The organism is Halorubrum tibetense, assembly GCF_055396225.1.
Genome location: NZ_AP043742.1, coordinates 2970557 through 3081450, shown reverse-complemented (window position 1 = coordinate 3081450; position 110894 = coordinate 2970557). Strand labels below are relative to the sequence as shown.

Genomic DNA, 110894 nt, shown 5'->3' with positions numbered 1-110894 from the left:
CGCCGGGATATCGGGCGCTCCATGGCACGGATGTGCGAGCCACCTCACTCGACGACTTCGATCGCGCCGAGCATTCCGGCACCCCGGTGCGGGGTACAGACGTACAGCTGGATGCCGTCATCGTCGAAGGACTGTTCGAACACCTCGCCCGGGTCGTCAACGGTGTCGCCGCTGTCGAAGTCCGAGGACGAGTCCTCGGTGGACACGACGTTGTGTGCTCCGCCCTCACCGGTCCACTCCCAGCGAACCGTCGCGCCCGCGTCGATCCGGATCGCGGGCGGATCGAAGGCGAGCCCGTCGCCCGCACCGACGTCGACGACGACCTCGTCCTCTCCCGTGTGGTCCTCGATCGTGCCGTCGTACAGTCGGGCGTCCGCGAGGAAGTCGTCGATGGCGGCCGAGACATCTCCGCCCTCGTAGCTCGCGTCGACCGTCACTTCGAGGTCGAAGGACTCGGCGGCCGGTGCCGCGTCCGTGTCGAGATAGCCCACGGCGAACGCGGAGTAGACCGTCCCTGCGTCGGGGGAAAGCTCGAATGTCGCGACGACGTCGCCGTCGATGTCGGGGGTAGCGGGCCGGATTTCGAGTTCGTAGTCGTCAGCGGGGACCTCGACCGCTCCGGCGGCACCGAACGGAACGTCCTCGAAGAGCGGGTCACCGTCGACGGTCACGTCGACGTTCGGCGCGTCCGGCGCGGCGTGAACGAGCCTGATTCGGGCGTTCTCGCCCGGATCCGATCGGTCGTCCTCGAACACGTCGATCCCGAACGGCTGGTTCTCGTCGGCCAGTTCACCCAGCGCGGTAGCCGTGAACGACCCCGCCGGAAGGTCGACGCTCTCGTCGAAGACGACGGTTTCAGGGTCACTTGCGGCGGTTATCTCGATGGGGTACTCGCCGGCGGGCAGTTCGAGGTAGTCGCTAACGGCACGGAACGGGACGTCCTCGAGTACCGGATCGCCGGCGACGTACACGTCGACGTTGGGCGCGTCCGGCGAGAGGTGGGCGACGCGGAGCGCGGCGTCCGCCTCCTCGGATCCGTCTTCGGTGTCGTCCGCCGGTTCTTCGTCCATCCCGTCGTTCTCATCCACGGAACCGTCGTCGGGATCGGGATCGGTCTCGGGTTCGGGGTCGTCGGCACAGCCGGCGAGGGTTCCGACTATCGCGATCCCGCCGGCCGTCTTCAGTATCGTTCGCCGATCATACTTGGACATCTACGGGCGAACGGAGGGAGCCCCAGTTCATGAACTATTTCCGGGATTCGTCCGGGGTACGGCCCAGCTCACGCCGAACTCTCCCCGAAATTCGACCGGGATCTGAGCGAACCGTCGCTCGGATTGGACGGGCGTCATGACGCGGACGGGGCGATCCGGAACGAGGAAGATTGATCACGGGACGAGCGGATCGCCCTCGAGATCGGATCAGCGTCGGTCGGATCAGCGTTGGTCGGATCGGCGTCGGTCAGACCGGCGTCGCCGAGAGGCGCGTGATCGCCCCCGAGAGCACGTCGATCCCGACCCGTACGTCGTCCTCGACGACGTCGAACGTGCTGGTGTGGTGTCCGCCGGGGTGGTCGGTGCCGACGCCGACGTAGCAGGCGAGCCCGCCACGCTCCTGGACGCGTCGCATCAGATACGTGGCGTCCTCGGAGCCGCCGAGGTCCGCACGCTCGACGATCTCGGTCACGCCGGCGACGTCCCCGGCGGCCTCCCGGACCACGTCCGCGAGTTCGGCGTCGCTCTCCGCGGAGGGCGCTTCGCCCTTCGTCGACACGTCGACGTCGACGTCGTGCATCTCGGCGGCCGAGCGAAGTATCCGGTCGGCGTGATCGGACATGTGTGCGGCGAGCTCGGTGGTGCCGCCCCGCACCTCCCCCTCCACGTACGACTCCTCGGGGATGATGTTGGTCGCGGTGCCGCCGCCGACGAGCCCGGCGTTCACCCGGGTCGGGCCGTCGGCGTGCCGGGGAATGGCGTACAGGTTCTGGACCGCCGCCGCCATCGCCTGCACCGTGTTCCGTCCCTGCTCGGGTCGGGCACCCGCGTGTGCCGGCTCTCCCTCGAACTCCGCGAGGAAGTGGCGAACCGCCAGAAAGCCGTCGATCCCGCAGACGACCTCCCCGGAGGGGTGGTCGAGGCCGATGTGGACCGCATAAAAGTAGTCGACGTCGTCGAGGTGGCCGGAGTCGGCCATCGGCTTACCGCCCGAGACCTGCTCTTCGGACGGCTGGAAGAACACCTTGAGCGTGCCGGAAAAGTCACTGTCGAGAACCGCATCGAGTACCCCGAGACCGATGGTCGCGTGCGCGTCGTGACCACAGGCGTGCATGTACCCCTCGTTGCCGGAGCGGAACCCCTCGGCGGCCGGGACGTGACTACCGTCCGTCGACTCCGGTATCGGGAGTGCGTCGATGTCGACCCGGAGGCCGACCACGGGGCCCTCACCGCGCTCCGCGACCGCAACGCAGCCGGTGTAGCCGCCGGCGAGCGTTTCGAGGAGGGTGGGGTCCGCGCCCGCCTCGCGAGCGCGCTCGAACCACGTCTCCAGCTCGTCGTCGTCGGGGACGTTCATGCGCTCGTCGCCCGCGAGCGCGTCGGGACCGACGTGAAGCTCGGTGAGATCACGTGTTCGGAGCGCCTCGACGATCCGGGCGGTCGTGTAGAACTCACACCACGCGGGCTCGGGATGTCGGTGGAGATCACGCCGGAGCTCGCGGTACGGGTCGTCGAGAGAGACGGTGTCGCTCATACGACTGGGTGAGCCGGAGCGGACTTAAAAGATCGAGTGGCGGACGGAAACGCCGTCGAACCCACCGAGCCGGGATACGTCGTATCGTCGCTGTCCGGAGAGGGAGCCGTGTTGTCGCCGCTCAGTCCCGTCGATGCCCGAGTGGCTTCTTCCGATCGACCTCGACTTCGACGTGGATCGAGTCGGGGAAGTCGCGGGCGACGACGTCCCGCGCGATCTCGTCGGAGCCGTGGATCTCCATCGACCGCTTGTACACGTCGTACGACCACGGGGAGAACTCGTCGCCGGGGCGGAGGCGTTTGTACTGCGGCACGCGAACGGTCTCGGCCGGCGACGCGTGCGGGCCCTTACATTCGGTCCCTTTTCGTTCGAGGTCGGTTTTGAGCTCGGCCACCGTCTCGGCGAGGACGTCGCGGTCGCCGGAGGCGAAATCGAGTTTCGTGACGAACGTCATAGTTGGGAGATACGCGTGGGTGGTCGCCCGAGGCGTAAAAACGCATCTACCGGCACACGAGCGGGCCGGTGCTCGTTCGGAGTCAAATACCTCTCCGGGCGGGCCGCGCAGATCGGTCGAGAGTCCCGGAAACGGGCTGGGAACCGGCAAGTCCGACACCCTCTTTAGGGGTGGTTGCTTACCCGAGGGTAATGACGGTCGAAGCGACAAGCGCTGGAGCCATCCTCTTCCGCGACGCCCGCGGCGAACGGGAGTACTTGCTCCTGAAGAGCCGACCGGGGGACTGGGAGTTCCCCAAAGGCGGTATCGAGGGGGACGAGGAGCTCCAGCAGACGGCGATCAGGGAGGTGTCGGAGGAGGCCGGAATCGAGGACTTCCGGCTCATCGACGGCTTCCGCCAGGAGTACGACTACGTCTTCGAGGCGGGCGGGAAGACGATCCACAAAACGGTTCACCTGTTCATCGCGCGGTCGTTCGAGGCCAGCGCCGAGCTCTCAAAGGAGCACCGCGACCTCCAGTGGCGCGACTACGAACAGGCGATCAACACGATCACCCAAGACGGGCCCAGAGATATCTTAGAGGAGGCACACGACTACCTCGACGAGCTTCAAGAGGAGGCCGACGGCGACTACGTCTGAAGGGCCGAACGGTCCTTCGACGACACCTCGCAACCCACCCATCGTGATCCTCGACGCCGAGTTCGGGTACGAGCTGCTCGTCTGCCGGTTCGCCGAGCTGGCGTGGCGGCCCGACGGGGACCCACGACCTGCGATCGTCTCCAGACAGCTCGGAACCCGTGAGCGACGGTGGGACACGGTGGTGATCGAAGTCGACCCCGCGGCGTTCGCGGCTCGCAGACGCTTCGGCGAGCGCGCGCTCGACTCCGACCTCCTCCACGTCGTGCGGGGTGCGCCGGCCGAGTGGGCGTGGTATCGTGACGCGCTCCCCGACCCCGGCTATCCGTGGCGCTACGTCCGGCAGGCGGTCCATCGCGCTGCCGACCGCGACCTGATCGAGACGCGCCGCCGCGGGAACCGGATCGAGCTCCGTCGACATCGGCCATACCCCGACTGGGTCGATCGGATCGTCGCGATCGAGAACAAACCCGATCTCGATCGGTCTGCGGCCGACGCGCTCGCCGACCAGCTCGCCCACGACGTCGAGGCGGGACTCGCTGACGAGGTGTGGCTCGCGACGGAGACGACCGGAGAGCGTGTCGAACCCGCACTCCTCCGGTCCATGCCCGTCGAGGCCGGGATCTTGACGACGCGATTCGGCCCGGCCGGCCGAACGGGAGTCGACGGCGACAGCGAGGGGACGACGGAGGATCCCGTCGTCGACCGTGACGCCGCCACGGTCGACTGGTTACCGAGCGAGCTCGCGCCGACGGGTTCGGCGGGCCGCGATGCGGAGACCGTCACCCGACGCCTCGAGATCGCCGAGCGCGCCTACGGCAAGGGCTGGCGGTCGTATCACGAGACGATGCGCCCCGACTGTCGACACTTCGCGCTCCGGCGGGCGGGTCGCGGGCTGGTTCCATACTGTGGAGCCAAGGATCGATGTCCGACGGACCGGGAGTGCGCCGGGTCCTGTCCGTCGTTCTCGCCGGAGCCACCCGCGTGGCGGACGAAGGGCTGGCCGATCGAAGGCGGTCCGGGGAAGGGGATGCAACGACTCCTCGACCGTCGACGGGAGCGAGCGTGGGACCGGATCGCTCCGTCCGCCGGCGACGGCAGGACGGAGTAGCGGGTCGGAACCCGCTGACCGAACCGGTCTCCCCGCTCGCTCCCGTGCATCCGACGACCGGTGAGATCCCGGCTCAGGCCAGCGCCGCGGCCAGCTTCTCGACCGGGTGTGGCGGCTCCTCGTCCGCGCCGTCGCGCTCCTTCAGTTGGCTGCTACAGGACGCGCCGGGCGCGACGACGGTGTCGCCGTCGCTCTCGTCGACCTGATCGAAGAGGATCGAGCCGATCGCCGTGCTCATCGAGTAGTGTTCCGCCTCGTACCCGAACGAGCCGGCCATCCCGCAACAGGTCGAGTCGAGCGGATCGACCCCGTAGCCGGCGCGGCGGAGCACGCCGACCGCGTGGTGGTCCTTCTTCGTCGCCTTCTGGTGGCAGTGGCCGTGATAGGTGAGCGTCTCGCCGGGCGCGTCGAAGTCGAGCCCTTCGTCCAGTCGAAGCGCGTCGACGTACTCCATGACGCCGTAGGTGTTCTCCGCGAGCGCCTCGACGTCGGAATCCGGCACGTCGCTCGCGTCGCCCCCGAGGAGGTCGTGGTAGTCGGACTGGAGCATCACGGCGTCGGAGGGTTCGACGACGACGACATCCCAGCCGGCCTCGACGTCGGGCGCGAGCGTCTCGGCCGTGTCGCGGGCGGTGGCGCGCGACCGGTCGATCAACCCCTTCGAGTGTGGGGGTCGTCCGCTGCCGGTCACGTCGGGGATCCGCACGTGACAGTTCGCGGCCTCCAACACCCGCACCGCGGCCTTCCCCGCGCCCGGGTTCGTGTAGGTCGTGTACACGTCGGGGAACAACAGCACGTCGCGGTCGGCGGCGGCACGCGACACCCCTGGGCCGCCGCGGGCGTCGAACCAGTCGATCAGGCTCTCCGAGCGGAACGTCGGCAGGTCGCGCTCGCTGGCGATGCCGAGCGTCCGCTCCAAGAGCGTCCCCATCCCGGGGATCTTCCCGGGGAGGTTCGACAACGGCGCGAACCGCGAGCCGAGCGGCGCGAGGCGTTCGAACTCGCCTAGCAGGCGGGTGCGGAGATCGACGCCGTGCTCCTCGTGGTGGGCGTGTTCCACCTCGGTCTTCAGCTTCGCCATGTCGACGCCGCTGGGGCAGTCCTTCGCACAGCCCTTACAGCCCACACAGAGGTCCATCACTTCCGTGACGAACTCGTCGTTCGTTGGGTCGTCGGGGAGCTCGCCGGAGATGGCACCACGGAGGGCGTTCGCCCGTCCCCGCGTCGACTGGATCTCCTCCTCGGCGGCACGGTAGGTCGGGCACATCACGCCGCCGGTCGTCGACTGCGGCCCGCGACAGCCGCCACAGCCGTGACAGAGCTCGACCATCCCCTGCATCCCGTTCTCGTTCGCCCACTCGAGTGCGGGGTCGAATCCCGGGTCCGCCTCGTACTCGGAATCGAAGCGGAGGTGCTCAGTCATGTCGAAATCGCCGCAGACGTTGCCGGTATTGAGCAGCCACTCGGGGTCGAACGCGGTTTTCAGGTCCCGGAACGCGTCCCAGAGGTCGTCGCCGTACAGCTTCCGATTCCACTGTGTCCGTGCGCGACCGTCTCCGTGTTCGCCCGACACCGACCCGCCGAACCGCACGACTGCGTCCGTCACTCGGTCGGCGATCTCGGCCATCGTCTCGACCCCCTCGACTTCCTTCGTGTTGATCAGCGGTCGGATGTGGAGCACTCCCGGGCCGGCGTGTGCGTAGAACGACGCGAACGTGTCGTTGTCGGCCAGGATCTCCTGGAACTCCCGGGTGTACTCCGGGAGGTGTTCGGGCGGGATCGCACAGTCTTCGATGAAGGCGATGTGTTTCTCGTCGGTGGTCCGCGACAGGAGGATCGGGAGCCCCGATTTGCGCATCTTCCAGAACCGGTCGCGCTCGTCGGCGTCGTGTGCTTCCATCGCGTCCACCGCGCGGCGCGGTTGGTCAGTCGTCTCCGCGGCGCCCGGTTCCGGATCCCCGATCGTCATCCCGCCGTCAGCGGCCCCGGTGACGCGGTCGGCGACCAACCTCGCGACCTTCGACCGGCCGTCGGCGTCGTCCTCGGCGTAGAACTCGACGAGGAGAACGGAGTCGGTTCCCTCGGGCAGCATCGCGACCACGTCAGCGAACTCCGTCGTGTCGGCGGCTAGCCCGAGCAACACGTCGTCCATCACCTCGACCGCGGCGGGGTCGTGTTCGAGGATCGGCGCGACGTCCTCCATCGCGTCCAGCAGGTCGTCGTATGTGAGCAACGCCACGGCCTTCGTCTCGGGCACCTCGACGAGCGACACCGTCGCCTCCGTGACGGTCGCGAGCGTCCCCTCGCTGCCGGCCATGAGCCGGCCGAGGTTCACTACTCCCTCCTCCCCGTACTCCCCGCGGTACTCCGCGAGCAGTCGGTCGAGGTTGTACCCGGAGACGTTGCGTTTCATTTCGGGGAATCGGTCGTCGATCGCGCCCGCCTCCTCGTCCAGGATCCGGACGATTTCGGCGTGGATCCGCGGGAGCAGGTCTTCGGCGTCCGGGTCCGCGGACTCGCGGAGCGTCTCGACCGCGACCTCACCGAACGTCGTTACCGTTCCGTCGGCCAACACGGCCTCCACCTCCTCGATGTAGTGGTCGGTCTTGCCGTACTTCAGCGAGTGCGCCCCGGTAGTGTTGTTGCCGATCGCGCCGCCGAGGGCGGATTTGTCCCGCCAGGCGGGGTCGGGTGCGAACTTCAATCCCGCGTCGGCGACCGCGGCGTTGAGGTCGCCGAGGTACGCGCCGGCCTCCGCGCGGGCGGTTCGAGCGTCGGGGTCGGCGTCGAGTATCGCGTCCATCTCCCGCGTGAGATCGAGTACGACCGCCTCGTTGACGGTCTGTCCTGCCAGCGACGTGCCGCCACCGCGGGGTAACACCGGGATCCCCTCGGCGAAACAGTACCCGTGGACTGCAGCGACGTCGGCCGTCGACTCCGGGAACACGACGCCGATCGGGGTCACCTCGTACGCCGATGCATCGGTCGCGTACAGCCGCCGCGAGTAGTCGTCGAACCGCACCTCCCCCGCGACCCGCCGATCGAGCGCGTCGACGAGGTCCGGCCGTTCCGTCTCCCCACCGGTGTAGTCGAAATCGCCACCGTCCAGTGGATCCGGCGCTGACTCCGATCCGTGTGTCGCCATGAGAGACTCTCACGGGCGAACCGATAAAAGCGCGTGGGGGCATCCCCGGCTCTCGGGGATCCGAACGCCAACATCCGACCGAGCGGGAACCGACGCAAGAGCCAAATACTCGCCGTCGGTGGACCAGCTATGTCACTCGCCGACGTCGGCACGTTCACACGCCGACTCGATGACCTCGGTGTGACCGTCTCCGAGGGCCGGCCGGATGAGTGTGCGGAACTGGTGAACGCGGCTGCGGGATCGCCCGCAGTCGGCGTGCCGCTCGACGTTCCGGCGGCGTCGCTGCCGGACCGCGTCGACGTCGCGCCCACCGCCGAGGACCTCCGTGCGGCTCACACCGGCGTCACCGGGGCGTCGCTCGCGATCGCCGAGTACGGGAGCGTCGCGATCGAGGCCGACGCCGACGGCACCGAACCCGTGAGCCTGTTCGTCGATCGCCACGTCGTCGTCGTCCACGCGGACGACTTGGTCGTGGACATGCCGGACGCGTTCGCTTGGCTCGGCCCCCGCGCTCGCGACGACGGCACCGATGTCGTGTTCGCCACCGGCCCGAGCGCCACGGCGGACATGGGCGGGTTGGTTCACGGCGCTCACGGCCCGAAGTCGGTCCACGTGGTGTTGCTTCGGGACGGTGACGACCGAACGGACGGTGACGCCGATGCGTAGCGACACCGATCGAGCGGCTCGGCTCCGCGATCTGATGGCGACCGAGGGTGACGCGGTCGGCGAGAACACCCGCGGATTCAACGCGGGGCGGTACGAGTCTACTGCCCGACTCGACGACTACGAGGCGCTGAAAGCAGAGGCGCGCTCGATCAAGGAGGACGCGGTCGAGCGACTCCCCGCGCTCATCGACCGGGTGACGGAGCGCGTCGAGGCCAACGGCGGGACCGTCTACCTCGCCGACGACGCGGCCGACGCGAACCGGTACATCCGGGAGGTCGTCGCCGACCGCGATGCCGACCGGGTGGCCAAATCGAAATCGATGACCTCCGAGGAGATCGAGGTGAACGAGGCGCTGGAGGCAGACGGCGTCGACGTCGTCGAGACCGACCTCGGCGAGTGGGTGCTCCAGCTCGCCGACGAGGCCCCCTCGCATATCGTCGCGCCGGCGATCCACAAGTCGCGCGAGGCGGTCGCCGAGCTGTTCGCCGAGCGATTCGATCCGGACGACCCGCCCGAGACGGCCGAGGAGCTCACGGCCTTCGCCCGCGAGCGACTCGGCGAGCTGATCGAGGGCGCGGACGTCGGGATGACCGGCGCGAACTTCATCGCGGCCGACTCCGGCACCCTGCTGCTCGTCACGAGCGAGGGCAACGCCCGGAAGACCGTGACCGCCACGGACACCCACGTCGCGGTCGCGGGCGTGGAGAAAGTGGTGCCGACCGTCGAGGAGTTCGCCCCGTTCGTCGAGCTGATCGGCCGGTCGGGGACCGGGCAGGACGTGACTTCGTACATCTCGACGCTGACGCCGCCGGTCGGGTCGCCGGTCCCGACGTTCGACACCGGCGACGCCGGCGACGAACCCCCTCTCGCCGACGGCTCCGCGCAAGACCGATCGTTCCACCTCGTGTTGATCGACAACGGCCGCATGGCGATGCGCGAGGACGACGAACTACGGGAGACGCTGTACTGTATCCGCTGTTCCGCCTGCTCGAACGCCTGTGGCAACTTCCAGAGCGTTGGCGGTCACGCGTTCGGCGGGGAGACGTACTCCGGCGGTATCGCCACCGGCTGGGAGGCGGGGATCGAGGGGCTCGATGTCGCCGCCGAGTTCAACGATCTCTGTACAGGGTGTTCGCGATGTGTGCCAGCGTGTCCGGTCGGCATCGACATCCCGTGGATAAACACCGTCGTCCGCGACCGGGTCAACCGCGGAACGGTGTCGGCGGGACAGACGGACTGGCTGTTCGAGACGCTCGTCCCCGACGAGGAGCCGGCCGGTCTCGACCTCGGGACCCGGTTCGTCGGCAACTACTCGACGTTCGCGAAGTGGGGGAGCCGAACCGCGCCGGTCGCGAACCGGCTGGCGAACGCGCGTCCGGTACGGACCGTCCTCGAACGCGTCACAGGTATCGACCGTCGGCGCGAACTCCCCGCGTTCGCGAGCGAGTCGCTCGTCGACTGGTTCGAGACGCGCGGAGGGGCTGCGGTCCCGGCCGGGGCCGCAACCCGCGAGGCGGTCGTCTACCCGGACACCGCGACGAACTACTCGGACGTCGAGCGCGGGAAGGCGACGATCCGGGCGTTGGAGGCGCTCGGCATTCACGTCCGCGTCCCCGACCTCCCCGGGAGCGGGCGGCCGCCGCTCTCACAGGGGATGGTCGAAACCGCTCGTGCTGCCGCGGCGGACCTGTCCGACGGGATCGAACCGCACCTCGACGCCGGCCGCGACGTCGTCGTGATCGAGCCGAGCGACCTGGCGATGTTCCGACGTGAGTACGGGCGACTCCTCGACGAGGACGCACACGAGCGGCTGGCGGACGCCAGCTACGAGGTCATGGAATACGTGTTCGGCTTACTGGAGAACGAGGCGGAGCCGGATCGACTCCGGTCGCCCGGACCTGGCGACCATCCCGGCGTCGCCTATCACCCGCATTGTCAAGCCCGGACGGTCGGTGTCGGCGAGTACGCGACGGCGGTCATGGAGCGGCTCGGCTACGACGTGCGGACTTCCGACACGGAGTGTTGCGGAATGGCCGGCTCGTTCGGTTACAAGACAGACTACTACGAGCTCAGCATGGATGTCGGCGAGCCGATCCGCGACGACTTCGAGGGGACCGAGCGGGTCGTCGTCGCGTCCGGGACCTCCTGTGACGAACAGATCGGCGCGTTACTCGACGCGTCCCCACAGCATCCCGTCGAACTGGTCGCGCCGCCGAAATGACTGCGTAGCCGGCAGCCGGGGTCGCCCGTGCCGAACGCCGGGTCCTTCGAGGGGTGGGCGCGCGAGGTGTCAGACGCGCGTCGTTCGACAACGAACGCTTAATAGGCGCGCTCGTGACGATACTGGATATGAACCCTGCCCCCGAGGAGATCACGTCGCTGGTCGGCCGAGAGGTGTACTCGAACAACGGAATTTTCGTCGGTGAGATCGAGGACGTCCGCCTCGATCTCGACGCCCGCGCGGTCACCGGCCTCGCGCTCGCGGAGCTCAACCAAGAGCTGTTCGCAGGACACGCCGCCGGCAACACCGGCGTCATCGTTCCGTACCGCTGGGTGCGTGCGGTCGGCGACGTCGTGCTCGTCAACGACATCATCGAGCGGCTCGACACCGGACCACAGGAGGCAGAACCGGAAGCGGAAGCCGAACAACAGACGCCCTGAGCGTCCGCCGGGCCGTGGTTCGGGCCCGAACTCAGAAGGGAAGCGCGTCGCGTAGGTCGTCCAAGAACCCGCCGCTGCTTCGTCTCGCCTCATCGAACACTGGATACAGCGCGTCGAGCAGTTCGGTCTCGTTCTCGAACTGCGTTTGTGGAACCCGGTCCAGCGCCTCCGAGAGAACGATCGTTCGACCTTTCGCGTCGTACGGGACGGCCGGATCCCCGAGCGCGTCGACGACCTCCTCGGTCGTTGCCGGGAACGACACCTCCGCGTCCTCGATCCGGGCGTCGAGTGCGGCGATGCCGAACTCGATCGCCTCGGGCTCCGAGGATCCGCCGCCGCCGGGTGGCCGTGCTGCCATCGACGCCCTGTACTCTCCGGGTGGTCTTTAACCTCCGGTTCCTCGCTGACGGCCACCGCCGAGTGACCAGTACTCGGAAACGGACACCGCTCACTCGGGAACGGACTCCTCGGGCGGGACTGCATCGAGGACGACGAGCTCGATCCCGTCGCCCGCGCGGTCGAACGCCGCGACGTGGTCGTCGTCGTACGGCGGGACCGTGACGAGCACGATCGCCGCGAGGTCGTCCGTCTTCGAGAGCTCGAGCCGCCCGGTCGGATGCGAGAGGAACCGAGCTCGTCCCCGTCCCGCGGGCGTGCCGAGGTCCACCCCGAACACCGCGTTCACGGATCCGCCCACGTCGGCAAGGGTGAAGTGCGTCAACACCGGGGTCTGTGGATCGAGTCCGAGCTCCTCCTCGAACTCCCCGGCGCGCGTCGCCGACAGCTGGAGGTTCACCGCGGCCGGGTCGCGGTCGGCGGCGTGCTCGAGCAACACCGTCAGCAAGTCGCGCGTGACGTGGATCACGGGATCCGGTACGGTCCGTGGATATAAAAGCCCCGTCGCGGGGTAGCGGCGGCCGGTTACAACCCGATCGCCGTTCGGAGCGTCTTCGCGTACAGCCCAGGTGCCTTGCTTCGGGAACCGTTGAGAGCGGCTTCGATCGCCGCCGGCGCGTCGTCATGTACCCCGACACCGTGGCCGACGAGCACTCGGTCCGGTTCCAGCCCGCCGAGCGCGGCCCGGGGCGGGGTCAGTCGGAGCATCGGGTGGACTCCGAGCCGTTCACGGTCGCCGCGGAAGTACGCCGCGGAGCCGAGCGACTCGGGGACCACGAGTGTCTCCCCGTCGAACAGCCCGACCTCCTGCCACGGCGGGAGTGAGGAGTCGCGGATCCGGATCGTCTCGAAGCCGGAGTCGGCCAACCGACGCCCGAACCGGCGCACGGGGGCGTCGATCGCGTCCGCGACGCCCGTCATCCACTCCGGGACGTACACCGGGACGTCGTGTCTGGTCGCGACCTCGGCGGCGTCCCGTTTGTGTCTGTCGAGTCCGACGACGACGCCGGCGACGGAGCCGAACTCCGCGAGCAGCTCGTCCAGTCCCGGCGCGTCAAGGGGGTCGATCACCCACACGTCGTCCGCGTCTCCCTCCTCGTTAGGGACGGCGAGCGCGTGGCTCGCGCGTTCCATCGTCTCGCCGGGATACGCGATCCAGCCGACGCCGTCGTCGAAGCGGTCGATCTCGTGAAGCGACGCTTCACCGTCCTCCTTCAATCCCATGGGCTCCGTTCGAGCGGGAGCCATTTCAACCCGTCTCCCGTTCCGGACCGCGTTCGTAGCGGATAACGTTCGTACCGGTTCACGCCTGTCACCGACCGACGCGCCGCCGTCGTAACAGGCCGACGGCGTGGACCGCCCCGATGTACAGAGCTGCGATGGCGACCGCGAGGGCGATCCGATACCCTGGGCTCGACGGGCCGTACACCGCCGCCAGGAGGTAGGCGGCAGAACCGACGAGAAGCCCGTATCCGACCGTTCTGACTGGTCCCACCTCACCGAGTCGCTGTGGACCGGTCTCCGGCATAGGGGGGTCGACGGTGTCCGCGCGTATATATGAGGTGATCCGAGTCAGCGCACGACGACGAGCGACGGCGGGACCTCCGGTAGCGAGCCGAGTAGCGAGACGACGTAGTGGAGGAACACGCTCAACGCGACGAGCGAGAGGAGGAGGAGGAACACCAGCAGGACGCGCTCGTCGCTCCTGACGAGCGCTCGGGTGTCAGTGACGACGCGTCCACGGACGCGGACATCGCCAACGGGGTCATCGCCGACGGGGTGTCCACAGCCACGGGCGCCGGCAGCTATCCCGTCGCGTTCGGTCTCTCCCCCGTTCATCATCGGACGATAGACCGATCGCGGTTAAGAAAGTCGTGGTCGGTACCGACACCGATCGCCGGGGTTAGTCGTGCTCCGGGGCCGCGGGTCCGGACCGGCCGATCGGCTCCCCGTCTACCGGATCGTCCGGGTTCGCCTCCCGAGCCGCGGCGGGAAGCCCTAGCGACGGGTCGAGCTCCGCGCTCTCGCGGACGTGGACGGTCCCACGATGGACCGCGATGGCGTCCGCGAGATGGAGCCGTACCGCCTCCAGCAGCGCCTCGGCTTCGAGCGGCTGTCCACGGCGTTTGATCTCGGCGACTTCGGCCCCGTCGGGCACGTCGAACGCGCGCTGGGCGATGATCGGTCCCTGATCGAGGTCAGTCGTCACGTAGTGGGAGGTGACGCCCGCGATCCGGACGCCGGCGTCCTTCGCCTGCCGGTACGCCTCCGCGCCGGGGAACGCCGGCAACAGGGAGGGGTGGACGTTGATGATCCGGCCCTCGTAGCGGAAGACGACCTCCGGGGAGAGGATCCGCATGTAGCGGGCTAAGGCGATCAGGTCCACGTCGTACTCCGCGAGCAGGTCCAGCAGCCGCTTCTCGTCGGTGTTGCCGCTCCCGTCGCCGACGTCGTAGAACGGCTTGTCGTACCGTTCGGCGAGCGACCGGAGGTCGCCGCGATTCCCGATCACGACCGGGATCTCCGCCTCCCCGTCGTCGGCGAGCTCGCCGTTCGCCTCGGCTTTCAGCAGCGCTTCGGGAACGTGCGTCTCCTTCGTCACGAGTAGCGCGACGCGTCGGGCTTCACGGTCGCTCGGGAACCGGACCTGGATGTCGACGTCGAGCTCGCGGCCGAGCTCGGCGAGGGCGCGGCGGAGCTCGCCCTTCGACGTCTCCATTTCCGCGGTGTCGACTCGGGTCGTCATCCGGAAAACGCCGTCGCGAACCGCCTGGTCGAGGTCCTCGATGTTGATCCCGCGTTCGAACAACAGCGAGGTGACCCGCGCGATGAGTCCCGTTTCGTCTCCTCCGACGACCGTGATCTCGGTCAGTTCGCGGGTCATGCGCCGATCACCTCCGCCGGTTCGAACGTTGGCATATGGGTACGGAAGCTGCCGGAGGGGTTTGCCCCTTTCGTTCCGGGCCGAGCCTGCCACCCGATCGATCGACCGGTATGTATCCACGAGTATGGATATAAAACCCGTTCCAAAACGGTTTTTACACACGACCCCGCACCGTCGAACGATGAGCGAATTCACCGCGACGGTGACGGTCCGGCTGAAGCGGGGCGTGCTCGACCCGGAGGCCGAGACGACGAAGCAGGCGCTCGAACGGCTCGGGTTCGATCTGTCGGCGCTCCGGTCGGCCGACCGCTTCGAGATCGATTTGGAGGCGACGGACGCCGACGAGGCAGCCGAGCGGGCCGACGAGATGGCCGAACGGCTGCTCGCGAACCCGACGATCCACGACTACGACGTCGCGGTGACGGAGAAATGACGGTCTCGGTCGTCCAGTTCGGGGGGTCGAACTGCGACCGCGACGCGGTGAGAGCCCTCCAGCACCTGGGGATCGACGCCGAGCGCGTCTGGCACGATGACGGACTCCCGGCCGATACGGCGGGGATCGTCCTCCCGGGCGGGTTCTCCTACGGCGACTACCTGCGCGCCGGCGCGATGGCCGCCCGTGCCCCGATCATGCAGGAGGTCCGCGCGGCCGCCGAGGACGGGATCCCGGTGCTCGGCGTCTGTAACGGTGCGCAGATCGGCTCGGAGTCCGGGCTCACCCCCGGCGCGTTCACGACGAACGCCTCCGCGCGCTTCCAGTGTGAGCCGGTTCACCTCCGCGTCGAGCGCGCGGACACCCCGTGGACCGCCGCCTACGACGAGGGCGACGTGATCGAAGTCCCCATCGCGCACGGCGAGGGCCGCTTCGAGATCGACGACGACGCCTACGACGACCTCGTCGACGACGACCGTGTCCTCTTCCGCTACTGTGACGCGGACGGCACCGTCACCGACGCCGCCAACCCCAACGGCTCGACCGGCAACGTCGCGGGCGTCCTCGGCGAGCGCGAGACGGTCGCCGTCCTGATGCCTCACCCCGAGCGCGCGACGCTTCCGGACGTGGCCGACAGTATCGACGGCCAGGGAATCTTGCGGGCGTTCGCCTGACTCGGCCGGTTTGCCCTCCCGTTTGCGGCTCCATCAGCGCTGTCGATCAATGTTATTTATCCGGCCGCTCCGTCTCGCGGGTTCGTTCTGCCTCGATAGTTTCGCGCGACCCACCCATGTCGGCGTCCTCACGTTCCAGCTCGCGTTCCAGTTCCCGCTCGAACTCCGCCTCCGTGAGATCACCCTCCGCGTATCGTCGTTGAAGCCGTTCGATCTTCGTCTCGTCGGGGTCGGCGTTAGTCGTCTCGTTATTGTCCTCCGCCGAAAGTGTACCCGCTACCTGAACGCTAACCACGAGCAGGGCAGCAAGAGTGAGGAGCGTGACAAAGAGGAAGACGATCATCCAGACGCCCATTCCGCCCATCATTCCGGCACCGCCCATCATCGGTGGATCCCTCTGTTTCGGGCGTCGATACCCCTGTCGGCGATCCTATCGTCGTCGGGTTGGTCGCCGATTTGAACGGACTTCGAAACGGGAGTCATGTACGTCGATCACCGGCCCGTATATAAGTTCTCGCGGCTCATTACCGCCTCGTGAAATAGCTCCCATTCGGCGGTGTGTTCGTGCGAGTCGTTCGATCCTTCGCACGAATCACTTAAAAGAGCCAAACCAGCGCCATCTACGACGATTCGCGGACGCCTGTGGAGTCGATGTCAGCTTCGACCGAGAGTGGTGAGCCGTCTGTTTTGTTCGTCCCACTGAGCAACCCTCGCCCCGTTGCGGCCGTTTAAGACCCCTGAGCGACAGGGTCGAATATGAGCGAACAGCAGCCAAAACCCGACGGCGACGCAGCACGTCGTCGGCGTGGGGGCGACGGCGACCGCTTTGCGGGCGAGAAAGACGAAACTCTCAGGAGCCGAGACGTGACCGAGGGCGCGGACCGCGCGCCCCACCGCTCGATGTTTCGCGCGATGGGGTTCGACGACGAGGACCTCTCCTCACCGATCGTGGGCGTGCCGAACCCGGCCGCCGACATCACGCCGTGTAACGTCCATCTCGACGACGTCGCCGACGCGGCGATCGACGGGATCGACGCCGCGGGCGGGATGCCCATCGAGTTCGGGACCGTCACCATCTCCGACGCCATCTCGATGGGGACCGAGGGGATGAAAGCCAGTCTGATCTCCCGGGAAGTGATCGCTGACAGCGTCGAGCTCGTCTCCTTCGGCGAGCGCATGGACGCGCTGGTGACGGTCGCGGGCTGTGACAAGAACCTCCCCGGCATGATGATGGCGGCGATCCGAACCGACCTCCCCTCGGTGTTCTGCTACGGCGGGTCGATCATGCCCGGCCAACACGAGGGCCGCGACGTCACTATCGTCCAAGTGTTCGAGGGGGTCGGCGCGTACGCGGAAGGCGACATGAGCGGCGAGGAGCTCGACGACCTGGAACGGCACGCCTGCCCCGGCGCGGGGTCGTGCGGGGGGATGTTCACGGCGAACACGATGGCGTCCATCTCGGAGGCGCTCGGACTCGCGCCCCTCGGGTCGGCCTCCCCGCCCGCCGAGGACGCGGAGCGCTACGACGTGGCCGAGCGGGCCGGCGAGCTCGTCCTCGACTGTATCGAGAACGATCGCCGTCCCTCGGATATCCTCACGCGGGAGTCGTTCGAGAACGCCATCGCGCTCCAGACCGCGATGGGCGGCTCGACGAACGCAGTGCTCCACCTGCTCGCGCTCGCCGCGGAGGCCGACGTCGACCTCTCGATCGACGACTTCGACGAGATCTCTCGGCGAACGCCGAAGATCGCGAACCTCCAGCCCGGTGGCTCCCGAGTGATGAACGACCTCCACGAGATCGGCGGCGTCCCCGTCGTGATCCGTCGGCTGTTGGAGGCCGACCTGTTCCACGGCGACGCGATGACCGTCACCGGGCGGACGATCGCCGAGGAGATCGCCGAACTGGAGTCGAACGGCGAACTCCCCGACGACGACGGGATCGAGGCGGACTTCCTCTACGCCGTCGACGATCCGAAAGAGGAGGAGGGCGCGATAAAGGTCCTGAAAGGGAACCTCGCACCCGACGGCGCGGTGCTCAAGGTGACCGGTGACGACGCCTTCTATCACGAAGGACCCGCCCGCGTGTTCGAGAACGAGGAGGACGCGATGGAATACGTCCAGTCGGGCGAGATCAGTTCCGGAGACGTCATCGTCATCCGCAACGAGGGACCGACGGGCGGTCCGGGGATGCGCGAGATGCTCGGCGTCACCGCCGCCGTCGTCGGCGCGGGTCACGAGGAAGACGTGGCCCTGCTCACGGACGGACGCTTCTCCGGCGGCACACGCGGACCGATGATCGGGCACGTCGCGCCGGAAGCCGCGGTCGGCGGCCCGATCGGTTTGATCGAGGACGGCGACCACGTGACGGTCGACATCCCGAACCGCGACCTGACGGTCGACCTCTCCGACGACGACCTCGACGAGCGTGCGGAGGGGTGGGAGCGACCGGACCCGCCGTACGACGGCGGCGTGCTCGCGAAGTACTACCGGGACTTCTCCTCGGCCGCGCTCGGTGCGGTAACGAACCCGCGGCTGACCTCGGAGGAGTAGCGGACGCGGTCGTTCGCGAGCTGACGGGCGTACTTGCGCGCCGATCCGGGCCGCGCCGGTCGGACCGGCCGGCCGCGGGGAGTCGGAGTCGAACGGGGAAGGAGGAGCCGGTGAGCTGAGAAACGAGAACAGCGACAGCCATCGAGAGATCCGGGCCGGGTCGGGGGGTCCGCTACTCGCAGTCGGCCGGCACTCCCCCGTCGGTTTCGGCGGTGTGGATCGACTCGGCACGCCAGACGTTGCTGCGGCGGCCCGCCCGCGACAGCTCCAGCTGGACCACTGAGCCGGCCGGGAGGTCGGCCACGGTCTCGCGGGCGCTCTCGTCGGCGTAGTCGACGATGTGGTACGTCTCGTTACGTGGATGTGCACGTACAGTGGCGTGATCGTGATCGTTCTGTTCGGAAATGACGGTGAAGACGTTTGACTTCGTCATTATACTCCGTAATTCTTGGACACCCTACTTCAAGACTTCGTATAGTGAAACGGGGCGTCCGGAAGGAAGTAATAGGGATATAATGGGAATGAAACGACGGATCGATCACACGCGCTGCTGTCAGTGACCCACGACTGAAGCGGTGAGCTTCCTCCTTGTTCCTCTGTGATCCGCCCGCCGAAACCCACTTGCCCGTCTCGCTCCTGGAACCGATAGCACATGGATCCCTGTCACGCGACGCTCGCCGTCGAGACGTGGCGGTTCCGGGAGGCCCACCTCCCGCGCGTTCCGCCGAGCGGCTGGGCGACGACGAACCGACTCCGTGAGGCCGTCTGTCTCGCGGTCGCCAGTGCCGTCGACGGTATCGAAGACGTCGACCCGTTCGAGGGGCCCGCGGCCGAGCGCGAGCGGTTCGACGCGACGGTGACGACCGACGCAGTCGATCACGAACTCGTTCGGGTCGTCTCGGTGGCGACTGAGGGGGCGTCAACGGACGACACATCCGACTCGCCCGCTCCGGACGGCCACGGGGAGGGCTTCGAACAGCGGACCGAACAGTTCGACCTCGATGAAGCGCTCGACCGATTATGACAGACGACGAGTTCGCTCCGGCTGAGGACGGGATCCCGACCGTCTCCTGTAGTCGATGTGGCCGGGACTGGGTGCTCGACCACGAGCTCGACGAGCTACACGCCGGCAACCGGGCCGTCGAACAGTTCGCGCTCGACCACGAGCGGCACACCGGCCATTACCCGGACGACGTGACCCCGTGGATCGTCCGGTGTCAACGGTGTCCAAGCGGCGATCGGTTCCTTTCGGAGCGCCCAGCGCGCCGCTGGGCGACGACCCATGCGAGGCACACGGGACACGATGTCCGTTTGGACGGTCCGGGCGACGCAACGGACGTGACCACTCCCGAGGACGACTCGTAGGTTCGCGAGGTCGGCCTACACGTAGGCACGCGAGCGGGAGGGCGGCTGAGAGGGTCCTCGTGACCCGGGAGGCCGCCACAACCGGTAAATCCCAGTGGTTCGAGGTCCAGCCATGGACGTCGTCGACATCGACCACGTCGCGATCCGCGTGAGTGACCTCGACCGTGCGCTCGCGTTCTATCACGAGCTGCTCGGGCTTCCCGTTCGGGATCGGGACCGGTTCGACGCGGGAGAGGTTCCGTACGTCGCCGTGAAGGCCGGCGGGCGACACATCCATTTGGTCCCGACCGACGAGAACGACATCGCGGTCGGCGGGGAACACCTCTGCCTGCTCGTTCGGTCGGCCGACACGGACTCTCGCGACGAGCTCCGTGACCTGTTGGACCGGCTACGGGACCACGGTGTGCCGATCGAGGAGGGTGAGCCGTACGAGCGATACGGCGCGTACGGCCGCGCCTGGGCGGCGTACGTCCGGGATCCGGACGGCCGACGGGTCGAACTCAAAGTCCACTGATCACGCCGGCGGTCCCGGTTCGCCGACCCGCGCGGTGGAGTCGACCGGGTCCGGTCCGCCGGTGTGATCTCGGAAGGCTGTCACCGAGGAGGCCGACCCTCTCGGCCGCGACGACGACTCCTCGGCTCAGGCGGATCCGGGAGCCGGACAGCTCACCCCGTCGCCGGTTCCCCCGTCGTGTTCGTACCCCAGCGCAGCCGCCACGTCGAGGAGTCCGGCCCCCTGCTGGGTCGCCGGCAGTCCGACGTCCTCGGCCGTCTCGCGCAACCGGTCGGCGGCCACGGACGGTTCGACCCCGTCGGCGATCACCTGTGCGAGCGCGCCGGTGACGTGCGGGGCGGCCATCGACGTTCCACTCAGGCTCTCGTATCCGTCCGGGACCGGCGCACAGACGTCCTCACCCGGAGCCGCGATATCCACGCCGTCGCCCCGGCTCGAGAACCCCGCGAGCTCGTCGTCGATCGTCGTCGCGGAGACGCCGACGAACTCGTCGTACGCGGCGGGATACCCCACCGAGTCCGGCCGTCCCCGGTTGCCGGCGGCGGCCACCGGGACGACGCCCGCTTCGAGCGCGTACTCGCCGGCAGCTTGGAGCGCAGGGGAACGCCGTGGGGTGCCGAGGCTGAGGTTCACCACGTCCCAGTCGTTGTCCGCGGCGTGCTCGATCGCCTTCGCGGCCGCGGAGGTGCGGCACCCTCCGGAACCTCCACACACTTTCAGCGCGTGGAGGGTCGCGTCCGGCGCGACGCCGACCGTCCCGGAACCACCATCGGCGGCCGCGGCCGTCCCCGCGACGTGTGTCCCGTGCCCCGCGTCGTCCGACCACGACTGAGTACACTCGTCGCCCTGACAGTCGACCCACGCCTCGTGGGCGCCCGCGTCCGACGGCGGCGCGAGGTTGTCCGCGAGATCCGGGTGTGTCGCGCTGATCCCGGTGTCGACGATCCCGATATCGACCCCGGCGGCCGTTTTGCCGACTTCGTGCAGCCGTGTCGCGCCGACACGGTCGACGCCCCACGGAACCGTCCGCTCGGGATCCCCGTCGGACGTCGGCGTGTCGACCGTCTCCAGCCAGTGGTCCCGTTGCACGAAGGCGACGTCGTCGCGGGAGCGAAGCGCTTCCGTGCGCGCCTCGGAGAACGTCCCACGGACCAGCTGCCACGGCGTGTGGTCGGTGAGATCTATCCGGAACGAGGGGGTATCGGAGACCGACACGGCGGCGCTGACGCCGTCATCCGACCGGACACCGACGACGTACTGCGACATCCGCTCGTAGACGACCGATCCCGCGGCCAAGGCGAGCGCTCCCGTCCCCGCGCTTCGTAGGAGGTCCCGTCTCGACCACCCCTGATCCGTCATTATCTACCATGAGTGCTTGTGACACATAAATCTGGAGTTCGACCCGGAACCCGGTTCCCGCGTGAAGCGTTCCCTAAGGGCGTCTTTGCGGGCTCACTCCTCCGTCGACTCGCGGACCCGCTCGGCGTCGGCGTTGGCATCGGGGACGGTGCTGGCGTCGGCGTCGGTGCTGGCGTCGGTGTTGACATCGGCGTCGGTGCGAGCGGCCCGATCGCCGGTCGACGAGCGTGTCGCTTGCTCCGGCATCCCACGCGCTTCGGGGGACGCCTGCTCCCTCGGTGACTCGGCTTCCGGGAGCGGCGTCGAGAGGCCCTCCCGGAGGTCGTCGCCGAGGTGGACCCCGAACCCTCCGGCGGCGGCACTGAGCGCGAGCGACACGACCAGTGTTCCCGGCGAGACCGAGCCGAGCGCCGCCGCGCCGCCCGTCACCCCGCCGCCCGGCACACCGGCGGCGGCGAGGATCGCGAGCGTCGCCGTGGCGGCGGCGACGGCACCCGCACGAAGCGGTCGCCCGCTGACGGTAACACCGAGCAGGAACCCCCCCGCGAGCATGCCGAGGAACGTCCCGACGCTCGACGCCGCGGCTACTCCGACGGCCGCGCCGCCGCCGACGAGCGCGAGCGCCCCGACGGTCGTCACGAACGGACGGCTGTGCTCGGAACCGTCGTGCACGCTCGGACCAACGGGTAGCGGTGAGTTGTACCTTTCCCCGGCACGGGATGGAGCCGCGCGGATCAGCACGCCTTTTCCCGTCGACCCCGTTCGGAACCGTATGGACACCAGCAGCGAGGGGGACGGGAGCGCGGGTGGGGTCGCGCTGTTCGTCGACGGCCCGAACGTGTTGCGCGACGAGTTCGACGTCGACCTCGACGACGTTCGAGAGGCCGCGGAGGCGGAGGGGCCGCTCGTGACGACGCGGCTCTACCTCGACGAGCACGCCACGCCGGGGTTGATCCAGGCGGCGGAGGCGCGCGGCTTCGAGGTGATCGTCACCAGCGGCGACGTCGACGTCAAACTGGCCGTCGACGCCAGCCGGTTCGCCGCGGAGGCACGGATGTCGACGCTCGCGATCGCCTCCCGGGACACCGATTTCAAGCCCGTACTGGAGACCGCCAACGGCTACGGGATCCGGACGCTCGCGATCGCTCCGGGGGCGTTCGGCCGGTCGGACGCCCTCCGGAACGCCGCGACCGACTCCGTCACCCTCGACGCCGACGATAGCGACCTGGAGGGCGGGGAGGGAAACGGGCAGTCGGCGGGGACGGACGACGAGATGCCGGCCCCGACCGAAGCAGACGGGACGACGACGGCGACGGTGCGTGGTGGCGATAACGACGACTCAACCGACTGAGATCCCTCGCCGTCAGGAGACTCCGGAGTCTCGGGAGTGCGTTCTCGCTTACCCGTGACCCTCCCTTAGCAGCGGTTTACTCACTCCTCGCCCGACCGATGAACGTCCCGCCGTCGGTCCATCCAACCGTCCCGAACGCGGCCGAGGAGTATGGATCCGAGCCCGCCGATCCCGGCGAGTAGAACCACGATCCCCGCGCCGGCGATGACTGCTCCGAATCGGGCGATCGCGGCGTCAGCCCCGATCCGGGCGTAGCCGACGACCGGGATCGACGCGACCGCCTTGGCGTGAACCCACTCCTCACGGACGACGGGTGAGATCCCCGTACTCTGGTCGTACGCGCCGTTCGCGTCCCCGTACGTCACGTACCCGTCGTGTGCGGCCGGACACGACCGGAGGTCCGTACAGTCGGCGGTGAGCATGGTCGGATCCGCGCGTGTGGTCCAGTCCTCGCCGGCACTCACCTCGAACGCCACGCGGTGGAGGATCGGGCGGTCCGGTTCCGTCGGCGACGTGAACACGACCACGTCGCCGGTTTCGCCCAGTCGCGTCGGCGCGTCTGCCTCGTCGCTCCCGACCACCCCGCCCCGTCGGTCGGTCGCGGCGACGACCACGAGATCGCCGCGCTCGACGCCGGGTGCCATACTGTCGCTCTCGACGGCAACGAACGGCGGCCACGCTCCGCCGGCGGCGACCGCGACCGCGGCAAGGATGGCGACAGCCACCAACGGTCCGAACGGACCGGGACGGGGATCGCTCACGAGACACACGGCGTTCGGGGCGGACTTGAGCGTGTCGGCGTGACGAGACGGGGCGCCGCCCACACGAGTGGTCCGGAATCGAGTCCTGTCATCCCCCGATGGCAAGACCTTAGGTCGGTGCGGGAGAGCTGCCGTCATGACCGATCGGACCCCGCCACTACACGGCGTCCACGAGGGGAGCGGCGCGACGTTCACGGACTTCGGGGGCTGGCAGATGCCCGTCGAGTTCGACTCGATCAGCGAGGAACACGCCGCCGTCCGCGAGGCGGTCGGCGCGTTCGACGTCTCACATATGGGCGAGATCGAGGTGAGCGGCCCGGACGCGACGACGCTGATGAACCGGCTGACGACCAACGACGTGGCCGCGCTCGACCCGGGCGACTCCCAGTACGCGGCGATCACGAACGCGGACGGCGTCATGCTCGACGACACCGTCGTCTACCGACTCCCGGACGGGACGGCCGCGGGGTCGGCGGCCGCGTCGCTTTCGGGGGTCGACGGCGACCTCGACGCGCCGGACGGTGACCCGGCCTACCTCTTCGTGCCGAACGCCGGACACGACGCGGCTACCCTCGACCGCTGGGTCGAGTGCCGGGACGCGAACGGGTTCGACGCCGCCGTCGAGAACACGACGGCTGACTGGGCGATGGTCGCGGTTCAGGGGCCGGACGCGGCCGCGGCGATGACGGCAGCGAGCGACGCGACCGGCGACCGGGTCGTCGACCGCTCGCGGTTCGAGGCGACGACAGCGACCGTCGGCGGCGTCCCGAGCTGGGTCGCTCGGACGGGATACACCGGCGAGGACGGCTTCGAAGTCATGTGCCCCGCGAGTCAGGCCGACGCGGTCTGGTCGGCGTTCGTCGGCGAACCGACGGCCGCACAGCCCTGTGGGCTCGGCGCGCGCGACACCCTCAGAACCGAGATGGGGTTTCTCCTCTCGGGACAGGACTTCGACCCCGAGAGCGAACCACGGACCCCATACGAGGCGGGGATCGGGTTCGTCGTGAAACTCGACACCGAGTTCGTGGGTCGAGACGCGCTCGAAACCCAGCGGGAGTCCGGTGGGCCAACGGAGACGTTTACCGGGATCAAACTCCTCGACCGCGGCGTCCCACGCAACGGCTACGCGGTGACCGACGGCGACCTGACCCGAGTGGGCCACCTCACCTCGGGGACGATGAGCCCGACGCTCGGCGAACCGATCGGGCTGGGGTACCTCCACGAGTCGTACGCCGAACCGGGGACCGAGGTGAGCGTCGTCGTCCGCGGGGACGAGAAGCGCGCCGAGGTCGTCGAGCCGCCGTTCCTCGACCGGTGACTGCGGGAGCCGCCCGACACGCTTAACACCGGAACCCGTCGAAAGGCGTGTAATGAGTACCGACGCGCCGAGCGACGCGGAGTCCGGGTCCGACGCCGAGTCGGCCGCGTTCGTCGCCACGTGTGAGGCGCTCGTCGAGCGGATCCTCGACGGCGAGATCGACCGCGACGACCTCGAGTCCGCCAAGCTCGACGCCTGCTCCGAGTTCTCCTCGCCGAAGGTGCCGAAGAACACGGAGATCCTCGATCACGCACCCGACGAGGCGCGCGACGAGGTGATCGCGGTGGTCCAGCGCAAGCCGGTGCGGACCGCCTCCGGCGTCTCGCCGGTCGCGATCATGACCTCGCCGAAGCTCTGTCCGCACGGCAAGTGTCTCTACTGCCCCGGCGGTCCCGCCTCGGAGTTCTCCTCCGCACAGTCATACACCGGCCACGAGCCCGCCGCGGCCCGCGGGAAACAGAACGACTACGACCCGTACGGACAGGTGACGCTCCGGCTCGAACAGCTCCGCAAGATCGGCCACCCGGTCGACAAGGTCGAGCTGATACTGATGGGCGGGACGATGACGGCGCGCTCACACGACTACCAGGAGTGGTTCGTCAAGCGCGCGCTGCAGGCGATGAACGACTACGACCTCGAGAAGGACCCCGAACCCGCGGAAGGGGAGTCGTTCGCGCCCGCTCCGGACGACGTCGAGTTCGAGTACCTGGAGGACGTGATCGCCGAGAACGAGACGAACCCGATCCGCAACATCGGGACGACGTTCGAGACCAAGCCGGACTGGTGTGACCCCGAACAGATCGACCGGATGCTCGACCTCGGCGGCACCAAAGTCGAGGTCGGCGTCCAGACCACCTACGAACGGATCAATCGCGAGATGCACCGCGGCCACGGCAACGCCGCCTCCCGGGACGCCAACCGCCGGCTTCGCGACGCCGCGTTCAAAGTCGGCTTCCACATGATGCCGGGGCAGCCGGGGATGACGCGGGAGATGTGTCTCGAGGACTTCCGGCAGCTGTTCGAGAATCCCGACTGGCGGCCGGACTACCTGAAGATCTACCCGACTCTCGTCGTCGAGGGGACCCGGGTGTACGACCGATGGCACCGTGACGACTTCGACCCGCTCACCAGCGAGGAGGCGGCCGACCTAGTCGCCGAGATCATGGGGATGATCCCGAAATACACGCGGCTCCAGCGCGTCCAGCGCGACATCCCCGCCGACTTCATCGACGCCGGCGTCCAGAAGTCGAACCTCCGCCAGCTCGCGAGCCAGCGGGCCGCGGACCGGGGGATCACCCAACGGGACATTCGGGCCCGCGAAGTCGGTCACAACGACGACGACCCCGATCCCGATGATGTCGAGCTGGATGTCCTCACTTACGAGGTCGCGGGCGGGACGGAGCGGTTCATCTCCTTCGAGGACCCCGTGCGGGACCTGTTAGTCGGGTTCTGCCGGCTCCGGTTCCCCTCTTTCGCGGACGGGCAGCCGGGGACGCCCGGGACGGAGACGGACGCGATCCGGCCCGAGCTGGCGGACGCCGCGCTCGTCCGCGAACTCCACGTGTACGGTAACGAAGTCGCCATCGGCGCTGAGGGCGACTGGCAACACCAGGGGTACGGCCGTCGGCTGCTCGAACACGCCGAAGAGCTGGCCCGCGAGGCCGGTTTCCGGAAGGTCGCGGTCATCTCCGGGATCGGGGCGCGCGAGTACTACCGGAACGAGCTCGACTACCACCAGGACGGGCCGTACGTGTCGAAGCGGCTGTGATGGGCGGCGTCGGTAGTTCAGTTAATACGTACTTCCATCGCGATGAGGTTCCGCTTGTTCAACACTTATATTCACTCAACCGTATTATGTGTTACCCTGCTTCACGGGGTAGTGTTCAGATAAGCTGATTCCATGCGAATGCGAACGATTTGAGCCACTCGTCAGCAGTTTCTGCTTCGGCGTTGCTGAAACAGTTTGAGAAACAGATAGTTCGTCGTTTTACCTCTCGAAAGACACGTTCGACACTGTTCCGATTTCCATGTCGTTCGTATCTGAAATCGAGGCCATGTTTTTCACAAGCTCGGTGAAGTGGAACCGCGCCATCAACGAGAAAGATCGCGTCATCTACATCGTGTTTTTCGCGGAGTTCTGCGAAAAACTGATCTGCGATCACGTTCGTTCTTGTCGGTTCGAGCTTTGTATGTAGCAGATCGTTTGATTCAGGATCGACGGCAGCGTACAGCCAATATTGTTCATCATCAAGCTGAATCACAGTTTCATCAACCGCAACGTGATTCGGATTCCGACCAGATTCCGGCTGTAGATCGGCCTTATGAACCCAGTTATGAACGGTAGATCGAACCCGATCAACACCGAATACCTCAAGAAAAGAAACAGTATTTGAAAGCGATAATCCAGACAAATGAAGCTGAATACTGAGCTTCATCAACAGCTTCGGTGTTGCTTCTCGCTCCACAAACTCTAAGTTGATCTCGTCTAAACAGCCGCCGAGGCGGTCGTTTTCGGGCATAGATCACTTTGAAAACGCACCGCCTCACCTTTCAATCCTTATCTGAACACCGCCCTTCACGGGGAGAATAACCATGAACATCGGAAGACGCACATTTATCAAAGGAGCCGCCGGTGTGGGAGCGATCGCGACGATCACCGGCCAGGCGTCCGCGGCTGACGGGGCGGTACAGTACATCGTTCGGGCGAACGGGAACGGCACCGCGACGAATCTCACGGATGCGGGGTTCACTGTCCGCCACGAGCTCGCCGAGGGATCGGTCCTCGTCGTGACCGGTCCCGAAGGCGCGGCCGCGGATCTGGCTGCAGTCAGGGGGATCACCGACGCGACCCCGGACGTGAGTGTCGACTTCGACCGTCCGGAGGTCGATGCCGACGCCGACGAGCTCCCGAGCGACGGGGCCGCCCTGTCGGATCTCCAGTGGGATAAGCAGGTAACCGACGTGTTCCCGGCACACGAGTACGCGACCGGTGAAGGCACCAGCGTCGCGATCGTCGACACCGGAATCGACCTCGATCACCCGGACCTCGGAAACGTCAACGAGGAGCTCGGGGAAGCGTTCGTTCTCGACGACGACGTCCCCGAGATCGGCCCGGACGATTCCGGGTTCCACGGGACGCACGTCGCCGGAACGGTCGGCGCGACCGGCGAGGAGGGCGTGGTGGGGACCGCGCCTGACACGGAGCTCGTTCCGATCCGGGTGTTCCCGGCGGATGGTGGAGCGACGTTCGGCGACATCCTCGCGGGGATCGACTACGCCGCCGAGATCGGTGCCGACGCGGCGAACTTCAGCCTCGGGATCCCGGGCGTTCAACAGCCTGATTCGGCGCTGAACCAGCTCAAAGCCGAGATCCAGACCGTGTTCCAGAGCGTGACCCGTCAGGGGACCGCGATCACGGGGAGTGCCGGCAACGACGAAGGTAACCTCCAGGGGAGCGGCTTTACCCTCCCGAACAGCGTTCCAGCAGTGATTACGGTGAGCGCGACCTCGCCCGCGGACACGCTCTCGTTTTACTCGAACTTCGGCACGAGCGACATCGATGTCGGGGCACCGGGCGGTTGGTACGAGACGATCCCACGGACGCTGGGCGAGGAGGGCGAACCGGACGATATCCCGTTCCCGTTGAACGGCGTGCTCTCGACGTGGCCGACCGACCTGGAGTCGTCGGTCGGGCTGCCGGGGTACGACTTCATCTCCGGTACGTCGATGGCCGCGCCGCAGGTCGCCGGACTCGTCGCGCTGGTCCGCGAGCTCGACCCCGACGCGAACGCGAACCAGGTCGAGCGCGCGATCAAACAGGGTGCGGAGCTCGCGAACGGCCGCAGCGATCCGGAGCTCGGTGCCGGCCGCATCAACGCCTTACGGACGGTCGAAGCGATCGCGGACGACGACTGATCGGGTGCCGATCGGAGGGACCGCTCGCTCCCGCCCTACAACGACACGCCTTTTTCCGGCCCGCTCGTCTCCGTTGGGTATGGACCAGAAGCGGGAGCTGTCGAGCATCGACCTCGGCGCGCTCGTCACCGAGTTCGGTCGGTACGAGGGCGCGAAGGTCGACAAGGCGTATCTCTACGACGACGACCTGCTCCGGCTGAAGCTCCGCGACTTCGATCACGGTCGGGTCGAGCTCATGATCGAGGTCGGGGATATCAAACGGGCCCACGTCGCGGACCCCGAACACGTCGCGGACGCGCCGGGTCGCCCGCCGAACTTCGCGAAGATGCTACGGAACCGGCTCTCCGGGGCAGACTTCGCCGGCGTCACGCAGTACGAGTTCGACCGCATCCTCTCCTTCGAGTTCGAGCGGGAGGACGAGAACACGACGCTCGTCGCGGAGCTGTTCGGCCAGGGCAACGTCGCGGCCCTCGACGAGACGGGCGAGGTGGTCGGGTCGCTGTCGACGGTGCGGCTCAAGTCGCGGACCGTCGCGCCCGGCGCACAGTACGAGTACCCGGCGTCGCGGCTCAATCCGCTCGACGTGAGTCTCGACGGGTTCAAACGACACATGCGGGAGTCCGACAGCGACGTGGTGCGGACGCTCGCGACCCAGCTCAATCTCGGCGGCCTGTACGCCGAGGAGGTGTGTACCCGTGCGGGCGTCGAGAAGGAGACGCCGGTCGGGGAAGCCACCGACGACCAGCTCCGCGACCTCCACGAGGCGCTCGAACGACTGGGCGAGCGGTTACGATCCGGCGACATCGACCCGCGCGTGTACGAAGAGCGGCTCGACAGCAGTGATGGCGGCGACGAGACCGACCGCGACCCGCGCGTCGTCGACGTCACCCCCTTCCCGCTCTCGGAGAACGAGGGGCTCCCGAGCGTCGGCTTCGACTCCTTCAACGCCGCCGTCGACGAGTACTTTTATCGGCTCGGCCGGGAGGCCACCGACGCCGGGGAGGCCCCCGCCGACGCCAGCCCGTCCCGTCCGGATTTCGAGGCGGAGATCGCCAAACAGGAGCGGATCATCGAACAGCAGCAGGGGGCGATCGAGGGGTTCGAAGAGCAGGCGGAGCGGGAACGCGAGCGCGCGGAGCTCGTGTACGCCCACTACGACCTCGTCGACGAGGTGCTCTCGACGGTCCGGAAAGCCCGCGAGAACGACGTGTCCTGGGACGAGATCCGCGAGACGCTGGAGGCCGGCGCCGATCAAGGGATCGCGGCGGCCGAGGCCGTCGTCGATGTCGACGGCGGGAACGGATCGGTGACGGTCGCACTCGAGACAGACGCGGGTGGTGAGGGCGCGGGAGATGCGGGCGACAGCGGGGACGGCGGGGCCGCCGACACCGTTCGCGTCGAGCTGGACGCGAGCACCGGCGTTGAGGTGAACGCGGACCGGCTGTATCAGGAGGCAAAACGGATCGAGGGGAAAAAAGAGGGGGCACAGGAGGCGATCGAGTCGACCCGCGCCGAGCTGGCGGCCGTCAAGGAACGGAAAGCCGAGTGGGAGGCCGCCGAGGAGGGGGACGACGGGGCCGCAGCGGAGGACGACGAGGAGGACGAGACGTACGAGACCGACTGGCTCTCCCGCCCGTCGATACCGATCCGGAGCCCGGACGACTGGTACAAGCGGTTCCGGTGGTTCCACACTTCGGACGGCTACCTCGTCATCGGGGGACGCAACGCTGACCAGAACGAGGAGCTGGTGAAGAAGTACATGGGGAACCACGACCGGTTCTTCCACACCCAGGCCCACGGCGGCCCGGTCACGCTGTTGAAGGCGGCCGGCCCCTCGGAGTCGGCGGACCCCGTCGACTGGGACGACTCGACGCTGCGGGAGGCCGCGCAGTTCGCGGTGTCGTACTCCTCCGACTGGAAGGACGGCCGTGGCGCGGGCGACGCGTACATGGTCGAGCCCGACCAAGTGTCGAAGACGCCGGAGAGCGGCGAGTACATCGAGAAAGGGAGCTTCGTGATCCGCGGCGAGCGGACGTACTTCGAGGACGTCCCCTGTCGGGTCGCCGTCGGGGTCCAGTGCGAGCCGGTCACCCGGGCGATCGGGGGACCACCGTCGGCGATCGTCGACCGCGCGGCCACGTCGGTGACGCTCGAACCCGGGATGTACGCACAAAACGACGCCGCGATGATGGTGTACCGCGAACTGAAAGAACGCTTCGCGGACCAGTCGTTCGTCCGAAAAGTGGCGAGCGCCGACCAGCTCCAAGAGTTCCTCCCGTCGGGCGGGTCGGCGATCGTCGACTGATCGGTCGATACTCTGTTGGACGCGGTCGTCGGACGTAGCCGTCGGATGCAGCCGTCAGATGCAACCGTCGGATGCGGCCGTCGGATCGCGGGTCCACTCCTCGGGAGAGCGCGACGTTTTCAAGCGTCGGTCGCCGAGTGGGCGTATGAGTCTCGAATCGCTCCCGGACGGGTGGCAGGTGTGGAACCGGGAGCCCAGCGGCCGGGTCATCCTCACGTTCCGACCCGACGCCTTCGGCGACGACCTCCCGGACGCGTGCCTGCCGACGATCTACCTGACGAACGGCTCGCGGCGGGCACGGCCCGGGGCGGGCCAGTACGCGACCGACGAGTGGCACGTCGTCCTGTTCTTGGAACCCGAGGTGGAGGCGCTCGCGGAGACGTACGACGACCGCGACGATGCCGTCGTAGCCGCCGTCGACGCCGCCGCCAGGTTCGCTGACGGCGACGTGGACTACCGGGCGGCGTACCAAGTGCCACGGGAAGCGTACTTCGCGCGGCTGGACGAGCTGGTCGGGGAGTCGACTGACTGACCTCCCCATCCACGATCGTGGATCGATACGGCAACTGAACCGGTGAGAACGCCACGAACACGAGGGTTTTTATTCACGCCTCGCGCAGAACCGGCCATGCAATCCGGTGGGGACCACGCCGACGACGAGCCGCGGGAGAAGTGCGGCGTCGTGGGCGTCTCTCTCGCGGAACGACCGGCCGCACGGCCGCTGTACTACGCGCTGTACGCGCTCCAACACCGCGGCCAGGAGTCGGCGGGGATCGTCACGCACGACGGCTTCCAACAGCACAGCCACGTCGCGCGCGGGCTCGTCGGCGACGCGTTCGAGGCGGGGGACCTGGAGTCGCTCGCTGGGTCGACCGGGATCGGCCACGTCCGCTACCCGACCGCCGGGAGCTTGGACAAGAGCTGTGCACAACCGTTCTCCGTCTCGTTCAAGTCCGGCTCCTTGGGGCTCTCACACAACGGGAACCTCGTGAACGCCGACGAGGTGCGCGCGGAGCTCGCCGCGGCCGGCCACGCGTTCACCTCCGACGGCGACACCGAGGTGATCGCCCACGACCTCGCACGGAACCTCTTGGAGGAGGACCTCGTCCGCGCGGTGAAACACACCATGCAGCGGATCCACGGCTCCTACTCGCTGACGATCACGCACGACGACACCGTGTTGGGGCTCCGTGACCCCATGGGGAACCGGCCGCTGTGTCTGGGGGAGCTCGAGGACGGCTACGTCATCGCCAGCGAGTCGGCCGCTATCGACACCCTCGACGGCGACCTGATCCGCGACGTCCGCCCCGGCGAGCTCGTCGTGTTGGAGCCCGACGGTTCCGGGTACGACTCCTATCAGCTCGTCGAGAACGACGCCACCGCCCACTGTTTCTTCGAACACGTCTACTTCGCGCGTCCCGACTCCGTCATCGACGACTCGCTCGTGTACGAGGTCCGTCGCGAGCTCGGCCGGCAGCTCTGGGCGGAGTCCGGCGTCGAGACGGACGTCGTGATGCCCGTGCCCGACTCCGGACGGGCGTTCGCCTCCGGCTACGCCGACGCGGCCGCCGAGACCGACGCCGACGGGGCTCCCCGACCCGATGACGAGGCGGGGATCGAGTTCGCGGAGGGGTTGATGAAGAACCGGTACGTCGGCCGGACGTTCATCATGCCGACGCAGGACGAACGCGAGCGCGCGGTCCGGCTGAAGCTGAACCCGATCCGGTCGACGGTAGAGGGCAAGACCGTCACGATCATCGACGACTCGATCGTCCGTGGGACCACGTCGACCCAGCTCGTCGAGCTGGTTCGGGAGGCGGGCGCGGAGGAGGTTCACCTCCGGATCGGTGCGCCGCCCATCGTCGCCCCCTGCTACTTCGGCATCGACATGGCGACCCGCGAGGAGCTGATCGCGGCGGACGCGTCGACCGCGGAGATCCGCGATACAGTCGGCGCGGACTCGCTGTCGTACCTCTCGATCGATGCGGTCGCGGCCGCGCTGGAGTCGAGCCGCGCGGATCTCTGTCTCGGCTGTGTGACCGGCGAGTACCCGTTCGACGTCGAGGGGGAGGAGACGGATCGGTCAATCGACGCCCCGTCTCCGGACGCGCCGACGGCGGCCGACGATTGACGCGTGGCGTGGATCGATGCCGAGCATCGCCTGACAGCGCTCGCCGACGGGTGACGAACGACGACTGACGGCGGGTATCGGCTACAACGGAATTCGGTTGGCGCTGCCGCAGGTCTCCGCCCAGAGCCCGAAATCAGCCGATACCGATCCCACCCCGTGCGAACCGTATCGGGACCTTAAATACGCGCACCACACGAGAGTGCCGTATGAGTTCGAACGTCCAGGACGCGTCGATGAGTCGTCGCGGGCTTCTCCGGACCGGCACGGCGGGTGTCGCGGCCGCCGCGGGACTCGCCGCGGGGAGCGGGAGCGCCGCCGCCGCGTACGACGGCTGGCTCGACGACGTGGACAACTACGACGGCACGCACGACTATCGCGGCGAGGACGAGGTTCACGTCAATGTCGGCGCGGGCGAGAACGGCCTGCGATTCGGCCCCGCGGCGATCCTGATCGACCCGGGGACCACCGTCGTCTGGGAGTGGACCGGCGAGGGTGGCGGCCACAACGTCGTCGAGGATGACGACGGCGTCTTCGACAGCGGGGACCCGGTCGGCGAGGCCGGCGAAGTGTTCGAGTACACGTTCGACGACGCCGCGGAGGGCGACACGTTCAACTACGTCTGTACGCCCCACGAGGCCGTCGGCATGAAGGGTGCCGTCGCGATCGGCGACATCGACGACGAGATCGTCGAGGTCGAAGGAGGCGCGGACGGGGCCGACCGGATCCTCTCTCCAGAGGATATCGGGGCGCTCGCGCTCGCCCTCGGGTTCGCCGGTGCCCTGCTCGTGCCGCTGTTCTACGCGGCCCATCGGAAGGCGCAACACGACCGGTAACCCGAGACGCCGTTCCTCCGTCCCCGTTTCAGTACACGTGATGGAGCAGCAGGTACACGCCGATTCCCATCCCAAAGGAGATCAACCAGAGGACGGCCCCGACCATCCCGACCCACGCGTGGCGGGTGTCGTACAGCTCCGTGTACGGCCGCGTCGCCGCCAGCAGTAACGCGTAGAAGACGAACGGGATACACACGATCGCCAGCAGGATGTGGATCGCGAGGAACGGCAGGTACACGAACGTGTACACCGTTTCCGGCCCCGGGAACTCGGCGGTTCCGACCAGCACGAGGCGGTAGAGGTAGCCGACGAGGAACGCGGCGAAGAGGCCGAAGGAGGTCAGCATGAACGCCCGGTGACGTTCCACGTTTCCGCGGGAGATGGCACGCCAGCCGAGAAGGATAGTGCCGATCGCCGTCAGGGAAATGGCGGCGTTGAGATGGGGGATCGCGGCCAGGACGCCGTCGCTCGCCCGTGGGAGGATCGAGCTCGGGATGACGCCGCCGACGGCACCGAAGACGAGCGCGAGCGCGACGGCTGAGAGGACGCCGGTCAGGAGCGGGACGTTCTCGCGGGCCCAATCGGTCATACATCTCCTCACGAACGGCCGCCCCAAACGGCTGCCGGTTTCGGCAGCGCGGGGGGCCGATCCGACGGTGTCACTCCCGGACACGGCGGTGTCGAATGGAAGGGCTTTTAATCGGGGGCGGGGTACGGGAAAACGCGAGAAAAGACGGCGAGCGTGGGTAGCCAAGCCAGGCCAACGGCGCAGCGTTGAGGGCGCTGTCCTGTAGAGGTCCGCCGGTTCAAATCCGGTCCCACGCATCGCTCGGGGCCACACCCCATCGATGCACGGTGTTGTCTCTACGACAGCACCCACGCACAATTCCTACCGACGACCGCTCGACGAGCGACGGTACCACCGGTTCCGGAGATATCCTCTCGCGCCGCGAACTGCCACCCTTTTAGTCACGCGGCACCGGACCAATGGCTAATGAGCGAGGACGCGACCCCCGAGTACGACCACGAGGAGCTGGGTCTCGTCGCCGGGTTGGAGATCCACCAGCAGCTCGACACGGCGACCAAGCTGTTCTGTGATTCCCCGACCGTCGAGCGCGAGCCCGCGGAGGCGGAACGGGAGATCACCCGGCAGCTCCATCCGACCAAAAGCGAGCTCGGCGAGCTCGACCGGGCGGCCGTCGAGGAGAGCCGGGTCGATCGCGAGTTCACGTATCTGGCGTACGACACGACGTGTCTCGTTGAGGAGGACGACGAGCCCCCCCGTCGCGTCGACGATGAGGCCCTCTCAGTCGCGCTGCAGATCGCCGACCTGCTCGACGTGAGCGTGGTCGATCAGGCGCACGTAATGCGAAAACTCGTGATCGACGGGTCGAACACCTCCGGGTTCCAGCGGTCGATCCTGCTCGGACAGGGCGGCGAGATCGAGACGTCGTACGGGACCGTCTCGATCGAGGACCTGATGCTCGAAGAGGAGTCCGCCAAACGGGTCGAGGAGACCGACGACGGTGTCGTCTACTCGCTGGACAGACTCGGCGTCCCGCTCGTCGAGATCGGAACGGGGCCGGACATCCGAAGCCCCGAAGAAGCGAAGGCGGCGGCCGAACGCATCGGGATGCTGCTCCGGTCGACGGGCGCGGTCAAACGCGGGCTCGGGACGATCCGACAGGACGTCAACGTCTCGATCGCCGAGGGGGCACGGGTCGAGGTGAAAGGCGTCCAAGACCTCCAGGGGATCGAGGATATCGTCCGGGGCGAAGTCGGTCGGCAGGCGGAGCTGCTCGCGATCCGCGATACGCTCCGCGAGCGCGACGCCGCGGTCGGCGACCCGCGCGAGGTGACGGAGACGTTCGCCGACACGGACTCCGGCGTGATCCGGGGGGCGCTCGACGCGGGCGGGGCGGTCACCGCGGTGCCACTGTACGGGTTCGACGGGCTGGTCGGCCAAGAGATCCAACCGGACCGCCGCCTCGGGACGGAGCTGTCGGATCACGCGAAGCGCCACGGCGCGGGCGGGGTGTTCCACACCGACGAGCTCCCCGCGTACGGCGTGACCGAGGCGGAGGTCACGGCCCTTCGCGAGGCGATCGGCGTGGACGAGTCGGACGCGGTCGCCATCGTTGCCGCCGATCCCGAGACTGCCGAGCTCGCGATCGACGCGGTTGCCGAGCGCGCCGCCGCGGCGATCGAGGGCGTCCCCGAGGAGACGCGCGGCGCGAACGAGGACGGAACGACCCGCTACCTCCGACCACTCCCCGGTGCCGCCCGGATGTACCCCGAGACGGACGTCCCGCCAGTAGAGCCCGACCCGTCCGACATAGACCGGCCCGAGCTGTTGGACGAGAAAACCGACCGGTACGTCGAGTCGTTCGGTCTCGACCCCGGGCTGGCCGAGCAGGTCGCGTTCGGCCGCCGGTTCCCGCTGTTCGAGACCGCCGTGGACCGCGGCGTCGACCCGACGTTCGCGGCCACCACGCTCGAATCCACGACGACGGAGATCCGCCGGGAGGGTGCCCCGGTCGACGAGCTGACCGACGACCACTTCCTCGATCTCTTCACACTCGTCGAGTCGGGCGAGCTCGCGAAAGAGGGTGTCCCAGAGGTGTTGACGACGCTCGCGGAGAACCCCGGGCTGTCGGCCGCCGAGGCCGTCGAGGAAGCGGGCCTTTCGGGCGTGAGCGAAAGCGAGGTGCGCGAGGCGGTGGTCGAGGTCGTCGAGCGCAACGCCGATCAGGTGGCGGACGAGGGAATGGGGGCGTTCTCCGGGCTGATGGGCGAGGCGATGGGCGCGCTCCGGGGGAAGGCGGACGGGGAGGTCGTCTCGGACGTCCTTCGCGAGGAGATCGGAAAGCGCTCGTAGCGCGCCGGGTGCGGGTCGGGGCGGACACCGTGATTTATATCGGAATCGGCCGAACCGCCGGCCCATGAGAGAGCCCTTCGATCCCTCCTTCGAGTTCGACCTCGACACCGTCGCGTGGGTGGTAGTGACGATGACACTGCTCTGTGCGACCGTCGTGTTCGTGTTCGACCGGCCGGCATGGAATCTCCCGGCGGCGTTCCTCGCGGGCGGCGTCGCGGCGGCCCGTGGCGGGTTCTACGACGCGGCCGCGAACAACGGGTTCGTCGGTGTCCTCGTCGGGTTGGGACCCATGGCGGCGATGTTCTACGTGTACCGCTTCGGCGGGATCCCCTCGCTCGACGCGAACCCGGATCTGTTGTTTCTGACTAGCGTCGGGGTCGGCGCGGACATGATCGCCTACGCGCCGATGATGGTCATATTCGGTTATCTCGGTGGTGTCGCCGTCGACCGTATCCGACGCCGTACGCGGCCACCCGTCGGGTACCGCCGGCGGGAGCGCGGTCAGACGGTGCGCCGCTCCGGCGAGAGCAGTCGCTGAAGCGGTCGGGTCCGCTGGCCGCTACTCCGGCACGTCGTTCGTGAGCCCGGCACGGAGGTCGCGGCCGAAGTAGTGGCCGACGAGGGCGACGAGGAGCCCGACCCCTCCGCCAACGGCGAGCAGCGGCAGTCCCCACTCGGAGAGGTAGTCGAGGCCGATGGGGAGGAAGCCGACGCCGAGCACGCTCGTCACGGCCGTCATCGCGCCCGCGGCGGTCCCTGCAACGCCGGTCTCGGCATAGCTGCGCGAGGAGAACACCAGTCCGACGAGGAACGCGCCGAGCAGGACCCCGCCGACCGACCCGATGGTGCCCCCGATGAGCGGGATCGAGCCGCCGACGAAGACGCCGATACCGACGGCGACGAGGGCGATCGCGAGTGATTTCAACGAGAACCAGCGCCCGTCGACCCCGATCCGCCCGCCGTCGGCGCTCCCGCCGCCGTCGGTCGTCGTCGGGCCAGTCGTAGTTTCACCCGGGTCAGCCGCGGTCTCGGCCGCACCCCCCGACGCCGTGTCGCCGCCCCCGCTCGCGAGGTCGTCGTCGAGGAGGTCGTCGAGGTCGTCGAGCGGGTCCGTGTCGTCTGCCTCCCGCTCTTTGGAGGGTTGCATACCCGAAGATATTCATCTCTGCGGACTTGGGTCTTGTGCCCGGATGCGCGTTCGGGGTTGTCACAGCGCGAGTCGGACGGTATTTATCAGCGGTCGTCGCGGTCGCTGCCGGCGTCAGCGGGTTCGATTATCCCTCTTTCCGACGCGATCCTCAGCGAACGTGTCGCGGTATCGTTCCGAAGACCGGCGTACTGAGGTGTATCCTCCAGTGGCTCCGTTGTAACTCTCCACAACTGATATGATCTGGCCCGTTCCGGACGGTACAGGATCTGTAGCGGCATATTTCGGGAGTGGGTATATTGAGATGGGTGATCGGTTATTTATAAGTGACAGAGTGGTGTCGCTGGCGGCTGGGTATACGTGATCGATGACTCTACGGTGAACACCTCCAAAGCCCCAGTCGGGAGGTCGGCGCACGCTCGCTGCGCTCCTCAGTCGTTCGTTTCACTCGCTCCCTGCGGTGCTTACGTCGCTTCCGCCGACCTCCCGACTGCCCCTTTGAGTCCCACCCCGCACCGCACAGTGCTGCAGCCTCACGCCTCCCCAGCCTCGCCGGAACGGCGCTTATAAGCGCCGTTCCGGGCTCCCTCGCGCCGTCGGTGAGCGGCCCAGCAGGCCGCTCACCGGGGCGCGCCACCGCATCCGTACTTATCAGTGATCGTCTCGGCCGCTCGCAGTCCGTTTAAGTACAACCACGTTGCTCTCGGTCTGAGGGACGTACTCCCGATATCGCTCAACACGCACTCTTCAGTGAAAACCCGTTGCAGACGGGAGCGTGTCCGAAGAAGTCCAGTTAAACGGAACTGCGATGCCAGATGGCTGGGAGGAGGCCTTATATACGACTCTCGCGGCGCCCGCCTCGACACGGACGCCGGTCACGTCCGCTCGGTCCGATGGACGCCCCTCGACGAATCCGTCGATCCGAACCCGCGGTTTCACCGGAAACGAGGTGTCTCCCGGCCGTTCAGCGGGAGCCGCTCCGAGGGCCGTCCGGATCGGGGTCCGCGTTTGGCTCCCGGCCGCCCCACACGCGCTTGTCGACCAGTTCGACGGTCATCGGTCGATCGACGGTCACCTGACAGGAGAGTCGCGGGTAGCCGAACCGCGCCGCGAGCCGGTCGTGCCAGTGATCCGGCCCCGGCCCGTCGCGAACGCGAACGCCACAGGTCGCACAGGCGCCCCGCCCGCCGCAGTTGAGCCGACTCGTCAGGCTCGTATACGGGGAGTGGTCCGCGTCGAGGAGCGCGTCACGCAGCGTCCGACCACGTTCGACGGCGAGGACGTGCCGGTCGTCGCCGTCGAGGACGACGACCTCGACGGTCGGGTCCTCGTCGGCGGTCGCCGCGGTCATCAGTCGTCCGTGCCGGCGTCTCGGCTAGCTCCCTCGCCGGCCCCGCTCGTGCCGCTACCCCCGCCCGCGCCGCTACTACTTCCGCCGCTACCGCTACTCCCACCGCTCGCAGTCGGAGCGCCCCCGACCGCGGTCGGGTCGATCCGATCGTCGGGAACCCGCCCGTCGTCAGTGAGCCCGCGGGCGGCGTAGTACTCCCGTATCGCCGCGTCGAGGTCGGGGATCTCGTAGGGGAGCGTGTCGTCCCCGGCGTCGATCCCGCGTCGATTGTTGAAATGTCGTTCGCGTAGGACGGTTTCGGCACCGATCGCGAGGAGCTCGGCGTAGGTCGTCCCCAGCATCGTCGCGAGCCGCTCGTCGGTGATGTAATCGCCCGCGAACGAACAGACGATCGCGGAGTCACGGATCGCGTTGTGGTTCTCCAGCTCGACGAGCCGGTCGGCCTTCCCGAGCGTCCCTTCGGGGTCGATCTCGCCGGAGTACTCCGGCGAGAGCATCCCGGCGTACATGTGGTCGGCACCGCGGTTCGCGACCGCGTACGAGAGCCCCTGTCCGTGGAGGACCCGCCCGTCGTGGGCGGCGAACTCCATCCCCTTCACCGTGTAGTCGTCGACGCCGAGCGCCTCGTGGGCGCGGTGGACGCCCTCCGCGAGCAGGTCCGCCGTCTCGTCGTCGGGATCGCGATACGCGATCCGCTCCGTCACCTCCCGTGCCAGCTCGGCGTTCCCGAACTCCCCGACGCTTTTGAGGTAGGCGGCGACGGTCACGCCGGCGGAGATGGTGTCCATCCCGAGGGTGTCACACAGCTCGTTGGCCTGCATCACGTCGACGATGTTCCCGACGCCCTGACTCGACCCGAACGCGTAGACGGTCTCGAACTCCGGCCCCTCCGTCTCCACCCCGCGCGCCTCGTCGCGGGTCGGGAGCTTACAGGCGTACGCACACTGCGAGCACGCCTCGGTCTTGTACTTCTTCGCCTCCACGGCGTCCCCGCCGATGTCGGCCGCGTCCTCGAAGGAGTACTCCTCGAAGTACCGCGTCGGCAGCGAGAAGTTCTCGTTGATGAACTCGGTCCCGCCCGTCGTCCCCTGCCGCTTCATCCGGTCGTCGGCGGTCGCCGCCTCCCGGTGGATGTCCATCGCCGGCGGGTCCGGGATCTCGATGTCGGGCTCCGCGTTTCCGGTGAACGTGACCGCCTTCAGGTTCTTCGCGCCGAGCACCGCACCCAGTCCGCCGCGGCCGAACGCCCGCGAGTCGTACGTCATCACCGACGCGAACCGGACGCGGTTCTCGCCCGCGGGGCCGATCGCGATACAGTTCTCCGGGCCCAGGCCTCGCGTCTCCGCCACGTAGTCTGACACCTCCGGCACCGTCGCCTCCCGCAGCTCCGGAACCGCCTCGAACTCGACGCCCTCGTCGGTGACGTGGAGTATCACCAGTTCGTCGCTCGCGCCGAGGACCTCGAGGGTCGAGATCCCCGCACCGACGAACTCCCGCGAGAGGTAGCCGCCCGCGTTCGTCGAGACGAGCCCGTCGGTGAGCGGGGAGAGCCCCGTCATCGACAGCCGACCGGTGAACGAGGTCATCGCGGACTGGAACGGGCCGGCAGCGAGGTACGCGCGGTTCTCCGGGCCGAACGGGTCGGCGTCGAACGGGATCCGCTCGTGGGCGAGCGCGGTCGCGACCCCACGCCCGCCGATGTATTGGTCGAGGACGTCGTCGATCGGCGTTCGGGTCGCGTGCCGTGTCGTCAGATCCACCGTGAGCAGGGGTCCCTCAGCGTGTCTCATGCGCTTATGTTCGACCGAACCGCAAAAGGTGTGACCCCCGAGGCGGCCGGAGTGGGTCGGGCCGATCCGTGGTCGGTGGTGTCGCGCCGATCAGGGGTCGCCGGAACGGCCGACCCGAACGGCTTTCGGCCTCCGGCGGCTCCTTCCGGATATGAGTACACGCCGCGCGCTGCTCGATGCGCTCCGGTCCGGGCCCGTTTCTGGCCCCGAGCTCGCCGACGACCTCGGCGTGTCGCGAGCCGCCGTCTGGAAGGCCGTCGAGGCGCTCCGTGAGGAGGGGTTCGAGGTCGGATCGACCGACGACGGCTACGTCGCGCCCACCGACCCCGCGTACTGTGCGGCCGGGATCGAGTTCGGTCTCGACGCGCCGTACGGCGTCGACTACCACGACTCGATCCCCTCGACGAACGACCGCGCCCGACGTCTCGCCGAGGAGGGGCAGAGCGATGTCGCCGTGGTCGCCGACGAGCAGACCGGCAGCCGCGGTCGGCTCGACCGCGACTGGGTCGCGCCGAGTGGCGGGGTCTGGGTGTCGTTGTTGACCCGCCCGAAGATAGCGCCCGCTCGCGCGCCGCTCGTGACTCTCGCGGCCGCCGTGGCGACGACGGACGCCTGTCGGGCGGCGGGCGTCGACGCCGGGATCAAGTGGCCGAACGACGTGTTGCTCCGCCGGACAGGTGGGGCGGATCCGGACGCTCACGAGAGCAAGGCCGCCGCGGAACGGGGCGGCGAGAAGCTCGCCGGGGTCCTCACCGAGATGGAGGGGGAAGCGGACCGGGTCTCCTGGCTCGTCGTCGGGATCGGGGTCAACGCGAACATCGACTCGGAAGCGTTGCCCGCGGGGGCCACGTCGTTGCGAGCGGTGCTCGGAGGGGACGTCGACCGCCGTCGGTCCGTGATCCGACTCCTCGACCGCCTCGCCGAGCTCGGTGCCGACCCGGACGCGGTCCTCCCGGCGTGGCGTGAGCGGGCGATCACGCTCGGCCGACGGGTGAGAGTGGAGACGGCGACCGGCGACGTCGTCGGGACCGCGGTCGACGTCGAACCGCCTGGCGCGCTCGTTATCGAGACCGGAGACGGTCGTGTCAGCGTCCACGCCGGGGACTGTGACCACCTCCGGGAGGCGTAGCTCGACCGATCGGTGACCGCGTTCGCGAGTCGAGCGCCCGACACGGGTGTCCGATTCGAGTGCCTGGCCCGAGTTCCTCGGTCGAGTACCCCCGGGTATGCGACTCGATCCCGCGGCGAGGCTCCTCTCGCATCGTTTTTCACCGCGGACGACCCACCGAGAGTAATGAGTTATCGGATCGGTCTCGTCGGCAAGCCTTCCGTGGGCAAGTCGACGTTCTTCAATGCGGCGACGATGAACGACGTGCCCGAGGGAGCCTATCCCTTCACGACGATCGACCCGAGCGTCGGGGAGGCGTACGTGCGGGTCGACTGCGCGGCCCCCGAGTTCGACGAGACGTGTACCCCGAGCGTCGGCGTCTGTCGCGATGGAACGCGGTTCGTTCCGGTCGAGCTCGTCGACGTGGCTGGGCTGGTCCCCGGGGCTCACGAGGGACGTGGGCTCGGCAACCAGTTCCTGACCGACCTCAACGAGACCGACGTGTTGGTACACGTCGTCGACTTCTCCGGAACGACCGACATCGAAGGAGAGGCGACCGAGGGCCACGACCCTCGCGAGGACATCGACTTCTTAGAGGAGGAGCTCGACGAGTGGTACCTCGACGTCTTAGAGAAGGGGATCGAGAAGTTCGAAACCCGGTATCACGGGGCCGACGCCGCCATCGAGATAGAGCTCGCCGAGCAGATGTCGGCGTTCGGGATCTCCAAAGACGAGATGAAACAGGTGATCCTCGCCGAGGGGCTCGCGCTCGACCCCGACGCGTGGGACGACGCGGACCGGGCGTCGCTCGCACGCGAGATCCGCAAGCGGACGAAACCGATGGTCGTCGCCGCCAACAAGATGGACACGCCCGAAGCCCGGGCGAACTGGGAGACGATCACGGCGGACCCCGACTACGACCACCTCTCGTTCGTCCCCGCGAGCGCCCACGCGGAGAAGGCGCTAAAGAACGCGGACGAGGCAGGCGTCGTCGAGTACACCGCGGGCGACGACGCGTTCGAGATCGTCGGCGACGTCTCCGACGAGCAGGAGGCGGGACTCGAACGGATCCGCGAGCACGTCGCGACGTTCGATGGAACCGGCGTCCAGCACGCGTTGGAAGCCGCCGTCTTCGACGTGCTCGGCTGCATCGCCGTCTTCCCCGGCACTGCCAGCGGAACCCGTGACGACAACAAGGGCGTCTTCCGCGACTGCTTCATCCTTCCGGAGGGCGCGACGACGGAGGAGTTCGCGTTCCACATCCACTCCGACATCGGCGAGGGGCTACTCCACGGCACCGACTGTCGGAGCGGCCGACAGGTCGGTACCGGACACGAGCTCGCCCACCGCGACGTGATCGAACTCGTCTCGACGAAGCAGGCGGCTCCGTAGCGGCGAGACGAACGGACGTTCCGGGTCCGGGACGTGTTCCTGTCTCTCGGTGACGATCCCCGTCGAGTCAGTCGTCCGGACTCGCCGGGCGTTCGCCGACTCGCGGTCGGTCCGGAAGGGTGTCCAGCCTGAGGTGCTCGACCAGCTCGCGCGTCGGCCGACCGTCGGCGTCCCAGCTGCGGACCGCGTAGTACCGGTCGAGCAGGTCGTCGAACTCGTCGGGATCGATCCCGGGAGGCGGGCTCTCATCGCTTCCGCCGTCGACGTCATCGTCTCCGTCGGCTCCCTCCGATTTGGCGGCTCCCTCGGGTTCGTCACCCCCGTCACTCGGTTCGCCGCTCGCGCCGGTGATCGCCGCGGGGAGCGCGTCGTCGTCCCGGTCGAACCCCTCGCGGACGTTGAACAACCGAACGAGCGTCCAGACGCGCTCGCCGAGCCGCTCTACGTCCGCAGGGGTGTGGTCGTACCCTCGCGCGGCGAGCCACTCCGCGACGACCGGCGGGTCGAACACCGATTCGAGGAAGTCGTCGCCGATCAGACACCACAGCGCGGCCCGGCGGTCCTGTTCGGCGGCGACTGCGGCTGCGACCTCGTCCGGGTCGCGGCGCTCGGGGGCCATCGCGTCGACCTCGACCGGGCGGGCCCGGCGGTGACACGCGCCGCGATCGCTGGTGGCGTACGCCAGCGCCATCGATGTCGCACCGCGCGGATCGTACGAGGAGAGCTCCATCCCCTTCACCGTCGGGATCAGATCGTCCCCGCCGAACCGCGCCGCGGCCGCCGCGACCCCATCCGCGAGCGCATCGCCGAGCGGCGTCGACCGCTCGGCGATCTCCTGGATCAGTGATCGGGCGACTGCCTCGTCGCCGAACGGGATCTCACGGTCGATGACCCCCTCGTCACCGGCACGAACCGCCCACGCGACGGCGTTGCCGGCGGAGATCACGTCGACGCCCAGCCGGTCACAGAGCTCCCCGAGCGCCGCGACCGCGTCGAACTCGCCGATCCCGAGCCCCGCGCCGAGGACGATCGGGGTCGCTCCGCGGGGGACGCTCCCGTCTTCGTCGTCGCCTCGTTCGCACCCGTCCGTTGCCGACGCCGACTTCCCGTCCGGTACGCGGAACCCGCCGGGAACGGGATCGTCGGGACGCTCCCGGCCGGACGCACGTTCCGTCGCCGCCTCGACACCGATCCCCTCGGTCCCCTCGAATCGGTTGCTCTGCCAGCCCCGCGTCGGCAACACACCGGCCTCGTTGGCGAAGTCGATCGTCTCGAGCGTGTCGCTGGCCGCGAGCCATCGACCCGCGTCGCTGTCGGCGAACGCGCTCGCGTCGCGTTCCTTGAGCTCGGCGAGTCCGTCCGCGGGGTCCGGTGGCGGGTCGTGAGCGACGACCGCCTTCAGTCGTTTGGCCCCCATCACCGCGCCCGCCCCGCCCCGACCGGCGTGGTGGTCACCGCTGTCGGAGGCGATCGTGGCGTACGCCACTTCCCGCTCGCCCGCCGGGCCGATACACGCGACTGCGCTGTCGGGGAACTCGGCGTCCGTCTCGGCCACGTCGAGCCCCGTGAACGCCGCCGCCGACTCGATACTGGCGTCCCCGTCAGACAGGGCCAGGACGACCGGCTCGTCGGCGATCCCGGTCACGATGACGCCGAGGTTCGGCCCGAGCGACGCAGCGAGGCGTGCCGGGAACGACCCGCCGCCGTACGAATCGAGGAACGTCCCCGTGAGCGGCGACTTGGTGATCGCCGCGTACCGCTGTTCACCGGGCGTGTATCCCGTTAGCGGTCCGGTCATGAACGCGAGCGGGTTCGCGGGCGATGACGGGTCGATCCCGCCCCCGGCCTCGTAGAGATATCGGGCTCCGAGCCCCTTCCCTCCGACGTACTTCGCCAGCCACGCGTCGGGGACCGGGTCGCTCTCGACACGTCGATCGTCGAGGTCGACCCGCAGGATCCGGTCCGGTGGGTCCATCATCGACCGTTGATCCCCGAGCCGAATGAATCCCTGGGTCGCCGCGGACCGGTGACATGACGACCCGGACAGCCGTCGGTCGGGGTGGGGTCGACCCAAGCCGGCTATCGCGACCAAACCGGCCTCCGGAACCGACTCGACTACTGGAACGGAACCGGCTGCCGGGACCGACGCGTTTTCGACGCGTGCGGGGCGATACGTCGACGAACATGAACGTCGTCGACGCGTTGGACGCGGCCACGGGAACGACCTGTCTCGTCGGCGCGGGCGGAAAGAAGACCACGCTGTACGCGCTCGCGAACCGACTCGAACGGTCGGTGGTGACCGCGACGGTCCGGATCCCGATCTTCGACCGGCAGGTTGCGGCGGTCCGAACCACGACCGACCCGGTTGTCGCCCTCGACACCGACCCGCCGTTCCCGCTCGGTCTCGTTCCCGAACGCGAGCGCGAGGACCGCTACCTGGGCTACGACCCGGAGACGGTCGACGCGCTCGGTTCCGCACACGACGGGCCCGTCCTCGTCAAGGCGGACGGGGCACGAACCCGACTGTTGAAGGCCCCGAACGACCGTGAACCGCAGGTTCCAGCGACCGCGGACACGGTCGTCCCGGTCGCGAGCGCCCACGCCATCGGCGAACCGCTCACGGAGGCCGTCGTCCACCGCCCGGAGCGGGTAGCCGCGATCACCGGAGCTGCCGTCGGCGACGAGATCACCCCCGAGATCGTCGGCCGTGTTCTCGCCCACGAGCGCGGCGGGATGAAACGCGTTCCGGGGGACGCGACCGCGATACCGCTCGTGAACATGGTCGACGACGAGGCCGACGAGGCGGTCGCGAGACGGATCGCCGCGGTGGTCCGGAAAGAGGCGTTAGACCGTCCCATCGACGTCCCGCGGATCGTTCTCGCCCGGATGCGGGACGCGACGGTCGTCGATGTCGTCGATGTCGTCTGACCGGGCGACGTGTGACGGATGGATGTGGATGGCCAGACGGATGGATGTGGATGGCCAGACGGATGGATGTGGATGGCCAGACGGATGTGGACGCCGACCTCCCGTGAGGAACTATAAGACGATCCCCCGACCTACGGAGGGTATGGAACGTACCGTGACGGTAGTGCCGGAAGCGGGATTGCACGCGCGACCCGCCTCGAAGCTCGTGCAGACGACCAATCGGTTCGACGCCGAGGTGTCGATCGGTCGAGTCGAGAGCTCCGACGGAGCGGAGACGGACGAACGAAACGGGGCGGAAGTGCCCAGCGAGGAACACGTGGCCGCCGAGGCGGGGGAGCTCGTCCCGGCCAACAGCATGCTCTCGGTGACCGGGCTCAACGTCGCGCACGGCGAGTCGGTCCGCGTCGTCGCCGAGGGGTCGGACGCGGCGGCCGCGCTCGACGCGGTCTGTGCGCTACTCACGACCCCGGTCGAGGATGACGAGGACGGTGACGACGAGTGAGAACGCTCGACGGTGTCGGGAGTACGCCCTTGGCCGGCGTCGGAACCGCACGTTGGTACCGGCCCGACGAGGCGCTGACGCTCCCAGAGCGACCCGACTCGGAGGCGGACACGGAGGTAGACGCGGAAGCGGTCGACCCGACGGTCGAACGCGAACGGTTCGACGCGGCCCGCGACGCGGCCCGTGACGGGATCCGTCTCGCTCGGGAGCGCGCCATGGAGCGCGTCGGGGAGGAGGAAGCCGCGGTGTTCGAGGCACACGAGGCGTTCCTCGACGACCCGGGGCTCGTCGACGATATCGAGGGTGCCATCGACGCCGGAACGCTCGCCGAACACGCGGTTCACGACCGCTTCGACGAGGCTATCGGCCAGTTCGAGGGGATGGAGGGGAAGATGGCCGAGCGGGCGGACGACCTCCGTGACGTCCGGGATCGGCTGCTCCGCGCGCTCCTCGACGCCGCGACCGTCGACCTCTCGGCGCTGCCGTCGGGAACCGTGCTGCTGGCGGAGCGGCTCACCCCGAGCGACACCGCGACGCTGGACCCGGCCGCGATCGCGGGGATCGCGACCGCGGCCGGCGGTCGAACCGCCCACGCCGCGATCATCGCGCGATCCCTGTCGGTCCCGGCCGTGGTCGGCGTCGGTGACGAGCTCGCCGGGATCCCCGACGGCGCGTCCGTCCTCGTCGACGGCGACGCCGGCGAGGTCGTCGTCGATCCCGACGCGTCTCGGCGTGCGGCTGCCGAGGGGACGGAGACGACGGTCGTCGAGGAGCGCGTCTCGACCCGGGACGGGACGCCGATCGAGGTCGCGGCGAACGTCGGGAGCGCGGCCGAGATCGGCCCGGCGAGCGACCGTGGTGCGGACGGGATCGGGCTGTTCCGCACGGAGTTCCTCTTTCTCGATCGCGAGGCCCCGCCCGACGAGGAGGAACAGTACGCGGCCGTCTCCGCCGCGCTCGACGCGTTCCCCGACGACCGGGTCGTCGTCAGGACGCTCGACATCGGCGGCGACAAGGACGTCCCGTACCTCGATCTCCCGGCCGAAACCAACCCGTTTCTCGGTCGACGTGGGATCCGCCTGTCGCTGTCCGACCACGCCGGTCTGTTCGAGACGCAGCTGCGGGCGCTGTTGCGCGCCGCCGCGACGGACGGGGGCGGCCGCTTGGCGGTCATGTTCCCGATGGCGACGCGGGTCGAGGAGATCGACGCGGCGCTGGAGCGGATCGACGCGGTCGCGGCCGACCTCGATGCGGCGGGGATCGACTACGCGATACCGGAGCTCGGGGCCATGGTCGAGACGCCGGCCGCGTCGTTCGTGGCGGACGCGCTCGCCGCACGACTCGATTTTCTCAGTATCGGCACGAACGACCTCACGCAGTACGTGATGGCCGTCGACCGCGAGAACGACGCGGTGGGCGACTACCACGATCCGCTTCACCCGGCGGTGTTGCGGGCGATCGACCGAACAACGACGGCCGCGATGGCCACAGACGGGGACGTGTGGGTCGGGATGTGCGGCGAGATGGCCGGCGACCCGGAGCTGACGGCGCTGCTCGTCGGGCTCGGACTCGACGAGCTCAGCATGAGCGCCGTGACGATCCCGGCGGTGAAACGACGGGCTCGGGAGGTCGACGCGGCCGAAGCCCGCGCGCTCGCAGTCGACGCTCTCGCGTGTGAGACCCGCGAAGCGGTCCGGGAGCTGCTCGGGACGTAGCGGTGGTCCGCGGGCCGCTACAGCTTCTCGACCTCCCGTGCCGCCTCAGCCTGCTCTTTGACCGTCTCCAAGGTCGCATCGGGGTCGGTCGCCGCGACCGCCGCGTTGACCGCGCCTTCGAGCACGGGTGCGTCCGCGATGACCGCGTGGAGGTCGGCCATCTCGATCGCCACATCGGCGTTCATCACCGCGCTGCCGAGGTCGACGAGAACGACGACGCCGTCGCCGTCGTCGGCCGCGGCGAGCGCCGCCGTGATCGCGTCCGGAACGGTTCCGATCCCACCCTGTCCGTCGCCGCCGACGGCCTCGATGCGAGTGTCTCCGGCCATCTCGGCGGCGATCTCGCGGATCCCAGTCGCCGCGCGCTCGCTGTGTGAGACGACGACGAGCCCGACGCTCACGAGTCCCCCTCGGCGTCCACCTTGCTGTTCGTCCCGTCCGCGTCCGTCCCGTCCGTCTCCTCGTCCGGGATCGTCGGCGAGGTCGCGTCCACGTCCGGGATCGGTTCGTCGAGCCGATCCGCTGCCGTCTCCAGCAGCTCTTCCAGGATGAACAGCGTGCTCGTCGCGCCGGGGTCCTGGTGGCCGACCGACCGCCAGCCGAGGTAGGAGGCACGCCCCTTCCGCGCGCGGAGGGGAACGGTGAACGCCACACCGCGCTCTGCTGCGTCGACTGCCCTCGCGAGCGCTTCGAGCGGCGGCCGGTCGTCGGTCTCGATCGACTTCTTGAACGTGTGAACCGCCGGCGTCAGCGCGTCCACCATCGTCACGTCACCGACGCGGGCGTCGCCGCGGTCCGTCACCTTCTCCAGATACGTCTCCGCGAACGCGACGGCCGTCTCGGCGGTGACGCCCCCCTCCAGCTCCGCGCCCGCGAACACCAGCGACCCGCCGAACAGCGGCCCCGACGCGCCCCCGACCTCGGACATGAGCGTCTTCCCGACCGTCTTTGCGACCGTCTCCGGGTCCCGGTCGTCGAGGTCGTGTGCGGCGTCAGCGGCGGCCGCCCACCCCCGCGCCATGTTCCCGCCGTGGTCCGCGTCGCCGATGGCGGAGTCGAGCTGTGTGAGGTGGTCGCGCTCCGCCTCGATCCGCTCCGCGACCCGTTCGACGGCCGCGACGACCGCGTCGCCGTTCCCGCTCATCGGACGCTCAGTCCGGGGGTGTCGGCCGGCGCATCGAACAGCGTCTTCAGCTCGTCGTCGAGCACGCACACCGTGACGGAGACGCCCGCCATGTCGAGCGAGGTCATGTAATCGCCGACCCACGCGTCGTGCGTCTCGATCCCGCGCTCGCCGAGCAGTTCTTGAAGCCGCCGATTGACGACGAACAGCTCCATCTCCGGCGTGCCGCCCATCCCGTTGACGATCGTGAGCACCTCCGCCCCCTCCTCGACGTCGAGGTCCTCCAGTACGGCCTCGGTCAGCTCGTCCGTCACCTCGTCCGCGGGCATCGTGTCGGTGCGCTCGGTGCCCGGCTCGCCGTGGATCCCGATCCCCAGCTCGATCTCGTCGTCCCCCAGGTCGAACGTCGGCTCACCCTTCTCCGGCGTGACACACGAGGTGAGCGCCATCCCCATCGTGCCCACGTTGTCGATCACCTTCTCGGCGACGCGTTTGACCTCCGCCAGCTCCGCGCCCTCTGCGGCTTTCGCGCCCGCAGCCTTGTGGACGAGGATCGTCCCGCAGACGCCCCGTCGGCCGGAGGTGTACAGCGAGTCCTCGACGGCGACGTCGTCGTCGACGACGACGCTCTCCACTTCGATCCCCTCCATCTCCGCCAGCTCGATGGCGGTCTCGAAGTTCATCACGTCGCCTTCGTAGTTTTTGATGATGGCGAGTACGCCCTCGTCGCCGGCGCACGCGCCGATCAGCGCCTCGAACTCGTCGGCAGTCGGCGAGGAGAACACGCCGCCTGCGGCCGCCCCGTCGAGCATCCCGTCGCCGATGTAGCCGGCGTGAGTCGGTTCGTGGCCGCTCCCGCCCCCCGTGACGAGGTTCACCTTGTCCAGCGGCGCGTCCTCGCGGACGAGTACCTGCGTGTCGGGGAGCCGGCGGAGCCGGTCGGGGTACGCCGCGAGCATCCCGTCGAGCATTTCGTCGACGACGTCGTCCGGATCGTTGATGAGTTTCTTCATGATCGACGTACACACTGTCCCGTGACCGGTTAAAGATGGTGGCGTGAGCGGTCGTACGGGCGATTCTCGGCGAAGCTGTCCGCTGGACTTATAACACCTCATTCGTCGGCTGTGTTGAAACCCTCCAACGCTGATACGGGCTCCGTGCCGAGTACAGGGCGCGTATCTCGCAGACCTGTTTCGGAGTACGCGAACAAACTCGTACCGAGTTAGGTATCGAGTTCGGCAGCGAGGAACACCCAGTGTTCGTCTCTGTCATCGCTCTTTCTCCGAAAACGGAGGGTTCAACCAAACGGTACCGAACCATTCGCGGCTTAGCCCGTCGTCCTCTTCGTGAAACGCGTCGACGCATGTGGCGTTGCTTCGGCACCCGATGCAGGGTCTAGATCGAAACCTCCGACTGCCTCGGCGATCGGTCTGACAAACTCAGCTGGTGTGCCGAACTCATCACTGCTGTTCTCGTGGAACTCGTGTGAGAACAGGCTCACACGAGGATCACCACCAGGTTGACGGCGGCGACGACCGCGCCGATCACGGCGACCCCGAAGCCGACCCACGGGGAGACGTCGAGCGCGTCGGCGGCGGTCGGCCACGCGAGACAGCACACGGTGACCGCGGCGAGCATAACGAGCACCGTCGGCAGCTCGCCGAGCTCGAGGAGCCCGCGAACGACGGGGTTGGCTTCGCCGTCGACGCCGGCGACCCGCGCCGCGCCGATCGTCGTCGCCGTGGACCCGGCGGAAGTCGACCGGGACGTGGGAACCGCACGATAGGCAGTCGCTCCGGACACGCTCAGAACGGAGCGACATCACGCCGAGACCACCTCGGCTACCCCTGATCGCGGGACGGCACGGACCACCGGCTCAAAATATTCCCGGACAATTCCACGAGAGCGGTCGCTCGTGAGTAGTAGAGTACCGAAATTGGGTGGCTGGGGAGTCCCAGCCCACCAATTTACTCGGGTCGCGCCCGAGTTTAATTAAGGTGGGCCAACACGGATTTGAACCGTGGACCTCCCGGTTATCAGCCGAGCGCTCAACCTGACTGAGCTATTGGCCCAGGTGAGCGCATTCAGTAGTTCCGTGGGTAGGATTTTAAGGGTTTCCTTTCGGTAGCAGGTCGCCGTCCGGTGGTTTCTCACACGGACCGTGTGACGGGACTACGCCGTCGACCCCGAAGCGCCCCTGATTTCGAAGCGCCGCCCCACAACCGCTCAGTACGCGCCGATTATCCGCTCCGCCCGTCGTCGTCCTCAACCGTGTAGTCGACGTCGACGACATCGTCGCTATCGTCCCCGTTGTCGCCGCCGAACCCGGCCGCACCACTCGTGTCGCCGCCGTCGTCCGGGTCACCATCGCCACCCACCCCGCCGGGGAACCCGTCACCGGGGAAGTCGCTCTCGTCGAACCCGCTGGCGTCACCGAACCCGGCCGCGCCGCCGACCCCCGAGCCCTCGCCGTCGTTCGGAAACCCGCCGATGTACACGTTTCCAGTGGCGAACCCGCCCGTCTCGCGGTCGATGTACGGGACGACGACGTACTTCTTGACGGCCATGCGGATCGGGACGCGGGTGAGCGGGAGCGCGAGCAGGAACCCGATCGCGTCGGTGACCAACCCCGGCGTGAGCAGGAACGCGCCCGCAGCGATCAACAGGCCGCCGTCGAGCAGCTCATCTGTCGGGGGCCGTCCCTGCGCGAGCTTCCGTTGGACCCGCGCGAGCGTCGCACGCCCCTCGGCGCGCAACAGGAGCATCCCGAGGATCGCGGTTAACACCACCAGCCCGACGGTCATCGCCGGTCCGAGTCGTGTCGCGACGTAGACGAGGAACAGCGCGTCCACGAGGGGTACGACGAGGAGCAGTGCGAGCAGCGTTCGCGGGCGCATGGCCCAAACTTTCCGCCCGGCACCCATAGCCCTTTTCGTCGCGGCCGAAGAGCGTCGGGCCAGTCCGGCCTACCGATCCCGTACCGACCCGCGACCGCCACCGCTTTGACCGACCGGTCCGACTCAGCCCTATGGATCTCGTCGGCTCGCTCGGCCGCGACCCCCCGGACCGCGAGTCGTTGCCGCGGTGGGCCGCACCGCTCCCGAAGACGCTCGAGGATATCGCCTATCGGTTCGTGTGGGTCATCGTGGCGATCAACCTGGCGGGGACCGCGTTCGGCTTCTGGTACTACCGGTTCCAGTTCGGCCGCCACCCCGTGGAGATGTGGCCGTTCATCCCCGATAGCCCGCTGGCAACGCTGTTTATCGCGCTGGCGCTGGCGTCGTGGGCGGTCGGCCGGTCGAGCGACACCCTCGCTACACTGGCCTTTTTCGGGAACATCAAGCTCGGGCTGTGGACGCCGTACGTCCTCGTCGCCTTCTCTCCGGGGTTCCTCGCGAACTCCGGGCCCGCCATGTACGCGTTCTTGTTCGTGAGTCACCTCGCGATGGTGGTCCAAGCGTTCGTGCTCCACCGGATGACGGACTTCCCGGTCAAGGCGGTCGTGATCGCGACGACGTGGTACACGGTCGACCTGCTGATGGACTACTTCGTCCCGCTCGTGGGAGACGTTACCCACACGTCGGTGCCGTACGCAGGGAGCACGCCCTGGTTCACGACGACCGTCCTGCAGGTCGCGGCCGCCGGGGCAGTGACGCTTACCGTGATCCCGCTGTTCCTCGCGCTCGGTACCCGGGTGGCGACGTTGCGGGCGCGGGACGCCCCCGAAAACCCGGCTCGGTGAGGACGGCGGCGGTGCGAGCGCACGTTCAGTTAAGTGTACACGCGACGACGGGACGGTATGGACGTGTATGAGCGTCTCGCCGACCTCGCGGTCACGATCGAGTCGGTCGGGCGTCGACGGTACACCGCGGCCACGACGAGTGGATTCGAGCGAACGACGACGGAGTTCCGGCTGGAGGGTGACGGCGTCATCGGCCGCGGAGAGGACGTCACTTACGAGACGGCCGACCACGACGCGCTCGCGGGGACCGACCCGGTCGATCTCGAGGGTGAGTGGACGATAGCCGAGCTGTCCGCCGCGCTCGACGAGATCGACCTGTTCGCCGCGAAGTCGCCCGAACAACAGGCTTCCCGGAACTACCGTCGCTGGGCGGTCGAGAGCGCGGCGCTCGACCTCGGCTTGCGGCAGGCCGACACGAGCCTCGGGGCGTTTCTCGGGATCGAACCCGATCCGGTCCGGTTCGTCGTCTCGACGCGACTCGGCGACCCGCCCACGACCGACCGGGTACGAGAGCTGCGCGAACGCGACCCCGACGTGGAGTTCAAGCTCGACCCGACGCCCGACTGGCCGGAGTCCGTGTTCGTCGAGCTCCGCGAGACGGACGCCGTTCGCGTGCTCGATCTCAAAGGGTGGTACGAGGGGACCGACGTCGACGTACCGGCCGATCCCGAGCTGTATCGGGACGTGCTCGCCGCGTTCCCGACCGCGATCGTCGAGGACGCGGCGTTCACCCCGGAGACGACGCCACTTCTCGAGCCCCAGGCGGACCGGCTCGCCTTCGATTACCCGATAGACGGTGTCGATTCCCTGCAGTCGCTCCCCGTCGACCCGGGCTGGTGTAACGTCAAGCCCTCCCGGTTCGGCACGCTGGAGTCGGTGTTCGAGACGATCGCGTACTGTCGCAGCGAGGGGATCGCGATGTACGGGGGCGGACAGTTCGAGCTGGCGAGCGGCCGAACCGCGATCCAGACGCTCGCGGCGCTGTTCTACCCCGACGCCCCGAACGATGTCGCACCCCGGGCGTACAACGACCCCGACGCGTCGCCACCGTACCCCCGGAGTCCGGTCCGGCCGGACGCCGACGCCGTCGGTTTCGAGTTCTGAGCCCGCCCGCTACGAGACGAACTTCAGGAGGTCGTCTCGGTTGTGGTCGTGGAACCGCTCGCGGAGACACGACTCGAGCGCGTCGATGTCGCCGCGCTTCGCACAGATCGGCGCGACCGTGTCGGTCCACTGCTGCCACGGCGGGTACAGTCCGAGCCGGTCGCAGATCGCGTCCAGCCGCTCGTCGAGGTCGTCGATCTTGTCGGTCTTGTTCACGGCGACGATCGGGTCGACACCGACCTCTTGGAGGAACCCGAACATCTCCACGTCGTGCGGGACGTTCCCGCGCTCCGTGTGGCGGTCGATGATGTCGACCGCACTTTTCCCGTCGATGACGACGACGCCGGCGAGGATCGCCTCGGCGTTGTCCTCGACGTACCGCACGACGTCGGTCTTGATCTCCTCACGGCGATCGGCTTCGACGCCGGACATGAACCCGAACCCCGGTAAGTCGGTGAACATGAACGACTCGCTCGCCCAGTCGTAGTGGTTCGGCTGCCGTGTCACGCCCGGCTTCCCGCCGGTCGAGAAGTCGTGGCCCGTCAGCTCGCGCATCAGCGTGGATTTCCCCACGTTCGACCGCCCCACGAGGACGACCTCGGCGTCGCGGTCCGGTCGGTTCTCGAACATACGTCCCTTGAACGGCCGACCCGGTTAAAAGGCGCGTCGCGCGGCCGGGTCAGGCGATCACGGCGTCATCTGCCGATTCAGGCGATCACGGCGTCATCTACCGATTCAGGCGACCACGGTGTCGTCGGTGGGCGGTTCCTCCGACTCCGGGGTGTCCGACTCGATCCGCTCGTTGACGCTCGCGAACGCCGAGCCGAACATCCGGAACACGGCCACCTGCCCGTAGAACTGGACGAATGGGAGGAGCAGCAGCCCGATAACCGTCACCGCGAGGACGCCCGAGACGATCCAGACGACGAACGCCACGACGATCGGCAGGATCACGGCGGTGAGGTACTCCGTGCTCAGCAGCGTCGGCTTCAATAGCCCGACATCGAACGCCGCGGAGATTTCGCCACGGGTCGCGTACGCGCCGAGCGCCGCCGGCACCGCGTAGTAGATCAGGAACAGGACGGGGATGAACGCGAGCAGCATGAACACCCCGATGAGGCCGACGACGGCACCCAGATCGCCGCCAAGCGCCCCGCTCACGCCGAGCACGACGACGGCGAGTATCGAGTACAGCGTGATCGGTACGAACGTGTACGCGAACGCGATCACCGTCCCGATGACCCCTTTCATGAACATGTCTCCCCAGTCCTCGAACTCCGGGGGCGTCTCCTCGCCCTCGATCGTCGTTTCGAGGACTCGAACGAGATAGCCGAGGACGATGAACACCGGGATCAGGAACACCGAGAATGCCGTCAGCACGCCGCCGATGATCACTCGACCGATCCAGTCACCGCGTATCGGGTACGACAGCCCGTCTTCTAACATACCGCAAACGGTTCCGTGACTGATATATAAATCCCCCGGTAGTTGAGATCGTTCCGATCGGAACGTACTCCGGTCGTGTCGGGCCGTTTAATCCATCGGCGGTCAATGTTTCGACATGGATAAGCAGACCGTTCGCGAGGCCGTGTGGGACGCGCTCGAGGACCGCGGGGAGGCCCGGTTCCCGTTCCCGCCACACGGGCGGATCCCGAACGTCGCCGGCGCGACAGACGCGTGTGATCGACTGACGGAGACGGGGGCGTGGGAGACTGCGGAGACGATGAAGGCGAATCCGGACGCGCCACAGCTGCCCGTTCGGCGAGCCGCGCTACGTGCCGGCAAGACGGTGTTCGTGGCGCAACCCCGGCTCCGCGATCCCGACCCGTTTCTCCGGCTCGACCCGGACGACGTGGACGACATCGACGAGGCGACCACCGTCTCGGGCGTGTCGGCACACGGCGTCCCGGTCGGACCCGAATCGGTCCCCCACATCGACCTCGTCGTCTCCGGGTCCGTGGGCGTGACGACCGAGGGTGCGCGGATCGGGAAGGGAGAGGGATACAGCGACCTCGAATGGGCCGTGCTCCACGAGCTCGACGCGGTGGACGACGACACGACCGTCGCGACGACCGTTCACGAGCTGCAGGTTCTCGACGGGCCCGCTTCCCCGATCGCCGACCCGGAGACGCTCCCCGAGCCGGACGGACACGACGTGCCGATTGACCTGATCGTGACCCCCGAGCGGGTGATCCGAACGGGGGCCGACGCTCCACGGCCGACCGGGGTCGACTGGGAGGCTCTCGACGCGGCACGGCTCGACGCGATCCCGGTACTGGCCGAGCGCGCGCCCGATCGAGGGTGATCCGAGTCGGATCCTCCTCTCGATGGGCCGTCAGACGCTTATCGTTCTCGCCCGACCGCCGAGAGATCGATCCCGGTCGTGTAGTTGATCGTGTTCCGGTTCGGGATCGCGTACGAGAACACGTCCTCGGCGTTGAGGAACGTGTCGAGGTCGCCGTACTCTTTCCGGAGCGTGCTGTAGGAGTAGCTCCAGTGTCGGGTTCCTCGCGTTTCCACCAGTCCGTCGGGAACATCGAAGGCGTCCCACTCCATTACCGCCGCGGCGAGGTCGACGAGCCCCTGTAGCTCCTTCCGGCTGGTGGTGGGGTCCTCGAACGTACACTGGTACCCGCCGAGCCCGTGATGGCGCGATGTGACCTGTCCGCGCCCCCGTTCGAACCCTGTCCGTTCGATCCGTGGATAGAGCTCGTCGGCCAACCGCTCCTCGAAGTACGCCGTGTCGGTCCACTCGAACGAGGTCGTCAGGCTCTCGATCGGGACCCATTCGAACAGCCAGTCGCGCACGTTGTCCCGGAACCGATGCGACTGCGCGTTGATCCACGACGAGTCCGGCAGCCAGTACAGTAGTTTCTGCGTCGGGGTCGGGGACGGCGACTCGCCGTGGAGCCACGTCACGAGGTGGAGCGTTCCCAGCGGGTACTTCCGGGAGAACGCTTCGTGCGTGACTCCCCGGAGGAGGTTGGGGTTCAACGAGCTCCCGTGTGGCTCGATCGCGTTCGTTCCGTCGAACTCCAGGATGTGGTGACCGATCGAAGCGATCTCCGGGTGGCTGATATCCAGGTCCACCCAGACGGCGTCGACCAGCTCATCACGAGTGACGCCATCCACCGTGTAGAGGCGGTCGAAGCCCGCGTAAAAGCCGATCGGCTCCCAGTCGAGGCGGTCGGCGAGGTACGCCGCCGACAGGATCGCGTCGATGTCGGCACCGATCACCATGGACTTGCCCGGCTCACCAGCCCACGGGAACCGTTCGAGAACCGTGTCCGGTGACGGTGGATCGACGAACTCGGAAGGCATACCCTAGCAGGCGGTCCTCGCCGTACAAACCAGTTATCATGAACGGGAGCACGCGTGGGGATCGACGACAGCTGATAGAGGAACCGTCGTACTCCCTACTGGCTAAACCGACGACACCGTGTTTATCGAAGCGACGAACTCGATGCTGTCAGGCGATCACGCCTTTGTAGAAAATGAGCGCTGGAGGATTTGAACCCCCGACAACTTGGTCCGAAGCCAAGCACTCTATCCAGACTGAGCTAAGCGCCCGTATTAGTTCGTATCCAACAGACGGTTTTAACTCCCGCGATCCGGAGTCGCTCGCGGCACCGACCGGCACGGGAATTTGTTGGTCGAGACGGACCCGTGACGATCGACGTTGGACACGACGCGCGCCGATCAAAAAGAATATTATTCGGTCTGGGTATGTTCTCTATAGTCGATGTATCCCGGTCGGACGGCACGTCTACTGTACGAGTGCCCGGAGTCGACTCGACGGCGGTTAAGGGACACACATGTATGATCTGAACCCCCACCTCGACGTCGAGGTGGAACCGGGAACGAACTTGCTTCTCACCGGTCCCCCCCTCACCGGGAAGCGCTCGCTCGCGATGGACGTCCTCGCGGCCGGCACGGACGCGGGCGAGGGGGCGATCGTCGTCACCACGAAGGACGGTGCCGACCGCGTCCTCAAGGACTACGAGAAGCGGACGCCGTACGAGGGAAAGCCGGTGGCGGTCGTCGATTGTGTCACCCGGCAGCAGGGCGTCGGCGACGTCCGCGAATCCGACCGGATCAAGTACGCCTCCTCACCGGTCGACATGACCGGGATCGGGATCAAGCTCTCCGAGTTCCTCCAGGCGTTCGGCGACCGTGGGATCGAGCGCAACCGGATCATGGTGCACTCACTGTCGACGCTGTTGATGTACTCGGACCTCCAGACGGTGTTCCGGTTCCTCCACGTGTTCACCGGCCGCGTGCAGAGCGTGAACGGGCTCGGACTGTTCAGTATCGACTCGACGGCCCACGACGAGCAAAGCCTCAACACGCTCAAGCAGCTATTCGACGGGATCGTCACCGTCTCCGAGGACGACGACCCCGAGATCAGGCTGGCTTAAGCGGGGACGCGAGGCTTTAGGACGCTCCGTCGCGGACTCATACGTATGCCGATCACCAACGACGCGGGACTCGAACGCGCGCTCGACGCGGAGACGATCGCCGTCGTCGGCTGTTCGACGACGCCCGGAAAGGCCGCACACGACGTGCCCGCGTACCTCCAGAAACACGGCTATCGGATCGTGCCGGTCAACCCGTACGCGGACTCGATCCTCGGCGAGCCCGCCTACGACGCCCTCGGCGATGTCGACGTGACTATCGACCTCGTGAACGTGTTCCGACCGAGCGAGGAGGTCCCGGAGATCCTCAACGCGGTCCGGGAGCGACATGCGGCGCGCGGGGACGCCGGGATCGCGTGGCTCCAGTTGGGGATCACGCACGATGCGGCGGCGGCCGCGGCCGAAGCGGACGGGATCGAGGTCGTCCAGGATCGGTGTCTAAAGGTCGAACACGGGCGGCTCCGCGGGTAGATAGGTCCCGAGTTCTCGCCCGGAAACGGGGCGTTCCGGTCGGCGACGGATCGTCGACGGTCTGGACTCCCACTCACCCCGCCCACCGACCGCAACGAAGCACTCCGGGATCAGCCCTCCCACTCCTCGAACGACCGGTACACGCCCTTCGAGAGGTACCGCTCAGAGGAGTCGGCGAAGACGGTGACGACGGTGTCGCTGGGGGCGTCGATCGTCCCCTCGGCGATGTCCCGGGCGACCCGTTTCGCGGCGACGGCGTTGGCAGCCGCCGAGGAGGCGACGAGCTGGCCCTCATCGCGGGCGAGTCTCGCCATCTCCTCGTGAGTGTCGCGGTCGGGTATCGCGTGGATCTCGTCGACGAGGTCGGGGTCGAACAGCTCGTTCGTCTCGATGTCGTGGGTGCCGATCCCCTCGGTCTTGTACTCCTCGTGATCGACGTCCTCACCGAAGAACTCGCGGTACGCGGAGCCCGCGGGTTCGACGGCGGCGACGTGGGTGTCGGGGTCGCGTTCGAGGAAGTACTCGGCCATGCCCATCAGCGTGCCGCCGGTGCCACACCCGGCGACCACGGCACCGACCTCGCCGTCAAGCGCCTCGTCGACCTCTGGGGCGGTCGTCGCGTAGTGTGCCTCGGCGTTGAGCGGGTTGGAGAACTGCTGGGGGACGACCGCGTTCTCCAGCTCCTCCGCGAGCTGGTGGGCGCGCTCGATAGCGAACCCCATCCCGTCCTCGCTCGGCGTGTTGATCACGTCCGCGCCGAGCGCGCGCATGAGCTGTTGTTTCTCGACGGAGAACCGCTCGGGCACGACGAACACCGCGTTGAGGTCGAGCTGTCCCGCCGCGACCGCGATCCCGATCCCGGTGTTGCCGGCGGTCGGCTCGATGACCGTTCCGCCGGGGTCGATAGTTCCCTCCTCGAGCATGCGTTCGAGCATGTACTTCCCGATCCGGTCTTTGATGCTCGCACCCGGATTGAACGACTCGAGTTTGGCGTACACCGGGGCCGCGTCCGGCGAATCGTGGACCCGGACGAGCGGGGTCTCCCCGATCGTCTCCAACACGGAGGGGAGGGGCTCGCGGTGGTCGGTCATGTAGTGGCAACTGTTGCCGGTCGGTTTGTGCTTTTCCATCCCCCACATCGTCGCCCCCATCCCGGACGGATCGAACAACACTTATGGCGCTCGTCCGGCTTCCGAAGGGTATGAGCGAGACCGATGCGCAGGCCGACGTGACGGTCGTCCTCCCGGACGGATCAGAACTCCACGTCCCGTCCGGGTCGACAGTCGAGGACGTCGCCTACGAGATCGGCCCCGGGCTCGGTCGCGACACCGTCGCGGGGAAGATCGACGGCGAACTCGTCGAGAAGCACGCCCCGGTCTACGACGGCGCGCGGATCGAGATCGTCACCGACCAGTCCGACGAGTACCTCCAAGTCCTCCGCCACTCGGCGGCCCACGTGTTTGCACAGGCCCTCCAGCGGCTCCATCCTGAAGCGACGCTCACGATCGGGCCGTACACCGACGAGGGGTTCTACTACGACGTGACCGACGTCGACCTCGACGAGGACGACCTCTCGGCTATCGAAGACGAGATGGACGCCATCATCGAGGCGGACTACGACATCGAACGCGTCGTCCGGTCGCGCGAGGACGCTCGCGAGATCTACGCCGAAAACGAGTACAAACGCGAGATCCTCGACGACGAAGCGTCCGGTGAGGAGGTCACCTTCTACAAACAGGACGGGTGGCAGGACCTCTGTCAGGGGCCTCACGTCGAGTCCACGGGCGAGATCGGAGCCGCGACCCTGCTCAACATCTCCTCGTCGTACTGGCGCGGCGACGAGGAGAACGACACGTTGACCCGCGTGTACGGTACCGCCTTCGCGACCGAGGCGGCCTTGGCGGAGCACCTCGAGATGCGCGCGGAGGCCAAAGAGCGCGACCACCGAAAGATCGGCCAGGAGATGAACCTGTTCTCGATTCCGACGGTGACCGGTCCCGGTCTCCCGCTGTATCACCCGCCGGGCAAGACCGTCCTCCGAGAGCTCTCGGATTTCGCGAACGAGCTGAACCGTGAGAACGGGTACGAGGAAGTCGAGACGCCACACGTGTTCCGAACGGAGCTGTGGAAGCAGTCGGGCCACTACGAGAACTACAAGGACGACATGTTCCTCCTCGACGTGAACGACGAGGAGTACGGCCTGAAGCCGATGAACTGCCCCGGCCACGCGACGATCTTCGACCAGTCGACTTGGTCGTATCGAGACCTTCCGAAGCGGTACTTCGAGAACGGGAAGGTGTACCGGAAGGAGCAGCGCGGCGAGCTCTCCGGGCTCTCGCGAGTCTGGTCGTTCACCATCGACGACGGCCACCTGTTCGTGCGCCCCGACCAGATCCGCGCGGAGATCGAGTCCGTCATCGACATGATCTTCGAAGTGGTCGAGACGCTGGATCTGGAAGTCGACGTCGCGCTCGCGACCCGACCCGACAAGTCCGTCGGCGGCGACGATATCTGGGAGTCCGCCGAGGAACAGCTCCGTGACGTGCTCGAATCCGGCGGCTACGACTACGATATCGAGCCGGGCGACGGGGCGTTTTACGGCCCGAAGATCGACTTCGGCTTCGAGGACGCGCTGGGTCGGGTGTGGGACGGCCCGACCGTCCAGCTCGATTTCAACATGCCAGAGCGGTTCGATCTCTCCTACACCGGCGAGGACAACGAGGAGCACCGGCCGGTGATGATCCACCGTGCGCTGTACGGCTCCTACGAACGCTTCTTCATGGTGCTGATCGAGCATTTCGACGGGGATTTCCCGCTGTGGCTCGCGCCCGAGCAAGTCCGGATCCTGCCCGTCTCCGACGAGTCGCTCGGGTACGCCCACCGCGTAAAGAACGCGCTCGCGGAGGAGGGGTTCCGCGTCGAGGTCGAGGACCGCGACTGGACCGTCGGCCGCAAGATCCGTCAGGGCCACGACGACCGGCTCCCGTACATGCTGATCGTCGGTCCCGACGAGGAGTCGTCCGGGACGATCTCCGTCCGTGACCGCTTCGAGAACGAGGCCGACGAGGTCGATCCCGACGCCTTCGTCGATCACCTCGTCGCCGAGCGCGACGAGAAACGGACCGAACCGGACTTCCTCGCGGAGTGACCCGCCGCGGGGTCGTCCTGTCCCGTGAGTAGCGTCTCCGCGACTCGCGTCCCGTGTACCCTCGGAACGCCCTTGGTCTCGTTTCCACAGCCACCCGCCTGTTATCGCCCTCGCGACCGCCGTCCTTTTGCGCGTTGCCCGCGCCTGTCGATCTATGAGCCAGATGCCGGAGCAGTCACGGCCGGCCGAAGAACCGCCAGACGTCGGCGAGCTAACGCCGCCCGACCGGACCCTGATGGGTCCTGGCCCGAGCGATGTCCATCCCCGGGTGTTGCGCGCGATGAGTACGCCGCTCGTCGGCCATCTCGACCCGTCGTTCATCGAGGTGATGAACGAGGTACAGGAGCTGTTACGCTACACGTTCCGCACCGATAATCAATGGACGATCCCGGTGTCGGGTACCGGATCCGCAGCGATGGAGGCCGCCATCGGTAACCTCGTCGAGCCCGGCGACACCGCCCTCGTCCCGACGAACGGCTACTTCGGCGGGCGGATGGCCTCGATGGCCGAGCGGGCAGGCGGGGAGGTCGTCACCGTCGACGCCCCGTGGGGTGAGCCCCTCGACCCCGCGGACGTTGCGGACGCCTTCGACGACCACCAGCCGGACGTGTTCGGGTTCGTCCACGCGGAGACGTCGACCGGCGTGCGACAGCCCGACGTGTCCGAGCTGACCGACATCGCGCACGCCCACGACGCGTACGTCGTCGCCGACGCGGTCACGTCGCTCGGCGGCGTGGAGTTCCGCGTCGACGAGTGGGACCTCGACGCCGCCTACTCGGGGCCACAGAAGTGTCTCTCCTGTCCCCCGGGCGCGAGCCCGCTCACCCTCTCCGACCGCGCGATGGACAAGGTGCTCGACCGGGAGACGGAGCCGCGATCGTGGTACCTCGACCTCTCGTTGCTGGAGGGGTACTGGGGTGAGGACCGCGCGTACCACCACACTGCCCCGATCACCAACGTGTACGCGCTTCGGGAGGCGCTTCGCCTCGTCGCCGAGGAGGGGATAGAGGCGCGATGGGACCGCCATCGCGCGATCGCGAGCGACCTCAAAGCCGGGGTGCGGGAGCTCGGCCTGGAAATGAATGCGCCCGACGCGTACTGGCTCCCCAGCCTCAACGCGGTCCGGGTCCCCGACGGCGTCGACGACGCTACAGTCATCGACTACCTGCTCACCGAGTACGACATCGAGGTCGCCTCCGGACTCGGCGACCTCGCCGGTGAGGTCTGGCGGATCGGCTGTATGGGGTACTCCGCGCGGCCGAAGAACGTCGAGTACCTGCTCGCGGGGCTGGCGGAGGCACTGGCAGCGGAAGGGTTCGAGGGGTAGCGTCGCCCGTCCGCTCGAACGACTCAGGTGGTCGATTTACTCGGACGGCTCGCAACGCGGTACCGACCCTCGAACGGGGTTTTAGTGACCCCGACGGCTACTGCCGGTATGTCCGACGTCTTCGGCCGGGCGATCCGCGACCACTTCCGCGACGAGCGGACCGAGCCGCTCTATCACTCCGACGGGGCGGCCGCCGTCGAACACCCGATCGAGTCGTTCTACTTCACCCCGTTCGACCCCGACGCGGGGACGAACGGCTGGCTGGCCGACCACCTCCAGGGGCCGCTCGTCGACCTCGGTGCCGGGACCGGCCGACACGCGCTGTACTTCCAGGATCGGTTCGAGACGATCGCTATCGAACCGAGCCCGGCGCTCGTGGAGACGATGCGTGACCGTGGCGTCGAGGACGCCCGTGAGGCCGACATGTTCGAGCTGCGCGAAACGTTCGGGCGCGACCGATTCGGCTCGGCGCTCGCGAACGGGACACAGCTCGGCCTCGCGGGGTCGATGCGTGGGCTCTCGGCGTTCCTCGGCGACCTCGCGTTCGTCACTCGGCCGGACGCTACGGCGGTCGTCGACTGTTACGACCCAAGCCATCCCGACACCGCCGAGCTGATCGGCTACCGCGACGACCCGACACCGGGGCTCGCCCACCGCGTGATGTTCTTCGAGTACGAGGGGGATCGGAACCCGATCCTCCAGTTGCGGCTGTTCAGCCCGGACAGACTCCGCGAGGCCGCGATCGGCACCGGTTGGGAGGTGACGGACATCGTTCGTGGCGACGGCTCGAATCACCACTACCGCGCGGCGCTGGCGAAACGGTGATGCCCCTCTTCATCCGTCGATCTCGGCGAGGATCCGCTCGCGGATCGGTTCGGCGTCGACCGGTGCCCACGCCTCGATGTCGTAGGTGACGTCGGCGAGCGTCTCCAGCCGCTCCGTGTCTCCGGCGTTGATCGCGTCGATCGCGTCGGCCGAGAGCCGATCGAGGACCGCATCCGACAACGCCTCTCGGTCGACCTCGCGGTCCGGGACGTCGAGGATGTGCGGCAGATCCTCGGCGCCCTCGGGAAGCTGAGGGAACGCCGCCGGGCCCACCGCGAGAAAAGTCGGGTCCCGGTCCGAACCGGTCGAATCGTCGTCGGGGTCGGTTGGATCGACGGGATCCCCGTCGACCGACACCGCCGATCGGGGCGTGGGCACGATCGCGTACTCCGCGACACCGACGTCGATCGCGGCCGCGATCGCCGCGTCGTCCACCTCGGTCCGTCGTTTGAACGCGAGCTCGGAGAGCGCGCGGGACAGCTCCGCGCGGGTTACCGAGCCGAACAGGTCGACCACCCCGGCGAGGTCGTCGCGGGCGGCAACACTGGGCGCGGGGTCGTCGGTCTCCCCACTGTCGGCCACTACTCGTCACCCCCGATCGAGCCGTCGGTGTTCGACGCCGGTGACTCTGCCGTGTCGGCCGGGCGGTCTCCCCTCTCGTCGATCACGGCCTCCAGATCCCCGCGAGCCGCCTCGGCGACCGCTTCGGGCGCGAGGGGGGCGTCGTTCCACGCCGGTAGCCGAGTGTCGGGCTCCGGGGGTGCGATCGCCTCGGCGTACGTCGCCACTTGCTCGCGCTCGTCCGGGCCGTCGTACGCCAACCCGTTGAACGCCGCGTCCGTCGCGTATCGTCGGACGAGTCGATCGGCGGTTTCGCGGTATCGTGCGGGGAGCGTCCCGTAATCGACATCGACGCCGGCGTCGGCCACCGCCCGCAGCGTGGCAGCCCCGACCGCGCGGCTCATGTCCGCCAGCCCGGTCGGCCCCTCGACGGAGCGGTGGTCGTGCTCGTACCTCCCGAGGTCCACCTGTGCGCTTCCCTCGAAGCCGGCGTGAGCGAACGCCTCGCCGAGCGTACCGACCTCCAACCCCCAGCCGCGCTGGACCCGGAGCCGCGAGACGAGGTCGGTCGTCGCCGCGAACTCGCCGGCGAGCGCGTAGCGGAACGCCTCCAAGTACTCGAGCACCGGGGCGTCGTGGGCGTCTGCGAGCGCGCGGACGAGCGGCCGGAAAAAGAGCCGGAACAGTCGACCGTATAGCGCCCCGTCCTCGACGCGGGCGTAGTACCCCTTCGAGAACTCGTGGCCGTGGGCGATCGGGAACAGCAGTCGATTCACGAACGCGGGCGAGTACGTCTTCGTGTCCGCGTCGTGGACGACGACGAACTCCTCGGTCAGCGCCCGGCCGAGCGCGAGCCACACGTCTCGGCCCTTCCCGCGGTCGCCGTCGACGCCCCGGTTCCCGAGCAGGGAGTCGAGGCGCGGGCCGTCACACCACAGCGTCTCCACATTGAGGTCGAACCCGTCCAGCCAGTCGGCGAACGGCCCGGCGCGCTCGGGGGTCGCTCGTAACGGGACGATCACCCGTGCGGGGTCGACGCGTTCGAGGGCAGTAAGGACGCGCTCGGCCGCGAGCGTGCCGTACTCGCGTTCCGTCATCGGCACCACGACCGCCGCGCGGCCGGTGGGGGCGTCCGGCCGGTGGTCCGTCAGCGCGTGAAGCGTCGTCACGCGCTCCTGTACGTACTCCATTAGCGGATCAAAGGGGGACGAGCCCCTAAATACGCACGATACCGGGGGATCCGACGTCGTGAGTGCGGGGTTCGACAGCGTGAGTGCGGGATGCGATGACACAACACCGCGACGCGACGACTAACCGGTTCAGGGGTGCGCCGCCCCGCCCGGAACTCGTCCGATCGCGTTCAACAGCGCATAGACAGCCACGAGCCCGCCGAGCCCGCCGGCGAGAGCGAGGAACACGGTGTCGTAGGCGACGCCAGCCTCGATCGCTTCGCCGACGACCCAGGAGCCAGCTGCCTGCGTCGTCATCATCCCCGCGGAGAAAACCGCGTACGCCGACGCCCGGGTCGCGTCGGGCAGCGAGTCGAGCAGGTACGTGTCCCCAGCGGGGAACAGCATGTGGATGGTGAAGCCGACGAGAAGGCTGGCGGCGACGATCCCGACGATCCCCGTCGCGTACACCGCGAGGACGATGCTGGCGACGAACGCCGTCACGATCCCGAGGATGTACGGCACGTGGGGGAGCCGGTCAGCGAGGTCGCCGGAGACGAGGAACGCGGGGACGCCCGCGGCGAAAATGACGGTGAGCAGGTTTCGGGCCGTCGCAGGTGCGAGTCCTTTGTCGATCATGTACAGCTCGTAGAAGTTGAACAGCCCCTGCCAGACGAAACTCGTCAGTCCCAACAGAACGACCCCCGCGGTGATCAGTTTCCACTCCGAGCGCGCGCCGGCGAGGAACTCCGTGTCGCTTTCACCGGCCGCGGGGAGATCGGTGCGGCGGGCGAGCAGGACGAAGGCGACGGTGGTCGCCGCCGCCGCGAGCGCGAGCCCGTAGAACGCGTACCGCCAATCGTACCACAGCGTGACGGTGACGACTGGCGCGGCCGCGACCGCCGCGAGCTGGCTCGCCATCCCGTGAACGCCCATCACCCGCCCGACGCGGTCGGGGAACAGCTCCGAGACGAACGGGTTGGCGGCGACGAAGTAGACGCCGGAGGCGCTGCCGACGAGGAACGCCGCGATCATCAGCGTCGTCACGTCGGGCGCGAGCGCGACGCCGAGCGCGCCGACCGTGAGGGTAACCCCTGAGACGAGGACGACGGAGACCCGGGAAACCCGAGTGAGCGCCCAGCCGGTCGGGATCCGCGGCGATGCGGAGCCGAGCCACGCGAGCGTGACGATCAGCCCGGCGGTCCCCTCGCGGATCGTGAACTCGTCGATGAACTCCCCGACGAGCGGCGCGAACACGACCCGCGCGAAGTTGACGAGGAACACCAGCCCACACAGCGAGCCGAACAACCGAGTCCGTGACACGGTGAGCGTTGTCGGCGGGTGGCTACAAGGGTTGCGAAACGGCCGCCGGCGACGGGGGTCGAGCGGTCCGACGGACGTCGTACGGGGTTTTTATGCCTGCCGGCGATCAACCCCGAGACATGAAATCCACGCGCAAGGCGCTGCGGGACGGTGACCTGTACAAGGACACCTACGAGCGACTGAACTGCGCGGAGTGTGAGAAAGTGCTTAAAAAGCGGAACGACCCGGACGAGGTGTTCTCCGTGCGTATCTGTCCGGAGTGTGAAGCCGAGTTCAAAGAGCTGCGATAGCCGTTCCCAACCGACCTCCCTCTCAACTAGGTGTATACCCCTGCCGGCGCGTTCACTCGAACGTCGCGTCGAACGCCGACGCGCCTAACGGGTCGAACGTTCCCGCGGCGACGTTCTCTCGAAGGTGTTCAGTGTCGGTCGTCCCGACCAGCGAGCAGGTCACCGCCGGCGCGCTGCGCGCGAAGTTGAGCGCACGTTGTGCCGGCGTGTCGCCCGCGAGCCGATCGTCGACGCCGTCGGGGATCGCCCCGGAAACCGCCAGCTCGCCCTGGCCGATGCTCGCGCTCGTGACCACGGAGAGGCCGGCTTCGTGAGCGAACTCGAGCGTCGATATCGGGTCACCGTCGGGCTCGCCGTGAGGACGCTGGTTCCGCCGCGTGAACGCGTCGGCCATCCGAACGTTGAACGGGAGCTGGACCGCCTCGAACCCGTGGTCGTCGTCGGGGCCGACCGCCTCTCCGGCCGCTTCCGCGCGGGCGAGGACCTCCCGTAACGAGAGGAACGCCTCGTCGTCCGTGGGCACGCGGAACGCCCGCCACGTCGCGACGCCGTACCGGCCGATGTCCCCGGCAAGCCGCCGACGCTCCAGCCGCTCGAAGGCCGCTTCGAGGGCGTCGTAAACGGCCGAACGCGACCGCGCCGCGAGCTGTGCCTCGGGGTTGTGGACGTAGTAACAGTCGACCGTGTCGAGCCCCAACCGGTCCAGCGAACGGTCGAGCGACCACGCGAGGTAGTCGGGCGCGAGACAGTGGCCGCCGGCCAGGTCCGCGGGGTCGACGAGCCCGCGGTCGACGAAGCGCTCGCGAACGTAGCGAGCGGGGTCGTCCGGGCGCTCGCCGTCGAACGGGAGGAACCCGCCCTTCGTCGCCACCACGACCGCCTCGCGATCGACGACATCGTCGGCGACCGCCTCACGGAGCGCCTCGCCGACGACACGTTCGGAGCGGCCACACCGGTAGTTCACGGCGGTGTCGAGGTGGTTCACCCCCGACGCGAGCGCGAGCCGAACGACCGCGCGGTACGCGTCGTCGACCTCGGGTGTCGGCTCGCCGAAGTACGTGCCGAGGCCGACGCTGGAGGCCACGCCCGCGCCGAACCGGCGGAAGTACGTCCGGCCGAACGCGTCGCCGAAGCGATCGCGGTACGCCCACAGGGCGTCACGGGTCGACATCTCGTCGGAACGACGGGCGTGACGCATATAAGCGACGCGCGACCGCGTCGGACGCACGTATGACGCGTCACAACGATTATACGTCGAGCGGGTGTCCTATCCGGTCGATGGCGTCACTCACCGACCACTTGGCCGACCTCGTCGCGGACGCCGATGCGGTGATCCTGTTCTCGCCGACCGCCTCGTTCCACGACCGGTTCACCGATGTCGACGACGGCGACGACGACACTGACATCATCGTCGCCGCGCCCGACGACGACGTCGGCGCGGAGCGGTTCGTCGAGCTGCCGTTACCGTTCCGCGACGTTCGCGATCGGATCCGGTTCGGGATCGAGGGTGCGATGGACGCCGACCTGCTCACGGAAGGCGACGAGGTCGTCTGCGTCGTCTCCGTCTTCGAGGGGGAATCGGACGCGGTCGTCCGGGTAACTGTCGACGAGACCGCAGAATCCGGCATCTACGATTTGTTCGTCGACTCCCGTGCCGACCCCGGCGTGATCCGCGACGTGTTCGAGGTCGCGATCGAGCTGGGCAAGAAGGGACAGAAGGGGAAGCCGGTGGGCGCGCTGTTCGTCGTCGGCGACGCGGGCAAGGTGATGAACAAATCGCGCGCCCTCTCGTACAACCCGTTCGAGAAGTCACACGTCCACGTCGGCGACCCGATCGTGAACGTCATGCTCAAGGAGTTCTCGCGGCTGGACGGCGCGTTCGTCGTCTCCGACTCCGGAAAGATCGTGTCGGCGTACCGCTACCTCGAACCGGCCGCCGAGGGCGTCGACATCCCGAAAGGGCTCGGCGCGCGCCACATGGCCGGCGGCGCGATCACTCGAGACACCAACGCGACCGCGATCGTCTTATCGGAGTCCGACGGGCTGGTTCGGGCGTTTAAAGGCGGACGGCTGGTACTGGAGATCGATCCGGAGGAGTACTGATGTCGGTCGTGTCCGTGTCCGCTTCGGTGGGAACCGCCGTTACACAGACGCCCGCCGAACTGCTGAATGCGGTCCCCGACCGAGTCTGGCTGGCGCTCGCGGTCCTCGTCGTCGGGACCGTCCTCGCGTACGTCGTCGGCGCGGTCAATCGTCGACTCCTCCGGCGGGCCGGGGTTCCGGAGGCGATCGAAGGGACCGCGTTCGAGCGCACCGCTCGAGAGTTCGGGACGTCGACGGTGCGGATCGTCGCGAAGCTGTCGACGTACTTCATCCTCGCCGTGACGATCATCGTCGCGTTCAGCGTTTCCGAGGTCGAGTTCGCCGACGTCTTCTGGGCCGACCTCGCCGCGTTCGTCCCACGCCTGTTCGTCGCCGTCATCGTCGTCATCATCGGCGTCGTCGTCGGCGACAAGGCCGAGCTACTCGTCGCCGAGCGCTTCAGGGAGATCAAACTCCCCGAGATCACCGTGATCCCGACGCTCGTGAAGTACAGCGTCGTCTACGTCGCCGCGCTCATCGCGCTCGCGCAGGTCGGTGTCCAGACGCTCGCGCTCGTCGTGCTGCTCGGCGCGTACGCGCTCGCGCTGGTGGTGTTGACCGCGCTGGCGACGAAGGACCTGTTGGCGGCCGCCGCCGCCGGCGTGTTCCTCCTCCTGCGCCAGCCGTACGGGATCGGCGACGAGGTTCGGGTGGCCGGCCAGCGGGGGATCGTTCAGGAGGTCGACCTGTTCGTCACCCACATCGAGACCGACGACGGCGAGCACGTCCTCCCGAACCACGCCGTCTTCCGTGACGGGATCGTGCTGGTCCGGGAGTAGCGTGGCTCCGGCCCCCGACCCGGGAACGGCTCAGTGTCCACCGGACCGCCCGGACGCCTGGTGCCGGCGGCGTTCCCACCGAGTGAACACAGTTGTCAGGGTATAACACGACACGACCCCGATGGCCGAACATGGAGACCGACACGACCGGTGTCGCCTGCGACGGCTGGGACGGGAATCAGTGTGAGGGAACGGTTCACTGCCCGCCGCGATGCCCTCGGTTCGTCGATAAACACGGGGCACGGTGGACCGTCCGGTTCGCCGGACCGAACGACATCGACCGTCTCCTCGGTATGTACGAGTCCTTCGGCACCGCGGAGCGAGCACAGGGGATTCCGCCCGCGGACTACGACCGCCGCGTCGACTGGGTAACGGGCCTGCTCGCCGACGGAAGCAACGTGGTCGCCGAACGAGACGGCCAGATCCGGGGTCACGCCGTTTACACTCCCACGGACGCTGATCGCCCGGAGATCGCGGTGTTCGTCCACCCCGCGGTGCAGGGACGGGGCGTCGGAACCGAGCTCTGCCGACAGCTGGTCGCCGACGCCGCGGCCGCGGACCGTGAGGCGCTCGTGTTACACGTCGAGACCGGGAACCGCGTCGCGCGGAACGTGTATCACGAGGTCGGTTTCCGGACGGTCGAGCGGCACGGCGACCTTCGGATGGAACTCCCTCTCGACGACCCGGTCGCGACCGAGGTGCGCTGGCCGCCGGTCGTCCGTGAAGGTCCCGTCGAACCGCCGAGCGAGACGGCCCCGAAAGGGTCCGCCCTCCGACCGAGCGCGGACGACTGACCCGTCACTCGTTCGTTTCGTCCGACCTCGTCTCCCCGGGAACGTCGCGTCCGGTTTCCGCGGAATCGGGATCATAGTCCCGACTGAAATAGGTGTGTAGCGCCATCTTCGTACCGATGTACGATCTCACGACGATGAGCACAAATCCGGATACGGTACCGAGGATGAGGTCGAGGACCTTGGCCCGAGATGGTGCTAACACCCGAACAAGGTAGCTATTTTTGGTGTTATTATCTCCGTCTGGGTTCTCCGTTAGTGAGAGGATTCGGCGGCCGTGCCGAACACAGGGAACCGAGGGCAAACCGGGGCCAGCGGCTCTCAAGGTTTATTGACAACCCGGGCACTTATTCGACAAATGTCCCTCCCTGCGGTCGTCAGAAAAGACTTCAACGACTCGCTCCGTTCGGGATCGTTCCTCGCTACCACGCTGTTGTTCGTCGTCGTCTCCGGACTCTGGGCGGCGATTCAGCACGTCCCGCAGATGTACGCCCATAGCGATGTTCCGACCAGCACGCTGGCACTGCTCAACAGTATGGGTCAGCCGATGGCTTTCTTTGTCCCGATGCTGGGGTTGGGGATCTCATACGGGGCCATCGCCGGTGAGCGCGACAGCGGGAGCATCAAGCTCACGCTCGGCTTACCGAACTCACGCCGTGATGTCGTTTTCGGGAAGTTCATCGGCCGGTGTGCCGTTTTGACTATCGCGATCCTCAGTGGCTACGCCGTCGTTGCCGTCTTCGCACTGTCGACTTACGAGTCCTTCGCGGCCGTCCCGTTTGTCCTCTACACCGTATTGACGGTCTTCTACGGTGCGGTCTACGTCGCAATCGGTATCGGGTTCTCGTCGCTGATGCGGTCTCAGCAGACGGCGTTTATCGGTGCGGCGGGCCTCTACGTCGTCTTTCAGTTAGGCTGGGATATCGTGACGGCAATTCTACAGACGATCGCTGTCGGCTACACGCCCCCAGATTCCGGCGCCCCTCCTTGGCTGATCGTTGTCCACGCACTCAACCCGACGGCAGCAGTCGACTACGCGACGCGAGCGATAATTCCCACGTTCGACGAGCTACTATCGTACCCGGTATCGGCCTCATTCTCCCTCCCGACGTGGGCTGGGTTCGCCATTCTCGCGGCCTGGCTCGTGCTACCACTCGGACTTGGCTATCTCCGGTTCCAGTCGACAGATATTCTGTGAGCGCCGTGGGAGTCACCGTCGTACTGGAGAGATATCCTCGGAGTCCGAGTTGAGAGGCTCTCGTGACCGGTTCACGCCTAGATTCAGTGTCTGGCTCCTCGCCGTGCCTGCGGATTTGGCCCTGTTAACACTGTCTGTGTCAGGTACAAGTGGTATGAACAGCCGATAGGTGAACACTGTTTGTTGAGAGATGCCGGGAGTGGGTATAACACGTTTGTGGAGTGGTAGTTTATAAGCGATAGAGTGGTGTTGCTGTCGGCTGTTTATATGCGATAGAGTGGTGTTGCGGTGACGGCCTCCAAAGCCCCGGCCGCTGCGGGCTGCGCACGCTCGCTGCGCTCCTCACTCGGTCGCTCACGGTGTTCGCTCCCTCGTTGCGGTGCTTGTGTCGCCTGCGCAGCCCGCAGCGACTGCCACTTTAAGTCCCACCCAGCCCTGCAACCGCACAGCACCTCACACCTCCCCAGCCTCGTCGACTCGGCGCTTATAAGCGCCGAGTCGACTCCCTCGCGCGTGCTCCTCGGCCGCGAAGCGGCCTTGGAGGCACGCGCCACCACATATATAGGCGATCGTCGCCGTCGATCACGGCTGTTTAAATACCCGTTGGCCGCCAGCGATCTGATATACTTACTCCCGAAAGACATCGTCCAGTTCCTGTACTGGGCGATTGAGGATGAAAACATCAGTTAGTGAGTATTTCAATAGAACTGTATTTTCGGTATCCCTCGCCCTCAGTTACCACGACGACCCGTCTCAGCCACGGATCGTCTCACCACGTCCCGGACCACAACCGTTAGGACCGTCGCCCCCGTGGATCCGTCGACGTGGCAGACGCCATCGAGTGGCTCCGTGACCGCCCCTACTACGAGGGACAGATCGCCGACTACCGGCGGCTCCCGGCCCGCGAGCCCGAGTTCGCCGACGTCGATCTCGAACCGCGCCTCGCGGGCGCGCTCGCGGACCGCGGCGTCGACCGACTCTACCGCCATCAGGCGGACGCCATCGAGGCGGTCCGCGATGGTGACGACGTCGTGCTCGCGACCGCGACCGCGAGCGGCAAGTCGCTCGCGTACACCGTCCCCGCGTTCGAAGCGGCGATGGATCACGGCGGTCGCACGCTGTATATCGGCCCACAGAACGCGCTGATCGCCGACCAGGAGGAGTCGTTGTCGGCGCTCGCACACGGGCTCGGCTTCGGGAGTCGGGTGTCCGTCGAGTCGTACACGGGCCGACTCTCACGGGCCGAAAAGCGGGACGTGCGGGACGCCCGACCCACCGTCCTGCTCTCGAACCCCGACATGCTCCACTACGCCCTGTTGCCGTACGCCGGGCGGCTCTGGGAGTGGTTCTTTGCCTCGCTGGAGCACGTCGTCATCGACGAGATCCACAGCTATCGGGGGGTGTTCGGCTCGCAGGTCGCGATGACTCTCCGGCGGCTCGCTCGAACCTGCGAGCGATTCGGGTCGGACCCGACGTTCGTCTGCTGTTCGGCGACGATCAACAACCCGGTCGAACACGTCTCGACCGTCACCGGCCGCGATCCGGACGGGATCACGCTCGTCGACGAGGACACCTCCGGGCGCGGCCCGCGCGACTGGGTGCTGTGGAACCCGCCGGAGTACGACGACGACTGGGCGGACCGAACGGGCGAGGACGCCGGGCGGCGGAGGTCGAGTCACACCGAGAGCAAGCGGCTGTTCGTCGACCTCGTGGAGAGCGGCCGGCAGACGCTGACGTTCACGCGGGCGCGACAGACCGCCGAGCAGTACGCGACCGACAGCGCGAGCGAGCTCCGAAGCCGAGGGCAGCACGACCTCGCCGGAAGAGTCGGCGCGTATCAGGCCGCACTGAAAGACGAGACGCGCCGCGAGATCGAGTCCGACCTCCACGACGGGAGCCTGCAGGGTGTCTGGTCGACGAACGCGCTCGAGCTCGGCGTCGACGTGGGTGGGCTCGACGCCGTGATCCTCGACGGCTACCCCGGCACCCGGATGTCGGCGTTCCAGCAGGCCGGCCGGGCGGGGCGGGGGACCGACCCGGCCCTCGTCGTCATGGTCGGCGGCGAGGACGGGCTCGATCAGTACCTGATGACTCACCCCGAGGACTTCTTCGAGGCCCCGCCGGAGGACGCGATCTGCGACCCCGAGAACGACCAGCTCCTCCCGCGACACGTGGCGTGTGCGGCCGACGAGCGCTGGCTCTCGCCCGCCGACGAGGCGTTCTTCGGGGCGTCGTTCCCGGGGATCGTCGCCGACCTGACCGACGACGGCGTTCTCCGGCGACGGGACGCCGCAGACGGGACGCGCTGGACGCATGCGGATTCGGAGAGCCCCCAACACGCGATGAACCTCCGGACGGCCGAGGACCGGGAGATCGAACTGATCGACCGGTCGAGCGGCGAGTCGATCGCCTCGCTGGGCTTCGCGGACGCGCTCCGGGACGCCCATCCGGGCGCGATCTACCACCAACAGGGGCGGACCTACGAGGTAACGGAACTCGACCTCGACCGCGATATCGCGGAACTGGACGCCTCGTGGGCGGACTACTACACGCAGGTGCTCTCCGAGAAGGGGATGGTCGTGAACGAGGACCTCGCCGAGCGGACGCTGCCGGCCCGTCCAGACGTGCCGATCCGGTTCGCGGACGTCACCGTGACGGAGCAGATCACGGGGTTCGTTCGGAAGGACGCGACGACCGGGACGTCGCTCGGCGAGTCGACCGTGGACCTCCCGGAGACGACGCTGCGGACGAAAGCGCTGTACTTCCCGGTTCCGGCGGACCTCGAGCGCGAGATGCGGACCCTTGGCGACGACGTCGGGCTCGGCGGCGAGTACGGGTTCAACGGCGGGATCCACGCCGCCGAACACGGGATCATCTCGCTGTTCCCGTTTCATCTGCTGTGTGACCGCGCCGATGTCGGCGGCATCTCGACGCCGCATCACCCGCACACCGACGGCCCGGCCGTGTTCGTTTACGACGGCTATCCGGGCGGCGTCGGGCTCACGCGCCGAGGCCACGACCGGATCGAGGAGCTGCTCACCCGGACCGCCCGGCTCATCGACGGCTGCGGCTGCGAGTCGGGCTGCCCGGCCTGCGTCCAGTCGCCTCACTGCGGCAACGCGAACGAGCCGCTCGCGAAGCCGACTGCGGTTCGGTTACTGGAGACGTTGGCCGGGATACGGGAAGGATAGCGCGACCCGTTCGAGGCGGGCCGGGACGGAATCGTGACACGGTTCGGCACAAACGGTTTCACGCTCCACCGCGTGTGTACGGTGACTACCGATGGATATCCGAGAGGTGACCGACCCGTCCGCCAGGGCGATGCAGTGGCTCGTGCTCGGCGCGGCGTACTTCCTCCTCGGGCTATTCGTTATCGGCCTCTTCGACATGCTGCTCTCGTTGTACGAGCTGCTCGTGAGCGGCCGATTCACCGACCCGGTCGCCGTCGTGGACCTGCTCGACACGGTGCTTCTCCTGTTGATCATCGTCGAGGTTCATCGGACGCTCATAGCGTACGCGCGCGAAGAGCCGGTGCTCAGGATCGTCGTGAGCGCCGCGATCATCGCGGTCTCGCGGGAGGTGATCAGCTTCCGCGTCGCCGACTACCGGACGGGCGACGAGGCGCTCTCCGTCGCGCTCGCGTTCGGAGTGCTGATCGCCGTCTTGGTCGTTGGGTACGTCCTGCTGGACCGGGTCGATATCACGACCTGACGACACCGACCGCGTCGACGACACCGGAGGCCGGATCGACGGGTCAGATTCATGTACGGGGGACGAAAACGATCGGTAAGCGAGGCACCGAGATCGATGGACAACGACGCGGGAGACGGGCAGCGTTCAGGGCCACCGCCCCGAACCGAGTCGGGGGCGGATACGGGGGCGTTCGAGCGCGGCGTGCTTCGAAGCAGTCCGGAGGCAACGATCGCCATCGACGACGCGGGAACCGTTCGCTACGCGAACCCGGCGACGGAACGACTCCTCGGCTACAATCCCGGCTCGCTCGTCGGCGAACCGGCGACGATGCTCGTGCCGAGCCGGTTCCACACGGACCGGTCGGACGGGATCCGATCCTACTTGGGACCGGACGGTGAGGGTCTCGGGCCGGAGACGAGGGCCGAGGCACATGACGAGGGGGACTCAGCTAGCGACGTCGACACCGACGACAGAGATCGTGGCCCGGCGAAAACGACCCCATCCTTCGGTGGGGCCGAGGTCTCGCTGGTTCACGCCGATGGCGACGAAGTTCCGGCCCTCGTGAGCGTTCACGAGGGCGAGATCGGCGGGCAAACGGTTCTCGTCTGTGTCTGCCGCCGCCCCCCGCACCGCCGGTCGACGGAACACCGACTTCGTGAGCGGAAACGCGAGATCGAATCGTTACACGAGGTCGCGACCGACATGGGTACGTGTTCGACGCCGGAGGAGGTGTACGACACCGTCATCCGTGCAGTCGAGCGGATCCTCCAGTTCGACTTCGCGATCGTCGACGCGGCCGTCGACGGGACACTCGTCCCGAGAGCCGTTTCGTCGAACCTCGATGGGGAGGGGTACTACGAGGAGACGCCGATCGACGCCGAGGACAGCGTCGCGGCCGAGGTGTATCGAACCGGCGAGACGAACGTCGTCGACGACGTTCGGGAGCACTCGGCCGCGCCGGCGGACTCCGAGTTCCGGTCGGTGCTGACGGTGCCGATCGGTGACGCCGGGATGTTCCAGTCGGCCTCGAAATCGATCGGCGCGTTCGACGAACACGACCGGCGAGCCGTCGAGCTGCTCGTCGCACACGCGCGAGCCAGACTGGCACAGCTCGACACGGAACAAGAACTCCGCCGCCGGACGCGGGAGCTGGAGCGACAGAACGATCGGCTCGAGGAGTTCGCGAGCGTCGTGAGCCACGATCTCCGGAACCCGCTCAACGTCGCACAGGGGCGGCTCGGGATCGCCAGACAGGAGTGTGCGGCCGCCGGTGAGGTCGGTACCGCCGTCGACGAACACCTCGGGATCGTCGGGAGCGCCCACGAGCGGATGGAAGAACTCATCGGGGATATCCTCGCGCTCGCTAAACAGGGGGCGACCGACATCGCGGCCGAGTCGGTCCCCCTCAACGAGGTTGCGACGGAGACGTGGACGATCGTTGACACCGGGGATGCAACCCTCCGCGTCGACGCGGATCGGACGGTTCGAGCGGATCGGAACCGACTCAGACAGCTGTTGGAGAACCTGTTTCGTAACAGCGTCGAGCACGGCTCGGCGGACAGTCGTGGCGGAAGCGGCGTCACCGTGTGGGTCGGTGGTCTCACTGACGGGTTCTACGTCGCCGACGACGGCCCGGGGATCCCCGACGATGAGCACGATGCGGTGTTCGAGACCGGGTTCACCACGCAGCCCGATGGGACGGGGTTCGGACTCGCCATCGTCGAGGGGATCGTCGACGCCCACGACTGGGACGTGAGCGTAACCGAGAGCGAGTCGGGCGGGGTACGGTTCGAGTTCCGAACTGGGGAGTGACGCGGGCGAACCGGAGAGTGACGCGGGCGAACTGAGTCGGCGGCGTGACGGGCGTCTCGAACGGTCAGGCGCCGACGCGTTCGAGCGCCGCCGGGTCGACGTCCGCCTCGAACAGGCGGGCCCCGCAGTCATCGCAAGTGGCGGCGAGCACGTCGTACTGCCGACAACAGGACTCGACGACCGTCGTGTCTAGCGTCACCGTCCCGTCACACGTCGGGCAGGTCTCCACGAACAGCCGGAGGTTCCCGAGCAACTCGCTTTGGTGAGCAGTCGCGAGCGCGTCCCAGTCCGTCCAGTACCCGCTGAGCACGTCCGAGGCCGCGATATCCATGAGGAACGCGGGGCGTGACTCCCACTGGCCGACCGGCTCGCCGTCGATCGACGCGACGTACGCGTAGCCGCGGTCGACGGTCGCCACCGATTCGGGATCGACATCGAGGAACGTAGCGAGCGCCGCCCCATCCGCGTCGCGGTCGCGATCCGCGAGCTCGCGAGCTCGTCCGGTCCACCGAGCGCGGAACGAGTCGTCGAGGACGAGGTCGTCGACGGCGGGGTCGTCGACGAGTACCCCTGAGTCGAGCAGCGCTGCCGCCGGGTCGAACGTCGTCGCCGTGTCGGTCGTGGTCGCCGTCGGCTCTGCACCGGGGCGGGCGGGCCCCTTATCGAAGAGCGCGAGCACGCGATCCGGGAGGTATCGCTTCGTCAGCGTTGGCGTCCCCGGAACGAGGTACCCACGGACGGCGATCGTCACGAGCGCGACCGCGAGCACGACACCCCCCAATCCGACGGACTGGGTTGCGACCGCTGCGGCGAGGACTCCCGCGATCACGACGTTGACGACGGTACAGGGAACGCATCGGTTCTCACCGGTGTATCGTGGATCGCGAAGCCATGTCGGAAGCCGAACGGACGTTTCCATACCGACACCTGACGCATTCGGTGGATATAGGTATGACACGCATACCGCCGCATTCGTGTCCCGGACCGGCCGCGATCCGTCACGCCAGAGAAGGATCGGGGTGGCAGCAGAACCGATCCAAAACTATCAGTGAAATAACTCTATTTGATGAGAGAACCTCGAAACCGCCTGAGAGAATCGCTGTGTACGATTATGAGTCATGTAAAACGGTCACTAATCAAATATATGGGAAATGTTAATACCCCGCGTGTGGTTTGTCTCGACAGCGATACTGAAACGGTCCGGTGGTCACGGCGGGGATGAAGTGCTGACGCCGATACGATAACAGCAGTGAGTACGGGGTTATTTCGGGGGCTCCGCGCGAGTCATCTCGGGTGCAATGGCTCAGTATGCGGGGCGTGCAGGACACGGGTTACCCCTCCAGCCCGACGCTGATACTTCGGACGGTGGCTCCTGGAAGTACAGCGAGATGTGGAGGTAAGTACACATAATGGATCAGAACGGAACGACGGAACGACGGAGCGATGGATCGGACGAACACACCGACGGGCCGGTCGAGCAAGCCGCTTCGGCTAAGCAAGACGTCTCAGCTGACGACATCGATGCGTCGGCGGCAGACGAGGAGTTGGACGACGTCGATGCGTCGGCGACGGACGAGGAGCTGGACGACGTCGATGCGTCGGCGACGGACGAGGAGCTGGACGACGTCGATGCGTCGGCGACGGACGATGGTAGCGGCGTCGAAACGATCCCCACCGACGAAGTGTTCGCGCTGCTGAGCAACGGTCGGCGACGACACGTCTTACAGTTCCTCTCCGAGAACGGCGGCGAGATCAAGCTCCGGGAGCTGGCGACGACGATCGCCGCGGCGGAAAACGAGATCGAGCCCGTCGAAGTGACGTACACACAGCGCAAACGACTCTACACGTCGCTGTATCAGTCACACCTCCCGCGGATGGAACGAAGCGGTGTGATCGAGTACAACCGGAACAGCGGTCTCGTGACGCTCGCACCGGGTGCCGAGGGGTTCGAGGCGTATCTCGAGGTCGTGGGCGCGAACGAGTTCACGTGGTCCGAGTTCTATCTCGGCCTGTCCGGGTTGTTCGCGGCCGTCACCCTCGCGTTCGTGACGGGGACGCCGCCGTTCCCATCGCTCGGTCCCGGAACGCTCATGGCATCGTTAACGCTCGTGCTCCTCGTCTCCTCGATCGCTCATCTCCGGTACACCCGGGGGCGACGGCTCTAGCCGTCAGCCGTGCGGAGCGGCGGTCAGGGGATGGCCACTGGTTGCGCGTTCCCCTCTTGCCGGCCGGTGCTTTCACATTCCCCGCAGCCGTGTGATCGGTATGGAGCTGTTCTGGCATCGGCGTGACCTCCGACTCGCCGACAACGTCGGGCTCGCCGCGGCCGCCGACCGCGACACGGTCGTGCCTATCTTCGTGTTCGACGACGACGTCCTCGCACACGCGAGCGACGTCAGGGTTCGACGGCTGCTCGACGGGTTGGCCGCGCTGCGTGACGAGTATCGCGACCGCGGGAGCGACCTCCTCGTCACACACGGGGACCCGGCGACCGTTTTGCCGCGTGTGGCGGAGGCGCTCGACGCGGATCGCGTCGTCTGGAACCGGGACTACTCGGGGCTCGCGCGGGAGCGCGACGCCGGGGTCCGGCAGGCGCTTCACGACGCGGGGATCCGGCGGGAAGCACACCACGATTCCGTCCTCCACACGCCGGACTCCATCCGAACGAACGCCGGGGACCCGTACTCGGTGTACACGTATTACTGGCGGAAGTGGACCGACCGCGAGGTCGACCCGCCGGCACGGACGCTGGACGCGTCCGACCTCGTCGACCGCGGCGAGCTCGTGGACACTGTCGACGCGCTCCACGCGGCCCACGACGATGGGCTTCGTGCCGACGGCGACGAACGTCGGACGACCGACGGCGGTACTGCGACTGTGACGCCCACGGTCGGCGACCTCCCGACCCCCGCGGCGCTCGGTTTCGCGGAACCGGACGCCGAGATCGGTCCCGCCGGAACTGACGCGGCCCGCGAGCGCCTCGACACGTTCCTCGCCCACGGCGTGTTCACGTACGACGACGACCGGGACTACCCGGCTCGAGAGGGCACCTCCCGGATCTCGACGTTCATGAAGTACGGCGAGATCGGCGTCCGTGAGGTGTACGCCGCCACGGAGCGGGCGATGGCCGAGGGGAGATCCGACGAGCCGGATGGACCGAGCGGTTCGGACGGGACGGACGGTTCGGACGGGACAGACGAGATGGGGGCGGCAGGCCACGTCGAGGAGTTCCAAGGCCAGCTCGCGTGGCGGGAGTTCTACACGCAGGTGTTGTACCACAACCCCGAAGTCGTGACCGAGAACTACAAGGAGTACGAGGAGGGGATCGACTGGCGGGACGACCCCGAGGAGATCGCGGCGTGGAAGCGCGGCGAGACGGGGTACCCGATCGTCGATGCCGGGATGCGCCAGCTGCGCGAGGAGGCGTTCATGCACAACCGCGTGCGGATGATCGTCGCCTCCTTCCTCACGAAGGACTTGCTCGCGGACTGGCGACACGGCTACGACCACTTCCGAGAGCATCTCGCAGACCACGATACGGCGAACGACAACGGTGGCTGGCAGTGGGCCGCCTCCACGGGGACCGACGCACAGCCCTACTTCCGGATCTTCAACCCGATGACACAGGGGGAACGCTACGACCCCGACGCCGACTACATCACCGAGTACGTCCCGGAGCTCCGCGGCGTCGACCCCGAGGTGATCCACGGGTGGCACGAGTGCTCGCCGACCCAGCGGGCGAACGCGGCCCCCGAGTACCCCGCGCCCGTCGTCGACCACTCGGAGCGCCGCGAGGAGGCGCTGGCGATGTATAAGCGCGCTCGCGGCGAGGACCCAGAGGAGTAACGGCGCACGCGTCCGCGAGGACGGGAACGGCAACACCCTTGCTCACGGCGGCCGTAGTCGACGTATGAACGTCGACGTGTTGCTGTACGACGGGTTCGACGAGCTCGACGGTATCGGCCCCTACGAGGTGTTCGACTACGCGTTTCAGTATGCCGACGGAGACGGGGGTACACCTACCGACGCCACGGACACGCCAACCGACGCCGAGACGATTCGATCCGACCGCGCGGGTCGTGTGCGGTACGTCGCTCTCGACGAAGCGAAGTCGGTGACCGCGAGCCACGGGACGCGCGTCGGCGTCAGCGCCCGCCTACCGGACCCCACGGACGAGAGCGCCCCGGACCTCCTCGTCGTACCGGGCGGCGGGTGGACGGACCGCGACGAGACCGCGAGCGCCTGGGCGGAGGCACAGCGCGGGGTGGTTCCCGACGCGCTCGCCGCTCACCACGCGGCTGGAACGCGGATCGCGAGCGTCTGTACCGGGTCGATGCTGCTCGCGACTGCCGGGGTCACCGACGGACGGCGCGCGGTCACCCACGCGAGTGCGATGGACGAGCTCCGCGAGTCGGGTGCCGAAGTCGTCGACGCGCGGGTCGTCGACGACGGCGACCTCCTGACGGCGGGTGGGGTGACCTCCGGGCTGGACCTCGCGTTACACGTCGTCGAGCAGGAGTTCGGTGACGCCGTCGCCGAGCGAGTGGCGACGGTTATCGAGTACGATCGGCGCTACACGGTCGCGGGTGACGACGAGGCCGAGTAGGCACCCACAACGAAGCAGGAGACGTGTCGCGGAGTCGAGAGATCCGTCAGAGTTCGGCGTCGTGAACCGTCGCCCCGCTGTCGTCGACGGTGATCACGGTACAGTCGAGCTGGTCGCGGAGGTACGTGTCGATGTCGGGGTCCGAGAGCAACTTCTGGACCATCCGCCGCCACCGACCCGCCTGTTTCGAGCCGATGACGACCACGTCCGCGTTCTCGGCGACGATCTCCTCCAGGATCGTCTCCTCGACGAGGAAGCCGCGCCGGACGACGAACCGGGCACGGTCGAGCGAGCCGGTCCGGCGTTCGACCGCCCGCTTCAGGTCGCTGCGGGAGACACCGCCGGTGTTCTGGTACAGATCGACGTGGAGAACAGTGAGGTCGGCGTCGCGCTCCTGAGCGACGCGCACGCCCTCCCGAAGGGTGCGCTCGGAGTGTGCCGACAGTGGATATCGAACCGGCACGACGACCAGAGTCATACGTCTACCGACGTGTTCGTCACGTAAATACGCTGTCGATACTCGGGTCTGCCCCCGCGTTCGGCCGACAATGAACGGTTGCGGCCTTGGGACCCGACGCCGGGGTGACCAAGTATATAACTGAAGACAGTCAAAGCACGCGTAACCGGTGCCTCGGACCGTGGCCGGGCGGCAGTCGACACGGCTCGCTCGGGGACCGTTCGATACGACCCATGATACCAGACATCCGATCCGACGACCGCGCAGTGAGTCCCGTTATCGGCGTGATCCTAATGGTGGCGATAACCGTGATCCTGGCCGCCGTCATCGGCACGTTCGTGCTCGGGCTCGGAGACCAGCTCGGCGACAACCAGCCCACCGCGCAGCTGGCCATGGACCTCGACCAGGACGCGGACTCGACCCTGACGATCGAGCACAACGGCGGCGACTCGATCGCGTCGGAGTCGCTGACGGTGCTGATAACCGGTCCTGACGATCAGCGCGGCGAAGCCACCGACGAGTTCGAAACCCGGTTCTCCGTTGGTGACGAGGAGACGGCTGAATTGGATGGGACTGATAACACGATCGGCGAAGAGGAAGACGTCCGTATTCGGGTCATCCACCAGCCAAGCGACTCGATCCTGCTCGACCGGACTCTCGAAGTGACTGTCGACGACTTCGAGTTCGGCGACGAGCTCGACTTCGAGAACTGACGCTCGCTTCCCGAACCGCTCTGAGTTCCCTGCGACTATTTATAAAGTAATCACAGGAGTCCGTGGCCTATCACTGCGGCATCGTCGATTATCTATAAGCACGTAGCCGGAGTGGCGGTGATCTCTACCGTTACAATTGGATCGTCAGTACTCCATGAAAATACCGGGTGAATTCAGCTGGTTTCAGTGTCCGGATCTCGCTCGTCCTTCTCGGTTTCATCGGTGGCGGGACCCTCCTGTTCCCCACCCGGAGGTTGCGCATCCTCGTCCTGGGATTCCGCTGTGATCTCCTTCTGGAGGCGTTCGATCTCTTGACGCACTTCCTCGCGTTGTTTCTCCGTGAGACCGTTCGTCCTGCGTTGCCGAACGGGTCGAGTTTCTTCTCTTTCTTCCATTCTGACGGCACTGGCCCTGAGGACGACTGTAGTCACACCGCCGAGTATCATTGCCCAGGTGGAGAGTGAGGAGAGATCTGCATACTGGAACACCGCCGCTATAATAAGAGCAAAAAAGAACGCGAGGAGCGAGGTGTATCTAAGATCTGCGGGGCTGACCATACTGGAATCCTGCAACGAAACTGACGTAGACGGCACTAATAATAAAAATTATAAAGAGAATACTTTCGAGTGTGAGGAGTCCTGTGAGGCGGAGGACGCCCATGAGTACGAGAGCCAACCCGGCGAGTATCACGCCGAGATCCTCGGTTGTCATGGCGTTTATCATAAGTAATAGTTTCTCGTGTGGGGTTATAGATTTATTGGTGAGTCGAGCGTTCGACGTCGCTCTCGGTTTCGGGTCAGGTGTTTCCGAACGAGTCGTCGGTCGCTCGACACCCCGCCGAACACGAGTCGACTTGCCGACCACCACGAGCCAACTGAACGAACCGGGAGTAATATATTAACTCGGTTTGTAGTAACGATCGAGATGAGCACTACCGGGAGCGAGCTTATAAGCGTATTCGAGAGCGAGACGGACACGATCACGGACGCGGTTTCCTCGGGGCGGGTGACTCTCGAGGACCTCGATGTCTTCGTCCGGAGCGCGGAGCGCGGCGAGGTCGACGCGAGCGACGGATTGGATGCGGTCGTCCGGATCCTGCGGTCGCTGTTGAGCGGGGACGCGCCGAGCTGGGAGGAGAAGGAACCTGCCGGCAGCTGATCGGAAGACCGGTACCCGCCGTCGACTCTCCACACCTCTCGTTTCCTCGCGTTCCGTTTCCCTCGCGTTCCGTTTCCCTCGCGTTCCGTTTCCCTCGCTTTCGGTTCTCCCCGCGTTCCGTTTCGCTCTCGGCTCCACCACCTGTCTTTCGCTGTCGATCCTGCCCTGATGGGTTTATATACCCTCCCCGGGACTCCTCGCCTTCCTCCCGTCTCCGATCGCCGGACAAAGTATACGGTCCTGCGGTCGGGAGTCCCTGGTATGAACGACGCGGGAACTGACGGCCGGCACGCCGACGCGGTCGCCGCCGACGAGACGGTCGTCGAGCCGCCGGACGAGTTCCGCGAGTCGGCCGCGGTCGCCGACGACGACGACGTGTACGACGCGTTCGAGCGCGACTGGCCGGACGCGTGGGGACGCGCCGCCGACCTGCTCGACTGGGAGCGCGATCCCGACACCGTACTCGACGACTCGAACCCACCGTTTTATCAGTGGTTCCCGGACGGCCGGCTCAACGCCGCGACCAACTGCGTCGATCGCCACCTCGACGAGCGCCGCAACCAGCTCGCGATCCGGTGGTTCGGCAAGCGCGGCGAACGACGGTCGTACACGTACGCCGACCTCCACCGGGAAGTGAACGCCGCCGCGGCAGGGCTCCGCGAGCTCGGCGTCGAGGAGGGCGATGTCGTCACCCTCTACCTCCCGATGATCCCGGAGCTGCCCGTGACGATGCTGGCGTGTGCCCGGATCGGTGCGCCCCACAACGTCGTCTTCGCCGGGCTCTCCGCGGACGCGCTCGCGACGCGGATCGACGCCGCCGACTCCGCGTACCTCGTCACCTGCGACGGCTACTACCGGCGGGAGGACGCGTTCAACCAGAAGTCCCGCGCGGACAACGCCCGCCTCCAGGCCGACGGGAGCCTCGAGGCGACGGTCGTCGTCGACCGCCTCGGCGACGCCCTCGACGTCCCCCTCGGCGAGGACGAACACGACTACGGGACGCTCCTCGCGCCACACGACGGCGAGACCGTCGAGCCGGTCGCCCGCGACGCGACTGACCTCCTGTTCGTGATGTACACCTCCGGCACCACCGGCCGCCCGAAGGGAGTCGAACACGCCACCGGTGGCTATCTCGCACACGTTGCCTGGACGACCCGGAACGTGCTCGACGTGCGGCCGACGGACACGTATTGGTGTGCGGCGGACATCGGCTGGATCACCGGACACTCCTACGGCGTGTACGGGCCGCTCGCGCTCGGCACGACGACCGTCCTGTACGAGGGGTCGCCGGACTACCCCGACCGTGACCGGGTGTGGGATCTCATCGAGCGCAACGCCGTGAGCGTCTTCTACACCTCCCCGACCGCGATCCGGTCGTTCATGAAGTGGGGCGCGGAGTACCCGGAGGCGCACGACCTGTCGTCGATCCGGCTGCTCGGCACCGTCGGCGAGTCGATCACGCCGAAAGCGTGGCACTGGTACCGCGAGCACGTCGGCGGCGGCGACGCGCCCGTCGTCGACACGTGGTGGCAAACCGAGACGGGGGCGATCGCGTTGGCGACGCTCCCCGGCGTGAGCGACATGAAACCGGGGAAGGTCGGCCCACCCCTGCCGGGGATCGACGCGCGGGTCGTCGACCGCGACGGCGACCCCGTGGAGGCGGGCGAGGCCGGCTACTTAACGATCGACCGTCCATGGCCCGGGATGTGTCGCGGACTCCGCGAGGGCGACGAGCGGTACCGCCGCGAGTACTGGGCCGAGACAACTGAGGGCTGGCGGTACCGCACCGGCGACGGGGCGACTGTCGACGAGGACGGGTACGTCACGATCCTCGGCCGGGTCGACGACGTGATCAACGTCCGTGCCCGCCGGTTCAACACCGCCGAGCTGGAGTCCGCGATCGTCGCGGCCGACGGCGTCACCGAGGCCGCGGTGGTCGGCGACGACTCGGGCGGGGTCATCGCGTACGTCACGACTCGGGGCGACGTCGACCCTGACCCGATCCTCCGCGAGTCGATCGAACGCCGAGTCGCCAACGCGGTCGGCGAAGTCGCCCGCCCCGATCGAGTCGTGTTCACGCCCGAGCTGCCAAAAACCCGGTCCGGGAAGATCATGCGGCGACTGCTGGAGGATATCGCCCGGGGAGAGGAGTTCGGCGACGTGAGCGCCCTCCGCAACCCCGAAGTCGTCGGCGAGATCGAGTCCACGGTCCGTGAGGAGGAGTGAGCCGTGCGGGTGCTCGACGCCGACGACGGCTGATGTTTCGGCTTATTCAACGGAGGCGAAACGTCATCTGACGGTTATTCCGCGATACGCCCGCGGAGTACCTCGACTAGCTCGGACGAGCGCAGCACACGAAGGTTTTTGTTTCGCCAATCAATTGAAATACGAAACGATGGGTGGGGAGATCCCGCGTGGGGCACACGAGGCGCTCGCCACGGCAGCCGAGACGTATCCCGCCGCGCTCGCCGTCAGACTGGCTGGCGAGGCCGGGCTCCGGAGCGCGGAGATCCCTCGTGTCCGTCCCTGTGACCTCCGGGCGGCGGAAACGGCCCCGGGAACGGGTGTCCTGTCGGTTCCGACCGCTGACGACGGGGCGGGGATCGGCCGGGAAACGTTCGTTCCGCAGTCGCTGTTCGCCGAGCTCAAACGATACGCCGAGAGTACCGAGCTGATCGCCGACGAGCCGTTCGTCGACCTCTCGACGCGACGCGTTCAGATGCTCGTGAGCGAGACGGCCGAGCGCGCGGCGTCGCTCGCCGACGACCCCGCGCTCGCGTCGATCACGCCTCGGGACCTCCGGCAAGGGTTCGCTCGGCGGCTTCTCGAACGTGGGATCGATCCCCACGTCGTCCGTGAAGCCGGTGGGTGGGCGACGATGGACGCGCTCGACGCGTACCTCGACCCGCTCGACGGAGAGGCGATCGTGGCGGCGGTCGCCCCGGCTGTCGACGAGGACGGGTCGGTGACGGTCACCGCCGACGGCTCTCATCCCCCGACACATCGGGACGACGGCCGGGACTGGCTGCTCGATGCGTTCGCGGCGATCCCGACGGCGACCGATCGTGACGCGCTTTTCGAGAGCGTCGTCGACCGTCTGACGGACGGGGCGCGCTGGCGATGCGCGTGGGTGGTTCGCGGCGTCGCCGCCCGTGACGGCGTCGACACCGACATCGCGGCCGTCGACGAGCGTGACGGCGACGATCGGCTGGAGACGTGGAACGGGTCGCTGCCGCCGGTCGCAGGGGACGCCGTGTCGCCGTGGGACCGCGCGATCGATGGGGGCGAACCGGTGACCGGCTTGCTCGACGACGGTGAGCTGATATCGAACCCCGCTGCCGACGATCCTGCCGACACGGCGGAGGGAGACGGTGATCGCGGCGCTAGAACGCTGCTCGCGGTCCCGATCGGACACGGAGACGCGACGTACGGGGCGTTGTGTCTCCTAAGCGACAGGGAGATCGGAGAGACGGAACTGACGGCGGCCACGGTGATCGGGCGGTGTCTCGGGTGGGGAGTCACTGCCGGGCGGTGGCGGGACCTTCTCCACTCGGACGCGGTCACCGAAGTCGAGTTCCACACGAGCGCCGAGGACGCGTTCCTCGCGGGCACGAGCACGGCGCTCGGCTGCCGTATCGATCTGGCGTCGGCGGTGACGGTCTCCGAAGCGGCCTCGCGGTGTTACCTCGATGTCGACGGCGCGGGGCCACAGGCGGTCGCCGACGCGGTCGCGGCGGTCGACGGCGTCTCGCAGATCCGGGTGATCGAAACCCACGAAGACGGCTGTACGGTCTCCGTCCGCGTGTCGGGCGGCTCGCTCGTCCGGGCGCTGACGGAACACGGAGCGACCGTCCGGGACGCGACCGCGACCGAGGGGGACGTTCGCGTCGTCGCCGACCTCCCCGACGGGACGGACGTCAGACCGATCGCGGACGGGTTGCGGACGACGTACCCCGATGTCAGGCTGGCGAGCAAGGAGTCGATCACGCGGTCGTCGCTCTCCGACTCGACGCTGCGTGATGGGGTCACCGACCGACTCACCGACCGCCAGTGGGCGACGCTGTCGGCGGCGTACCACAGCGGCTACTTCGACTGGCCCCGCGGGAGCACCGCCGAAGAGGTCGCCGACGCGATGGACGTTTCCTCGCCAACGTTTCACAACCACCTTCGGAAGGCCCAGCGGGCGCTGCTCGACACGCTCTTCGAGGCCGTACGTGTTTACCCCGAGGTCTCGACAGCCGGCACAGCGTGAGCCCGTGAGATAATCTTATTGTTGCTGACGACTCGACGAAGCTCTTCGTATGGATTGCGTCCCTGCTGGCGCCACGTCGCCAGCAGGGACAAGATCGTCTCGTGAACGAACATTCCTCGGTCATTACGGAGCGTTCCGATGATTTTCCGGAGAACCACTGGCTCACGAAGTGCGTTCTCTGCGGCATTGTTCGTCGGAGAGACCGCTGGCTCACCGACGAAGGTGAGCCAGTGGTCGAGACCTCCTTCGATCTTCCCGAGCAGTGTTGCCACTGGTCCGTCGGGTACTGACCGTTCAATCAGCGATTCAAGCTCTCTTCGCGCCACACGCTGGAGGTCTGCTCTCTCACGAGGGCTTGGGTCGCTCTCCAGCCGGGCCTGGAGAGCGACGTACACCTGTCTGAGAGCGTGGTAGATCGGTTCACCTTCTGCCTGCTTTTCGGCGGCGTCTTCAGCCTCTCGAAGAATGTGCGCCCAACACCGCTGGAGGTTGCTGCTGAAAGCTGGGTACGCCGTCCACCCGTCACAGATGACCGTTCCCGCGAAGTCCTCACCGAGGACTTCCGCGGGAACATCACTCCCACGACTCTCTCTCACCGCGTATAACGTATGCTGAGCGGTCTTGAACGTCCAGATCCATGCCTGCTCACCGTCACGTTTGATGCCTGTTTCGTCGATATGAACCACGTCGGCATCTCGGATCTCTTGACGGATCTGCTCGTACTCACAGCGACCGGCGCGCGCAGCGCGCTCGGTCGCGTGCCACGCAGATGCACCCGAGAGTTTGAGTCCATGCAGCTGCTCGAAGCGGTCAGCGATCTTCCGGTAGGGAAGGCGGTGATCGTACCGTGACAGAGCTGATTGAGCGATGACGTTCACCCCGAACTGCCCCTCATCGGGGCAGTCGGGGTGAGCCGCAACTGTCTCTGTTCCACAGGAATCGCACTGGTAGTAGTGGCGGTTGTACCGAGTGATTTCTGGGGGCTGCGGATCAGGGATCTCCTCGACGAGTCGGGGGCTGACGCCCACCGACTCGTCGAAGTGGTCGCCACACTCAGGACAACAGTCACAGGTGACTTCGATTTCTTCGTCGGGATCAGCTGTAGAACGCCACTCCGGATCGTGACCGTCCTTCCGACCGGGAGTGCCGCCGTCAGTTCGGACATCGTCATCTTCGTCATCCTGCGAGGTCGGGGACTCGTCGGTCCCCGACCGTCGCTTGCTGGGTGGAGTGTGTGGATTTTCGTACTTTCGGAGGCGTGTTTCGAGTTCTTCGATCCGCTCTTGCTGCTGCTCTATTCGTTCGTTCTGTTCCTCGATCCGCTCATTTTTCTGGTTGAGCTTTTCTTCCAACTCGTTGATTCGCTCCTCCATCTGGAGAAACCGCGAGAGAAGTTCATCCTTGGTGAGATCGTCCCAGCTCATCGATCCCACCTCGGAACGGCGACAGCAGGGCCAACGGGATGGTCTCCGCTGCTCGGAGACCATCCCTGAGAAGGCATTCCCGATTCCTGCTGACGGACCATGTGTCCCCCGCGTGTCTCTATCTACGAGACAGTGACGAAATCAGCCCGGGCTAAACACGTACTCGAGGCCGAACTGCGGACGACCCGGTCGTAGAACCCTACGGATCGAAGCGGATCCTTCATGGTTTTTCGTATTTAGGGTGGTTGTTTATGTGGGGGTGTTCGCTGTGTATGACCGTACACATGACAGCCGAAGACGGTCAACTGGAAGCGAGACTCGCGGAGGGGGAGGTGTTCGAGCCGTCCGACTCGTTCGTATCGGGCGCGAACGTCACCGATCCCGACGTGTACGAGGAGTTCGAGGAGAACTGGCCCGAGTGTTGGGAGGCCGCGGCCGAGCTCCTCGACTGGGAGACCGACTACGACCAAGTGCTCGACGACTCGAACCCGCCATTTTTCGAGTGGTTCACCGATGGGGAGCTGAACGCCTCCGCGAACTGTCTGGACCGTCACCTCGAGGACCGCGGCGACGAGGTCGCCATCGAGTGGGTGGGCGAGCCGGTCGACGAGGCGAACCGGACGTACACCTACGAGCAGCTCCATCGCGAAGTGAACGAGTTCGCGGCCGCGCTGCGCGCACAGGGCGTCGAGGAGGACGATGTCGTCACCATGTACATGCCGATGATCCCGGAGCTGCCGGTGGCGATGTTGGCCTGTGCCCGGATCGGCGCGCCCCATAGCGTCGTGTTCGCCGGCTTCTCCGCGGACGCGCTCGCGACGCGGATGAACGCGGCGGACTCCGAGTACCTCGTCACCTGTGACGGCTACTACCGCCGCGGCGACCCGCTCGACCACCTCGACAAGGCGAACGAGGGACTCGCGGGCGTCGAGGGGGAGACGACGACGGTCGTCGTCGACCGCCTCGGTCCCAACGACGACGACTTCGGTCACGACCTCGGGGACGACCAGCTCGATTACGACACGCTGGTCGAGGAACACGCCGGCGCGGACGTCGACCCGGTCACTCGCGACGCGGAGGACATGCTGTTCCTGATGTACACCTCCGGCACGACGGGGAAGCCGAAGGGCGTGAAACACACGACGGGCGGCTACCTCTCGTGGGTGTCGTGGACCTCACAGGCGGTCCTCGACATCAAGCCGGAAGACACGTACTTCTGTTCGGCCGACATCGGCTGGATAACCGGCCACTCGTACATCGTCTACGGCCCGCTCGCGCTCGGCACGACCACGATGATGTACGAGGGGACGCCGGACCATCCCGAACAGGACCGGCTGTGGGAGATCGTCGACGAGTACGACGCGACCCAGCTGTACACGGCCCCGACCGCGATCCGGGCGTTCATGAAGTGGGGCACGGAGTTCCCCGACCGGCACGACCTCTCCTCGCTGCGGCTGCTCGGGACGGTCGGCGAGCCGATCAATCCGCGCGCGTGGAAGTGGTACTACACACACATCGGCGACGAGGAGTGTCCCGTCGTCGACACGTGGTGGCAGACGGAGACCGGCGGAATGATGATCACCACGCTCCCTGGACTCAAGGACATGAAACCCGGGGCGGCCGGCCCGCCGCTGCCCGGCGTCGACGTCCGGATCGTCGACACGATGGGCGAGGAGGTCGAGCCCGGACAGGCCGGCTATCTCACGGTCAACAAGCCGTGGCCCGGTATGCTCCGCACGCTGTACCGCAACGACGAGCGGTTCATCAACGAGTACTGGGCGGAGTACTCCGACACGGACAGCGACGATCCCGACGACTGGGTGTACTTCCCGGAGGACGGCGCGAAGATCGACGAGGACGGCTACATCACCGTGCTCGGACGGGTCGACGACGTGATCAACGTTTCCGGCCATCGACTCGGAACCATGGAGATCGAGTCGGCCATCGTCGGCGTCGAGGGAGTCGCCGAGGCGGCGGTCGTGGGCGGGAACCACGACATCAAAGGCGAGGCCGTGTACGCGTACGTCATCACCGAGGACGGCTACGAGGGGGACGACGACCTGCGTGAGCGGATCATCGCCGGCGTCGAGGACGCGATCGGACCGATCGCGCGGCCGGAACAAGTCGTGTTCACACCCGACCTCCCGAAGACTCGGTCCGGGAAGATCATGCGCCGACTCTTGGAGAACATCGCGGACGGCGAGGAGATCGGGAACACCAGCACGCTTCGGAACCCCGAGATCGTCGACGATATCCAGAAGCAGGTAGGTAACTGACCGGCGGGCCAGGGACACTCCAGTCGGCGGTCCCGATTTCATCCCGTCCGATCGAAACGTTCCGTTACGAGACGAGTCGAAACCACTCGAATCGACACGAGATCAGCCAACACACGATCCATGACAGACAACAACTCACAGTCGGCTTCCGTGGGAAGCCACCACGAGGACGACGAGCGCCTCCGGACCGACGGCGGTGCCAGCGACGTGCAACGAGAACAGGAGATGGACTACCTCGAAGTGGAGATCAACCTCTTGAATCCGGCGACGCCGTTTATGAAGGACCACCTTCGGGTGATCTGGATCGGCTTCGCCGTCTGGGTTGTCACCACGTTCGGGCCGATCACGGCGACCCGAATCGCGCCCGACCTGATGACGACCGCGATGCCGGTGATCGGGTTCCCGTTCCACTACTTCTCGATCGCTATCGGCGGTCCGACGGCCGCCCTGCTGCTTTCGGTGTGGTACGCGAAAAAGCGGGACGCGATCGACGAGAAGTACGGGATCGAGCAGGTCGACAACGAGGCGCGGGCCGCAGGTGGCGACACGGACGCCGCGGCGGCCGCTGACGGGGGTGTCGAGGAGTGACTCCCACGGCCGTCCTCATGCAGGCCGACGAACTGCTTCCGGAGGGACTCGACATCGGATTCAAGCTCGTTCCAGGTGTCATCGTCGTCTCAATGATGGCGCTGTTCCTCGCGGTCGGGTTCGCGTTCAAGGTCGCCGACACCGACGACATGTGGGTCGCCGGACGCTCGATCGGGAACATCGAGAACGGGATGGCGATCGGTGCGAACTGGATGTCCGCAGCGTCGTACCTCGGGATGGCGGCCCTCATCGCTCTTTCCGGCGTGTACGGGCTCGCGTACGTCGTCGGCTGGACGACGGGGTACTTCGTGCTGCTCATCTTCATGGCCGCGCAGATGCGGCGGTTCGGGAAGTACACCGCGCCCGACTTCGTGGGCGACCGGTTCAACTCCGACACCGCCCGCGCGCTCGCGGCGATCACGACGTTCCTTATCGGGTTCGTCTACGCGCTCGGACAGGCGCGCGGCATGGGCCTCGTCGGGATGTACGTCCTCGGCGATATCAACAACGTGATCGCCCTGCCGGGACTCAGCGCCTACCAGGCGATGATGGTGCTGTTCATGCTCGTCACCATCGCGTACCTCACCCTCTCAGGGATGCTCGGTGCGACGAAGAACATGGCGCTCCAGTACGTCATCCTCATCGGCGCGTTCCTCATCGGCCTGCTGGCCACGGGATGGTCGGCCGGGTACTCGACGATCCTCCCGCAGATCGAGTACGGGATGTTGATAAGCGAGCTGAGCACCGAGTTCTCCGCACCGTTCGCCGGCGGCAGCTACTACCTCTGGATCGCGACCTGTTTCAGCCTCGCGTTCGGCACCTGTGGGCTGCCACACGTGCTCGTCCGGTTCTACACCGTCGAGAACGAGCGGACCGCCCGGTGGTCCTGCACCTGGGGGTTGTTCTTCATCGCCGTGCTGTACCTCTCCGCGCCCGCGTTCGCGGCGTTCGGGACCGACCTGTACACCAACTCGCCGTTCGGCCCGACGTACGGTGATCCAGGTATGAGCGAGGCCGCAGCCGACGTCATCGTCGTGCTCGCCGCCCAGCTCGCGAACCTCCCGACGTGGCTGGTCGGGTTCGTTGCCGCGGGCGGCATCGCGGCCGCCGTCGCGACGACGGCGGGGCTGTTCATCGCCGCCTCGTCGGCGATCTCCCACGACATCTACGCGAACATCATCAACGAGGACGCGACCCAGCGCCAGCAGGTGCTCGTCGGTCGGCTGAGCATCGTCGGGATCGGACTCTTGACGATCCTGTTCGCACTCAACCCGCAGGCACCGATCGCCGCGCTCGTCTCCTTCGCGTTCTCGCTGGCCGCGATCGTGTTGTTCCCGATGTTCTTCCTCGGGCTCTGGTGGGAGAACACGAACCGTCCGGGCGCGCTCGCCGGCATGACGAGCGGGATCGTCATTTGGTTCATCCCCATGTTCAACGAGGGCCAATTCGGGCTGGTCAACGGGGGGGCGGGTCTGGGGATCGGGTTCCTCGAGACGTGGATGCCCGCGGTTGGGTCCGGACTGATCGGCGTGCCGCTCGTGTTCGCGATCACGATCTTCGTCTCGTACGTCACCGACGAGCCGCCGCTGCGGACCAAGCGGATGGTCCGCCAGTGTCACAGCCCTGAACCGATGCCGAAGGACAAGACGGCCGCACAGGTCGTTTCCGAGAAGATCGACGACGCACCCGCGGACGACTGATCATGTACGACAAGATACTCGTTCCGACCGACGGCAGCGACGTGGCGAACAACGCGGTCCACCACGCGATCGATCTGGCCGAAAAGTACGGCGCGGAAGTGCATGCCCTGTTCGTGGCCGATACGGACATGGTCGCGTACAGTCTCGGGACCGAGCAAGTAGACCGGATCCGTCAGGGGAAGTTCGGCGAGATGACCGAACTCGCCGAGGACGCCGCGGAAGCGACCGATTTCGTCCGAGATCGGGCCGAGGAAGCGGGACTCGAGTTCGTCGAACGACACGCGGGCGGTCAGCCCCACGACGTGATCGCCAACTACGCACGGAACAACGACATCGACCTCATCGTGATGGGGAGCCACGGTCGCTCCGGCGTCCGTCGCGCGTTGCTGGGCAGCGTCACGGAGCGCACCCTCCGGTCGACACACGTCCCGGTGTTCGTCGTCGACTACGTCGAGGGGCGGTAGCGAGCCCCTCACCTCGAACACCCGAACCGATCCCGAAAGACCGACCCTGTCTCGCCCCGAGACACGCTCATGACCGACACGAACACACCGGAGGCGGACGATCCCGACCCGAGCATCGCGGATCGCCTCCGCTCGCACGTCTCCGAGAACCGCACTGGTATGTTTCACGACCTCGTGTTCGCGCTCGCGTGGGTGACGCTCGTCTCGCTGCTGTTCGATTTCGTCTTCGTCGACGCGCCGACCTGGGCGTACTACATGTTCATGCTGACTGGGATCCCTGCGTACTTCGGGTTCTTCATCTCCCTTGAGATCGCGAAAGAAAACCGCTGAGCGAGGACGGTGACGGTTCATCGGAACTCGGGTTTGTTCGTCCCCTCGACACGGGTTTGTTCGTCCCCTCGACACGGGTCCGTCCGATCCGTCTCGCCGTGCTCCCCGAACGCATCGGGTCGTTTCGGAGGGCATACCTCTTTCATGCGACCGGTCGAATCGACGGACATGCACGCCGCAGTGCTTCGGGAGCACGGGGAACCGCTGACCCTTCGGGACGTGCCGGACCCCGATCCGGATCGGGACGGCGTCGTCGTTCGCGTCGAGGCCTGTGGGGTCTGTCGGAGCGACTGGCACGCGTGGAAGGGCCACGGCGAATGGGCGGACGATAGGGTCCCTCGGGGACAGATCCTCGGCCACGAACCCGCGGGGGAGGTCGTCGCCGTCGGCGAAGCCGTCGAACGGTTCGCGCCCGGCGATCGCGTCGTCGTTCCCTTCTCGCTCGGCGATGGAACCTGTGAGTACTGTCGGCAAGGATACGGGAACGTGTGTTCGGACGGCCGGGCGCTCGGGTTCGAATCCGATACCCCCGGCGCGTTCGCGGAACGGGTCGCCGTCCCGAACGCCGACTACAATCTCGTCGAACGACCGTCATGGCTCTCCGCACGCGACGCGGCGGCGCTCGGCTGTCGATACATGACCGCGTATCACGCGCTCGCCGAGCGTGCCGAACTGGCCGCGGGCGAGAGTCTCGCGGTCCACGGGTGTGGTGGTGTCGGGCTCTCCGCGGTCCAGATCGGACGTGCGCTCGGGGCCCATGTCGTCGCAGTCGACATCGACGACGACGCGCTGGACCGGGCCGCCGCGCTCGGTGCCGACGAGCTCGTTTCCCCACATTCGGCCGACGACGGCGATTCTATCAGCGACGGCACTGACGACGCTAACGACGCCGACGCTAACGACGCCGACGCCAACGACGCCGACGCCAACGACGCCGACGCCAACGCCAACGACGTCGACGCGTCAGTTCCCAACCGGATCCGCGAACTCACGGATGGCGGCGTCGACATCTCCGTCGATGCGCTCGGAATCGCCGAGACGTGTCGGAACTCGGTGCGCTCGGTCCGTCCACGGGGCACGCACGTCCAGATCGGCCTGACGACGGACGCCGAACGCGGCGAGGTCTCGTTGCCGACGGACCGGATGACGCGCTGGGAGGTGTCGTTCGTCGGCTCGCGCGGGATGCCGCCGAGTAACTACGACGCCCTCTTCGATCTCATCGAGGCGACCGGGATCGACCCGGGAGACCTCGTCAGCCGCGAGCTGGCCCTCTCGGAGGTTTCGGACCGCCTCGCGGCCATGGACGGGTACGGCGTCGACGGGATCGAAGTCGTCACCGAGTTCGACTGAACGCGACACCGCTCGTTCACTTATAAACATCCGATCGCACGTGTTGCGATACCGACGCCCGAAATCCACCCTCGAACTGCCACTGACCGAAAACGGGACAGAGCGTCTCTCCTCCTGAGGGTTTAAATAGGTCACCGCGGCGTGCTCAGTCGTCCGTCGTGCCCGCGACGGACCCCTTCTCCGCCGCTTCCTCGTCGTCCTCGATCACGCCCTCTCGCCACGTCCCCCTGAGGAACCACGCAACGCCGACGACGAACGAGGCGACTGCGGCGGCCGCGTACGCCCACCAGAGCCCCGCGACGCCCCAGTCGAGTCCGGTGTACCCCAGCGCTATCTCCGGGACCGCGATCGGACCGACTTCGACCCCGCCGAACGTGACGCTCACCGCCCCGAACGCCAGCAGCGCGGCCAGCGGGATCCTGAACACCCATCGCGAGAGCATCGAGAGCACCATCGCGATCCCGGTGTTCCCCGCGCCGCGGAACCCGCCCTGGATCACCATGAGCCCGCCGAAGAACGCCCAGGAGAGTGCGACGATCCGGAGGAAGACGACACCCTCGGCGATCGTCTCGGGGTCGTCGACGAAGACGCCCATGGCGGCCGCGGGGAACAGCCAAACCAACCCGCCAGCGACGGCAAGGAGGAGCATCGTTCCCGCGGTGGCGGCACGGGTGACTGCCGCCGCACGATCGGGAGCGTTCGCGCCGAGGTTCTGTCCGACGCCCGTCGCCGTCGCCTGCCCGACCGCGCCCGCGACCGACCACGAGACGGACATCAGTCGAACGCCGATCCCGTACGCCGCGGTCGCGGCCGGCCCGAAGCGCGCGACGAGCGCGGCCATCGCGACCGCCGCGAACGACCGCGCCCACCCGTCGAGCGTCGCGGGGTAGCCGACGTCTATCAGCTTCCGTAACAGCATCGGGTTCGGCTTCAGATCACGGACGTACAGCTTCACACCCCAGTCACCCTTGAGCAGGATCCAGATCCCGATCGCGGTGGCGAACAGCCGGGCCAAAAGCGTCGCGACCGCGGCCCCCTGCGTCCCGAGCGCGGGGAAGGGCCCCCAGCCGAGGATGAAGAAGGGATCGATGACGATGTTGATCCCCGCCGAGATCGCCACCAGCCACATCGCGGTTTTCGTGTCGCCGGCTCCCTGTAGTGAAGACCGGAACGCGAAAAAGAGGAAGGTGAGCGGGAGGGTCAAGAAGATCACCTCGATGTACGCGAGCGCCTCGACGAACACCGCGTCGCGCGCGCCGATCCAGTACAACAGCCAGTGACGGGTCGCGAACCCGACGAGCGCGAGGACGACGGACACGACCGTCGCGAGCAACACGGTCTGGGCGACGACCTCGTCGGCACGGCGGTCATCGCCGGCACCGACGTACTGCGAGACGAGGGCGATCGTCGCCGCCGTGAGTCCCATCGCGGTCGAGACGAACAGCCACGACAGCGGGAACATGAGCGAGACGGCCGCGACCGCCTCCGTGCTCACCCGGCCGACCCAGAACATGTCCGCGAGGTTGTACAGCGTCTGGAGCAGGTTTCCGAGGACGAGCGGCCACGCGAGGCTGAACAGCCTCGGCGGTATCGCCCCCGTCGTCATGTCGACCCGCGCGTCGTCGTTGCCCACGGTCGGCTCCGTCAGCGTTGTAGGGTGGGACCCCCCTAACGCTTCGGGAGGCGGCGGCACGGGTTGGGAAGGAAGCGGCGAACGGAACGTGGGTGCGGGAGCTGCGACTGCCGAACGGGTCCCGACCACCGGCGAGGTCCGCTGCTACCGCCCCAGCGTCCGGATGTCGTCGACGTCGAGCAGCGACTCCCCGGGATCGAGCGCGGTCCGATACGCGGCCCGCGCGACCGTGTCGACGTGGAGTGGACGCGATTCGCCCAACCGGTCGGCCAGCGGGTCGACGGAGGCGATGAACCGTAACAGCGTGTTCACGGGCGTTGGGAAATGCGGCTGTTCGGGGCCGTACACCGGGCCGGGCCGGATCGTCACGTTGTCGACGTCGAGGTCGGCGATCGCGGTTTCCGCCCGGCGTTTCGCTGTCAGGTACGCGTTCCGGACGCCGGGCGGCTTCACCGAGGAGGAGCAGAAGACGAACGTGTCGACGCTCGCCCGCTCCGCCTCCAGCGCCGTGATGATCGCGCTGTCCCCGTTGACGCGCTCGAACGTCACCCCCGCGGTGGCCGACTCGGAGATGATCCCGACGGAGTGGACGACCGCGTCGACGCCGTCGAGCCGGCCGCGCCACGCGTCGGGTCGGAACAGGTCCGCGCTGGTCCACGAGACCTCGTCGGCCCACGGGGCGTCCGTCTCGGGACGCCCGCCCCGCGAAACGCTCCGGACCTCGTGGCCCTCGCGGACCGCGAGCCGGCAGATCGCCCGCCCGATGAACCCGCTACCGCCGACGACCAGGAGGGTATCCATGTGAACCGGTTCGAGCCGGGGTCACCTTGTCGTTTCGGTGAACGATCGGGTCGACTCCGCGTTCCCCGTCGGTCCGCGACACCGGGTCGCTTCGTCGTTCTGCTATGCCGCAACCACAAGGACGAGGAGGGTCGCCCGCGGCCTCGCGACCATGAGCCACGACCGCGCGATCAGCGACGTGATAGACGACCGGCTCGACGGGTACCGCGAGCGGCTGTTCGACCTGTTGGCCCAGCCGAGCGTCTCGACGACCGGGGAGGGGATGGACGCCGCCGCGGCTCTCGTGGTCGACACGGTCGAGGCTGCCGGGTTCCGGGCGACGCGGGTCGAAACGGACCGGCATCCGCTGGTGTACGCCGAGTTCGACCCCGCCGGGGCCGACGCTCGTGACGGGGCGGGACGGGAACCCGGAGCGGACGTGCCGACGGTACTGTTCTACGGCCATTACGACGTCCAGCCGCCCGGCGATCCCGACGAGTGGGACTCGCCCGCCTTCGAGCCGACCGTTCGCGACGGCGCGATATACGCCCGCGGTGCCGGCGACAACAAGGGACAGTTCATCGCACACGCGTTCGCCGTCGATGCCCTCCGCGCCGCGGACGCCGTGCCCGACGTCCGGGTGAAGCTCCTGATCGAGGGCGGGGAGGAGAGCGGGAGCGCCGGATTCCGGGCGTATCTCCGCGACGACCCGGACGTACTCGCCGATGTCGACCTCGTGTACGTCGCCGACGGCCCGCGACACGCGGTTGCCCGGCCCGTTCTCGACGGCGACGAAGCGAGTACGGGCGACTCCGGGGCGATGGGGGACAACTCCGGGACGACGGGGGACGACTCCGGGGCCGGCAGACGGGGCGTCCCGACGCTCATCTACGGTAACCGCGGCGTGCTCGCGTTCGAGGTCGAATGCCGAACGGCGAACACGGACCTCCACTCGGGCAACTTCGGGGGGCCGGTTCCGGCGGCGACGAACGAGCTCGTCGCGGGGCTCTCGTCGATGCGGGCCGATGGAACCGACGAGATCACCGTTGACGGCTTTCACGACGGGATCGAGGTAACCGACGGCGACCGCGAGCTGGTGGCCGCGATCCCCGACGATGGCGACGAGATCCGCGAGGAGCTCGGCCTCTCGCGGCTCGCCGGCGAGGTACCGTACTACGAGCAGCTGCTCACGCGCCCGACCATGACGATAAACGGGCTTTCCGGGGGATACCAAGGCGAGGGGATGAAAACGGTTCTGCCGAACGAGGCGTCCGCGAAGCTCGACTGTCGGTTGGTTCCGAACCAGGTCCCGGACGCGGTGTTCGAGGCGATCCGTGACCACCTGTTGGCAGTGAACCCGGAGTTGACGGTCACGAAGCGGAGCACGTTCCCGCCCGTGAAAACGCCGGTCGACGCCCCCGAAGCGACGGTCGTTGCGGACGCGCTCGAGTCCGTCTGGGGAGCGTCACCGATCGAGCTGCCGGTGCTCGGCGGGAGCCTTCCGGCCGCCTACTTCCGAACGTTGGACGCGCTCTCCGACGTCCCGATACTGGTCGTCCCGTACGCCAACCACGACCAAGGGAACCACTCGCCGAACGAGCATCTGGACCTGGACTGTTTCGAGAACGGGATCCGGACGACCGCGGCGGTCCTCCGGGGGCTCGAAGGCCCGACGGCGACGCGGGAGTGACGGCTCGAAGGCCCGACGGCGACGCGGGAGTGACGACCCTCGGCTGATCGCCGTTCTCACCCGAACAGCCGGTAGAACGGCCGTGCGAGCAGGAAGTGGTAATCAGAATCGGGAGTCCAGCGGCGGAACGCGAGACTGTTCGTCATCACCGACACCGAGGAGCCGGCCATCGCGAACCCGGCGAGCGCCGGGTTCAACAGCCCGAGCGACGCGACCGGGATCAGCGTCGCGTTGTATGCGAACGCCCAGAACAGGTTCTGTCGTACCTTCGTGATCGTCGCCTCCGAGATCCGGAGCGCCTTCAACACGTCCCGCGGGTCGTCACGCATCAGCGTCACGTCCGCGGACTCGATCGCCACGTCCGTCCCCGAGCCGATGGCGATCCCGACGTGCGCGGTCGTGAGCGCGGGCGCATCGTTGACGCCGTCGCCCACCATCACCGCGCGGCTTCCGTCCGCCTGGATCGCGTCGATCGCGTCCGCCTTGTCTTCGGGGAGGACCTCTGCGCGCACCCGGTCCGGATCGATCCCGACCTGCTCGGCCACGGCGCGGGCAGTCCGCTCGTTGTCCCCGGTGAGCATCGACACCCGAATACCTCGGTCGCGGAGCTCCTGGACGGTCTCGCGGGCGCTCTCGCGGACGGTGTCCGCGGTCGCGAGCACGCCGACCAGCTCGCCGTCGACGGCGACGAGCATCGCGGTCTTCCCCTCGCGTTCGAGCCGTTCCATCGTCGCCTCCGCGGACGCGAGGTCGATGCCGTGTTCCCGGAGCAGCGCCCGGTTTCCGACGAGCACCTCGCCGACGGGCATCGTCGCCTCGATCCCGTGGCCGGGGACGTTCTCGAACGCGTCGGGGTCCTCGATCGAGATTCCACGCTCACGGGCCCCCTCCACGATCGCTCGGCCGAGCGGGTGTTCGCTGCCGGACTCGGCGGCCGCGGCCGCCCGGAGGAGTCGCGCTTCGGCGTCCGTAACCGGTTCCGTGACGGGGTCGTCAGCCATCGGATCGTCGGCCGTCGGATCGTCGATCGCGGGGTCGTCGACCGCCGGGTCGTCATGGTCTCCGACGGCGACGCCGCCGTCGGGGGTCGCGTCCGGAGCCTCCGATCCCATCGTTCGATCGGGAACCGGCTCGCCGTCATCGAACGGGACCACGTCCGTCAGCGCCATCTCGCCGTGGGTGAGCGTGCCGGTCTTGTCGAACACGACGACGTCGACGTCGCGGACGCGCTCCAGGATATCACCGCCCTTGAACAGGACGCCGTTGGTCGCGGCGATGGTCGAACCGACCATCGTCGCCGCCGGGGTGGCCAACCCCAGCGCGCAGGGACACGCGATGAGCACCGCGGAGGCGAACACCACCATCGAGAACTCCAGGACGCTCACGCCGCCGGCGACCGGGCCGCCGCCGACCGGCGTCCACAGCGGGAGCCAGTTCACGAACGCGGCGAGCGTCTCGGGGAACAGCGCCCACACGGCCGCCCACAACAGCGCGTTGGCGATGACGACCGGAACGAACACGCCCGATACCCTGTCGACGAGTCGCTGGATGTCCGGCTGGCGCGACTGCGCCTCGCGAACCCGCTCGACGATCTGCTGGATCGCGGTGTCCTTCCCGACCTTCGTCGCCTCGACGACGAGCACGCCGTTCTCGTTGACGGTCGCGCCAACCACCTCGTCGCCCGGTCCCTTCTCGACCGGGACCGATTCGCCGGTGAGCATCGACTCGTCGACTGCGCTCTCGCCGTCGATCACGACGCCGTCGGTGGGAACCTTCTCCCCCGGTCGTATCTTCATCGTGTCGCCGACCCGGATCTCGTCGGCGGAAACCGTTCGCTCGGTGCCGTCGTCGTCGACGAGTGTGGCTTCGTCGGCGCTCATCCGGAGGAGCTCGCGGAGCGCGTCGCTCGCGCGGGCCTTCGAGCGCGCCTCCAACCAGTTGCCGACGGTGATGAACCAGAGGATGAACGCGACCGCCTCGAAGTAGAAGTCCCCGACGAGGGGGTAGCCGACGAGCGGGCCGAGGAGGACGGCCGTGCTGAACAGATAGCCGGCGGAGGTGCCGATCGCCACCAGCGTGTCCATGTTGACGTCGCGGGCGTTCGACCACGCGCGCCACGCACCGGCGAGGAACTCCTTTCCGAGCGTCCCCATCAGCACCGTCGCGACCGCGAACTCGATCCACCCCATCTCGACGCCGGCGAGCGACTCGGGGACCCCGTACAGCCCGAACATCCCGCCCATCAGGTACCAGAACGGAACGGTGAGGACGCCGCCGCCGATGACGAGGCGTCGCTGGCGGGCGAGCTCCCGTTCCGCCGCGCTTTGCCGGGCGTCGTCGCCCGTTCGGCCACCACCGGCGTGGTCGCCGGCACGCGTCCCGTCGGCCCCGTCACTTACACTCGCCTCCCGAACCGGATCGAAGCCGGCGTCGTCGATCGCGTCGTACACGGCAGCGAGGTCCGTGTCGACCGGGTTGTACTCCACCCGCGCCTCGTCGGTGGCGGCGTTGACGTCGACGTCGATGACGCCGTGGACCCCGCCGATCGCGTCCTCGTTGGTCGCGGCACAGGTCGAACAGGACATCCCGCCGATCCCGACCGTCGCGGTCTCGGAGACCGGGTCGTACCCCGCGTCACGCACGGCGTCGTACACCGCCGCGAGCGCGACGCGATCGGAGTCGTACTCCACGGTTCCCTCGTCGGTCGCGAAGTTGACCGACGCCGTCTCGACACCGTCGAGGGATTCGAGGGCTTCCGTGACCGTGCCCGAACAGGTCGAGCAGGACATCCCACCGATCTCGAGGTGTGCGGTGCGGGTGCTCATTATGTATGTTCTACGGGCCCCCTACTCATGCGGATTGTGGTTACGATACCTCTGCTTTTCACCCACTGGGACTTTCAAATCTGAAGCGTCGATCCGTCCAAACCTCGGTGCTACACGGTGGTCGACAGGGGCCCGAATACGACCGTCGTCTCGACGGGTTCGCCGGCAACACTCGGCGAGGGTTCGGGTTCACGTTCGATTTCTCGAATAATGACAGTAGAACGTGTGTAAGCACGATATTCGTGGCTTTCCGAAGCCACTCGTGGCCGTACACACAACACTTATGTCCCGGTTACGCGTTTGTGCAGGTGCGATGGCGACAGGCAAGGTCGACTTCTTCAACGACACTGGCGGTTACGGATTCATCGAGACTGACGACGCTGACGAGGACGTGTTCTTCCACATGGAAGACGTCGGCGGCCCGGACCTCGAGGAAGGCCAAGAGGTAGAGTTCGAGATCGAGGAAGCGGACAAGGGTCCGCGCGCGAAGAACCTCACTCGGCTGTAATCGGCGATCCCGACCGCACGAACAGTTCTCGAACCGTGTCCTGCGTATTATTGCCCGCGTAGCGACTGCCCAATCGATACCGGTGCGATCCGAGTGTCACACCCGCTCGAGCGGCTCCACCGATCGAAGCGGTCCATCGCCGCCGTTTTTTCCGTGCCGACCGATCGACCGGTATGACCGAGGATCCACCCGCTGAACGATCGGCCGACCGCTCGGCCGACCGCTCGGCCGACGCGCCGCCAGTCGATCAGCCGGCCGACCGCCCGGGCGATCCCGAATCCTTTGTCGCCGAGAACCTCGACCGCTACGCGTCGACACAGGGCGTCCTGCCCGAGCGCTTGGAGTCGATCGGCGAAACGTACCGCGAGCAGGGCTGCCTCTCCCGGGAGCAGCTGTACGACATCGCGTACGAGTCGTCGACGCGGAGCGCATACCACGTGCGAAACAACCCCGAAGAGCGGTGTCGGGAGGTGACGCGGAACGTTCTCACGGTCGAGGGAGACTTCTCGAAGATCCAGCTCATTGCCGGCCTGCGTGGGTTCAAAGCGCCGACCGCTTCGTGTGTGCTGGCCGCACTCGACGGCGACCGACACGCGGTCGTCGACACCCGCGTGTGGGCGTCGTTAGAGCGGATCGGGTACCTCGACGGCCGTAAAGAGTCGTTCGACGCCGCGGACTACGTCGCGATGATCGAGCCGATCCGCGCGCTCGCGGCGGAGACCGGATACCGCCCCGTTACGGTCGGCTACGCGCTGTTCGCCTACGACGCCCACGTGCGGGAAGGAACCCTCCATTGAGGGCAGGGCAGACGCCGAGTTCACCCCTCGAACGGGAACTCGACGCCCGTCGCCTCCTCGGAGTACTCCCAGAGTCGACGGGCGTCCACGCGGTCGTAGGAGGCGTCGTTCGAGCGTCCCACCACCGGGTGGCCGCGCATGTTCATGAGGCCGCCGGGTTCGACGTACGCGCCGCCGCTCACGTCCGCCGTCGCGGCGTACAACATCGGCTCCGCGCCGGTCGCGGCGTCCTGTCCCAACACGGCGTTGGCGACGCGCATCCCGGCTTTCAACAGTGGGTTCCCGCTTGCCTCGCCGGTCCTGATCTGGAGGTTCGTGTCGGTGTATCCGGGGTGACAGGCGACGCTCCGGATGGCGGGTGACCCGTCGTCCGGCGTGGCTGTCTCGACCCGTCGCTGGAGCTCGTAGGCGAACAGCAGGTTCGCGAGCTTGCTCCGGCCGTACGCCTTCCACTTGCCGTACGACTCCTCCCAGTTGAGGTCCGAGAAGTCCATCTCGCCCGTCTCGTGTGCGCCCGACGACTGGGTCACCACTCTCGCTTCGGCCTCGTCTCCGATCCCCTCCGAGGCGGTCAACAGGGGGAACAACCGCCCCGTGAGTGCGAAGTGACCGAGATGGTTCACCCCGAGCTGCGTCTCGAAGCCGTCCTCGGTCTCACGTCTGGGGATCGCCATCACGCCGGCGTTGTTACACAGGATATCGACCGCGTCGTAGTCGGCGACCATCCCGTCGGCGAACTCGCGGACGGACGCGAGCGAGGCCAGGTCGCACTCGCGAACGTCGAGCGCGAGCTCGCCCGGTGTCGTCTCGCGGAGCTCCGTGGCGGCGTCTTCCCCGCGCTCGACGCTCCGGCAGGCCATCACGACGGTCGCGCCCCGTCTGGCGAACTCGCGGGTCCCCTCGAAGCCGAGCCCGCTGTTCGCGCCGGTCACCACGACCGTCATCCCGTCCAGCCGCGGCATCTCCGCGGCAGTCCAATCGCTCATACCTGAACGGAGGGACGCACCGGGGAGAAACCTGTCGGCGATCCGGGCCGAACGGACCCTTCGGGACGCTCCGTGAGCCGATCGGCCGTACCCGCACTGCTGGCCGAGTCAGGAACGGAGAAAGAGGACCGTCACCCGTCCTACGGCGTCGAAGTCGCGAAGCCGATACACGAGCTCGCGGACCCGAGCCGCCTCGCCGCGACAGAACACCGTCTCCAGACACCAGTCCCCCTCGTGCGTGTGGCTCGTGGTCGTGATGACGTCCTGGAAGTCGTGTTGGACGCCGTGGAGCTCGCGGATCACGTCCTCGTGTCGATAATCGAACGCAAGCGTGGCGGTGACATCCCCCGACACCGCTTCCAGTTGGGTGTGTGACTCGATATACTCCTGCATCGCTTCTCGTACCGCCCGCGAGCGGGACTCGAACCCTTCCGCCTGCCACGTCCGATCGAACTCGTCGAGCACGTCGTCAGGAATGTTGAAGCTGGTACGCATCAGTCTACGGTAGTACTCGCAGGGAGACAGAATGGGTGCTGTGGTTTCCCACCGTATCGACGTATTACGATCCCCCTGGATCGGTGCTAACAGGGTCTTTATACCGGCTCGACGGAGGGTCCGGTATGGATCTCGGTCTCGTCGTCGGCGTGGTCGCGATCGGGCTTATTCACGGGGTGCTCCCGGACCACGGGTGGCCGATCGCCGCGACCTACGGATTGGGCCGTTCGCGGACGTTGCTGTACGGGGCCATCGCAGCGCTCGTTCTCGGCGTCGGACATCTCGTCAGCAGCGTCGCACTCGTGGTGGCGTACTTCTGGTTCAGCCGCTTCGCGGAGTTCGCCGAAGGTCCGTGGATGCGGTATCTCGCGGGGACCATGCTTATTCTGCTGGGGATCCACGAATATCGGAGCAGTGGGCACGGAACGGGGCACAACCACGCCCACGAGTCCGATCACGATCACAGTCACGCCCACGAGTCCGATCACGATCATACGCAGACTCACGCGCACGAGTCCGACCACGCGCACAACGCTGACCACGGCTCCGAGCGCGCGCACCGCTCCGAGCACGGCCATTCCGGTGAAGCCCCGCCACGTGGACCGTTAACCCGGATCCGAAACCGACTGTTCGGCGGTGGTCACCGCCATCTCCGTGAATCGGACGCCGATCGGGGGTTGCTGGCGCTCGGGTGGACGGCGCTCCTTCTGGGGTTCGCTCACGAGGAGCCGGTCCAGATCCTCGCGATCTGCGCCGGGACCGCCTTCTGTTTGGAGCTGATGCTCGTGTACTCCCTCGCGGTCATCGTCGCGATCCTCGTTCCGACGCTGCTGCTGATCGCGGGGTACGAACGTCACCGGGAGACGGTCGAACGGTACACGCCGTATCTGCCGTTGTTGACCGCTACGGTGCTCGTGGCGATGGGTCTCGCGTTCATCCTCGGCGTGTTCTGAGGAACGCCTTTTATACCCTCTCGTTGCTGGGAGATCTCTTGACTCCCGGATCGGACCGGCTCGCGACGGTCGACGGGTTCAGCTAAGAGGCCGGACCAGTGGCCGTGGCTCCGCCGTATCGGCTGACGACGGCGGATCGCACGGGTATGGGATACACCAGCCAAGAAGGGGATTGATAAGCGAACAGCTGAGAGCAGTAGGGGATTTATAAGGGATCGACGGCGGCGACAGTGAGGGCTCCACCGGATCGGCGATGAGACCTGCTCTCCCTCGTCCCGCACAGCGACTACCGGACGGCAGTCACGCGAGTTCACCGCGGGAGCGAACGGGACCGCACCTCACGCCTCCCCAGCCTCGTCGCGGTCGCCCGTCGCTTCGCTCCGGGACGACCGCAACTCCAGCGAGGGACCGGAAGTCCCTCTTGGCAGTCGGGGCTCGCCCGACGACCTCGCGGGCGCGCCACCACAGCATCCCTCACCTCCCGTATATCTCTCACACGTGACCGGTACCCCCGCCGAGAGCGGTTCGTATCCGACCCGTCGAGCGGTGTGATGAACACACGGTCGCTCGCGAACGGTTCGGCGAGCACTTATATACGGCCCGTCGGGCAATAGGGACGGCCACGCGATGATCCGCCTCAGGCGTCGGGTTCCGTCCCGGTTTCCAGTTCGAACTCCCACTCCTCGTAGCCGCCGGCCATGCTCGCGACGAGGACGTCGTCGTCGACGGCCTCGTAGCTGCTGATGAGCATCGCCGCCTGTTTGGATGACTGACCGATCGGACACGCACAGACCACGTCGGTGTCGTCCCACTCCATCCGGGGGACCTCGGACGGGAGCTCCCCCAGCGGGACGTTGATCGCGCCGGGAATGTGGCCCCGTTCGAACTGCGCCGGCGGCCGGGTGTCGATCACGCGGACGTCCCCGTCCGAAACGCGTTCGTTGACTTCCGCCGGCGTCACTTCCTCGACCACGTCAGCGACCCTCCGTTCGGACGCGCGTTCGAGCGTGCATACCCACCGATACCGACGTGTGGGACTAACCCTTTTCGCGATCGGTCGCGGCGCGGCATCTACGGGCGAGCCCGGCTCGATCGGATCCGCACCGGAGGCGATCAGGAGAGGAACCGGTCGCTGACGTCCTCGTCGGGGATCATGCACTGGTCCTTGCGGCCGAACCAGTCGTACCGGTTGCTCGCGACTACGTCGTACAGTCGGTCGCGGAGGAACTTCGGCACGATCCGACCGAGGGTTCCGGCTCGATACGGCCAACCCAGCAGCTCCGCGATCCGGATCGCCGCGCTCGATTTGGTGTAGGTCCGGCCCCCGTCGACGAGGACGAACGAGTCGAACCCCTCGGTCGGGAAACCGTGGTGTTCCAACAACGTCTGCCCGACCGGGGACTGCAGCGAGGCGAACCTGAGTCGCCCCGTCCGATCCCGCGGTATCAGGAAGGAGACGACGCCGTTACAGAGGTTACACACGCCGTCGAACAACACGATGGGGTGGTCCGTCGGGATCTCCTCGAGGGTGACGGGGTCGCCGTCCGCTGGCGGACCGTCGGCTCCCTCGTTCGGTTCGGGGTTCGCCTCGGGGTCCGTACGCTCGGGTGTCATCGGGTCCGGTCCCCCCTACGGCCTCGGGGGGCATTTACCCGGCGGTTACCGTCGGCCCCGACCTGACTCGGGCCGTGCCTACTCCTCGTCGCGCACCCCGACCGTCTCCTGTTCGAACCGACGATCCTCCCCAGTCCATCGCCAGGAGCCGACGAACGGGAACCCATCCAGCGCGCAGATCACGTAGGAGTAGCCGGGCCACGTCGCGCGCCCGATGTCGATGTCGCTTGGCGACGGCGGTCCCGCGGGGTGTGAGTGATAGAACCCAACCACGTCGAGTCCGTTTCCCTCGGCCGCTTCGATGGCTTCCAGCTGGGCCTCCGGGTCGATCCGGTACCGGGTTTTCGGCCGCTCGGCGACGTTCT

General features: G+C 67.4%; 107 protein-coding genes, 3 tRNA genes and 3 pseudogenes (1 of these 113 cut by a window edge). 61 read left to right on the top strand and 52 right to left on the bottom strand.

Annotated elements, in window-relative coordinates; translation table 11 throughout:
• Positions 1-44: 44 nt before the first annotated feature.
• The 4 genes and pseudogenes from ACZ5TV_RS15240 to ACZ5TV_RS15225 all read right to left on the bottom strand — a co-directional run bounded on the left by ACZ5TV_RS15240 (position 45) and on the right by ACZ5TV_RS15225 (position 3199).
• Positions 45-491 carry a halocyanin domain-containing protein gene (locus ACZ5TV_RS15240; protein ID WP_379778446.1) on the bottom strand — a complete coding sequence of 149 codons (447 nt, stop codon included), beginning with the start codon at positions 489-491 and terminating at the stop codon, positions 45-47.
• A 39-nt stretch (positions 492-530) separates the two neighbouring features.
• A pseudogene (locus ACZ5TV_RS15235) lies at positions 531-1070 on the bottom strand (DUF4397 domain-containing protein); the annotation flags it as partial.
• A 388-nt stretch (positions 1071-1458) separates the two neighbouring features.
• Positions 1459-2745 (bottom strand): amidohydrolase, encoded by a 1287-nt coding sequence (locus ACZ5TV_RS15230; protein WP_379778398.1) that lies wholly within the window; start codon positions 2743-2745, stop codon positions 1459-1461.
• Between the two features lie 121 nt (positions 2746-2866).
• Positions 2867-3199: a 30S ribosomal protein S10 gene (locus tag ACZ5TV_RS15225; RefSeq protein WP_379778400.1), complete on the bottom strand. Its 333-nt coding sequence runs from the start codon at positions 3197-3199 to the stop codon at positions 2867-2869.
• A gap of 191 nt (positions 3200-3390) precedes the next feature.
• Between ACZ5TV_RS15225 and ACZ5TV_RS15220 the strand changes: the two genes are divergently transcribed.
• Both ACZ5TV_RS15220 and ACZ5TV_RS15215 read left to right on the top strand, forming a co-directional pair.
• Entirely contained in the window at positions 3391-3837 is a 447-nt protein-coding gene (locus ACZ5TV_RS15220) for a bis(5'-nucleosyl)-tetraphosphatase (protein WP_379778402.1), read from the top strand.
• Positions 3838-3880: 43 nt separating this feature from the next.
• Positions 3881-4945, top strand: coding sequence for a DUF5787 family protein (locus ACZ5TV_RS15215; protein WP_379778404.1), 1065 nt, complete (start codon positions 3881-3883; stop codon positions 4943-4945).
• 73 nt (positions 4946-5018) lie between these two features.
• On the opposite strand, the gene ACZ5TV_RS15210 is transcribed toward ACZ5TV_RS15215, so the two are convergent.
• Entirely contained in the window at positions 5019-8090 is a 3072-nt protein-coding gene (locus ACZ5TV_RS15210; protein WP_379778406.1) for an FAD-binding and (Fe-S)-binding domain-containing protein, read from the bottom strand.
• A 129-nt stretch (positions 8091-8219) separates the two neighbouring features.
• On the opposite strand from ACZ5TV_RS15210, the gene ACZ5TV_RS15205 reads away from it, so the two are divergent.
• From ACZ5TV_RS15205 to ACZ5TV_RS15195, 3 genes are all read left to right on the top strand, one after another.
• Positions 8220-8756, top strand: coding sequence for an LUD domain-containing protein (locus tag ACZ5TV_RS15205; RefSeq protein ID WP_379778408.1), 537 nt, complete (start codon positions 8220-8222; stop codon positions 8754-8756).
• Positions 8749-10977, top strand: coding sequence for an LUD domain-containing protein (locus ACZ5TV_RS15200; protein WP_379778410.1), 2229 nt, complete (start codon positions 8749-8751; stop codon positions 10975-10977). The genes ACZ5TV_RS15205 and ACZ5TV_RS15200 overlap by 8 nt, the downstream gene beginning before the upstream one ends.
• 128 nt (positions 10978-11105) lie before the next feature.
• On the top strand, positions 11106-11417 hold the full coding sequence (locus tag ACZ5TV_RS15195; RefSeq protein ID WP_379778412.1) for a PRC-barrel domain-containing protein: 312 nt from the start codon (positions 11106-11108) through the stop codon (positions 11415-11417).
• Between the two features lie 31 nt (positions 11418-11448).
• Here the strand turns inward: ACZ5TV_RS15195 and ACZ5TV_RS15190 are convergent, their stop codons facing one another.
• The 6 genes from ACZ5TV_RS15190 to ACZ5TV_RS15165 form a co-directional block, all read right to left on the bottom strand.
• Positions 11449-11775 carry a DUF5789 family protein gene (locus ACZ5TV_RS15190; protein ID WP_379778414.1) on the bottom strand — a complete coding sequence of 109 codons (327 nt, stop codon included), beginning with the start codon at positions 11773-11775 and terminating at the stop codon, positions 11449-11451.
• A gap of 90 nt (positions 11776-11865) precedes the next feature.
• Positions 11866-12282, bottom strand: a complete 417-nt coding sequence (locus tag ACZ5TV_RS15185) for an MPN domain-containing protein (RefSeq protein WP_379778416.1) — start codon at positions 12280-12282, stop codon at positions 11866-11868.
• Between the two features lie 56 nt (positions 12283-12338).
• A complete protein-coding gene (locus ACZ5TV_RS15180) occupies positions 12339-13037 on the bottom strand; it encodes a hypothetical protein (RefSeq protein WP_379778418.1) in 699 nt (232 codons plus the stop codon).
• Between the two features lie 88 nt (positions 13038-13125).
• Positions 13126-13341, bottom strand: a complete 216-nt coding sequence (locus ACZ5TV_RS15175) for a hypothetical protein (protein WP_379778420.1) — start codon at positions 13339-13341, stop codon at positions 13126-13128.
• Between the two features lie 44 nt (positions 13342-13385).
• The gene (locus tag ACZ5TV_RS15170; protein WP_464383957.1) at positions 13386-13655 is read right to left on the bottom strand and encodes a hypothetical protein; all 270 of its coding nucleotides are present in this window, start codon (positions 13653-13655) and stop codon (positions 13386-13388) included.
• A 61-nt stretch (positions 13656-13716) separates the two neighbouring features.
• Complete coding sequence (locus tag ACZ5TV_RS15165; RefSeq protein ID WP_379778424.1) at positions 13717-14697, bottom strand: formyltetrahydrofolate deformylase; 981 nt, start codon at positions 14695-14697, stop codon at positions 13717-13719.
• Positions 14698-14878: 181 nt separating this feature from the next.
• Between ACZ5TV_RS15165 and purS the strand changes: the two genes are divergently transcribed.
• Both purS and purQ read left to right on the top strand, forming a co-directional pair.
• Positions 14879-15130, top strand: coding sequence for a phosphoribosylformylglycinamidine synthase subunit PurS (purS, locus tag ACZ5TV_RS15160; protein ID WP_379778426.1), 252 nt, complete (start codon positions 14879-14881; stop codon positions 15128-15130).
• Positions 15127-15804 carry a phosphoribosylformylglycinamidine synthase I gene (gene purQ, locus ACZ5TV_RS15155; protein ID WP_379778428.1) on the top strand — a complete coding sequence of 226 codons (678 nt, stop codon included), beginning with the start codon at positions 15127-15129 and terminating at the stop codon, positions 15802-15804. Before purS ends, purQ begins: the two co-directional genes overlap by 4 nt.
• A 52-nt stretch (positions 15805-15856) precedes the next feature.
• Here purQ and ACZ5TV_RS15150 read toward each other — a convergent pair whose 3' ends face one another.
• Complete coding sequence (locus tag ACZ5TV_RS15150; protein ID WP_379778430.1) at positions 15857-16189, bottom strand: SHOCT domain-containing protein; 333 nt, start codon at positions 16187-16189, stop codon at positions 15857-15859.
• A gap of 371 nt (positions 16190-16560) precedes the next feature.
• Here ACZ5TV_RS15150 and ilvD point away from each other — a divergent pair, with 371 nt between their 5' ends.
• The gene (gene ilvD / locus ACZ5TV_RS15145; RefSeq protein ID WP_379778432.1) at positions 16561-18354 is read left to right on the top strand and encodes a dihydroxy-acid dehydratase; all 1794 of its coding nucleotides are present in this window, start codon (positions 16561-16563) and stop codon (positions 18352-18354) included.
• A 172-nt stretch (positions 18355-18526) separates the two neighbouring features.
• Here the strand turns inward: ilvD and ACZ5TV_RS15140 are convergent, their stop codons facing one another.
• Positions 18527-18787 carry a hypothetical protein gene (locus ACZ5TV_RS15140; RefSeq protein WP_379778434.1) on the bottom strand — a complete coding sequence of 87 codons (261 nt, stop codon included), beginning with the start codon at positions 18785-18787 and terminating at the stop codon, positions 18527-18529.
• A gap of 219 nt (positions 18788-19006) precedes the next feature.
• Here ACZ5TV_RS15140 and ACZ5TV_RS15135 point away from each other — a divergent pair, with 219 nt between their 5' ends.
• The 3 genes from ACZ5TV_RS15135 (at position 19007) to ACZ5TV_RS15125 (ending at position 20233) form a co-directional block, all read left to right on the top strand.
• The gene (locus ACZ5TV_RS15135) at positions 19007-19378 is read left to right on the top strand and encodes a hypothetical protein (RefSeq protein WP_379778436.1); all 372 of its coding nucleotides are present in this window, start codon (positions 19007-19009) and stop codon (positions 19376-19378) included.
• Positions 19375-19719: a hypothetical protein gene (locus ACZ5TV_RS15130; RefSeq protein WP_379778438.1), complete on the top strand. Its 345-nt coding sequence runs from the start codon at positions 19375-19377 to the stop codon at positions 19717-19719. Before ACZ5TV_RS15135 ends, ACZ5TV_RS15130 begins: the two co-directional genes overlap by 4 nt.
• 112 nt (positions 19720-19831) lie before the next feature.
• A complete protein-coding gene (locus ACZ5TV_RS15125) occupies positions 19832-20233 on the top strand; it encodes a VOC family protein (protein ID WP_379778440.1) in 402 nt (133 codons plus the stop codon).
• 126 nt (positions 20234-20359) lie between these two features.
• Here the strand turns inward: ACZ5TV_RS15125 and ACZ5TV_RS15120 are convergent, their stop codons facing one another.
• Together ACZ5TV_RS15120 and ACZ5TV_RS15115 are read right to left on the bottom strand one after the other, a co-directional pair.
• Positions 20360-21592 carry a S8 family serine peptidase gene (locus ACZ5TV_RS15120; RefSeq protein WP_379778442.1) on the bottom strand — a complete coding sequence of 411 codons (1233 nt, stop codon included), beginning with the start codon at positions 21590-21592 and terminating at the stop codon, positions 20360-20362.
• A 93-nt stretch (positions 21593-21685) separates the two neighbouring features.
• The gene (locus tag ACZ5TV_RS15115; RefSeq protein ID WP_464383956.1) at positions 21686-22264 is read right to left on the bottom strand and encodes a hypothetical protein; all 579 of its coding nucleotides are present in this window, start codon (positions 22262-22264) and stop codon (positions 21686-21688) included.
• A gap of 100 nt (positions 22265-22364) precedes the next feature.
• Between ACZ5TV_RS15115 and ACZ5TV_RS15110 the strand changes: the two genes are divergently transcribed.
• Entirely contained in the window at positions 22365-22943 is a 579-nt protein-coding gene (locus ACZ5TV_RS15110) for an NYN domain-containing protein (protein ID WP_379783397.1), read from the top strand.
• An 80-nt stretch (positions 22944-23023) separates the two neighbouring features.
• On the opposite strand, the gene ACZ5TV_RS15105 is transcribed toward ACZ5TV_RS15110, so the two are convergent.
• Entirely contained in the window at positions 23024-23704 is a 681-nt protein-coding gene (locus tag ACZ5TV_RS15105; protein ID WP_379783399.1) for a S26 family signal peptidase, read from the bottom strand.
• Positions 23705-23840: 136 nt separating this feature from the next.
• Between ACZ5TV_RS15105 and gcvT the strand changes: the two genes are divergently transcribed.
• The gene (gene gcvT, locus ACZ5TV_RS15100) at positions 23841-25022 is read left to right on the top strand and encodes a glycine cleavage system aminomethyltransferase GcvT (protein WP_464383955.1); all 1182 of its coding nucleotides are present in this window, start codon (positions 23841-23843) and stop codon (positions 25020-25022) included.
• A 52-nt stretch (positions 25023-25074) separates the two neighbouring features.
• Positions 25075-26790 carry a tRNA uridine(34) 5-carboxymethylaminomethyl modification radical SAM/GNAT enzyme Elp3 gene (locus ACZ5TV_RS15095; RefSeq protein ID WP_379783248.1) on the top strand — a complete coding sequence of 572 codons (1716 nt, stop codon included), beginning with the start codon at positions 25075-25077 and terminating at the stop codon, positions 26788-26790.
• A gap of 115 nt (positions 26791-26905) precedes the next feature.
• On the opposite strand, the gene ACZ5TV_RS15090 is transcribed toward ACZ5TV_RS15095, so the two are convergent.
• Positions 26906-27541, bottom strand: a complete 636-nt coding sequence (locus ACZ5TV_RS15090) for an IS6 family transposase (protein ID WP_379784111.1) — start codon at positions 27539-27541, stop codon at positions 26906-26908.
• A gap of 115 nt (positions 27542-27656) precedes the next feature.
• Between ACZ5TV_RS15090 and ACZ5TV_RS15085 the strand changes: the two genes are divergently transcribed.
• The 5 genes from ACZ5TV_RS15085 (at position 27657) to ACZ5TV_RS15065 (ending at position 34206) form a co-directional block, all read left to right on the top strand.
• Positions 27657-28937: a S8 family peptidase gene (locus tag ACZ5TV_RS15085; RefSeq protein ID WP_379779900.1), complete on the top strand. Its 1281-nt coding sequence runs from the start codon at positions 27657-27659 to the stop codon at positions 28935-28937.
• A gap of 79 nt (positions 28938-29016) precedes the next feature.
• Entirely contained in the window at positions 29017-31242 is a 2226-nt protein-coding gene (rqcH, locus tag ACZ5TV_RS15080) for a ribosome rescue protein RqcH (RefSeq protein WP_379779902.1), read from the top strand.
• Positions 31243-31387: 145 nt separating this feature from the next.
• Positions 31388-31774 carry a DUF5820 family protein gene (locus ACZ5TV_RS15075; RefSeq protein ID WP_379779904.1) on the top strand — a complete coding sequence of 129 codons (387 nt, stop codon included), beginning with the start codon at positions 31388-31390 and terminating at the stop codon, positions 31772-31774.
• Between the two features lie 96 nt (positions 31775-31870).
• Positions 31871-33373 (top strand): amidophosphoribosyltransferase, encoded by a 1503-nt coding sequence (gene purF, locus ACZ5TV_RS15070; protein ID WP_379779906.1) that lies wholly within the window; start codon positions 31871-31873, stop codon positions 33371-33373.
• Between the two features lie 206 nt (positions 33374-33579).
• The gene (locus tag ACZ5TV_RS15065; protein WP_379779908.1) at positions 33580-34206 is read left to right on the top strand and encodes a halocyanin domain-containing protein; all 627 of its coding nucleotides are present in this window, start codon (positions 33580-33582) and stop codon (positions 34204-34206) included.
• A gap of 28 nt (positions 34207-34234) precedes the next feature.
• Here ACZ5TV_RS15065 and ACZ5TV_RS15060 read toward each other — a convergent pair whose 3' ends face one another.
• The gene (locus ACZ5TV_RS15060) at positions 34235-34795 is read right to left on the bottom strand and encodes a DUF420 domain-containing protein (protein WP_379779910.1); all 561 of its coding nucleotides are present in this window, start codon (positions 34793-34795) and stop codon (positions 34235-34237) included.
• A gap of 151 nt (positions 34796-34946) precedes the next feature.
• Here ACZ5TV_RS15060 and ACZ5TV_RS15055 point away from each other — a divergent pair.
• The 3 genes from ACZ5TV_RS15055 (at position 34947) to ACZ5TV_RS15045 (ending at position 37622) form a co-directional block, all read left to right on the top strand.
• Positions 34947-35031, top strand: a tRNA-Leu gene (locus ACZ5TV_RS15055).
• 169 nt (positions 35032-35200) lie between these two features.
• The gene (gatE, locus tag ACZ5TV_RS15050; protein WP_464383954.1) at positions 35201-37084 is read left to right on the top strand and encodes a Glu-tRNA(Gln) amidotransferase subunit GatE; all 1884 of its coding nucleotides are present in this window, start codon (positions 35201-35203) and stop codon (positions 37082-37084) included.
• Positions 37085-37148: 64 nt separating this feature from the next.
• Positions 37149-37622 (top strand): hypothetical protein, encoded by a 474-nt coding sequence (locus ACZ5TV_RS15045; RefSeq protein ID WP_379779914.1) that lies wholly within the window; start codon positions 37149-37151, stop codon positions 37620-37622.
• 21 nt (positions 37623-37643) lie between these two features.
• Here the strand turns inward: ACZ5TV_RS15045 and ACZ5TV_RS15040 are convergent, their stop codons facing one another.
• From ACZ5TV_RS15040 to ACZ5TV_RS15030, 3 genes are all read right to left on the bottom strand, one after another.
• A complete protein-coding gene (locus tag ACZ5TV_RS15040) occupies positions 37644-38231 on the bottom strand; it encodes a hypothetical protein (protein ID WP_379779916.1) in 588 nt (195 codons plus the stop codon).
• 964 nt (positions 38232-39195) lie between these two features.
• The gene (locus ACZ5TV_RS15035; protein ID WP_379779918.1) at positions 39196-39582 is read right to left on the bottom strand and encodes a 2Fe-2S iron-sulfur cluster-binding protein; all 387 of its coding nucleotides are present in this window, start codon (positions 39580-39582) and stop codon (positions 39196-39198) included.
• Positions 39582-41372: an aldehyde ferredoxin oxidoreductase C-terminal domain-containing protein gene (locus ACZ5TV_RS15030; RefSeq protein WP_379779920.1), complete on the bottom strand. Its 1791-nt coding sequence runs from the start codon at positions 41370-41372 to the stop codon at positions 39582-39584. Before ACZ5TV_RS15030 ends, ACZ5TV_RS15035 begins: the two co-directional genes overlap by 1 nt.
• Positions 41373-41523: 151 nt before the next feature.
• Between ACZ5TV_RS15030 and ACZ5TV_RS15025 the strand changes: the two genes are divergently transcribed.
• Both ACZ5TV_RS15025 and ACZ5TV_RS15020 read left to right on the top strand, forming a co-directional pair.
• Positions 41524-42501: a biotin--[acetyl-CoA-carboxylase] ligase gene (locus ACZ5TV_RS15025; RefSeq protein ID WP_464383953.1), complete on the top strand. Its 978-nt coding sequence runs from the start codon at positions 41524-41526 to the stop codon at positions 42499-42501.
• Positions 42502-42666: 165 nt separating this feature from the next.
• Positions 42667-43872: a redox-regulated ATPase YchF gene (locus ACZ5TV_RS15020; protein ID WP_379783266.1), complete on the top strand. Its 1206-nt coding sequence runs from the start codon at positions 42667-42669 to the stop codon at positions 43870-43872.
• A gap of 67 nt (positions 43873-43939) precedes the next feature.
• Here ACZ5TV_RS15020 and ACZ5TV_RS15015 read toward each other — a convergent pair whose 3' ends face one another.
• Positions 43940-45847 (bottom strand): aldehyde ferredoxin oxidoreductase family protein, encoded by a 1908-nt coding sequence (locus ACZ5TV_RS15015; RefSeq protein ID WP_464384351.1) that lies wholly within the window; start codon positions 45845-45847, stop codon positions 43940-43942.
• A 209-nt stretch (positions 45848-46056) separates the two neighbouring features.
• Here ACZ5TV_RS15015 and yqeC point away from each other — a divergent pair, with 209 nt between their 5' ends.
• The 3 genes from yqeC (at position 46057) to ptsP (ending at position 49017) form a co-directional block, all read left to right on the top strand.
• Positions 46057-46800, top strand: a complete 744-nt coding sequence (yqeC, locus tag ACZ5TV_RS15010; RefSeq protein WP_379783019.1) for a selenium cofactor biosynthesis protein YqeC — start codon at positions 46057-46059, stop codon at positions 46798-46800.
• 142 nt (positions 46801-46942) lie between these two features.
• A complete protein-coding gene (locus tag ACZ5TV_RS15005; protein WP_379783017.1) occupies positions 46943-47302 on the top strand; it encodes an HPr family phosphocarrier protein in 360 nt (119 codons plus the stop codon).
• Positions 47299-49017 carry a phosphoenolpyruvate--protein phosphotransferase gene (ptsP, locus tag ACZ5TV_RS15000; protein ID WP_464383952.1) on the top strand — a complete coding sequence of 573 codons (1719 nt, stop codon included), beginning with the start codon at positions 47299-47301 and terminating at the stop codon, positions 49015-49017. The genes ACZ5TV_RS15005 and ptsP overlap by 4 nt, the downstream gene beginning before the upstream one ends.
• A 17-nt stretch (positions 49018-49034) precedes the next feature.
• On the opposite strand, the gene dhaM is transcribed toward ptsP, so the two are convergent.
• The 8 genes and pseudogenes from dhaM to ACZ5TV_RS14960 all read right to left on the bottom strand — a co-directional run bounded on the left by dhaM (position 49035) and on the right by ACZ5TV_RS14960 (position 53037).
• The gene (gene dhaM / locus ACZ5TV_RS14995) at positions 49035-49418 is read right to left on the bottom strand and encodes a dihydroxyacetone kinase phosphoryl donor subunit DhaM (protein ID WP_464383951.1); all 384 of its coding nucleotides are present in this window, start codon (positions 49416-49418) and stop codon (positions 49035-49037) included.
• Positions 49415-50161 carry a dihydroxyacetone kinase subunit DhaL gene (gene dhaL, locus ACZ5TV_RS14990; RefSeq protein WP_379782921.1) on the bottom strand — a complete coding sequence of 249 codons (747 nt, stop codon included), beginning with the start codon at positions 50159-50161 and terminating at the stop codon, positions 49415-49417. The genes dhaM and dhaL overlap by 4 nt, the downstream gene beginning before the upstream one ends.
• On the bottom strand, positions 50158-51153 hold the full coding sequence (dhaK, locus tag ACZ5TV_RS14985) for a dihydroxyacetone kinase subunit DhaK (RefSeq protein WP_379782923.1): 996 nt from the start codon (positions 51151-51153) through the stop codon (positions 50158-50160). The genes dhaL and dhaK overlap by 4 nt, the downstream gene beginning before the upstream one ends.
• Before the next feature lie 314 nt (positions 51154-51467).
• A complete protein-coding gene (locus tag ACZ5TV_RS14980) occupies positions 51468-51641 on the bottom strand; it encodes a hypothetical protein (RefSeq protein WP_464384353.1) in 174 nt (57 codons plus the stop codon).
• A pseudogene (locus ACZ5TV_RS14975) lies at positions 51638-51880 on the bottom strand (hypothetical protein); the annotation flags it as partial. The gene ACZ5TV_RS14980 and the pseudogene ACZ5TV_RS14975, both read right to left, overlap by 4 nt.
• A 16-nt stretch (positions 51881-51896) precedes the next feature.
• Positions 51897-51962: pseudogene (locus tag ACZ5TV_RS14970) on the bottom strand (hypothetical protein); the annotation flags it as partial.
• A gap of 176 nt (positions 51963-52138) precedes the next feature.
• Positions 52139-52212: transfer RNA gene (locus tag ACZ5TV_RS14965), tRNA-Ile, on the bottom strand.
• A 168-nt stretch (positions 52213-52380) separates the two neighbouring features.
• A complete protein-coding gene (locus tag ACZ5TV_RS14960) occupies positions 52381-53037 on the bottom strand; it encodes an FxsA family protein (RefSeq protein WP_379779495.1) in 657 nt (218 codons plus the stop codon).
• A 131-nt stretch (positions 53038-53168) separates the two neighbouring features.
• Here ACZ5TV_RS14960 and ACZ5TV_RS14955 point away from each other — a divergent pair, with 131 nt between their 5' ends.
• Entirely contained in the window at positions 53169-53882 is a 714-nt protein-coding gene (locus tag ACZ5TV_RS14955; RefSeq protein WP_379779497.1) for a DUF1405 domain-containing protein, read from the top strand.
• A gap of 57 nt (positions 53883-53939) precedes the next feature.
• Positions 53940-54986 (top strand): enolase-like domain-containing protein, encoded by a 1047-nt coding sequence (locus ACZ5TV_RS14950; protein ID WP_379779499.1) that lies wholly within the window; start codon positions 53940-53942, stop codon positions 54984-54986.
• Positions 54987-54995: 9 nt separating this feature from the next.
• On the opposite strand, the gene engB is transcribed toward ACZ5TV_RS14950, so the two are convergent.
• Positions 54996-55616 (bottom strand): GTP-binding protein EngB, encoded by a 621-nt coding sequence (gene engB / locus ACZ5TV_RS14945; RefSeq protein WP_379779501.1) that lies wholly within the window; start codon positions 55614-55616, stop codon positions 54996-54998.
• A 105-nt stretch (positions 55617-55721) separates the two neighbouring features.
• A complete protein-coding gene (locus tag ACZ5TV_RS14940; RefSeq protein ID WP_379779503.1) occupies positions 55722-56432 on the bottom strand; it encodes a DUF4013 domain-containing protein in 711 nt (236 codons plus the stop codon).
• A 115-nt stretch (positions 56433-56547) separates the two neighbouring features.
• Between ACZ5TV_RS14940 and ACZ5TV_RS14935 the strand changes: the two genes are divergently transcribed.
• Complete coding sequence (locus ACZ5TV_RS14935) at positions 56548-57291, top strand: 5-formyltetrahydrofolate cyclo-ligase (protein WP_379779505.1); 744 nt, start codon at positions 56548-56550, stop codon at positions 57289-57291.
• A 38-nt stretch (positions 57292-57329) separates the two neighbouring features.
• Here the strand turns inward: ACZ5TV_RS14935 and ACZ5TV_RS14930 are convergent, their stop codons facing one another.
• A complete protein-coding gene (locus ACZ5TV_RS14930; RefSeq protein WP_379779507.1) occupies positions 57330-58307 on the bottom strand; it encodes a hypothetical protein in 978 nt (325 codons plus the stop codon).
• A 174-nt stretch (positions 58308-58481) separates the two neighbouring features.
• Positions 58482-58556, bottom strand: a tRNA-Arg gene (locus tag ACZ5TV_RS14925).
• Positions 58557-58801: 245 nt separating this feature from the next.
• Between ACZ5TV_RS14925 and ACZ5TV_RS14920 the strand changes: the two genes are divergently transcribed.
• Both ACZ5TV_RS14920 and ACZ5TV_RS14915 read left to right on the top strand, forming a co-directional pair.
• Positions 58802-59404 (top strand): RAD55 family ATPase, encoded by a 603-nt coding sequence (locus ACZ5TV_RS14920; protein ID WP_379779509.1) that lies wholly within the window; start codon positions 58802-58804, stop codon positions 59402-59404.
• A 45-nt stretch (positions 59405-59449) separates the two neighbouring features.
• Positions 59450-59872 (top strand): CoA-binding protein, encoded by a 423-nt coding sequence (locus ACZ5TV_RS14915; protein ID WP_379779511.1) that lies wholly within the window; start codon positions 59450-59452, stop codon positions 59870-59872.
• 110 nt (positions 59873-59982) lie between these two features.
• On the opposite strand, the gene ACZ5TV_RS14910 is transcribed toward ACZ5TV_RS14915, so the two are convergent.
• The gene (locus ACZ5TV_RS14910; protein WP_379779529.1) at positions 59983-60963 is read right to left on the bottom strand and encodes a PLP-dependent cysteine synthase family protein; all 981 of its coding nucleotides are present in this window, start codon (positions 60961-60963) and stop codon (positions 59983-59985) included.
• Between the two features lie 83 nt (positions 60964-61046).
• Between ACZ5TV_RS14910 and thrS the strand changes: the two genes are divergently transcribed.
• The 3 genes from thrS (at position 61047) to ACZ5TV_RS14895 (ending at position 65172) form a co-directional block, all read left to right on the top strand.
• Positions 61047-63020, top strand: a complete 1974-nt coding sequence (thrS, locus tag ACZ5TV_RS14905) for a threonine--tRNA ligase (RefSeq protein WP_379779513.1) — start codon at positions 61047-61049, stop codon at positions 63018-63020.
• Between the two features lie 154 nt (positions 63021-63174).
• Positions 63175-64347, top strand: coding sequence for a pyridoxal-phosphate-dependent aminotransferase family protein (locus ACZ5TV_RS14900; protein ID WP_379779515.1), 1173 nt, complete (start codon positions 63175-63177; stop codon positions 64345-64347).
• Positions 64348-64455: 108 nt separating this feature from the next.
• Positions 64456-65172, top strand: coding sequence for a methyltransferase domain-containing protein (locus ACZ5TV_RS14895; RefSeq protein ID WP_379779517.1), 717 nt, complete (start codon positions 64456-64458; stop codon positions 65170-65172).
• A gap of 9 nt (positions 65173-65181) precedes the next feature.
• On the opposite strand, the gene ACZ5TV_RS14890 is transcribed toward ACZ5TV_RS14895, so the two are convergent.
• The 3 genes from ACZ5TV_RS14890 to ACZ5TV_RS14880 form a co-directional block, all read right to left on the bottom strand.
• A complete protein-coding gene (locus ACZ5TV_RS14890; protein ID WP_379779519.1) occupies positions 65182-65754 on the bottom strand; it encodes a DUF7109 family protein in 573 nt (190 codons plus the stop codon).
• Complete coding sequence (locus ACZ5TV_RS14885; protein ID WP_379779521.1) at positions 65754-66923, bottom strand: glycosyltransferase family protein; 1170 nt, start codon at positions 66921-66923, stop codon at positions 65754-65756. The genes ACZ5TV_RS14890 and ACZ5TV_RS14885 overlap by 1 nt, the downstream gene beginning before the upstream one ends.
• Positions 66924-67052: 129 nt before the next feature.
• Complete coding sequence (locus ACZ5TV_RS14880) at positions 67053-68225, bottom strand: MFS transporter (RefSeq protein WP_379779523.1); 1173 nt, start codon at positions 68223-68225, stop codon at positions 67053-67055.
• Positions 68226-68344: 119 nt separating this feature from the next.
• Between ACZ5TV_RS14880 and ACZ5TV_RS14875 the strand changes: the two genes are divergently transcribed.
• On the top strand, positions 68345-68515 hold the full coding sequence (locus tag ACZ5TV_RS14875; protein WP_379779525.1) for an HVO_0758 family zinc finger protein: 171 nt from the start codon (positions 68345-68347) through the stop codon (positions 68513-68515).
• Positions 68516-68567: 52 nt separating this feature from the next.
• On the opposite strand, the gene ACZ5TV_RS14870 is transcribed toward ACZ5TV_RS14875, so the two are convergent.
• Positions 68568-69686 (bottom strand): aldo/keto reductase, encoded by a 1119-nt coding sequence (locus ACZ5TV_RS14870; RefSeq protein WP_464383950.1) that lies wholly within the window; start codon positions 69684-69686, stop codon positions 68568-68570.
• A 107-nt stretch (positions 69687-69793) separates the two neighbouring features.
• Here ACZ5TV_RS14870 and dacZ point away from each other — a divergent pair, with 107 nt between their 5' ends.
• The 8 genes from dacZ (at position 69794) to ACZ5TV_RS14830 (ending at position 78930) form a co-directional block, all read left to right on the top strand.
• Positions 69794-70618 (top strand): diadenylate cyclase DacZ, encoded by an 825-nt coding sequence (gene dacZ, locus ACZ5TV_RS14865; RefSeq protein ID WP_379782395.1) that lies wholly within the window; start codon positions 69794-69796, stop codon positions 70616-70618.
• Complete coding sequence (locus ACZ5TV_RS14860; protein WP_379782393.1) at positions 70618-71436, top strand: mechanosensitive ion channel family protein; 819 nt, start codon at positions 70618-70620, stop codon at positions 71434-71436. The genes dacZ and ACZ5TV_RS14860 overlap by 1 nt, the downstream gene beginning before the upstream one ends.
• Before the next feature lie 131 nt (positions 71437-71567).
• A complete protein-coding gene (locus ACZ5TV_RS14855; RefSeq protein ID WP_379782391.1) occupies positions 71568-72230 on the top strand; it encodes a GNAT family N-acetyltransferase in 663 nt (220 codons plus the stop codon).
• Between the two features lie 355 nt (positions 72231-72585).
• Entirely contained in the window at positions 72586-73425 is an 840-nt protein-coding gene (locus ACZ5TV_RS14850; protein ID WP_379782389.1) for an ABC transporter permease, read from the top strand.
• A gap of 513 nt (positions 73426-73938) precedes the next feature.
• The gene (locus ACZ5TV_RS14845; protein WP_464383949.1) at positions 73939-74115 is read left to right on the top strand and encodes a hypothetical protein; all 177 of its coding nucleotides are present in this window, start codon (positions 73939-73941) and stop codon (positions 74113-74115) included.
• A gap of 134 nt (positions 74116-74249) precedes the next feature.
• Positions 74250-76616, top strand: a complete 2367-nt coding sequence (locus ACZ5TV_RS14840; protein WP_379780751.1) for a DEAD/DEAH box helicase — start codon at positions 74250-74252, stop codon at positions 76614-76616.
• A gap of 91 nt (positions 76617-76707) precedes the next feature.
• Positions 76708-77136 (top strand): phosphate-starvation-inducible PsiE family protein, encoded by a 429-nt coding sequence (locus ACZ5TV_RS14835; RefSeq protein WP_379780753.1) that lies wholly within the window; start codon positions 76708-76710, stop codon positions 77134-77136.
• Positions 77137-77232: 96 nt separating this feature from the next.
• Positions 77233-78930 carry an ATP-binding protein gene (locus ACZ5TV_RS14830; RefSeq protein ID WP_379780755.1) on the top strand — a complete coding sequence of 566 codons (1698 nt, stop codon included), beginning with the start codon at positions 77233-77235 and terminating at the stop codon, positions 78928-78930.
• 64 nt (positions 78931-78994) lie between these two features.
• Here the strand turns inward: ACZ5TV_RS14830 and ACZ5TV_RS14825 are convergent, their stop codons facing one another.
• Positions 78995-79849: a DUF8054 domain-containing protein gene (locus ACZ5TV_RS14825; protein ID WP_379780757.1), complete on the bottom strand. Its 855-nt coding sequence runs from the start codon at positions 79847-79849 to the stop codon at positions 78995-78997.
• A 490-nt stretch (positions 79850-80339) separates the two neighbouring features.
• On the opposite strand from ACZ5TV_RS14825, the gene ACZ5TV_RS14820 reads away from it, so the two are divergent.
• The 3 genes from ACZ5TV_RS14820 to ACZ5TV_RS14810 all read left to right on the top strand — a co-directional run bounded on the left by ACZ5TV_RS14820 (position 80340) and on the right by ACZ5TV_RS14810 (position 83536).
• Positions 80340-81095 (top strand): DUF7344 domain-containing protein, encoded by a 756-nt coding sequence (locus tag ACZ5TV_RS14820; RefSeq protein WP_379780759.1) that lies wholly within the window; start codon positions 80340-80342, stop codon positions 81093-81095.
• A 100-nt stretch (positions 81096-81195) separates the two neighbouring features.
• Complete coding sequence (locus ACZ5TV_RS14815; RefSeq protein ID WP_379780761.1) at positions 81196-82776, top strand: cryptochrome/photolyase family protein; 1581 nt, start codon at positions 81196-81198, stop codon at positions 82774-82776.
• Positions 82777-82840: 64 nt separating this feature from the next.
• Entirely contained in the window at positions 82841-83536 is a 696-nt protein-coding gene (locus ACZ5TV_RS14810; RefSeq protein WP_464383948.1) for a DJ-1/PfpI family protein, read from the top strand.
• Positions 83537-83582: 46 nt separating this feature from the next.
• Here the strand turns inward: ACZ5TV_RS14810 and ACZ5TV_RS14805 are convergent, their stop codons facing one another.
• Positions 83583-84014 (bottom strand): universal stress protein, encoded by a 432-nt coding sequence (locus ACZ5TV_RS14805; protein WP_379781401.1) that lies wholly within the window; start codon positions 84012-84014, stop codon positions 83583-83585.
• Positions 84015-84226: 212 nt separating this feature from the next.
• Between ACZ5TV_RS14805 and ACZ5TV_RS14800 the strand changes: the two genes are divergently transcribed.
• On the top strand, positions 84227-84706 hold the full coding sequence (locus tag ACZ5TV_RS14800; RefSeq protein WP_379781399.1) for a type IV pilin domain-containing protein: 480 nt from the start codon (positions 84227-84229) through the stop codon (positions 84704-84706).
• Positions 84707-84879: 173 nt separating this feature from the next.
• Here the strand turns inward: ACZ5TV_RS14800 and ACZ5TV_RS14795 are convergent, their stop codons facing one another.
• Both ACZ5TV_RS14795 and ACZ5TV_RS14790 read right to left on the bottom strand, forming a co-directional pair.
• Complete coding sequence (locus ACZ5TV_RS14795; protein WP_379781397.1) at positions 84880-85263, bottom strand: hypothetical protein; 384 nt, start codon at positions 85261-85263, stop codon at positions 84880-84882.
• Positions 85241-85429 carry a hypothetical protein gene (locus ACZ5TV_RS14790; protein ID WP_379781395.1) on the bottom strand — a complete coding sequence of 63 codons (189 nt, stop codon included), beginning with the start codon at positions 85427-85429 and terminating at the stop codon, positions 85241-85243. Before ACZ5TV_RS14790 ends, ACZ5TV_RS14795 begins: the two co-directional genes overlap by 23 nt.
• Before the next feature lie 201 nt (positions 85430-85630).
• Here ACZ5TV_RS14790 and ACZ5TV_RS14785 point away from each other — a divergent pair, with 201 nt between their 5' ends.
• From ACZ5TV_RS14785 to ACZ5TV_RS14775, 3 genes are all read left to right on the top strand, one after another.
• On the top strand, positions 85631-85864 hold the full coding sequence (locus ACZ5TV_RS14785) for a hypothetical protein (protein WP_379781393.1): 234 nt from the start codon (positions 85631-85633) through the stop codon (positions 85862-85864).
• 261 nt (positions 85865-86125) lie between these two features.
• Positions 86126-88090: an acetate--CoA ligase gene (gene acs, locus ACZ5TV_RS14780; RefSeq protein ID WP_379781391.1), complete on the top strand. Its 1965-nt coding sequence runs from the start codon at positions 86126-86128 to the stop codon at positions 88088-88090.
• Between the two features lie 169 nt (positions 88091-88259).
• The gene (locus ACZ5TV_RS14775; RefSeq protein WP_379781389.1) at positions 88260-90116 is read left to right on the top strand and encodes a bacterio-opsin activator domain-containing protein; all 1857 of its coding nucleotides are present in this window, start codon (positions 88260-88262) and stop codon (positions 90114-90116) included.
• Here the strand turns inward: ACZ5TV_RS14775 and tnpC are convergent.
• Positions 90083-91540 (bottom strand): IS66 family transposase, encoded by a 1458-nt coding sequence (gene tnpC, locus ACZ5TV_RS14770; RefSeq protein WP_464383947.1) that lies wholly within the window; start codon positions 91538-91540, stop codon positions 90083-90085. The genes ACZ5TV_RS14775 and tnpC overlap by 34 nt on opposite strands.
• Positions 91541-91824: 284 nt before the next feature.
• Between tnpC and acs (ACZ5TV_RS14765) the strand changes: the two genes are divergently transcribed.
• The 6 genes from acs (ACZ5TV_RS14765) (at position 91825) to ACZ5TV_RS14740 (ending at position 98248) form a co-directional block, all read left to right on the top strand.
• Complete coding sequence (gene acs / locus ACZ5TV_RS14765; RefSeq protein ID WP_379781273.1) at positions 91825-93816, top strand: acetate--CoA ligase; 1992 nt, start codon at positions 91825-91827, stop codon at positions 93814-93816.
• 120 nt (positions 93817-93936) lie between these two features.
• Positions 93937-94404 carry a DUF4212 domain-containing protein gene (locus ACZ5TV_RS14760; protein ID WP_379781264.1) on the top strand — a complete coding sequence of 156 codons (468 nt, stop codon included), beginning with the start codon at positions 93937-93939 and terminating at the stop codon, positions 94402-94404.
• Between the two features lie 17 nt (positions 94405-94421).
• On the top strand, positions 94422-96104 hold the full coding sequence (locus ACZ5TV_RS14755; RefSeq protein WP_379781275.1) for a VC_2705 family sodium/solute symporter: 1683 nt from the start codon (positions 94422-94424) through the stop codon (positions 96102-96104).
• Between the two features lie 2 nt (positions 96105-96106).
• A complete protein-coding gene (locus tag ACZ5TV_RS14750; protein WP_379781266.1) occupies positions 96107-96568 on the top strand; it encodes a universal stress protein in 462 nt (153 codons plus the stop codon).
• A 69-nt stretch (positions 96569-96637) separates the two neighbouring features.
• Positions 96638-96898, top strand: a complete 261-nt coding sequence (locus ACZ5TV_RS14745) for a hypothetical protein (protein ID WP_379781269.1) — start codon at positions 96638-96640, stop codon at positions 96896-96898.
• 168 nt (positions 96899-97066) lie between these two features.
• A complete protein-coding gene (locus ACZ5TV_RS14740; protein ID WP_379781277.1) occupies positions 97067-98248 on the top strand; it encodes an alcohol dehydrogenase catalytic domain-containing protein in 1182 nt (393 codons plus the stop codon).
• A gap of 145 nt (positions 98249-98393) precedes the next feature.
• Here the strand turns inward: ACZ5TV_RS14740 and ACZ5TV_RS14735 are convergent, their stop codons facing one another.
• Together ACZ5TV_RS14735 and ACZ5TV_RS14730 are read right to left on the bottom strand one after the other, a co-directional pair.
• Entirely contained in the window at positions 98394-99854 is a 1461-nt protein-coding gene (locus ACZ5TV_RS14735; protein ID WP_464384350.1) for an MATE family efflux transporter, read from the bottom strand.
• Between the two features lie 171 nt (positions 99855-100025).
• Positions 100026-100682 carry an NAD-dependent epimerase/dehydratase family protein gene (locus ACZ5TV_RS14730; RefSeq protein ID WP_379780061.1) on the bottom strand — a complete coding sequence of 219 codons (657 nt, stop codon included), beginning with the start codon at positions 100680-100682 and terminating at the stop codon, positions 100026-100028.
• Positions 100683-100833: 151 nt separating this feature from the next.
• Between ACZ5TV_RS14730 and ACZ5TV_RS14725 the strand changes: the two genes are divergently transcribed.
• Positions 100834-102351 carry a M20/M25/M40 family metallo-hydrolase gene (locus tag ACZ5TV_RS14725; protein ID WP_379780064.1) on the top strand — a complete coding sequence of 506 codons (1518 nt, stop codon included), beginning with the start codon at positions 100834-100836 and terminating at the stop codon, positions 102349-102351.
• A gap of 56 nt (positions 102352-102407) precedes the next feature.
• Here the strand turns inward: ACZ5TV_RS14725 and ACZ5TV_RS14720 are convergent, their stop codons facing one another.
• Positions 102408-105176, bottom strand: a complete 2769-nt coding sequence (locus ACZ5TV_RS14720) for a heavy metal translocating P-type ATPase (RefSeq protein ID WP_379780066.1) — start codon at positions 105174-105176, stop codon at positions 102408-102410.
• 313 nt (positions 105177-105489) lie between these two features.
• Between ACZ5TV_RS14720 and ACZ5TV_RS14715 the strand changes: the two genes are divergently transcribed.
• Together ACZ5TV_RS14715 and ACZ5TV_RS14710 are read left to right on the top strand one after the other, a co-directional pair.
• Positions 105490-105684: a cold-shock protein gene (locus tag ACZ5TV_RS14715; RefSeq protein WP_095635894.1), complete on the top strand. Its 195-nt coding sequence runs from the start codon at positions 105490-105492 to the stop codon at positions 105682-105684.
• Between the two features lie 173 nt (positions 105685-105857).
• Complete coding sequence (locus ACZ5TV_RS14710; protein WP_379780068.1) at positions 105858-106481, top strand: hypothetical protein; 624 nt, start codon at positions 105858-105860, stop codon at positions 106479-106481.
• 20 nt (positions 106482-106501) lie between these two features.
• Here the strand turns inward: ACZ5TV_RS14710 and ACZ5TV_RS14705 are convergent, their stop codons facing one another.
• Together ACZ5TV_RS14705 and ACZ5TV_RS14700 are read right to left on the bottom strand one after the other, a co-directional pair.
• Positions 106502-107467, bottom strand: a complete 966-nt coding sequence (locus tag ACZ5TV_RS14705; protein WP_379780070.1) for an oxidoreductase — start codon at positions 107465-107467, stop codon at positions 106502-106504.
• 108 nt (positions 107468-107575) lie between these two features.
• Positions 107576-107962: a CopG family ribbon-helix-helix protein gene (locus ACZ5TV_RS14700; protein WP_379780072.1), complete on the bottom strand. Its 387-nt coding sequence runs from the start codon at positions 107960-107962 to the stop codon at positions 107576-107578.
• A 125-nt stretch (positions 107963-108087) separates the two neighbouring features.
• Here ACZ5TV_RS14700 and ACZ5TV_RS14695 point away from each other — a divergent pair, with 125 nt between their 5' ends.
• A complete protein-coding gene (locus ACZ5TV_RS14695; RefSeq protein ID WP_379780074.1) occupies positions 108088-108915 on the top strand; it encodes a sulfite exporter TauE/SafE family protein in 828 nt (275 codons plus the stop codon).
• Positions 108916-109552: 637 nt separating this feature from the next.
• Here the strand turns inward: ACZ5TV_RS14695 and ACZ5TV_RS14690 are convergent.
• The 3 genes from ACZ5TV_RS14690 to ACZ5TV_RS14680 all read right to left on the bottom strand — a co-directional run.
• A complete protein-coding gene (locus ACZ5TV_RS14690; RefSeq protein ID WP_379780075.1) occupies positions 109553-109888 on the bottom strand; it encodes a rhodanese-like domain-containing protein in 336 nt (111 codons plus the stop codon).
• Positions 109889-110028: 140 nt separating this feature from the next.
• Positions 110029-110529, bottom strand: a complete 501-nt coding sequence (locus tag ACZ5TV_RS14685) for a thiol-disulfide oxidoreductase DCC family protein (protein WP_379780078.1) — start codon at positions 110527-110529, stop codon at positions 110029-110031.
• 78 nt (positions 110530-110607) lie between these two features.
• On the bottom strand, positions 110608-110894 hold the 3' portion of the coding sequence (locus tag ACZ5TV_RS14680) for a desampylase (RefSeq protein ID WP_379780084.1). It continues 142 nt past the right edge of the window; the window shows 287 of its 429 coding nt (coding positions 143-429); its start codon lies beyond the right edge, outside the window — the gene reads right to left on this strand; it ends in the stop codon at positions 110608-110610.

What these genes read in the sequence shown, in the direction of transcription:
- ACZ5TV_RS14940 (WP_379779503.1), bottom strand. Translation starts at nt 56,432, where the DNA reads ATGTTAGAAGACGGGCTGTCGTACCCGATACGCGGTGACTGGATCGGT.
- ACZ5TV_RS15005 (WP_379783017.1), top strand. Translation starts at nt 46,943, where the DNA reads ATGGAACGTACCGTGACGGTAGTGCCGGAAGCGGGATTGCACGCGCGA.
- ACZ5TV_RS14715 (WP_095635894.1), top strand. Translation starts at nt 105,490, where the DNA reads ATGGCGACAGGCAAGGTCGACTTCTTCAACGACACTGGCGGTTACGGA.
- ACZ5TV_RS15030 (WP_379779920.1), bottom strand. Translation starts at nt 41,372, where the DNA reads ATGAGACACGCTGAGGGACCCCTGCTCACGGTGGATCTGACGACACGG.
- ACZ5TV_RS14755 (WP_379781275.1), top strand. Translation starts at nt 94,422, where the DNA reads ATGCAGGCCGACGAACTGCTTCCGGAGGGACTCGACATCGGATTCAAG.
- ACZ5TV_RS15125 (WP_379778440.1), top strand. Translation starts at nt 19,832, where the DNA reads ATGGACGTCGTCGACATCGACCACGTCGCGATCCGCGTGAGTGACCTC.
- ACZ5TV_RS14895 (WP_379779517.1), top strand. Translation starts at nt 64,456, where the DNA reads ATGTCCGACGTCTTCGGCCGGGCGATCCGCGACCACTTCCGCGACGAG.
- acs (WP_379781273.1), top strand. Translation starts at nt 91,825, where the DNA reads ATGACAGCCGAAGACGGTCAACTGGAAGCGAGACTCGCGGAGGGGGAG.
- tnpC (WP_464383947.1), bottom strand. Translation starts at nt 91,540, where the DNA reads ATGAGCTGGGACGATCTCACCAAGGATGAACTTCTCTCGCGGTTTCTC.
- ACZ5TV_RS15015 (WP_464384351.1), bottom strand. Translation starts at nt 45,847, where the DNA reads ATGGACCCACCGGACCGGATCCTGCGGGTCGACCTCGACGATCGACGT.
- ACZ5TV_RS15045 (WP_379779914.1), top strand. Translation starts at nt 37,149, where the DNA reads ATGAGAGAGCCCTTCGATCCCTCCTTCGAGTTCGACCTCGACACCGTC.
- ACZ5TV_RS15150 (WP_379778430.1), bottom strand. Translation starts at nt 16,189, where the DNA reads ATGATGGGCGGTGCCGGAATGATGGGCGGAATGGGCGTCTGGATGATC.
- ACZ5TV_RS14825 (WP_379780757.1), bottom strand. Translation starts at nt 79,849, where the DNA reads ATGGAAACGTCCGTTCGGCTTCCGACATGGCTTCGCGATCCACGATAC.
- ACZ5TV_RS14830 (WP_379780755.1), top strand. Translation starts at nt 77,233, where the DNA reads ATGGACAACGACGCGGGAGACGGGCAGCGTTCAGGGCCACCGCCCCGA.
- ACZ5TV_RS15175 (WP_379778420.1), bottom strand. Translation starts at nt 13,341, where the DNA reads ATGCCGGAGACCGGTCCACAGCGACTCGGTGAGGTGGGACCAGTCAGA.
- ACZ5TV_RS14935 (WP_379779505.1), top strand. Translation starts at nt 56,548, where the DNA reads ATGGATAAGCAGACCGTTCGCGAGGCCGTGTGGGACGCGCTCGAGGAC.
- ACZ5TV_RS14740 (WP_379781277.1), top strand. Translation starts at nt 97,067, where the DNA reads ATGCACGCCGCAGTGCTTCGGGAGCACGGGGAACCGCTGACCCTTCGG.
- ACZ5TV_RS14685 (WP_379780078.1), bottom strand. Translation starts at nt 110,529, where the DNA reads ATGACACCCGAGCGTACGGACCCCGAGGCGAACCCCGAACCGAACGAG.
- ACZ5TV_RS15020 (WP_379783266.1), top strand. Translation starts at nt 42,667, where the DNA reads ATGAGTTATCGGATCGGTCTCGTCGGCAAGCCTTCCGTGGGCAAGTCG.
- purF (WP_379779906.1), top strand. Translation starts at nt 31,871, where the DNA reads ATGCAATCCGGTGGGGACCACGCCGACGACGAGCCGCGGGAGAAGTGC.
- ilvD (WP_379778432.1), top strand. Translation starts at nt 16,561, where the DNA reads ATGAGCGAACAGCAGCCAAAACCCGACGGCGACGCAGCACGTCGTCGG.
- ACZ5TV_RS14920 (WP_379779509.1), top strand. Translation starts at nt 58,802, where the DNA reads ATGTATGATCTGAACCCCCACCTCGACGTCGAGGTGGAACCGGGAACG.
- ACZ5TV_RS14775 (WP_379781389.1), top strand. Translation starts at nt 88,260, where the DNA reads ATGGGTGGGGAGATCCCGCGTGGGGCACACGAGGCGCTCGCCACGGCA.
- dhaK (WP_379782923.1), bottom strand. Translation starts at nt 51,153, where the DNA reads ATGAAGAAACTCATCAACGATCCGGACGACGTCGTCGACGAAATGCTC.
- ACZ5TV_RS14800 (WP_379781399.1), top strand. Translation starts at nt 84,227, where the DNA reads ATGATACCAGACATCCGATCCGACGACCGCGCAGTGAGTCCCGTTATC.
- ACZ5TV_RS15130 (WP_379778438.1), top strand. Translation starts at nt 19,375, where the DNA reads ATGACAGACGACGAGTTCGCTCCGGCTGAGGACGGGATCCCGACCGTC.
- ACZ5TV_RS14730 (WP_379780061.1), bottom strand. Translation starts at nt 100,682, where the DNA reads ATGGATACCCTCCTGGTCGTCGGCGGTAGCGGGTTCATCGGGCGGGCG.
- ACZ5TV_RS15095 (WP_379783248.1), top strand. Translation starts at nt 25,075, where the DNA reads ATGAGTACCGACGCGCCGAGCGACGCGGAGTCCGGGTCCGACGCCGAG.
- ACZ5TV_RS14875 (WP_379779525.1), top strand. Translation starts at nt 68,345, where the DNA reads ATGAAATCCACGCGCAAGGCGCTGCGGGACGGTGACCTGTACAAGGAC.
- engB (WP_379779501.1), bottom strand. Translation starts at nt 55,616, where the DNA reads ATGTTCGAGAACCGACCGGACCGCGACGCCGAGGTCGTCCTCGTGGGG.
- ACZ5TV_RS14900 (WP_379779515.1), top strand. Translation starts at nt 63,175, where the DNA reads ATGAGCCAGATGCCGGAGCAGTCACGGCCGGCCGAAGAACCGCCAGAC.
- ACZ5TV_RS14795 (WP_379781397.1), bottom strand. Translation starts at nt 85,263, where the DNA reads ATGGTCAGCCCCGCAGATCTTAGATACACCTCGCTCCTCGCGTTCTTT.
- purQ (WP_379778428.1), top strand. Translation starts at nt 15,127, where the DNA reads ATGACGGTCTCGGTCGTCCAGTTCGGGGGGTCGAACTGCGACCGCGAC.
- ACZ5TV_RS14750 (WP_379781266.1), top strand. Translation starts at nt 96,107, where the DNA reads ATGTACGACAAGATACTCGTTCCGACCGACGGCAGCGACGTGGCGAAC.
- ACZ5TV_RS14870 (WP_464383950.1), bottom strand. Translation starts at nt 69,686, where the DNA reads ATGTCGACCCGTGACGCCCTGTGGGCGTACCGCGATCGCTTCGGCGAC.
- rqcH (WP_379779902.1), top strand. Translation starts at nt 29,017, where the DNA reads ATGGACCAGAAGCGGGAGCTGTCGAGCATCGACCTCGGCGCGCTCGTC.
- ACZ5TV_RS15205 (WP_379778408.1), top strand. Translation starts at nt 8,220, where the DNA reads ATGTCACTCGCCGACGTCGGCACGTTCACACGCCGACTCGATGACCTC.
- ACZ5TV_RS15110 (WP_379783397.1), top strand. Translation starts at nt 22,365, where the DNA reads ATGGACACCAGCAGCGAGGGGGACGGGAGCGCGGGTGGGGTCGCGCTG.
- ACZ5TV_RS15230 (WP_379778398.1), bottom strand. Translation starts at nt 2,745, where the DNA reads ATGAGCGACACCGTCTCTCTCGACGACCCGTACCGCGAGCTCCGGCGT.
- ACZ5TV_RS15040 (WP_379779916.1), bottom strand. Translation starts at nt 38,231, where the DNA reads ATGCAACCCTCCAAAGAGCGGGAGGCAGACGACACGGACCCGCTCGAC.
- ACZ5TV_RS14695 (WP_379780074.1), top strand. Translation starts at nt 108,088, where the DNA reads ATGGATCTCGGTCTCGTCGTCGGCGTGGTCGCGATCGGGCTTATTCAC.
- ACZ5TV_RS14835 (WP_379780753.1), top strand. Translation starts at nt 76,708, where the DNA reads ATGGATATCCGAGAGGTGACCGACCCGTCCGCCAGGGCGATGCAGTGG.
- ACZ5TV_RS15065 (WP_379779908.1), top strand. Translation starts at nt 33,580, where the DNA reads ATGAGTTCGAACGTCCAGGACGCGTCGATGAGTCGTCGCGGGCTTCTC.
- ACZ5TV_RS14915 (WP_379779511.1), top strand. Translation starts at nt 59,450, where the DNA reads ATGCCGATCACCAACGACGCGGGACTCGAACGCGCGCTCGACGCGGAG.
- ACZ5TV_RS14955 (WP_379779497.1), top strand. Translation starts at nt 53,169, where the DNA reads ATGGATCTCGTCGGCTCGCTCGGCCGCGACCCCCCGGACCGCGAGTCG.
- ACZ5TV_RS14725 (WP_379780064.1), top strand. Translation starts at nt 100,834, where the DNA reads ATGAGCCACGACCGCGCGATCAGCGACGTGATAGACGACCGGCTCGAC.
- thrS (WP_379779513.1), top strand. Translation starts at nt 61,047, where the DNA reads ATGGCGCTCGTCCGGCTTCCGAAGGGTATGAGCGAGACCGATGCGCAG.
- gcvT (WP_464383955.1), top strand. Translation starts at nt 23,841, where the DNA reads ATGACCGATCGGACCCCGCCACTACACGGCGTCCACGAGGGGAGCGGC.
- ACZ5TV_RS15195 (WP_379778412.1), top strand. Translation starts at nt 11,106, where the DNA reads ATGAACCCTGCCCCCGAGGAGATCACGTCGCTGGTCGGCCGAGAGGTG.
- ACZ5TV_RS15090 (WP_379784111.1), bottom strand. Translation starts at nt 27,541, where the DNA reads ATGCCCGAAAACGACCGCCTCGGCGGCTGTTTAGACGAGATCAACTTA.
- ACZ5TV_RS15200 (WP_379778410.1), top strand. Translation starts at nt 8,749, where the DNA reads ATGCGTAGCGACACCGATCGAGCGGCTCGGCTCCGCGATCTGATGGCG.
- ACZ5TV_RS15210 (WP_379778406.1), bottom strand. Translation starts at nt 8,090, where the DNA reads ATGGCGACACACGGATCGGAGTCAGCGCCGGATCCACTGGACGGTGGC.
- ACZ5TV_RS14790 (WP_379781395.1), bottom strand. Translation starts at nt 85,429, where the DNA reads ATGATAAACGCCATGACAACCGAGGATCTCGGCGTGATACTCGCCGGG.
- gatE (WP_464383954.1), top strand. Translation starts at nt 35,201, where the DNA reads ATGAGCGAGGACGCGACCCCCGAGTACGACCACGAGGAGCTGGGTCTC.
- ACZ5TV_RS14710 (WP_379780068.1), top strand. Translation starts at nt 105,858, where the DNA reads ATGACCGAGGATCCACCCGCTGAACGATCGGCCGACCGCTCGGCCGAC.
- ACZ5TV_RS15170 (WP_464383957.1), bottom strand. Translation starts at nt 13,655, where the DNA reads ATGATGAACGGGGGAGAGACCGAACGCGACGGGATAGCTGCCGGCGCC.
- ACZ5TV_RS14705 (WP_379780070.1), bottom strand. Translation starts at nt 107,467, where the DNA reads ATGAGCGATTGGACTGCCGCGGAGATGCCGCGGCTGGACGGGATGACG.
- ACZ5TV_RS15165 (WP_379778424.1), bottom strand. Translation starts at nt 14,697, where the DNA reads ATGACCCGCGAACTGACCGAGATCACGGTCGTCGGAGGAGACGAAACG.
- ACZ5TV_RS15135 (WP_379778436.1), top strand. Translation starts at nt 19,007, where the DNA reads ATGGATCCCTGTCACGCGACGCTCGCCGTCGAGACGTGGCGGTTCCGG.
- ACZ5TV_RS14815 (WP_379780761.1), top strand. Translation starts at nt 81,196, where the DNA reads ATGGAGCTGTTCTGGCATCGGCGTGACCTCCGACTCGCCGACAACGTC.
- ACZ5TV_RS15140 (WP_379778434.1), bottom strand. Translation starts at nt 18,787, where the DNA reads ATGACGAAGTCAAACGTCTTCACCGTCATTTCCGAACAGAACGATCAC.
- ACZ5TV_RS15120 (WP_379778442.1), bottom strand. Translation starts at nt 21,592, where the DNA reads ATGACGGATCAGGGGTGGTCGAGACGGGACCTCCTACGAAGCGCGGGG.
- ACZ5TV_RS15220 (WP_379778402.1), top strand. Translation starts at nt 3,391, where the DNA reads ATGACGGTCGAAGCGACAAGCGCTGGAGCCATCCTCTTCCGCGACGCC.
- acs (WP_379781391.1), top strand. Translation starts at nt 86,126, where the DNA reads ATGAACGACGCGGGAACTGACGGCCGGCACGCCGACGCGGTCGCCGCC.
- ACZ5TV_RS15035 (WP_379779918.1), bottom strand. Translation starts at nt 39,582, where the DNA reads ATGACCGCGGCGACCGCCGACGAGGACCCGACCGTCGAGGTCGTCGTC.
- ACZ5TV_RS14950 (WP_379779499.1), top strand. Translation starts at nt 53,940, where the DNA reads ATGGACGTGTATGAGCGTCTCGCCGACCTCGCGGTCACGATCGAGTCG.
- ACZ5TV_RS14810 (WP_464383948.1), top strand. Translation starts at nt 82,841, where the DNA reads ATGAACGTCGACGTGTTGCTGTACGACGGGTTCGACGAGCTCGACGGT.
- ACZ5TV_RS15190 (WP_379778414.1), bottom strand. Translation starts at nt 11,775, where the DNA reads ATGGCAGCACGGCCACCCGGCGGCGGCGGATCCTCGGAGCCCGAGGCG.
- ACZ5TV_RS14910 (WP_379779529.1), bottom strand. Translation starts at nt 60,963, where the DNA reads ATGACCGACCACCGCGAGCCCCTCCCCTCCGTGTTGGAGACGATCGGG.
- ACZ5TV_RS14805 (WP_379781401.1), bottom strand. Translation starts at nt 84,014, where the DNA reads ATGACTCTGGTCGTCGTGCCGGTTCGATATCCACTGTCGGCACACTCC.
- ACZ5TV_RS14960 (WP_379779495.1), bottom strand. Translation starts at nt 53,037, where the DNA reads ATGCGCCCGCGAACGCTGCTCGCACTGCTCCTCGTCGTACCCCTCGTG.
- dhaL (WP_379782921.1), bottom strand. Translation starts at nt 50,161, where the DNA reads ATGAGCGGGAACGGCGACGCGGTCGTCGCGGCCGTCGAACGGGTCGCG.
- dacZ (WP_379782395.1), top strand. Translation starts at nt 69,794, where the DNA reads ATGGCGTCACTCACCGACCACTTGGCCGACCTCGTCGCGGACGCCGAT.
- ACZ5TV_RS14885 (WP_379779521.1), bottom strand. Translation starts at nt 66,923, where the DNA reads ATGGAGTACGTACAGGAGCGCGTGACGACGCTTCACGCGCTGACGGAC.
- ACZ5TV_RS15060 (WP_379779910.1), bottom strand. Translation starts at nt 34,795, where the DNA reads ATGACCGATTGGGCCCGCGAGAACGTCCCGCTCCTGACCGGCGTCCTC.
- ACZ5TV_RS15075 (WP_379779904.1), top strand. Translation starts at nt 31,388, where the DNA reads ATGAGTCTCGAATCGCTCCCGGACGGGTGGCAGGTGTGGAACCGGGAG.
- ACZ5TV_RS14735 (WP_464384350.1), bottom strand. Translation starts at nt 99,854, where the DNA reads ATGACGACGGGGGCGATACCGCCGAGGCTGTTCAGCCTCGCGTGGCCG.
- ACZ5TV_RS15025 (WP_464383953.1), top strand. Translation starts at nt 41,524, where the DNA reads ATGAGTACACGCCGCGCGCTGCTCGATGCGCTCCGGTCCGGGCCCGTT.
- yqeC (WP_379783019.1), top strand. Translation starts at nt 46,057, where the DNA reads ATGAACGTCGTCGACGCGTTGGACGCGGCCACGGGAACGACCTGTCTC.
- ACZ5TV_RS14745 (WP_379781269.1), top strand. Translation starts at nt 96,638, where the DNA reads ATGACCGACACGAACACACCGGAGGCGGACGATCCCGACCCGAGCATC.
- ACZ5TV_RS15225 (WP_379778400.1), bottom strand. Translation starts at nt 3,199, where the DNA reads ATGACGTTCGTCACGAAACTCGATTTCGCCTCCGGCGACCGCGACGTC.
- ACZ5TV_RS15180 (WP_379778418.1), bottom strand. Translation starts at nt 13,037, where the DNA reads ATGGGATTGAAGGAGGACGGTGAAGCGTCGCTTCACGAGATCGACCGC.
- purS (WP_379778426.1), top strand. Translation starts at nt 14,879, where the DNA reads ATGAGCGAATTCACCGCGACGGTGACGGTCCGGCTGAAGCGGGGCGTG.
- ACZ5TV_RS14700 (WP_379780072.1), bottom strand. Translation starts at nt 107,962, where the DNA reads ATGCGTACCAGCTTCAACATTCCTGACGACGTGCTCGACGAGTTCGAT.
- ACZ5TV_RS14860 (WP_379782393.1), top strand. Translation starts at nt 70,618, where the DNA reads ATGTCGGTCGTGTCCGTGTCCGCTTCGGTGGGAACCGCCGTTACACAG.
- ACZ5TV_RS14820 (WP_379780759.1), top strand. Translation starts at nt 80,340, where the DNA reads ATGGATCAGAACGGAACGACGGAACGACGGAGCGATGGATCGGACGAA.
- ACZ5TV_RS14850 (WP_379782389.1), top strand. Translation starts at nt 72,586, where the DNA reads ATGTCCCTCCCTGCGGTCGTCAGAAAAGACTTCAACGACTCGCTCCGT.
- ACZ5TV_RS14760 (WP_379781264.1), top strand. Translation starts at nt 93,937, where the DNA reads ATGACAGACAACAACTCACAGTCGGCTTCCGTGGGAAGCCACCACGAG.
- ACZ5TV_RS14930 (WP_379779507.1), bottom strand. Translation starts at nt 58,307, where the DNA reads ATGCCTTCCGAGTTCGTCGATCCACCGTCACCGGACACGGTTCTCGAA.
- ACZ5TV_RS14720 (WP_379780066.1), bottom strand. Translation starts at nt 105,176, where the DNA reads ATGAGCACCCGCACCGCACACCTCGAGATCGGTGGGATGTCCTGCTCG.
- ACZ5TV_RS14785 (WP_379781393.1), top strand. Translation starts at nt 85,631, where the DNA reads ATGAGCACTACCGGGAGCGAGCTTATAAGCGTATTCGAGAGCGAGACG.
- ACZ5TV_RS14855 (WP_379782391.1), top strand. Translation starts at nt 71,568, where the DNA reads ATGGAGACCGACACGACCGGTGTCGCCTGCGACGGCTGGGACGGGAAT.